We start from the raw sequence: 88,399 nt of genomic DNA, 5'->3' as shown, positions 1-88,399 counted from the left end.
CTCTTTGATGCAACGCTAGTGTAAAAAGTTTGAATATATTGACCGAATTGATTGGAAACGCTTTAATTTAAGCGTTTTCATGTCGATTCGACATCATTTTTCGTCAGAATCGTATAAGAGGTTCGAAAAATTACCATGCTAGTTCAAGGCAAAAACAAGTCCGCTCGACTTTTGCAACATAAGTGTTGATTTATTCGAACTGTTGCGTCATAATGAGCTTGGACAAACTACTTTATTCGGGAGGTTGTTATCGATGGCACATCAACTGCCTGCACTGCCTTACGCCACGAATGCGCTCGAGCCGCATATCGACGCCCAAACGATGGAAATCCATCACGGCCGTCACCACAATACTTACGTTACGAACCTGAATGCGGCGCTGGAATCGGCTCCGGAACTGCAAAATAAATCGGTCGAAGAGCTGATTGCGAACCTCGACGCCGTACCGGAATCGATCCGCACGGCTGTGCGCAACAACGGCGGCGGCCACGCCAACCACAGCCTGTTCTGGGTCACGATCGGACCGAACGGCGGCGGCAAGCCTTCCGGCAAGCTGGCTGAGGCAATCGATCGCGAGCTGGGCGGCTTCGACAAGTTCAAGGAAGAATTCACGAAAGCGGCCACGACCCGCTTCGGCAGCGGCTGGGCATGGCTCGCCGTTTCGAAGGACGGCAAGCTGAAAGTATACAGCCTGCCGAACCAGGATAGCCCGATCATGGAAGGCGACACGCCGATTCTCGGTCTGGACGTATGGGAGCACGCTTATTACTTGAAATATCAGAACAAACGCCCGGATTACATCGCGGCATTCTGGAATGTCGTGAACTGGGAAGAAGTGGGCAAGCGCTACGAAGCAGCCCTCTCATAATCAGGCCGCTTACAAGACTGCCGGTGGCATCAGGCCGCTGGCGGTCTTTTTTTAAAATAAAAGTATTTATTAGTTGTCCTAAAGACAGGGACGACGGAGTCGTTTCTGCTTGCGACACGCCTTGTCGAAGGAGTTGAAGCAGCATGAGCAGCGTAGTGATCATATCCGGAAGCCCGAACCCCGCTTCCAGACTTTCCGGCCTGACGTCATACGTCGCGCGCGCCCTGAAAGAAAAAACCGGCATCGTCGCGACGGACCTTCAGGTGTCCTCCCTGCCGGCGGAAGATCTCGTTCTCGCCCGGTGGGACAGCCCCGCCATCGAAGCGGCCAACCGCCTCGTCGCGGAGGCCGATGCCGTGATTGTGGCAAGTCCCGTTTATAAGGCATCATTCAGCGGCATTCTGAAAACGTATCTGGATCTTCTGCCGCAAAAAGGTTTGGAACGCAAAATCGTCATGCCGCTGTTTATCGGCGGTACGATCGCACATCTGCTCGCCATCGAGTACGGCCTGAAGCCGATTTTGTCGGTGCTCGGCGCCCGCCGTTTCGTCAGCGGCGTCTACGCCGTCGACAGTCAGGTAACCCGCGCCGAGGGCGCGGACGGAGCGGGCGGTTTTGTGCTGGAATCCGATTTGAAGCTTAGGCTCGATGCGGCTGTCGATGAGCTGATCGCGGAATTGCGCGCTAAAACTTCCGCTTGACGCGCTTTCGCTGCGGCACGCCTGTCCGGAAACAGAACGAAAGCATCTTCGAACCCCTGCCGGTGCGGGGCCGAAGATGCTTTTTCACTTACTAGAATTCACTTATGGGGACAGCCCCACTACGCATTCCGCTGCTTCTCGTCTTCGTCACGAATTGACGGCCGGCGGCGTTTCGACGGTCTCGTTCACCGAACGCATCCGATCCCGAATCGCCTTGAGCCGCTTCATGACGTCGTTGCCCCCGCGGCCGAAATAATCGTGCAGCCGGTTATATTCCGCATACAGTTCGTCATAAATCGCCGCATTCGCCGGGTCGGGCTTGAACGTTTCCTCCCGCACCCTGGCCATTTTCGCGGCCGCTTCCACAATGCTGTCATAGCCGCCTTTTCCGGAACCGGCCGCTACCGCGCCGAACATCGCCGCTCCCAGCGCCGGCGTCTGCCTGGAGGCCGCCACTTTAATTTCCCGGTTCGTCACATCGGCATAAATTTGCATCAGCAGACGGTTCTTCCGGGGCAGCCCGCCGCAGGCGTACAGCTCGTCGACGGCTACGCCGCCTTTCTGGAACGCCTCGATAATTTTGCGAGTGCCGAACGCCGTCGCTTCCAGCAGCGCGCGGTACATCTCCTCGGGCTTCGTCGCGAGCGTCAAGCCGACGAACAAACCCGACAAATCAGTGTCGACGAGAATCGAGCGGTTGCCGTTCCACCAATCCAGCGCCAGCACCCCCGATTCGCCAGGTTTTAGCGCCGCCGCCTTACGTTCCAGGTAAGCATGCACATCGACGCCTTCCCGTTCCGCCGCTTCCCGCACATAGGCGGGCACCGCTTCGTCCGCGAACCAGGCGAAAATATCGCCGACCGCCGATTGACCGGCCTCGTAGCCGAACAATCCGGGAATGATGCCGTCCTCGACGACGCCGCACATCCCCTCGATTTCCTTCTCCTCGGTGCCGAGCAGCATATGGCAGATCGAGGTGCCCATCGCCATCACCAGCTTGCCCGGCGTTACGACGCCGGTTCCCGGCACGGCCGCATGCGCGTCGACATTGCCGACCGCCACGGCGGTTCCGGCGCGCAATCCGATCCGTTCCGCCATTGCGGCGGTCAGTTCTCCCGCCCTGGAGCCGAGAGGCAGCACCTCGCCGCGCAGCTTCGTTTCCGTCAGACGCTCAAGCCTCGGATCCAGCGCCTTGAAGAATGAGCGGGACGGGTAGCCTTCCCGCTTGTGCCAGATCGACTTGTATCCGGCCGTGCAGCTGTTGCGGACAATCCGCCCTGTCATCTGGCCCACCACCCAATCCGTCGCCTCTACGAACCGGTCGGCCGCCTCGTATAGGTCGGGCGCTTCATTCAAAACCTGCCATATTTTGGCGATCATCCATTCCGACGATATTTTGCCGCCGTATCGGGCCAGAAATTTCTCGCCCCGGCGGCGGGCAATCTCATTGATCGCATTCGCCTCGTCCTGCGCCGCATGATGCTTCCACAGCTTCACCCAGCTGTGCGGATTGTCCCGATATTCGGGTAGCAGACAGAGCGGCGTATCCTCGGCATCGACAGGCAGCATCGTGCAGGCCGTGAAATCGATGCCGATGCCGACGACATCGGCGGGATCGACTCCCGATTCCCGCATGATCGCCGGAACGGACCGCTCGAGCACTTCCACATAATCGGCCGGATGCTGCAGTGCCCACTCGCGCCCCAGCGGAATGCCGGATTCCGGCAGCCGCTCGTCAATTACAAGATGGCGGTAAGGCGTCACATGCTCGGCGATTTCCGTACCGTCCGCCAAATCGACCAGTACGGCGCGTCCGGATTCGGTTCCGTAATCGATGCCGATGGCGTATTTCGAACTCATGACAGCGTTCCTCCTTTCGAAGCCCGGCTGTTTTGGCCATAGTAAGCGCTGTCTCCATGCTTTCGCAAATAATGTCTGTCAAGCAAATGGCCGTCAATCGATCGGACGGACGGATTCAAAACCAGCGTATGGAGCGCCATTTTGGCCACTTCCTCGAGCACGACCGCGTTATGCACCGCGTTGTCCGGATCGGTCCCCCAACAGAACGGAGCATGACAATGGACAAGCACCGCCGGAACCTGCTCCGGATCGATTCCCCTCGTCCGAAACGTTTCCACAATGACGTTGCCGGTTTCCAGTTCGTACGCCCCATTCAATTCCGCCGCGGTCAACGGTCTCGTGCATGGCACTTCGCCGTAATAATAATCGGCATGCGTCGTGCCCATGACCGGGATGCCCCGGCCGGCCTGCGCCCAGCTCGTCGCCCATGGCGAATGCGTATGAACGATGCCGCCGATCGCGGCAAACGCCTTATACAGCCGCACATGCGTCGGAGTGTCGGAGGACGGCTGTAATGTCCCGTCCACAATCCGTCCGTCCAGATCGACAACGACCATCTGCTCGGGCTGCAGCCGGTCGTACGGAACGCCGCTCGGCTTGATGACCACCAGCCCGTTTTCCCGGTCGATACCGCTTACATTTCCCCATGTAAAGGTAACCAGCCCGTGCCGGGGAAGCGCCATATTGGCTTCCCATACCGCTTGCTTCAACGCTTCCAGCATTGCCTCCGTTCCTCTCCTCTCCTTGCGGGTGCCCTCCGCTGCGATCGGGCGGCTTGCACGCTCCTGCCTCAATCGCGCGCTCCTGGCCTACTTGCGCGCATCTGACCTATATGCGTGCTTCTGCCTTACTTGCGCGCTCCTGCCTTACTTATATGCTCCTGCCCTTATTATAAGTTGTACGTACAAGTATGTCACCAACTTTTTTCGGCGGACATGAGAAAAGCCGGCCTCATTCGGCCGGACGTGTTGATCCGCGCACGACGAGCACCGGCTCGTAAACGATATCCTTTTCGGCCCCGGACCGTCCGTCCGGCGCAAGAAGCCGCATCAGCATCCGGACCGCGTCTTCCCCCATCGCCGTCTTCGGATGAACGAGCGTCGTCAGCTTGACCTCGGTCGCGGTCGCGAGCGCGGAGTCGTCGAAGCCGACGATCGACAGATGCTCCGGTACGGACAACCCGTGACCGCGAATCACATCGAGCAGCAGAACCGCCAGCTCGTCGTTGTAGCACACGATTGCGGTGGGGCGCTCTTCCGGCGAAAGCGCCAGCATGCGCGCCAGCTCCGCAGCCGGCCCCGTCCGCTTGTCCTCTGTCGCATAGCGGACAAGATGGGCCGGCAACACCGGCAGCCCCCGCTCGCGATGCGCCCGCAAGAAGCCCCTCATCCGATGGACGCCCTGAAAGTCGTCGGTCTTGAAAAAGCCGGCGATCCGGCGATGGCCGAGTTCGATCAGATGCTCCGCGGCCCGATATCCGCCAAGCTCGTCATCGACTTTGAGGCATGGCGCGTCCAGATCGCTGTACCGCTCGTTCAGCATGACGTACGGAATGCCTTTCGTCTCCAGCGCCATAAAGTAATGGAAATTCGGATTGCCTTCCGCGCTTTTCGTCGGCTCGATCAGCAGACCGGACAGCGGTTCTTTCAGCATCGCTTCCAGACATTCGCGCTCCTTGTCCTTCTCGTTGTCGGTGCTGGCGAGCAGCAGACTCGCGCCACGTTCGCGCAGCGCGGATTCGACGCCGCGCACGATCGTCGGGAAGATATAGTCCGATATATAAGTCGTAATCATGCCGACCACCGGATGACCGCCTTTACGGCGATCGGCCGCCGGCGAACCCGAAACGAAAGTGCCTTTTCCCTGCTCCCGGTAAAGCGTCCCTTCCTGTTCCATGTCGCCCAGCGCCTGGCGAACCGTCTGCCGGCTGAGGCCGAATCTCCTGGCAAGCTCGTTTTCCGAAGGCAATCTGTCGTGCGGCCTGAACTGTCCGCCGGTTATCCAAGACATGATTTCCTTCTTCAGCATCATATACTTCGGTATGTCCCGGTCCTTCAACGGTGCACCTCGTTCCTTCGTCAATCTTTACCCATCCGCATCGCACGGCACAGCTTGTACGTACATGAACCCGCCGCTATTTGTCCGTATCGATTGCCCGTCCTTTTCCGTCGAGCAGCTTCAACTGATCGTTCTCGTAGCCGACGCGATACGAAACCTGGTATTTCCGGACCCGCGTCGTCCCTTCGGACCGTTCGTCGGCTGTAATGATCGCCGTGACATCGGCCGTCTCGTTGCCGATCACGTCAACGCGCAAGTTGTCCAGCTTCACATTTTTCGTCTGCAAGTAGCCTTCCCGGAAAGCTTCGTAGGACGTCTTCTCCTTCCATTCGCTCCCGAGCAGCGTATAAGCGTAGACATAGTCTCCGCTGTTCAGACTGTCATAGAAATGTCTGACCAGATACTCCGCCATCTGATCAAGCTGGAATTCGGACCCCTCGTCTGTGCCGATATCGGCGGAAATGCCCGGCAGCTCGGTCATCGGATTGGCGGACCACTCCTCGGCCATGGCGATCACGTTGTCAATCGGCATACTGAAGCCGATCGCGTTTTTCTCGACACCCGCGGAGTTGATGCCGATGACGGAGCCGGTCATCCGGTCTACCAGCGGACCGCCGCTGTTGCCAGGAGCAATCGGAGCGGAAATTTGATACATATCCCGGTAGCGGAACGAGCCGATTTCGAAGTGGCGGCCTACTCCGCTTATAATGCCCGTTGTCACCGTGTTTTGCAACCCGAGCGGGCTGCCGACGGCGACCACCTCGTCGCCCACCTCCGCCATGGCGCTTCGCTTCAGCGACAGCGGCTCCGTTCCTTCAAGCGCCTTCACCCGCACCACCGCGATATCGGTATCGGTTCCGATCCCGATTACCTCGCCCCGAAGTTCGCGGGCATCCGCCGTCTTTACCTTGACCGTCCGGCTGCCTGCCACGACATGCGCGTTCGTCAGCACATCCCCCTGCCAATTGTACAGAAAACCCGACCCCTGGGAGCCTGTCGGCGTTTCGATCATGACGACCTGCTTTTGCGTTTCGAATATAATGTCCTTTATCGTTTTCCCCGCTTGCTTCTCGCCTGCCGTTCCGACCGCCGCCAGCAGCGGTCTCCCGTCCAGTCCGGCGGGAACGGCCTCTCCCAGCGTCCAGGCGGCCCATCCTCCTCCTGCCGCGATAAGCAGACTGGCAGCGAGCGCAGCCCACCATTCTCGCTTCACAACGGTCTTCCTCCTAATCCAAATACCATGTGATACGGTCGATCTTGACCGTTACTTCGGCATATACGCCGAACGCTTTGTCTTCGAAGGTCATCGTTTCTCCCGGCTCGATATATTCCGGCGTCGTGCCGACTTTGCCGGAACCGACGATCCGGCCTTCATCGTCGCAAAGCGAATATTCGACGAACACCGAATAGATGGCCCGAGTCGCCGTATTTTTCAATTCCCCGTGGACCTGAACGTCGCCGTACGGATCGAGCTTGGCCTGGAAGCTGACGACTTCGACGGCGGCCGTCTCGTTTTTCAAATCTTCTTCGGCCGCTTTCTGCATCGCTTCCTCGATTCGCTGCCGCTCGGTTTCTTCGTACAGCCTTTTTTCCTCTTCGATACGCTGTTTCAGCTCGGTCAGCTTCGGGCTGTCGGCCACATGGCGCTGCCCTTCTTCGACCGCTTGCGCCGCATCGCGAAACGCCTTTTTATGCAGCAGTTCCTCCGCATTCTTGATCGTGACGGCCACAATTTTGCTTTCAATCTGGTGGCGGAGCTCCTCCGCTTCCTTGCCGTTCAGGTTCAAGGTCAGGTTCAGCTTCTCCGTCAGCTCTTCCATCGTATCCAGTTCGTCCAGCTCCGCCTTCACCTTCATGACCGTCAACATCACCTGCCGGTCCTTCAATTGCTGGCGAATCGGATCGAAAACGGGCTCGGTGCGCAGCTTCAGCCCCTCTTCCACGTTAATAAGGGCCTGTTCCGCCGCGGTCAGCTCCCGCTTCTGCATCCGTGCCGCGACACTGTTGAGCGCCGCTTCCAGCTCCGCCGCTTTTTCCGCAATCTCCAAATCGGTGCGGGCCGCCTCGTAGCCGGGCCGGACCGCAAGCGCATTGCGCAGCAGCGCGATCGCTTGCCCGTAGCGGCCGGCGAGCGCTTCGTCGGCCGCTTCCCGATGCAAGGAGAGCGCCTCCGCATTTACGTTCATTTCATACCGGTAGTAGGAATATAAGCCGGCGCCCACGGCGATCAGCAGCAGCAGCGGGACAAGCATCGCCAGCATGACGGACCGGCGCCCGGACGAACCGGCCCGCTCCCGCTCTCCGATTCGCTCCAGCCCCGCCGCCGTCTCGCGCAACGCGCTGTCCGGCACTCCTATATCCCGGCCGCCCTCGGAACCGTACGCCGGAGTCGGCCGAAGCCGGCTGCCGCATCTGCTGCAATATATGGCATCCTCTGCCGTCTGCTCGCTTCCGCATTGCCGACATTGCAGTACTTTCATATCGGGCTACAACCTCTCCATATCCATTAACTACTCTATCATATCGGAAAATACGCCGAACCTCTACCCGTGAACCCGGTACAACCGGCGTTTTCTTCACGAGAAAAAACCGCCATGACTGCAAATCTTTGGCGGCTTTGGTCGGCGATGATGAGGAATCGTATAAAAAGTTACCAGGGCAACGGCTGCAGCCGTTCCAACAAATAACGCCGGACGTCCTCGCCGAGATCTTCCCGTTCCAGCGCCATATCGATCGTCGCTTGTACGAACCCGAGCTTGTCGCCGACATCGTAACGGCGTCCCGTGAACCGGTAAGCGGAAATCGGCCGTTCCCGGTTCAGCCGCTGCAAGCCGTCGGTCAGCTGAATTTCCCCGCCCTTGCCGGGTTCCGCCTGCTCAAGGATTTGGAAAATGGCAGGGTCCAACACATAGCGTCCGACGACGGCCAGGTTGGACGGCGCCTGGCCGGGAGCCGGCTTCTCCACCAATTCCCGGACAAACGGATGCGTGCCGTTATCGGCCAGATCGACGATGCCGTATTTATGCGTCTGGTCCCACGGCACTTCCATAACGGCGACGGCGGACGACTGGCGTTCCTCGTAAATCTCGATCATCTCCCGCAGACAAGGCGGATCGGACATCAAAATATCGTCGCCGAGCAGCACCGCGAACGGCTCGTCGCCGATAAAGCTGCGGGCGCATAGTACGGCGTGCCCGAGTCCGAGCGGCTCGCGCTGGCGAACATAGCAAATATCCGCCAATTGGGAGATGCCGCGCACCAGCGAGAGCAGTTCTTCATTGCCGCGCGCTTCCAGTTCTCCTTCCAGCTCGACGGACTTGTCGAAATGATCCTCGATCGCCCGTTTGTGGCGGCCGCTGACGATCATAATGCTCTCGATGCCCGAGGCAACCGCTTCTTCGACAATATATTGAATGGCCGGCTTATCAATGAGCGGCAGCATTTCTTTGGGCTGCGCTTTGGTCGCCGGCAAAAAACGCGTGCCGAGTCCCCCTGCCGGAATGATAGCTTTGCGAATACGCGTATGTTTCACTTACGATTCTCTCCTTTCCATGGTAACGACAGACGACGGGCGAAAAACCCAAAAACGGTTCCCGGCATAATTGACGGCGAGCGACGATACGACGGACAACGCTTTGGACCAGCCTATGGAAAAGCCTGCCAATTCATACGCGGCCGAAAGCGCCGCAATCGATACGCCGTACGACATTCCGTTAACGAGCAGGAAGGACAACCACTCGCGCGCATTCCCGCGCTTGCGGCTTTTGAAGGTCCATCGCTTGTTCCATATGTAGCTGTTCAGCATGCCCGCGCCGTAAGCGGCCGTCTGCGCAGCCGCATAAGGCGCCCCGCCCCATGCGTACAGAAGCGCGAACACCACCGCATCGACGGCTGTGTTCAGCACGCCCACTGCGCCAAAGCGGATCATCGTCCCGGCTGTACCGCTTTTCGCCGCACCGGTTTCCGGCGGGTTGGCCGCCGACGGGCCGGCTTTCGTCGGATCGGATGCCGACGGGCCGGCTACCGTCACGGGCGGGTCCGAAACGGCGCCTTTCGCCGCTTGACGATTTTCCGTGTCGGACGACATGACCGATTCTCCTTCACTGCCTAAATTATTCTGACCTGTATATTATAACCCGTATAGGCTCGTTTGCCCAATAAGCGAATAAGCGCCGGGCCGTTTGACAGCGCCGCCGGGATCATGCAAAATTTGGGATAACTCCGGTACGTCCGGCACGATCGCATTTGCGCAGGAAAGGAGCATTCGCTATATGTTGATTACCGAACAACTGCGGACAACGCGGCGCGACGACATGATCGACATTACGCGTACCGTGGCGGCTGCCGTCGCCAAAGCGGGCGTTGAAGAAGGCATCGCCGTCGTCTACTGCCCCCATACAACCGCAGGCATTACGATTCAGGAGAACGCCGATCCCGACGTCAAGCACGACATCCTGATGCGCCTCGACGAAGTATATCCGTGGGAGCATCCGCGATACCGGCACGCCGAAGGCAACACCGCTTCCCATCTGAAAGCATTGACCGCCGGCGCCAGCCAGACGGTCATCATCAGCGGCGGCAGACTGCTGCTCGGCCGATGGCAGGGCCTGTACTTCTGCGAATTCGACGGCCCCCGCAACCGTACCTATTATATCAAGCTTGTCCGGACGTCCTAGAACAGGGATGAACCAGCGACGGCAGCCGCGACGGCCGGCATTCGTTTCCCGTATCGGATACGGAGGCGATGCCGGTTTTTGTTGCGATCGCGGCGCGCGTGAAGCGGTAAATGAATTTGCGTAAAAGGTATTGACAAACTACCTTAATTATAATAATTTTAATTTAGTACTTATTATTGAATCTGAAACAGAGGTGGACTGTCATGCACAAAACGATCATCGTCGGGACCGGTCCGGCCGGTCTCACCGCCGCCATTTATTTGGCCCGCGCCAATCTGGCCCCGCTCGTGCTGGAAGGACCTCAGCCGGGGGGACAGTTGACGACGACGACCGAGGTCGAGAACTTCCCCGGATTTCCCGACGGCATTATGGGGCCGGATTTGATGAACAACATGCGGCGGCAGGCCGAACGGTTCGGCGCCGTGTTCAAGACCGGCTGGGTGAACAGCATCGAACTGGGACAGCGTCCGTTCGTCCTGGATGTGGAGGGAATCGGACGGCTGGAAGCGGAAACCGTCATTCTGTCCACCGGAGCGTCGGCCAAATACCTCGGCATTCCCGGCGAGAAGGAGAATGTCGGACGGGGCGTCAGCACCTGCGCGACTTGCGACGGCTTCTTCTTCCGCGGCAAACGGATCATCGTGATCGGCGGCGGCGATTCGGCGATGGAGGAAGCGGCATTCCTTACCCGCTTCGCATCGGAGGTGCGCGTCGTCCACCGGCGGGAAGAACTGCGGGCATCCAAAATTATGCAGGAGCGCGCGCGTGCGAACGACAAAATCGTCTGGAGCCTGAACCGGACGCCGCTTGAAGTGGTCACAAGCGACCATGGCGTAACGGGATTGAAAGTGCTGAACAACAGCACCGGCGAAGAGGAGCTGCTGGAGGCGGACGGCATTTTTGTCGCGATCGGCCATACGCCGAACACCGGATTTTTGAACGGGCAGATCGATACGGACGAGCAAGGCTACATCCGGGTCGTTCCCGGCACTTCGCAAACGAATGTTCCCGGCGTATTCGCTTGCGGCGACGTGCAGGACCGGCATTACCGCCAGGCGATTACAGCGGCGGGAAGCGGCTGTATGGCGGCACTCGATTGCGAGCGTTACCTGGAGGCGCTCGGGCACGAATCCGTGACGGCGTAAAGGCGCGCCCTGCGCATAGGCCATTGTCATACGTTAATAAAAGGAGGAGAAACCATTATGACAACCATTCATGAAGCGTTGAACCGGCAAATTGCCAACTGGAGCGTATTATACATCAAGCTGCACCATTATCACTGGTATGTGAAAGGCTCGCAGTTTTTCACGCTGCACGCCAAGTTTCAAGAGCTGTATGAGGAGGCCGCTCTTCGCGTCGACGAACTGGCCGAACGGCTGATTGCCATCGGCGGCCGTCCGGTGTCGCGGATGAAACAGTTTCTTGAGACCGCAACCGTGAAGGAAGCGGAAGGAAACGAGACGGCCGAGCAAATGGTCGATGCGCTTATCGCCGACTACTCGCTTATGATCGGCGAGCTGCAGGACGCGACGGCGATCGCCGAGCGCCAGGGCGACGAGCGGACAGCCGACATGCTTGTCGACATCCAGAAAGGGCTGGAAAACCATGTCTGGATGCTGAAGGCGTTCAACGGCCGGTAAAGGCCGATTATATAGATTCAGAAGCGGATCGCTGCGGCGCTTGACGCCGCGCCGGTCCGCTTCTTTGCATTTCAGAAGGTAAAGCCGTTGACGCTTTATCCAGCAGGCATTACACCAGCCTGATCCGGCAGCTGCCGGCCGGCTTGCCTTCCCACAGCGCCTCCAGCGTATCGCCGTCCTGCAAGGCGGCGACGCCTGCCGGCGTTCCGGTAAAGATCAGATCTCCGGGGCCGAGTCCGAAACGTTCGCCGATATGGGCGATAAGCGCCGGAATCGGAAACAGCATATCCCGCGGGTTGCCCCGTTGCGCCTCTTCTCCGTTGCGCAGCAAAACGAACTCGCGTTTCGCAAGCTCGGCCTCTCCGGGATACGGAAGCCAGCCGGTCAACGGCGCCGATCCGCGGAATCCTTTGGCGTCGAGCCAGGGATGGCCCTTCTCCTTGAGCGCGCTCTGCACATCGCGCAGCGTCAGATCGAGTCCGAGCGCCATCGCATCGACGCACCGGTCCGCATCCGCCCCCGGTTCCCAGCGGCTGCCGATCCGCAGCACGATCTCCAGCTCGAAGTGGACGGCGCCGCGGCCGCCGGGCAGCTCCACCGTTCCGCCGTCCATCGGCACGACCGCGTGGGACGGCTTCGTAAACACCATCGGCTCTTCCGGCACCGCATTGCCGAGCTCCAGCGCATGCAGCCGGTAATTGCGTCCGATGCAATAGATGTTGCGAATATTCAAATCCATCGTCATCTGCTCCTTCTGTTAACGGTTTTGCTCCGCTGTTTCCCCGGCGGCGATCCGCTCCGCCAATTCGTTCAAATAAGTCCACCGCTCGATCAGCGCATCGAGCCGGGCCTCCAGCTCGTTCTGCTCCCGGAGCAGCTCCTGCAGCCGGACAGCGTCGCTGCCTGCTTCCTCCATCGCTTCGTTTACGAGCCGCAGCTTCTCCTCGGCTTCTGCGATCCACCCGTCGATCCGTTCAAATTCCTGCTGCTCCTTGTACGACATGCGCAGCCGCCGGGCGCCCGGCGCCGCGCCGGAGGACGATGGCGCCGGCTCGCGCTTGCGGCCGCCGGAAACGTCCGCTTGCCCGCGTTCCGTTTCCTTCTCCTGACGTCCGGACCGCTCCGCATAATCGGAATAATTCCCTTCGTGCCGGGAGATCGAGCCGTCCCCTTCGAATACGAGCAGCCGGTCGACCGTCCGGTCCAAAAAATAGCGGTCGTGCGAAACAATCAGCGCGACGCCGGGGAAATCGTCCAGATAGTCCTCCAGCACCGACAGCATGGCGATGTCCAGATCGTTCGTCGGCTCGTCCAGCAGCAACACGTTCGGAGCGTCCATCAGCACCCGGAGCAATTGCAGACGGCGCTTCTCGCCGCCGGACAATCTGCTGATCGGCGTCCATTGCATGGCGGGCGGAAAAAGGAAGCGTTCCAGCATTTGCGAAGCCGATACGGTCGAACCGTCCGCGATCCGCACTTGCTCGGCGGCTTCGCGGATATATTCGATGACGCGCAGCGATTCGTCCATCTCCTCTCGCTCCTGGGAGAACCAGCCGATGCGCACCGTCGGGCCGATCGTCACTTCCCCTTCATCCGGCTGCAGACGGCCGGCGATCAGCTTGAGCAGCGTCGACTTGCCGCTGCCGTTGGCGCCGATAATGCCGATCCGCTCCTCCGGTACGACAATGCAGCTGAAATCGCGGAACAGCGTCCGCCCGCCATAGCGTTTGCCGACGCGATCCAGCTCGATAACCTTCTTCCCGAGCCGGGCCGAAGCGACGGAAAGGTCCAGCTTGCCCCCGGCCCGTGGCGCCTCCTGCGCCTTCAGCGCCTCGAACCGGGCTATGCGCGCCTTCTGCTTCGTCGTTCGCGCCTTCGCGCCGCGCCGAATCCATGCCAGCTCACTTCGCATAAGCGACTGCCGCTTCGCCTCCGCCGCCTCCTCCCGCTCCTCGCGCGCCAGCTTCTGCTCCAGAAAACCGCTGTATGAGGCCGTATAAAAATAGGAGCGTCCCTTGTCCAGCTCCAGAATCCGGTTCGTCACCCGATCGAGAAAATACCGGTCGTGCGTCACCATCAGCAGCGCCCCTTTGCGCTTGCGGAGCACGCTCTCCAGCCAGGCGACCGACTCATTGTCGATATGGTTCGTCGGCTCGTCGAGAATCAGCACGTCGGACGGCTGCAGCAGCGCCGCCGCCATCGCCGCCCGCCGCCGCTGGCCGCCGGACAACTCCCCCAGCTTTGCACCGTACTGGCGCAGACCGAGCTTCGAGAGCGCTGTTCGAGCCTCATGCTCCAGCTGCCAGGCGTCAAGCGCATCCATCGCTTCCGCGGCCCGCAGCACGCGGCGCTGCAGCTCTTCGTCGGACGGCTGCAGCGCCAGCGCCGCCGTCGCCTCGGCATGCTCGCGCACCGCCCGCAGCTGCGGCGAATCGCCGGCCAGCACATAATCCAGCACCGTCATCCCGTCGTCGAACGACGGATCCTGCGGCAGCATGCGCACCGTGACGCGCCCGGGAATGACGACCTGACCGCCGTCGGCCGGCTCCTCTCCCGCGATAATGCGCAGCAGCGTCGACTTGCCGGTGCCGTTAATGCCGATAATCCCGATGCGGTCGCCTTCCGCGACACCGAACGAGACGTCCCGGAACAGCGTTTTATCCCCGTAGCTCTTCGTGACTTGTTCAACGGACAACAGATGCATAACAGCAGGCACCTTCGCTTTCTGTTTCGTATCGCTATCCGTATCATACCATACGAACGGGCTGCGGGCATGGCCGGCGACTAACGGCGTCAGGGGCTTTTCGTTGCGTTATGGGCGGATCAAGGCTAAACTGATTTTTGCATCATGCAATTATAATTGCGCAATTCTCGGCTTGAAGACATAAGCTTAAGGCAGGTGGAGCTTCCCATGAAACGACAGGCGCCCATTCGCCTGCTGCTGTGCGCTGCGCTGCTGTCGGTCATCGCGGCGCTGTCCGGATGCGCTTCGGGCGAGGCGCATGTAACGGTTAATCTCGACGGGTCGGCCGATTTGAAAGTGAAGACGGAAATCGCCCCCGCCGTTCTCCGGACCGTCGGGCAGGAAGATTTGCCGATGCGGCTGGCGGAGCGGCTGAAGCGCTGGAACATGACGGTCGAGGAGCCGGAAACGGATGGAATGGCAGGGTTTACGGCCAGCCGCCATTTTACGAGGGAAGAATTGAGCGGGAACGGCGAATTTCCGGCCGTTCCCGGCCTTCGTGTCGACCATTCAACCGAAAAGCGGCTGTTTACGGTCAAACACCGGATTCGGATCGAAGCGGATCCGCTGGAATGGGTGCCGGAGACCGCGCGCCGGCAGCTTGAAGAACGGCTCGGCTTGCTGCAATCCGCTGCCCGCACCCTGGCGGAGCGCCAGCTTTCCCTCCGCGTCGCGGTCACGCTGCCGATCCGATGGTCGGATCATAACGCCGATCAGGTTGCCGACGGAGGCCGAACGATCAGCTGGCAGCTATCGCTATTCGAGCCGAATGTGCTGGAGATGGAGGCGGCCGTGCCGCGCGCCGGCGTGATAGCGGCTGCCGGCGGCGGATTGCTGCTCCTTCTCATCGCCGGCATCGTCGTTTTCTTTCGCAGACGGAAGAAGTGCAGCCAGCGGATCGGCTAGACGGCCCTCAGACGCCTTCCACGATGCGCGCGGCGCGGACGGCAGCTTCCGCAAGCAGCTTCTCCTCGTCGATCGTCAGCAGCCGGCGCGACCGCATAAGCGGCACGCCGTCGACGAATACGCTGTCCACGTCGCCGCCCGCCGCGGCGTATGCGATAACCGCTTCCGGATCATGAAGCGGCTGCAGATGAGGCTGCCGCAGGTCGATCAGCAGCAGGTCGGCCTTCTTCCCCGCTTCTAGCGTCCCGACCTCCGAGTCGATGCCGAGCAGCCGGGCGCTGCCCGCCGTCGCCATGCGCAGCGCCCGCCCCGCCGGCAGTGCGGTCGGGTCCTGAGCCGCAAGCTTCTGCAGCCAGGCCGCGGCCCTGATCTCCGCGAACATATCGAGCGTCGTCGCGCTGCCCGCGCCGTCGGTCCCGATGCCGACGGCCACCCCTTGCTCCATCAGGGCGGCGACCGGCGCAATGCCGCATCCGAGCTTCGCATTGCTGACCGGATTATGAGCCGCCCCGCCCCGCATACCGCGCAGCAGACGGATGTCTGATGCCGACAGATGAACCGCATGCGCGAGCAGCACATGCGCTTCGTCGAACAGCCCGAGGTCATGCAAATATTCCGTCGGCGTCTTGCCGTAACGTTCCCGTATGATCGCGGTTTCCTCGACCGTCTCGGCCAGGTGGATATGAATCGGAATCCGCTTGCGGCCGGCTTCACCGATCAGTTCCTTGAGAGGCTCCGGCGGGCAGAGATACGGCGAATGGGGATCGAGCATCGTCGTGATGCGCCCGTTCGCTTGGCCCGACCATCGCTCGATCAAATCCCAGCCCTCCGCGAGCCGCTTGCCGCCGTCATCCTCCGCCAATGCGAGGCCGCGCGCAAGTGAAGCCCGCATGCCCGTCTCCGCAACTGCCGTCGCAATCTGTTCCATATGAATGTACATATCGGCGAACGCGGTCGTTCCCGAGCGGATCATCTCCGCCATCGCCAGTTGCGCGCCCCAGTAGATATCTTCTTCGGTCATCCGGGCTTCTGCCGGAAACATTTTGCGCTCCAGCCAATCCATCAGCTTCAGATCGTCGGAGAAGGCCCGCAGCAGAGTCATCGGACTGTGCTGATGCGCATTGATCAGCCCCGGCATCGCCGCCATCCCTTCACCGGATATGATTTCGTCACCGGGGTGTTGCGAAGTAACACTTGGTCCTACCGAAGCGATACGGCTTCCTTCCAGCACAATGTCCCCGCGAAACGGACGGTCCCCTTCCTTCATCGTCATAATGAGGACATTCCGAATGATCGTTCTCGTTTTGGCGCCATGCATCTTCTCAAGCTCTCCTCTCGTCATCGTTTCGTTCGAGAAGAGCATAAACGTTGCCGCAGCGTGAAGGTCAAGCGGAGGGGCCGATCATTCGCTCCGGCCGCACGATTTCGTCGAACCGTTCCGCGCTCAGCAAGCCGCTCGCCACGGCAGCCTCCTTCAGCGTCAAGCCTTCGGCATGAGCGCGCTTGGCGATCGCCGCCGCGTTCTCGTACCCGATATACGGGTTCAGGGCGGTGACCAGCATCAGCGAACGTTCCAGATTGCGCGCGATCGCCTCCTTGTTCGGCCGGATGCCGACGGCGCAGTTGGCGTTGAACGACCGCATCGCGTCCGCCAGCAGACCGGCCGATTGCAGGAACAGATGCGCGATGACCGGCTTGAACACATTAAGCTGAAAATGCCCTTGGCTGGCCGCGAAGCCGATGGCCGCGTCGTTGCCCATAACCTGGCAGACGACCATCGTCAGCGCCTCGCTCTGCGTCGGATTGACTTTGCCCGGCATGATCGAGCTGCCCGGCTCGTTGGCCGGAATGATGATTTCGCCGATTCCGCTGCGCGGGCCGCTGGCCAGCAGTCGAACGTCATTGGCGATCTTCATCAGATCGGCCGCCAGCGCCTTCATCGCGCCGTGAACGAATACGAGCTGATCGTGGCTGGTCAGCGCATGGAACTTGTCCGGGGCGGTAACGAAAGCTTTGCCCGTAAGCGCGCTTACTTCCGCGGCCGCGACAGCGGCAAAATCGGGATGGGCATTCAACCCGGTGCCGACCGCCGTGCCGCCGAGCGCCAACTCCTTCAAGCCTTCGGCCGCCGAGCGGATCATGTCCCCCGTTTTGCTCAGCATTTCGCGCCAGGCGCCGATTTCCTGGCCGAGCGTCAGCGGCGTCGCGTCCTGCAGATGCGTCCGGCCGATCTTGACGACATCCGCAAATTCGCGGGCTTTCGCATCCAGCGTCGACCGAAGCTCTTCCAGCGCCGGAAGCAGCATGTCTTCCACCGCCAGCGTTGCCGCAATATGCATCGCGGTCGGGAACGTGTCGTTGGAGCTTTGCGACCGGTTGACGTCGTCGTTCGGATGGATGCGCAGCGAAGACCCTTGATCGGCCAGCAGCGCGTTGGCGCGATTGGCTATGACTTCGTTGACGTTCATATTCGTCTGCGTACCGCTGCCGGTCTGCCAGACGACGAGCGGGAAGTGGTCGTCGAGCCGTCCATCCGCGATTTCATCCGCCGCGCGGGCGATCGCTTCGGCTTGTTCGGCCCCCAGCACGCCGAGCTTCAAGTTCGCCTGCGCGGCCGCCTTTTTGACCAGCGCCAGCGCTTTTACAATTTCGATCGGCATACGTTCCGTGCCGATGCGGAAATTTTCGAGGCTGCGCTGCGTTTGCGCGCCCCACCAGCGATCGGCGGGAACCCGCACTTCCCCCATCGTATCCTTCTCGATCCGGTAACCGTTCTGTTCTGCCATCGATAATCTCCTCCTTTTCCTTTTATCCTATTGTTGCCCGAACGGAAGGGGGATTAATTGCGGCAACCGATCATGGCCAAAAACGGGACGTCTCCGAGACGTCCCGCTTCCTCTGAGCCGCTGTCCGGCGGCATGCCGCATCCCCGCCGCCTGCGCTTCTCAGCGCCGGACAGCGTTCCGATACGCTTCCATATAAGCGGCGGCTTGCCGCTCGATCAACGTATAGTCGCCGGTTTTCACCGCTTCCTTCGTCAAATCGCTCCCGATGCCGACCGCCACCGCTCCGGCCTGAATCCACTCTTTCAGGTTCGCAAGCGATACGCCGCCCGTCGGCATAATATTCGCTTGCGGCAGCGGCCCCTTGATCGCCGAAATGATGCCGGGCGAGAACGCGTTGCCTGGAAACAGCTTCACGATATCGACGCCGAGCTCCAGCGCGCTCTGAATTTCCCCGATCGTCATGGCTCCCGGCATGACCGGCACGCAATACCGATTGCACAATTTCACCGTGTCCGGATTGAGCGAAGGCGCTACAACGAATTCGGCACCGGCCATAATGGCCGCCCGCGCGGTCTCCGGATCCAGCACCGTTCCGACGCCGATGATCGCATAGTTCTCGTCATCCGGAGAAGCCGAGCTGGAAAACTCCCCGGCCAGCTGTTCGACCGCCCGCAGCGCGAACGGCACCGTCATCGTAATCTCGATCGCCTTGATCCCGCCTTTGACGGCATGGCGCGCCATCCGCGCGACATCCTCCGGCGAGTCGGCCCGCAGCACCGCCACGACACCCGCATCCGCCACTTTCCGCAATATGTCCGGCTTTTTCATCAATTCGCTTCATCCCTTTGCGCAGTTGTATGATCGTTACTATTGGCGATTATCCGGTGAATTTCCTGCCGAAGAGACAAAAAAATACATGCTGCAAGCTTGTCCGACACAAAATAAGGGCAACCCCTCAGACTGAACGAACAAGCCTGCCGGGGTCACCCGTCTTCAATCACAAGCTGTCGGCTCCGGAATTCATCTTGCCGAGCTCATGCTCCACCAATAGGGTAAGCTCATCCTCGTATCCGCCCGTAATCCGGTACTTGCGGATATAATCGCGAACGAACTTGCGAGGATCCTTGGGCTGAAAAATTCGCGTCAGTTCCTTCAGGCTTTCTTTGACTTCATTCTGGCTATGCTTGGCCATGAAATCTCCTCCCCTATCGTTGGATAGTCGCCCTACAATGGCAGAAGGGCAAGAATATACGCGGCTCAAGACCGCCAATCCCCTTCCGGTCCAGGCAATCCCATGGTGCGCCGAGGTACAAGAATGTTTCAATTTTTCTAACTATTATAACACTTTAAGCTCCACGGGAAAAGAGAACATGAGCGGACGACCGTTCACCGCCGATTTCCGTCCGCTTCGTCGCTCGAATGCGGCTCCGCCCGGACATCCTGTTTTCCAGCCGGGTCCGCAGGTTCTTCCGAATGGGGAAAGGCGGGACCGCCCGTGCCTTTTCGAAACATGCGCAGATAAGCGACCACCCCCAATAACGCCACCGCTATGCCGAAGATCAGCCCGAGCGTCGTCACCCAGCCTTCCACCGCTTCCATAATCCCGCCCCCTTTCCATACAAAAACGGCCCGCCCTCGCCGGGCGAGTCGTTATTTTCCATATATAGGTTATTATATCGAAACAAATGGGGGCAAGCAATGAGATGTCGAGGACTGTCACATTTTATTCTTTTTTCGCCTTTCGCCGAAACGCTCCGGTACCCCAAGCCACCAGTTCCCCATCGTCGCCGATGACTTTTCCTTGCATGGTCAGCGTCCGGGGCGACCGGTGAATTTGCTCCGCTTCGCAAACCAGGATGCCGCCCCGGCTGCTCGTCAAGAAGTGGACGCCCAGCTGCGCGGTTACGATTTGGTCGTCCGGATAAGCCATCATGGCCGCAAGCCCCATCGCATTGTCGAGCAAAGAAGCGATGACGCCGCCATGAACGATGCCGATCAGGTTCAGATGCTGCTCCCGGGTTTCCAGACAGATCGTCGCCTTACCGGCTTTTGCCTGCACGATTTCGCAGCCGAGCAGCCCCCAGAACGTCGATTGGGCGGACGCGGCAAGCCTTGTCAGATGGCCCGCCTGATCGGCCTGCTGCACAAACCAGTTTTCGCCAGCCATATGCGGCACGCTCCTTTACGACTCTTCTTCCTCCAGCAGCTTTCGCCGCAGCACCTTGCCCACCATCGATGTAGGCAGCGAGTCGCGAAATTCGTATAGATGGGGCACCTTGTAAGCCGCCAGCCGCTCCCGGCACCACCGGTCAAGTTGGGGACGCGACACCTGCCAGCCGTCCCGCAGCACGATGAACGCTTTGACCGTTTCGCCGCGGTAGGCGTCCTTCACCCCGACGACCGCCGCCTCGCGGACAGCCGGATGCTCATACAGCACTTCCTCCACTTCGCGCGGATACACGTTAAACCCTCCGGCAATGATGACGTCCTTGATCCGGTCAATAATCGTAAAATAACCGTCCGCATCCATCGTCGCCAAGTCGCCCGTATGAAGCCAGCCGCCCTTCAGCGCCAGTGCCGTTTCCTCCGGCCGCTGCCAGTAGCCTTGCATCACCTGGGGACCCTTGACGACGAGCTCGCCGATCTCGCCGGCCGGCACCGGCTCGCCTGTCGCCGGATCGACGACGGCGGCGTCCGTATCGGGGAACGGCACGCCGATCGTCCCGATTTTGCGCAGCCCCCAGATCGGATTGGCATGGGTGACGGGGGACGCTTCGGTCAGCCCGTATCCTTCGATCAGCCGGCCGCCGGTCAGCTTCTCGAACCGTTCCTGCACGTCGAGCGGCAACGGCGCCGAGCCGCTGATGCATACCTCGATCGACGACAGGTCGGCCGTCCTGGCATCCTGGTGATGATTTAAGGCCACGTACATGGTCGGTGCTCCCGGAAAAATGTTCGGCCGCTTCTGCCTGATCGTCTTGATCACCGCATCCGGTTCAAAGCGCGGCAGCAAAATAAGCAGCCCCGCCCGCAAGACCGAATAGTTCATCAGCACTGTCAGCCCGAAGACATGAAAGAGCGGAAGCGCCGCAAGAAAACGCTCGCTGCCGCCGACCGTCCGGTAGCACCAGGCCGCCGTCTGCACCGTATTGGCAACCAGATTCCGGTGGGTCAGCATAACCCCTTTCGGCCTGCCGGTGGTGCCGCCCGTATATTGCAGCAGCGCCAGATCGGCCGCGGGATCGAGCGGCACTTCAGGCGGCTCGCCCGCAGCGCCGGCCAGCAGCCGGCGGTAAGCATGCACGCCCATTCTGCCGTAAGGAATGTCGGCGCGGAACCCTTCCTTGCGCTGCTTCAGGGGATAAAGCGCGTTTTTCGGAAACGGCAGCGCATCCTTCAGCGACGTGACGATGACATGTTTAAGCTCGGGCAGCGGACCGGACTCGGGGCGTTCCCCCCGCACCCGGGAGAGCCGCGGATACAGCAGATCAAGGGTAACGATCGCCGACGCTCCGCTGTCGGCCAGTTGGTATTCCAGCTCCCGCTCCATATAGAGCGGGTTCGTCTGGACGACGATGGCGCCGATCGACAGCGCTCCGAAGTAAGCCGTGACGGCCTGCGGGCAGTTCGGCAGCATAATGGCGACGCGGTCGCCCTTGGCGATGCCGAGCGACGAGAGGGCCGCCGCCATCCGGTTGACGTCCGCCAGCAGCCGCCGGTAAGCGGTCTTCTTGCCGAGAAAATAAAGCGCCGGCCGATCGGGGTGCTTCGCGGCGGCATCCCGCAGCAGCTGCGGGATGCCGCAATCGGGATAATCGAGCTCCGGCGGCACTTCCGCCGGATAGTGACGGAGCCAGGGGCGGCGCTGCGGCTGTTCGCTTCGTTCCATCGCGTCCCTCCTCCTCTATACCACGTAGCGTTCGGCGGCAATGACGCGGGCGGCGACGGCCCGTTTCAGCGCAATCGTATCGGCGAGCGGGGCGCGCGTCAGCTTTTTGAGCACCGACAGCTGGACTTGCAGCCCGTCGCCCTGCTCGAGCGCAGCGAGCGTCCGTTTGGCGAGCGATTCTATCCGCTCCATCGCTTCCTGGACGAAGATGGCGCTCATCCGTACGGCGTTGCGGGCGCTGTCCGGCACGCTCCGCTCGTCGTGCGCGCCTCCGGCGCGTTGCAGCATTTTTTCCGTACGCAGCAGCGCGCTCTCCATTGCGTAAATCTGAATCATCATATCCGCCAGCGCGCACAGCACCTCCTGCTCCTGCTCGAGCTGCGGACCGTATTTTTGCACCGCCTGGCCGCCAACGGCCAGAAATATCTTTTTCGCCTGATCGAGCCGGTACTTCTCTTTGCCGAGCAAGCCGTCGAATGCCGGCAGCGGCTGCGGCCGCAGCAATTCCTCTTGCAGGGCGCGCGCTTTGCGCAGCAGCGGCAATTCGCCCTTCAGCACCTTCTTCATCAACGCGCCGGGAATAAGCATCCGGTTAATTTCATTCGTCCCTTCGAAAATGCGGTTAATGCGGGAATCGCGGTAGATCCGCTCGACCTTGTACTCGCGGATATAGCCGTAGCCGCCGTGAATTTGCACCCCTTCGTCAGCCACCTGATCGAGCGCTTCGGAGGCGAACACTTTGATGATCGAGCATTCGAGCGCGTATTCCCCGATCGCTCTTGCCGCCTGCATGCCCGCATCCGGCGCGTCGGGATCGGCGCCGGCGAGCGTCTCGTCGATCAGCCCAGCCGTGCGGTACACCATGCTTTCCAGCACATAGGTGGCGGTGTTCATTTCCGCCAGCTTCGCGCCGATCAGCGGAAAGCTCGATATTTTCTGTCCGAACTGCTTGCGCGTATTGGCATAGGCGGAAGCGAGCGCGATCGTCTCCTTGGCGGTGCCGAGACAGCCCGCGCCGAGCTTGAACCGGCCGATGTTCAAAATGTTGAAGGCGATCAGATGGCCTTTTCCGACTTCGCCGAGCACGTTGCCGACCGGCACCCGGACGTCCTCGAAGTAGAGCGGGCAGGTCGACGAGCCCTTGATGCCCATTTTATGCTCCTCAGGTCCGACGCTCAGACCCGGCGACGAGCGCTCGACGATGAACGCAGTAAAATGTTCGCCGTCCACCTTGGCGTACACGATAAACAGATCGGCAAAGCCGGCATTCGTGATGTACAGCTTGGAGCCGTTCAGCACATAATGCGAGCCGTCCGGCGACAGCCGCGCGGTCGTGCGGGCGCCGAGCGCATCCGAGCCCGAGGCCGGTTCGGTCAGACAGTACGCCGCAATTTTCGCCCCTGTCGCCAGCTCGGGAAGATACTTCGCTTTCTGCTCCGGCGTACCGAAGAAGACGATCGGCAGCGTGCCGATACCGACATGCGCGCCGACGGACAGCGCAAACGACGATGCCGGGGAGAGCGTCTCCGCCAGCAGCGTCGTGCTGACCTTGTCAAGGCCGAGTCCGCCATAAGCTTCCGGCACATCCGCCCCGAGCAGGCCGAGCGTTCCCGCTTTGCGCATGAGCTCCACCGTCAGTTCGTAGTCCAGCCCTTCGATGCGGGCATCGACAGGACGGATCTCGCCTTCCAGAAACGCCCGCGCCGCATCCGCCATCAGAAGCTGCTCCTCTGTAAAATCTTCCGGGGTCACAACCGACGCCGGCGAAACATTCTCGATCGTGAACCAGCCGCCCTTTCGCCCACTATCCTTCATACCGTCCGCTCCTTTCCGTATCGCATGGGCTATGCCTCGACCTCGAACACGCCGGCCGCTCCCATCCCGCCGCCGACGCACATCGATACGACTCCGATTCCGCCGCCGCGCCTGTTCAGCTCATGAACGAGCGATACCGCCAGTTTCGTCCCCGTGCAGCCGAGCGGATGGCCGAGCGCGATCGCCCCGCCGTTGACGTTCACCTTGGCGGGATCGAGCGCGAGCTGCTCGATAACCGCCAGACATTGCGCCGCGAACGCTTCGTTCAGTTCGAACAGATCGATCTGTTCGACCGTCAGTCCCGACCGGCGCAGCGTCAGCGGAATCGCCTTCACCGGCCCGATGCCCATAATTTCGGGCGGAACGCCGACGACGCCGAAGGCGCGGAACACGGCGAGCGGTTTCGCGCCGATCGCGTCCGCCCGCTCGCGGCTCATGACCACGACAGCCGCCGCTCCGTCGCTCATCTGCGACGCATTGCCGGCCGTCACCGTGCCTTCCCGGGCGAAGGCCGGCTTGAGCGCCGCAAGCCGCTCGGGCGTCGTGTCCGGCCGCACCCCTTCGTCGGTATCGAACACGAACTCGCGGGACCATGGCCGGCCGCTGTCGTCCACGCCGGAACGGCGTACGGCAAGCGGCACGATCTCGTCCCGGAATCGTCCCGCTTCAATGGCCGCCGCCGCCCGCCGATGGCTCTCCGCCGCGAACGCATCCTGCGCTTCCCGGGTAACGCCGTAGCGGCGGGCCACCTCTTCGGCCGTATGGCCCATTCCCATGTACGCCTCCGGCATCGTGGCGGCAATGTACGGATGCGGAGACAACTTGAAGCCGGTCATCGGCACATGGCTCATGCTCTCCACTCCGCCGGCCACCACCGCGTCCGCATAGCCGAGCCGGATGCGGTCCGCCGCCATGGCGATCGCCTGCAGCCCGGAAGCGCAGAAGCGGTTGACCGTGACGGCCGGCGTCGCGGCGTCCAGCCCGGCATACAGCGCCATGATGCGCGCGAAATTCAGCCCTTGCTCCCCCTCCGGCATGGCGCAGCCGATAATGACGTCTTCGATGTCGCCGGGCCCGAGGCCGGGCACCCGCTCCAAAGCGGCGGCGAGGACGGCGCGGCCGAGATCCTCCGCCCTCGTTTCGGCGAGGCTGCCTTTTTTCGCCCGGCCGACAGCGGTGCGGACAGCCGCCACGATGACGGGATCGCGCGGATGCGCGGGGCCGAACGGCCGCTCGCGGCCGCCCACCCGCGATTGCGGTTGAGACGATGCTTCCATAAGCTGATTCCTCCTTTCACGAACTAGCCGGTGCGCGTGCGACTGGCTGAGGGAGGGGCGCTGCTTACGCACCTGCAGGGCCCTATCCACGCGCGGGCGACCGGCCGGGGCGCTGCTTGCGCACCTGCAGGGCCCTATCCACGCGCGAGCGCGGCCGCGGCCCCGGTCTCGCGCAGACGCCCGCGCAAAACTGCCGGCGCATCTGTCAGTTTCGCAGCGGCTTTCCGGTCGCCAGCATATGGCGCATTCTCTCCTGCGTCAGCGGTTCGCCGCACAGGCTGAGGAACGCTTCGCATTCGAGGTCGAGCAAATACGCCTCGCTCACCTCGGCGCCCGGAGCCACATCGCCGCCCGTCAGCACATGCGCCAGCTTGCCGGCGATCAGCGCATCGTGGCTGCTGATATAGCCGCCGAGCCGCATGGAGTGAACGGCCGTGTCCAGCACCGCCCGCCCGTCGCGGCCGGCCACCCGGATGCGGGCATCCGCGGCGGGCGGCGCATATCCCGCCCGATCCAGCTCCAGCACCGCCCGCTTCGCTTCCGCAATGCGGCCGTCATGGCGGACCGCCACGGCATCCCCCGGCCGCGTCAGACCGAGACGAAACGCCTCGTGTCCGCTCGTCGAGGTGCGGGCCATCGCGATCGTCTCGAACAGCGCAGTCAGATGCGGCTGCAAATCCCCGCCTTCTCCGGCGCGGGCAGCCGCCAGCGCGGCCGCCTCCTTGCACCCGCCGCCTGCCGGAATAAGACCGACGCCCGTCTCCACAAGTCCGAAATACGTTTCCGGCGAGAACACAATCCGGTCGGCGGGCAGGCACACTTCGACCCCGCCGCCGAGCGTCATCCGGTGCGGGGCGGCGACGACCGGACGGTCGAGACGCTTGAGCCGCAGCATGCTGTCCTGGAAGTAGCGGATGATCTCCTCGACTTCATCCCATTCCCCGCTTTGGGCTTCCATCAACAGCAGCATCAGGTTGGCGCCGACGCAGAAGTTGCGTCCCTCGTTCGCCAGCACAAGACCGCGCCAATTGCGCTCGACTTCCGCGACGCTATCCCGGATGGCGGCCAGTATGTCGCTTCCGATCGCATTGTTGCGCGAATGAAATTCGAGGCACACGACTTCGTCCCCGATGTCGATAAGCGAGGCGCCCGCATTGCCAAGCACCGTCTTTCCTGCTGCTTTGAGCCTGTCGAGCCGGATTTCGTCCGGCTGAACCTCTTCTTCCTTGTAGCGTCCATGCGAAAAATGGTACCGTACCGCCCCCTCCTCCCGGTAAAAGCCGGCATGGCCTGCGGCAAGCCACTCGGTTACCCATGCCGGCACCGCGTCGCCCTCGGCCTTCATCCGTTTAACGGCAGCCTCCGCTCCGATGGCGTCCCACAACTCAAAAGGACCGAGCTCCCAATTGAAGCCCCAGCGCATCGCCCGGTCGATATCACCGATATCGTCGGCGATAACTCCGACCAGTCCGGCCGCATACAGCAGCGTCCGCTTCAGCGACGTCCAGGCGAACTTCGCATGCGGATGGCCCGGATCGGCGCTGAGCAAGGCTTTCACTTTGGCCGCCGTACCTTTCGCCGATTTGGCCGCTTCGATCACCGGCGAGGCCGCTTCCCGCTTCGGCCTGTATTCCAGCGTCGTCCAATCGAGCGTCTCGATTTCGCTCGCGCCGTCCGCCCTTTTCCGTTTGCGGTAAAACCCGGCGCCGCTCTTCTCGCCGAGACGGCCCCGGTCGACCAGCCGCTGAAGCAGGGCGGGACGGGTGAAAGCGGCCCGTTCGGCCTCGTCTTCGCTGCGCTCCCTGACGTTGTCGACCACATGCAGAAGCGTATCGAGCCCGACCAGATCGAGCATGCGGAACGTCGCCGTCTTGGGACGCCCCATCGCCGGACCGGTCAGCGCATCGGCTTCCTCCACGGTCAGGCCGAATGCGGTCATCGCTTCCAATGTTGCAAGCATCCCGAACGTACCGATCCGGTTCGCAATGAAATTGGGCGTGTCTCGCGCGATGACCACCCCTTTGCCGAGCCGCCGTTCGCACACGTCGCGCAGCCGCTGGGTGGCGGCAGGGTCGGTGTCCGGACCGGGAACGAGCTCGACCAGCTTCATATAACGCGGCGGATTGAAAAAATGCGAGGCGAGAAAATGGCGGCGGAACGTCTTCGACCTCCCTTCTGCCAGCGCCGTCACCGACAGCCCGGACGTGTTCGTGCTGACGATGGCATCATCCCGCCTCACGCCGTCGATCTGCGCCAACACGGCGCGTTTCGCGTCCAACCGTTCGACGACCGCTTCAACGATCCAATCGGCATCGGCCAATGCCGCCAGATCGTCCGCCAAATTGCCCGTTGCAATCCGATTCGCAAAGGAAGGATCGTACAGCGGCGCCGGACGGGCGGTGGCCAGCCGCTGCACCGCGTCTCTCGCCAGCCGGCTGCGTACGGCGGGATCGGCGAGCGTAAGGCCGCGCCGTTCCTCCTCCGGCGTCAGACGATCCGGCACGATATCGAGCAGCAGGACGGACATGCCGGCATTGGCCAGATGGGCGGCGATGGCCGCGCCCATAACGCCCGATCCGACAACCGCCGCCCGCCGAATCGGACGATGCGTTGACGTCACGAATATTCAACCTCCTTAAACGTTTATTCAGCTAAATTCCGGGTTCGGCATCCGGCACATTGCTACCTGCGCCTTCTTTCGCCTGCTTCCGGCTAGCCGGCCAACGGTTCGCCGAAGACGGCGGCCGCGAGCAGCTCCGCGGCATCTCGTGCCTTGACCGTTTCCTCCGCCTCCAGCAGCTTGATGCCGTCTTCCATCATCGTCAGGCAATACGGGCACGCGGAGCCGATGACGGTAGGTCCGACGGCAAGCGCCTGGGCCGCTCGCGCCTCGTTCACCCGGACGCCTCCCTTCTCCTCCATCCACATCAAGCCTCCGCCTGCTCCGCAGCACATCCCCCGCTCCCGGGAACGCTCCATCTCCTTGAGCGCAATGCCCGGAATGGAGCGGATGATGGCGCGCGGAGGATCATAAATGCCGTTATACCTCCCCAAATAGCAGGAATCGTGATACGCGACCGTCTCCCTGACCGGATGAACGGGCTTCAGCTTTCCTTCCGCCACAAGATTCGCCAGCATTTCGGTATGATGCTCCACCCGCACGCCGGACGGCAGACCGAAATCCGGATATTCGTTCCGGAACGTATTGTACGTATGCGGGCAAGCGGTCACGATGCGGGTGATGCCGTATTTTTTCAAAATGGCGATATTCTCGCGGGCAAGCTCCTGAAACAGCAGTTCGTTGCCGAGCCGCCGCGCCGTATCCCCCGAATTCCGCTCTTCCGACCCGAGCGAAGCGAAGCGGACCCCGGCCGCATCAAGCAGCCGGACAAGATCGAACAGCACGCGGCGGCTCCGGTTGTCGTAAGCGCCCATCGATCCTGCCCACAGCACGATTTCCGGCCGTTCGCCGCGGCGGTGCAGCTCCTGCACGGACGGAACGGCAACGCCGGTTCGCCGTTCGCATTCGGCCATCCAGCCGCTTCGTTCGGCGCGCGGCAGCCCCCACGGATTGCCCTGCCGCTCGATATTTTGCAATGCCCGCTGCCCGTCGGCCGGCAGCGTACCCTGCATCAGCACGAGATGACGCCGCAGGTCGACGATTTTGTCCACATGCTCATTGCCGACAGGACATTGCTCCTCGCAGCTGCGGCAGGTGGTGCAGGCCCAAATTTCGTCCGGCGTCATGACGCCCCCGACCAGTTCCACTTCGTCCGGCTGCCGGTCTGCCTTGGTCCAGCCTTGCAACTGGGCCGCCATCGTCGGCGCGATCGCCGTTCCTCCCCGAGTCCCCAACTCCGCCCAATGCGGTTTGACCGCCGCCATCCGGTGCGCCCCGTCCCCGCTATCGAAGCGCCGTCCGCTCGCAAACAGCCATTCCGGTACCCAAGGGGACTTGCCGGTTACGGCCGCCCCCCGCTCGTTCAAATGGTCGCGCAGCTTGGTGATCAGATGCATCGGCGACAGCAGCTTGCCGGTGGACGATGCCGGGCATACATTGGTGCAGCGCCCGCACTCCACGCAGGCGTACAAATCGAGCAGCTGCTTGCGGGTAAAATCGCCGATCTCCCCCGCTCCGAACGACTCGGCCGATTCATCCTCCAAATCGAGCGGAGCGAGTCTTCCCGGCGGAGTCCGGCGTTTCAGCCAAAGATTGACCGGAGCGGTAATCAGATGAAAATGTTTCGATTGCGGGATGTAGACCAAAAACGAGTACAGCACGAGCAGATGCAGCCACCAGAACAGCTCATGCAGCGCGGCGGCGGCAGGCGGTCCCAGACCGATCGTCGCGAACAGGTCGGCAAGGGCGGACGATACGGGCGCATAGCCGGCGGGCGGCAGACCGGTTCCGGCTTCGGCAATCCGTTCGAATGCCGGCGCGAGCAGCACCGTCGCCATGAGCGAGCCGATGAACCAGATGACATACGATGGCTTCCATCCCCGCTTCAGCCGCGGCAGTCGTTCGACGTACCGCCGATATGCGGCGTACAGGACGGCCGCCAGCACGGCCGTCGCCGTCACTTCCTGGACCAGGGTAAATGCGTCGTAGGCGGGATAAGGGAGCGGGCGGCCCGCCAGCCCTTTCCAGATCAGATCAAGCGCGCCGAATTGCAGCACAATGAAACCGTAAAACATGACCGCATGCATCAGGCCGCTGCGAACATCCTTGAGCAGCTTGCGATGGCCGAACGTCTGCATGAGCCAGTCACCGGCCGCCCGCAGACCGGCATGGCCGCCGCTTAGGGCTCCGGGCCGGACCGCGCCGCGCCCGCCCGCCCGGTCCCGGAAGCCGCCTCCGCCGGGAGTGCCGCTATCGTTGCCGCCGGCGTCTTCCGCAAAGTCGCCGCTGCGGACTTCGGGGCTGCCGGCTCGCCCGCCGGGGTTTGCCGCCGGGGTCAACCGTTCGGCGCTGCTCTTGCTCCGGCCCTCTCCCGCAAAAGGCGGCCTGCCGAGGCGCATATACCCGATCCGCCGGGCGACGGCGGCCCCGAACAGATAGCAGGCGCACACGGTCGCGGCCGCGAACAGCGTCCACCTTAACGCCGCGATCCAAAACGCGGCATCCATCAATGACATCCCTCCTCTCTCGTAAAGCCGCCCGGGTCCGATATTGGATAGGGCCGTTTCGGCCTTGCTGGCCCCGAGGTGACCTCCGGGACGACTTTCCTCGCTAGCCCCGAGGCGATCTCGAGGCGGCTTTCCTCTGCCCCCGAGGCGAACTCCGAGGAGAACTCCGAGACAGCTTTACTCGCTGGCCCCGAGGCGCCCCCCGGACGGCCGGTTCCTGCGCGGACAAGTTGTTAGCGCTTACAAAAAGAGTCGTCGCTTCAGTGTATGAGCAAGAACTTCCGAACATGCCCGATAGGGCCGATAACTATGCCCGGATACTAAAGCAACGTGTGAAGTATCACCGGAACACGCTGCCACTGGCATTGAAAAGGGGCATGAATTTCAATGACGTCTAGCCGTCGGGGTGCTAACGATGCGGCATTTGTCATATTTTTGATAAGTAGCATCGAAAGCGCGGCCGGCCCCGAAACGGGCCGGGTCGACTGCGAAAGCGCGTGTGAAGGAGCTGGACGACATGAATATCGTGGTGTTGATCAAGCAGACGTTCGATACGGAAGAAAAAATAAAACTTCAGGATAACCGGATCAGCGAGGACGGCGTCAAATTCGTCATCAATCCGTATGACGAATATGCGCTGGAAGAAGCGCTACGGCTGCGCGAGGCCGAGGGCGGCCTGGTGACCGCGGTGACCTGCGGTCCGCCGCGCAGCGAGGAAGCGCTGCGCACGGCGCTGGCGATGGGAGCGGACGAAGCGGTAAGACTCGACGACGCCGGGCTGTCCGAAGGAGCGGCCGTGGCGCAAGCGCTTGCCGAGCTGATTCGGCCGATGGCGCCCGATGTGCTGCTTGCCGGTCTGTTCGCGATTGACAGCGGCGCCGGTGCCGTCGCCCTGCAAGTCGCCGAGCGGCTCGGCTTGCCGCACGTGTCGGCGGCTGTCGGCTTGAAGCTGGAAGCGGACGGCGGCGGTGGACGGCTGGCGGTCGTGGAGCGTGACGCGGAAGGCGACACCGACACGGTTGCGGTGCCGCTGCCTGCGCTTATAACCGCGCAGCAAGGGCTGAACGAGCCGCGCTACCCGTCCCTGCCGGGCATTATGAAGGCGAAGCGCAAACCGTTGCGCCGCGTGGACATTGCCGAGCTCGGCCTGCCCGCAGAACGGCTGACGCCGCTGACCGAGCGGACGGACATCTCGCTCCCTCCGCCGCGTGCCGCCGGCCGCCGCCTGGCCGGCAGCCCCGCCGAGCAGGCGGCCGAGCTCGTCCGGCTGCTGCGGACGGAAGCGAAGCTGTTTCCTTGACGGAGAAGCTTGACTAAGAAGCCGTACTTTGACGGAAAGGAAGAAGAAAGGAGCTGATCTGAGGATGAGTCGAACGTGCCTCGTCTTTGCGGAGAGCAAGGGCGGCGAGCTGCGCCGCGTAGCGCTCGAAGCGCTGCATGCGGCGAAGCTGATCGCGGGCGGCGGGTCCGTGCACGTCCTGTTGGCCGGACCCGGGGAACCCGCGGCGGGCGCTGCCGCCGAATTGGCTTCGCGGGGCGCGGATGCCGTCTGCGTCGCCGATCATCCGGCGCTGCGCGATTACGCGCCCGAACTGTACCTCGCCGCCATCCGGGCGGCGGCGGAGACCGTCCGGCCGGACGCCGTGCTGCTCGGCCATACCGCCATCGGGCGCGATCTCGCGCCCCGGCTGGCCGCCGCTCTCGGCGCCGGCTACATCGCCGACGCCACGGCCGTCCACGCGGACGGCGGCGGCTTCGCCTTTACGCGCCCGCTCTACGCCGGCAAGGCGTTCGAGCGGCGGCGCTTCCTGCCGGGCGTCACGCAGGTTCTGACCGTGCGCCCGAACAATCTGCCGCCGGCCGAGCCGGACGGCCAGCAGGGCACGGTGGCGGCGCTCGCATTCGAACCGCCGCCGCTTGTGACCGCCGTCCGCGCGGCCGTGCGCCGCGCCGCCGGCGAAATCGATCTCGCCGAGGCCGACGTCGTCGTCTCCGGCGGACGCGGGGTGCGCAGCGCGGAAGGCTTCGCCCCGCTGCGTGAGCTCGCCGCCGTGCTCGGCGGCGCGGTCGGGGCGTCGCGCGGAGCTTGCGACGCCGGTTACTGCGGTTATGGCCTGCAGATCGGCCAGACCGGCAAAGTCGTTACGCCGCAGCTCTATATCGCCTGCGGCATCAGCGGCGCCATCCAGCATCTGGCCGGCATGAGCCAGTCGCGCGTTATCGTCGCCATCAACAAAGATCCCGACGCCCCCATTTTCAGCGTTGCCGATTACGGGATCGTCGGGGATCTGTTCGAGGTCATTCCGCTGCTGACCGAGGAATTCCGCCGCTCGAAGTGATAGCCTGCATGGACGGGGAGCTTCTTCGGCATCTCCTCGCGAGCAAAGTTGCAAAAGTGCAATATTTTCGGCCGCAAAATAACCAAAACGCAATAATTCCTGCGATTATGCAGTATTTTTGAGCTGTTGAAGCCGGATAAGATCAAATTTCCAAAAATTCCTGTATTTATGCAGAATTCTGCGCCATAGTCATCTATTCGGGCCAAAATTCCTGTACTTTTGCAACTTTTCGCCAAAGCAATCGGTCGAGAGACGGGGGGGCTGAAGGCGAGGCGCTCCGACGGACCGGGACGATGAGACGGAAGACGAGGCGCTCCGACGAACCGGAGACGGTTAGACGGAAGACGAGGTACACCGACAGACCGGAGACGATTTGACGGAAGACGAGGCGCTCCGACTGGCGCGGACGGCCGGACAGGCAGAAAAGCCGGTTGCCGCCCTCATGCACCGCGAGCCTGCATGTATGGGCGGCGAACCGGCTTTCAGGCAAAATCGGCCCGGATTTCCCTGACGCAGTCCGGCGACTCGTAGTTTTCGTCGGCGACCGCTTCCGAGACGGGATACGCCCGCAGTTGCGAAGCCTCCACCGGCTCCAAAAACTTGCGCAGCAAGGTGAAGTCGGTCAGCGACGGGTCGAGCCAGCGGTCGGCGGCTTCTTCGTCCAGTATGACAGGGAAACGGTCATGCCAGACCGAGATGGCGCCGGCCGCCGGAACCGTTACGATCGTAAAGGCGCGCACTTCCTCTCCGTCCGCGTTGCGCCATTGATCGTAAAACCCAGCCATTCCGAACAGCGGGCGTCCCGGCATGACGATATGCATCGGCCGCGGCGATTTCACCTTTTCGCCCGGCTTCCAGCCGTAGAACCCGCTGCACGGGATGACGCAGCGCTGCCTTTTCAGCATCCGCTCAAAAAACGGCTTGCGGGCCAGAGACCCCCCGTCGGCATTGACCGAATCCTTGGCCCAGTACGGAAACAGCCCCCAACGCGACTGCTGCAGCACCCGCTCGCCGTGACGGTTGTTCATGACGATCGTCACGTTCTGCAGCGGTGCGATGTTGAAGCGGTTCGTACTGCAATGATGGACTTTCTCGATCCGGAACATGCCGACCAGATCCGCCTTGTCGGCCTGGAGCGAATAACGCTCGCACATAGGGCACCGCCTCCTGGTTGTATGTCATCAACACAACCAGTATTTGCACAGACGTGAAAAATATGCGCATGCTCACGCCGACAGGCCCGCAAGCTTTGGCGGGAGCGATGAAGAAAAAGAAGAGCTAGGTCAGAAGCCCCCGGTAAATCGCATCCAGCAGCCGGTGCGTGGCGTCGCAGCCGTATTCCCAGAACATGACGCCGGCCAAGCCGCGCGATTTTACATATTCGCATTTGTGGCGAATCGATTCTTCGTCATCATAGGAGATGAAGGTGTCGCCGTTAAACAAATACGGGGCTTTGGCTTCCTCGTCCCAGTAACGGGTATATCCGTTCTTGTCGATATAATCGGCGGCCAGAGCCGAAAAGTCCGGCCCGTATCCTCCCGCGCTTCCCGCCATCTGATGAAGACCGCGATTGCGGTTCGGAACCTGCTTCCACATGCGGGAGTAGAACGCGGCGCCGATTACGATTTTCTCCTTCGGAACGCCCGCCTTCATAAACAGGTTGACCGAAGCGTCCACGCTAATGCGGAACAAGTCTCCGGACGGCGTATACAGATTCGTATGATGCCCGGTCAAAACCTGAAATCCGCCGCGCATATCGTAAGTCATCAGCTGTACGAAATCGAGATAGCGCTGCGCCTGATCCATTTCCGTCCCGTCGACGTAATACTGGTCGGCCCCGGCGGCAATGGTCAGCAAATAGCGCCGCCCGTCCCGTTCGCCTTGCCGATCGAGCGCCTCGCGGATCGTTTTCAGGAGCAGCGTAAAATTCGTCTTGTCGTCCGGACTGGCGTGGATGCCGGCTTCGCCGTAGCAAGGATACTCCCAGTCCAGATCGATGCCGTCAAAAGGATAGTCCGTCAGCGCGCGAACGGCCGATTGCGCCATCCGGTTTCTCCCCTCTTCGGAAGAAGCCGCCTCGGAGAATCCCCCGGCGCCCCATCCGCCGACAGAAAGCAAAATGGCAAGATCCGGGTACTTGCGCTTGATTTCCGGCAGCAGATGCAGATGTTTCAAATGATCCGTACGGATTTCATCGTCCCGGACATGTCCGAACGCGACGTTCAAATGGGTCAATTTCGCCAGGTCCTCCTCGGTCAGCTCCGGAAGTCTGGCATCGACGGCATAGCCCGCCGCAATATATTTTCTTCCGTTCATCCCATCTCGCTCCTCTCTTGTTATGGCCGCAGGCCGGTCACAATTCGCAATGCTTCCTTGCCCGTACCGAGCTTGTAGCCCGACTGCGCGTAACGAATCCGGCCCTGGCTGTCCAGTACAAAAACATGCGGGAAGCCTGCTTCATGGGCCCGGAACCGCGGCAGCACGCTCTCCAGCACGGCGAAGTCCGGGTCGCAGGCGATAACGGCGCATGTCGGAAGCTTATGGCTGCCTTCACGGAAAGCGGCAGCCCATCGGCAGTCGTGACCGATCAGCACGACCGGGACCGACTGCTCCGCAAACGGCTCGGCCAGCTCGCCCAGTTCCCGCAGCAAATGTTTGGACGGTTCCCGCTCCGGTTCGATCCAGGCGATGAAGATGGCGCCGTCTCCCGCAGCCTCTTCAATCGACTGCTGCGTTCCGTCCGGCAAAGTCCATTTGCGGCTCCGATCCACGGCGCCGAGTACCGGAATATCCAATGAAGCATGGCGAAACGTCAACGCGACCTCCGTAAGCTCATTGGCGCGTACCGTGAAATAGTTAAAACGCACCCGCACCGTTCCATCCTTCAGACGGTTCCCTGTCGTCAACCGGTACGTGCCCGGCTCCACCTCGAACGTCTCGTCATACACATCGGATTTGCCGTACGGATAGAGCAATGTTTTGAAGACGCCGTTCTCCAGACGGGCAAACGAGAAATTCCCGAAATAGGAAGCGGCCGGGGCATCCGGTGCCGCTTCGGCATCCCGGAGCAACCGCAGTCTGCCCCATTCCTTGCGCTCCGCCTTCTTCACGACCGATTCGGCGGAGCGTACGTCTGTCCAGCCCCCGTTCATCCTATACTGGGGCTTCTGTTCGCTCGGATGGAGCCGTGCCGGGATGCCCAGGCTGCGGCAAACGGCGACAAACAAAATATCGAGCGAGGTCCGGTCTCCCGCCTTCAGCCGGAAGGTGCCTACCGGGTTCCCCTTGCCCTTCAAATTCGGGAGATCTTCCCAGACTTCCCAGCCTTCATCGATTGTGGCGGCCAATGCGGAAGGGTCCGACTTGAATGCGCGAATTTCCGCTTCCGTGAAGGCTTCCTGGAACAAGCGTCTGTACGGAACGATCATTTCGTATTGGACGCGGGGACAAAGCACATACCGGACGAAATCATCTTCCGGAAGCTCGCCCCGTACAGCCAGGGAGCCGATCAAATGATCGTTCAGAGCGGGCCGGAAGGTGTCGACGAGATCTTTCTCGTTCAAGCTTTCCAATAGCCGCAGCGGCCACTCCCCATATTCGGGCGTCCGTTCCTTCAGGAAAGCGGCAATTTCGCGGCCGTTGCCGCGCGCCTTGCCCAGCACATCCGATACCCGCTCTTGCGGCAGGCCCAATTCGCGGGCAATCCCGGCCGCTTCTTCTTCCTGAATGAACGTCTCCTCGTATCGTCTCCGAATGGCCGCGCCTTCCTCTACCCGCTTCCGATGCCGCTCCATCTCTTCCTCCGGGACCGCATCGGCGCCGTCGCCGTCCCGCTCCGGCGGAGGGACCATATCGAAATCGAGCGTTCCCTCGGCATATCCGGTCTGATCCAGTATCAGTTCGATGCGCCCCTCCTGCGCGGCGAGCTTCGCTTCTCCGAAGCGCCCTTCCTTGACGGCCCGGATGAGCAAATCCCCGAAGCCCGTCTTAAACGTTGCCTCCCCTTGCCCGTTCGTCTTCAGCGACGCAATCGGATAAAATTCCGCCATATTATACAGCTGGAAATGCACATCCGCTCCGCCGGCCGGACGGCCCTGCTCATCCTTGACCGCAACGGTAACGGTGCGCGTAGGCGCATAGCCATCCAATAAATTGATTTCCGTAAACCATTTGTCAGCGAGCGTAATGTCCTCCGGCCCCGGATAATTGGCGAATATTCTCGTATTGACCAACATCGCCCGCCGGGCGGGCGGACTGAACCAGCCCTGATTCAGACGAGGTTCGGGCTCGCATGCGCCGAAATAATACCACTCTCCGTCCGCCCACGCTTCCACCCATGCGTGATTGTCGTCGCAATGCGCCCAGCGCGGCGTATAGACCTGACGGGCCGGTATGCCGATGCTGCGCAGCGCGGCGACGGCAAGCGTCGCTTCCTCGCCGCAGCGACCCCGCGCGCTCCGGATTGTCGCAAGCGGTGAAGCGGTGCGCAAATCGCTGCCTGTATAGGTCGCCTTCTCATGGCACCAGTAGTTGGTCTCCAGAATGGCGTCCGCCATCGACAAGTTCTTCGTCCGCTCCGCCAGTTCGCGATAGAGGATTCCGCGCGAATCCTCGATATTTTCCGTATTCACCCGGTATGGCAGCACGTAATACAGAAACAGATGATCGGGCACCTTGTCCCCCCACGGCACTTCCTTCCGGATTTCAAGCGTCTTGCGGACATGGCTCAGGAATAACGAGCCTTCGTAGTCTGCAAGGTCGTTCACCGGCATGTAGGCGTACAAATATTTGAGCGCCCAGGTTTCTTCTTCCGTCAGCTCTTCCTCGTGGAATATACCGAACAGCTCGCGTTCCTTCGCACGGGCAAGCCGTCTTTTCTCCCTGAATCGTTGCTCGACCCGTTCCATCGTTTCTTGATCGAGCGAAAATACGGAGGTATCGGCGATCATCGGCAGCTCACTCCTTCCACAGTTTCCCGTCTTCCCGGATATACAGCCTTCCGTTTCCGTCCGTCGCCGGCGCCGAAATGAGGAACGTCTTCCCGGTCGTCTCGATCCTCGGAACGATGCTCCACGAATCGCCGCCCATCAGTTGCTTTTCATCCTTGGCAAATGTTCCGTTCGCTTCGAAATAATTGCGCTGGCGGTAATAAAGCTTGCGCAGCTCCCATTTGACGCGTTCGTCCGGCGGCAGCTCGAACGATTCGGGACCGTTCTCGTCCGCGAACACCACATATCCCCACAGTTCCGGATAGTGCATATTGATAATGCCCATCGGGGACCATACCCAGTTATCTTCCGGATAGGGCTTGCCCGTATCCGGGTTCACGACTTTGCGGTATGTTCCTTCCTGAACCTCCACCTGCCACTCGACGCGGGAGAAATTGACGCGCCAGAATTCGCCGGCCGCCGGCGGACGGCCGTAAGGCGCGCATTCGCGCAAGCTGGTCCAAGGCATGGCCACCTCCACGCTCCACTTCCGGTTCGCCGCTCCGGGGCGGTTCAGCTCGCCGTCGATATGCACCGCCGTCTTGAGCCCGCGAATGTCCCAGCCATTGACCGGAGGGCCGCCGTCGCGGTAAGGCTTGATCAGCAGCAAATCCCATACCGTATTCAGCGCATTGATCTCGAATTCGTAATAAAGATGCGTATCACCGTCCGGATCGATAAAAATTTCAAAATCGTTATCGTGGAAGATGACGGAATCCCGTTCCGTCAGCGTCGCCCAGATCTGATCCTCCATCAGTTCCGCCGCAAAGTAAAAACAGTCGTCGTCCCACAGCATTTTGACCCGGGTCCGCTTGGCCGGCTTCGGACGCGAATCCCCTTCGATATCGACAAAATCGTCGGTCCATTCCGCCCCCGCCCAGAACGGCTTGTCGACACGGCCGTCCATCTCCAGCGGTCCGGACGCGCGTCTGCAAATGTAATGTTTCGGAGCGAACTCGATTTTCGGCTCCGGCACTCCGCTTCGATTCACTTCTCGTTCCCCTCCAGTACAATAACGTCGGCTCGCCTATTGCAGGCGAAATACATGCGCGATCGGCGTTTGACCCTGGCGCTGCTCTTCCGGCATCCGGACTGCGATTCCGTTATCGGTTCGGCGATGCTCCAGTCCGTCCCGTCCGTCTACGAGACCGACCTTGCCGAAGTCTCCCCGGATCGGAATGTGCAGCTCCTCCGGCACGATCTCGTCTCCTTCCTTGTACAAGTAGAACGCATACGTAACATCGCCTTTTTTGGTAAAATGGCAGTTGCCCGCGGAATACGGCGCGCAAGCCCGCGTCCCATAGATCGCTTCGCCATATGCTTTCAGCCACTCGCCCATCCCCTTCATGCGGGATATGGCGGTTTCCGGAAGTCTTCCGTCCGGCTGCGGCCCGATATTCAGAGCCAGATTGCCGCCTTTGGCCACAATTTCGATCAGCAGATGAATGAGCTGCCGCACGGATTTATATTGATCCTCATAGCGGAAAGAGAACGATGTTCCCATCGTGATGCAGCTCTCCCAAGGAACGTTCAACGGACGCTCAGGCAGCGTCTGCTCCGGCGTAATAATGTTTTCGTACGGTCCGCCGACGGTGCGGTCGGCCGTGAGCAGCCAGGGCTGAATGCTGCGCGCTTTCTCCACCACTTCGCCCAGGCGGATGTCCTGGCCGTTTTGCGCGCAGACCCATCCCGCGTCGAGCCATAATATATCGATCCGTCCATAACGGGTCATCAGCTCCATAATCTGCTCATGCGTGAATCGGACGAACTTTTCCCACAACCAGGGACAGTCCTGCGGATCGTAGGAAGGTCCCCGCGCCGTGAACGTTCCCCGCTCCATTCCCGGCGCCCAATAGTAGGGCGTATGCCAGTCGGCTTTCGAGAAGTAAGCGGAAATGCCGAGACCTCTGGCGCGAAACGCGTCAAACAGCCGCTTGCAAATATCGGCATGCTTGTGGGTGTGGAACGGACAGTCCGGACCTGTAATGCGGTAATCCGTTGTGCGGGTATCCCACATGCAGAAGCCGTCATGGTGCTTGGTCGTGAAATTCAAATATTTGAATCCGTTTTCAGCAGCGAGATCCGCCCACAGCTCGGGCTGAAAGCGGACCGGATTGAACGTCCTGTTCAAGCCGAAATATTGCCGTTTCAATTCCTCGGCGTCGACATCCCAGTCGATGCCGTCGCGGGACCATTCCGCATCCTTGTCGCTCAAAGCCCACGATTCCACAATGCCAAGCTGGGAATACGGCCCCCAGTGCATCATCAGGCCCAGCTTCTGATCCTTGAACCACTCAAGACGCTCAAGCAGAAGCGGATTTTCAGGCTTCACCCACTCCTCTTCGGCACTGTAGTTATGTACGCCATGTTCGACCACCTGATCCTGTTTCCCGGCCATATCGTTTTTACTCATCGTCTACCTCCGAAGAGCCGTTTATTGTATGATTACAATATCATTAAAATCATGAAACGAATCCGTCATCGTCAGCACATCAGGGGGAAATCAATTGAAACCGAATTATTTTAAGTCCAGGCTGTTCATGAAATATATCTGGTCCTACCTGCTCATTTTGTTGATCCCGCTCGTTCTGGTGACCGTGTTTATTTATGAAAACGCCGTCACAAACCTCCGTGCCGAAATCGAGCGGTCCCGTCTCGATCAGTTGACGCAAACGAAAGTGATGATTGACGGGCGGATGAAGGAACTGAGCGAGATCGCTTCCCGCATCTCTTATGACAAGCGGCTGACGCCATACCGGGTCCACGATCCTTACTATAGCGGAGAAGCGATTCAGGCGCTGGACCAATACAAGGCGACAAGCTCCATCATTGACGAAATGTTCCTGTATTTTCATCAGGACGAAAACATCTATTCCTCTGCAGGTCTTTATCGTTTCGACGTATTCGCAAGCCATTTCAGCTTCCAGAACTGGAATAAGGAAGCCGTGTTCCGGGACCTGAACAGCGTCAAAATCCCGACGATGCGCCCGGCCGATCTCGTCAACCGCAATACGCATCTGCAGCAGACGATGCTGGCATACCTTGTACCGATTACGCCGAACAGTCCCAATCCTCACGGAACGGTCATGTACCTGATTCGGGAGTCCGCGCTGACGAGTCTGATCGATTCGATTCTGGGCGATTACCAGGGCCAGACGTTGATTCTCGACCAAAACGGCCAGATTCTCGCGGACAATCGCCAAGGCGAATCGTTGGACGGGAGCGAAGCAAGTTCCCTGTTCGAGCTTTCTCCCGGCATTCACGACAAAATGGTGGACGGCAAGCCGCACTCGATCGTATCCGTCAAATCGGAAAACAACGGCTGGACCTATGTGACGCTCATGCCGAGCGCCCAATTTTTCAGCAGCGTGCTCCATGTCCGCAGCTTCATCATCATGCTGTTCGTCATCGTGGTGGCGGTCGGCGCGGCGGTCGCGCTCCTGCTCGCCAGAATGCAGTACCAGCCGATATCGACGCTGGTCGAGTTCGCCGCTTCCAAGTCCAAAGACGGAGACATCCGTTCGGCGGCCGGATCGTCCGTTTCCGGCAACGAGCTTGACCGCATCCGAACGGCGCTGCAGGAGTACAGTTCGCGAGTGGATCTTCAGGAGCCTTACGCCCGCAATCATTTTCTGTCCCTGCTGCTGAAATACGGAAATGTCCGGAATCTGACCCCGGAGCTGCAGGATGCTTTCGATGTTCGCTTTGACCGTTCCCGCCTCTTCGTGATGGTGATCGGACGGAGCGAGACCGGGGAGCGGCAGGAGGACAAGCCGGAACGGCAGGATCTGACCGAGCTGTTGTCCCGTATCGAATTCCCGGAATTGTCGGCCCACGCCTACGGCGTCGAGCTCCCTCAGCTGGACCGGTTCGCGCTTATCGTCTGCTTCGATCCGGACGGTTCGATCGGGGAATTCTCCCATGTCCGCGACATTGTCGATGCGGTTCGCAGCAATCTGCTGGAAACGATCGATGTCATGCCCATGATCGGCGTCGGAACGTGTTACTCAAGCCCGAACCAGCTGAACCAGTCCTTTATCGAAGCGTGCTCCGCATTCGAACTGGGGGTATCCGGCGCGAGCGGCACGATCACCTATTTCGAGCAGCTTTCCTATACGCCGGAGCATACGTTCTGGATTCCGAACAACATTCTCATGAAGCTGTCTCAAAGCTTGAAGCAGGGCAGCTACGATGTCGCGACGCAGATGATCCGGTCGTCCATCGAGAGTCTGCAATCGTCAGGCCACTCCGCGCTGCTGAAGCGCTGCATCAGCTTCGACATTCTGAACACGATGCTGAAAACCGCTGCGGAGCTCGGCATTCATCATACGATGCACGACATTGCTCCGAATATGATCTACACCCAATCGTTTGAGGAACTGGAACGCAGTCTGCTCAATCTGGCTTCCCGGATCTGCAATCAGGTCGAGCTCGACAAGCAAAAAGAAGAGCAGTCTCTTACCGATCAGATTGCGGCCTACATTGACGACCATTACACCGACCATGCGCTCAGCCTGGAGACGGTCGCCCTTGAATTTGCTGTTTCGCCTTCGCATGTCAGCCGTTCGTTCAAGGAAAAGATGGGACTTAATTTCTCCCAGTATGTCTGGCAGAAAAGGGTGGAGGAGGTCAAACGACAACTCACCTCAACGAGCGACTCGCTGAAAGACATCATCACCCGGGTCGGTTATCTGGATACGCCCAACTTTATCCGCAAATTCAAAAAAGAAACCGGATACACGCCCGGCCAGTACCGCAAGATGCACTCCGCATACGGCGGCCACGACTTGACCGCCGAGGGCGAATAAGCGCGATAAGCCGACACCCGGTCTGCAAAGACCGGGCTTTTGTCGTCTTCTTCTGTTCGGCAGTTTGACGGGCTTATTTCTCCGCGTTCCAACGATCGTATGCGGCCTGGTACAGCTCGGCGATCCGGTCGCCGCCCATCTTTTTGATCTGCTCGACGTACTTGTCCCAGTTGGACAGCGATTCTTGACCGGTTACGAATTTCGCTTCCATTTGCTGAACATAGGTGTCCAGATCGGACAATAATGCGGATGCTTCGGTCTGCTCCTCATTCGTCAGATAGACGTTGGGGAAAGGCACCTTCGCGATCGGCACCAGCTTTTCCTGATTTTCCTTGTCGATCCAGTCGTCGAATTCCGTTCTCAGACCTTTCGTCACTTCCGGATCATTGATGCCGGGAGTCAAAATACCGTAGTTCGGCGTGATCGTTCCGCGGTACTCTTCGCGATCGCCGCCGCCGGGCACCGGCAGCCATTCTTTCACGCGATTTTCCTTGTCCTTATACTTCCACAGCAGGTTTTCAGGTCCTTGATTGAACAGTGTCGAGCCTTCGTAGCTGTAGAGATAGTCGACCCACCGCATGGTCGCTTCCGGAGCCGGGTTGCTGCTCGTAATGGCGAACGTGCCGTTCGCGGACATCCCCGGATGTTTGCCGTACACCGGCGTGCCGGGAATTTCGCTGCTTACCGGCGTCATCATCGGATGCTCGCTGCTCGGTTCGCCGCCCAGCGTGAAGTACGGGAAATAATCGTTGAACAATGCCACTTGATTGTTCTGGCCTTTTGCCTTCTTCTGTTCGGGCGTTTGCGAGAACGTTTCGTGGTCGAGCAGACCGTCTTTCCACAACCGGTTCAGGAAGGTCAAGTAGCCTTTATACCCTTCTTCCTGAGGCGTGTAGTGAACCTTGCCGTCCTTGTCCGCATAAATTTTTTCGTCATAAATGCCCCAGAAACCGAGGAAATACATGCGCAGATCGTCCAGCTTGACCGACGTGAGCGGAATTTCGTCCGCCTTCCCGTTGCCGTTCGGGTCCTCCTCCTTGACGCGCTTCAGGTAGTTATACAGTTCTTCGGTCGTCTTCGGCAATTCCGTTACCCCGAGCGCTTTCAGAAATTTGCCGTTATACCACATCGGGCTGCGGTACCAGACGGCAGCGGTGTCGATGAACGGCAAGGCGTAAATATGGCCGTCCGGCGTCGTAATGTTTTTGCGGATTTCCGGATGCTCGTCCAGTATCTTTTTCAGGTTCGGCGCATAGCCTTCATCAATATATTTCTCCAAAGGAATCAGAACACCTTGCGAACCGTACGTAACTTGTTCGGCCGGTTTCAAATCCGCCGCATACAGCATATCCGGCAAATCGCCGCTGGCAAACACAAGGTTTTTCTTCGTGGAGAAACTGTCCAGCGGAGCAAGCTCGTATTCCAATTTGATCCCGGTCAGCTTCTCCATTTCCTGAAGCACGGGCATGTTGTTCCAGTCGGCTACGCCAACGTCTTGCGACATCATTTTGAGCGTGATCGGCTCGTCTACGATCGGAAAGCCTTCCTTTTTGACATTGGACGCCTCTTGAGACGCACCGGACGAGGACGATCCGTCTTCTCCCTTCGATGGCCCGCATGCCGCCAGCATGGAAGCCGCCAGCGTCAGACAGAGCAGCATCGACGATGCCTTGCGAAGCTTTTTCATTCTGCAACTCCCCTTTTGATGATCATTTATGAGCAAGATCAGCCCTTAACGGAACCGATCATAACCCCTTGCACAAAATAGCGCTGAAGGAAAGGATATACGACGATGACCGGCAAAGTCGCCACGATGATGACGGCGTATTTGACCAATGCGGCGATTTCCGCCTTGTTGTTCAAGGCCGACGCTGTCGACGCGTCCATCATGCCGCTGCCCTGCGCCGACATCTCCTGCAGCACGAGAATTTGGCGAAGCACGAGCTGCAACGGATATTGAGCCGAATCATTTAAATAAATAAGCGCCGAAAAGTAGCTGTTCCAGTGGCCGACTCCGTAAAACAACGACATCACCGCGATAATCGGCATCGACAGCGGAACAATAATTTTAATAAACAACCGCATATTCGTGCAGCCGTCCATTTGCGCGGCCTCCTGCAGCTCCTTCGGAATCGAGGTCTGGAAGAAGGTTCGGGATACGACAATGTTCCAGATCGAGGCGGCCGAAGGAATGACGAGCGCCCACATGGTGTTGATCATGCCCAGTTCTTTGACAAGCAAGTACGTAGGCACAAGACCGCCGCCGAAAAACATCGTAACCATAAACATGCCCATAAAGAAATTCCGTCCGACAAAATCTTTGCGGCTCAAGGCATAGGCGGCCGGCAGCGTCACAATCAGATTGATGAGCGTGCCCACGACCGTATAAAGAATCGTGTTTCGGTATCCTCTCCAGATCGCCGAGTTCTCGAACACCCGTTGGTAGCCTTCGAACGTAATGCCTTTCGGCCATAGCCACATTTCACCTGATCCAACAAACTTCGGATCGCTGACGGAAGCGCTGACAATGTAGATCAGCGGGTAGAGCACTATGACGAAAGCGAGAAATACGAAAATATAATTGCAGATGAGGAATAATTTGTCCCGTTTCGTTTCCTTCACGGCGGAAATCATCGGTCTCCCTCCTTTCTACCACAAGCTGTGCTCGTTCGTACGGCGTACAATCTGGTTGACGACCACGAGCAAAATCGCATTCACCACGGAATTGAACAGACCGATCGCCGTCGAGAAGCTGTACTGGGCATTGACAAGCCCCGAGCGGTACACGAATGTCGATATGACATCCGACGATTCCATATTGAGCGGGTTTTGCAACAGCAATATTTTTTCGAATCCTACCCCGAGCAGGCTGCCCATATTCAGGATGAGCAGTATGGTCATCGTCGGGACAAGCGTCGGAATATTGATGTGGCGCACCCGCTGGAATCTTGACGCGCCGTCGATAATGGCCGCTTCGTGCAGTTGAGGATCGACGCCCGACAGCGCCGCCAAATAGATGATCGTTCCCCAGCCTGCGCTCTGCCACACCCCCGAGAACACGTACATCGTTTTGAACCATCTGGGATCGGTCAGAAATTGAGGCGCTTCCAAACCGAGCCATTCCAACATGTGGATGATAATCCCCGTCGATGGCGACAAAAAGGTAATGATCATCCCGGCCATGACGACAACGGAAATAAAATGGGGCGCATACGTGACGGTCTGGGCCAATCGTTTGAAAAATCCGTTCTTCAGCTCGTTGAACGCCAGCGCCAGAATGATCGGAATCGGAAAGCCGACAGCCAATTCATACAAGCTGATGCTGAGCGTGTTCCACAGCAAATCCCAAAAGTAGTAGGAGTTGAAGAAACGGACAAAATGATCGAAGCCGACCCAGGGGCTGCCCAGAAACCCTTTTGTGGGAATGTAATTTTTAAAAGCGATCTGAATCCCGTACATCGGACCGTAACAAAAAATAAGGAAGTAGAAAAAGGCGGGTGCGATAAACAGATAAAGCTCCCAGTTTCGGACAATCCGCTTCCACCATTTCCCGTTCGCCTGCTTCCCCTGCTCAGGTTTCCGGACGGTGCCGCCCGTTAATAATGTTTTCATTGTTTTCGTATCCTGCATCGCCATCACCCCTCCCTTCCGAATACCGTTATGTTTATGTTGCAGACGCCGGCTCGCGGAATATGTTTTGCGAGCGCTTGCATACTGAAACGATAGCCAATCCGGGGGACGCTCGTAAATATGTCATTTTCGGCATCGCATGAAAGCGCTGTTACAGCAAGGCGAAAAGGGGCGGCGACAATTTCGGCTGACAAGCGGACAATATGTTGTTTTTGACCCGAATTGGCGGTTTTGCGGACTCCGGAGCAAATTTGGCCAATGCTTTGTTGCGCGGCTTGAGCTTGCCCCTCCCCGCCATTCCGTCTCCCCCGTCTCTTTAGTTCGAAGAACCGGCTGCGAGGACAAAGTTGCGAAAATGCAATATTTTCGGGCGTAAAGTAACGAAAAGGCCAAAATTGCTGCGATTATACAATTTTTTGACCCGTTCAAGCCCAGCCAAGCGATAATTTCCAAAAAAATACTGTATTTTTGCAGAATTTTGCGCTATAGTTATCTGTTTGGGCCAGAATTCCTGCACTTTTGCAACTTTCGCCTAAGCAATCTGCCCGGAGACGGGGCGCGTAAACGGCGGGAGACGGGGCGTTGGACAATTTGACGGATGGCGGGGCACACCGGTAAACCGGTGACGGTTTGACAGAAGGTGCTGAGAGTTAGGAAAGGAAAAGCACTTGAAGGGCGGCCGCATATTGCCATCGAAGGCCGTTACAGCAATAAACAGACGCGGTGTAGCCCGCCCCTTCCAGGTCAGTAAGCAGTGCTCAACGCCTCGCGGCGTCACAGCAATAAACAGGCCATCATGGGGATAGTCGCAGCACTGGCGGCTATGCGTGCTCAACGCCTTGCGGCGTCACAGCATTAAACAGCCATGATCTTTTCGTCCTGCACAGCTTTGAGTGTCGGGTGCTCAACGCCTTGCAGCGTCACAGCATTAAACAGTTCGTTTGCCGCTCATGGTTGACGCGGTTTTTTTGTGCTCAACGCCTTGCGGCGTCACAGCATTAAACAGTTGCGACATCGTGTCCTCGTCTATTCAAATATTTTTGCAAGTGCTCAACGCCTTGTGGCGTCACAGCATTAAACAGGCCACCGCCGGATGGAATGATAACCTATGTTGGCAAGGTGCTCAACGCCTTGCGGCGTCACAGCAATAAACAGTTAATACAACAATAACATCAGCAGCTGCGAGCGTCGGTGCTCAACGCCTTGCGGCGTCACAGCAATAAACAGTCTGCGATTCGTACAATTTCCGGTTTGCTTCGTAGTGCTCAACGCCTTGCGGCGTCACAGCAATAAACAGAATATCCGTAAAGACGCGCTCGACGATGCGTTTATTCTGTGCTCAACGCCTTGCGGCGTCACAGCAATAAACAGTCTCGGACAACCTGGAGTATCCGGATGGGAGCGTCAGGTGTGCTCAACGCCTTGCGGCGTCACAGCAATAAACAGCGTTGCATTCCCCGCCCCAGTGTTAAAGTTGACTTTGTAGTGCTCAACGCCTTGCGGCGTCACAGCAATAAACAGAGAGTGGCGATCCCGTTCGCCTCGCGAAATTTCTTGGCGCTGTGCTCAACGCCTTGCGGCGTCACAGCAATAAACAGCATCAGTTGCCCAATAAACTTCCAACACGTGTTCCAGGTGCTCAACGCCTTGCGGCGTCACAGCAATAAACAGGATTCGGATTTTCGATCGGGGTCGCCTTGCGAGATGTGCTCAACGCCTTGCGGCGTCACAGCAATAAACAGCGAAGAAATGTTCGAAGAAACTTGGCGTCTTGCAGAGTGCTCAACGCCTTGCGGCGTCACAGCAATAAACAGTCACGGGAATCGTTACGATTCATGGGAACATAAAGATGTGCTCAACGCCTTGCGGCGTCACAGCAATAAACAGGAGACAGGATGCGGAGCAAGTACGGCGCAAAGCGATGGTGCTCAACGCCTTGCGGCGTCACAGCAATAAACAGCAGCCGTTTATTCTGCGTAAATGCCGCGCCGCCGGTCGGGTGTGCTCAACGCCTTGCGGCGTCACAGCAATAAACAGTGTGCAGTATCTTCCCTTTGAACTCAAGCCCTGGACCGTGCTCAACGCCTTGCGGCGTCACAGCAATAAACAGCCGGCCGCTGAGGCTATGGGGAATGTAATATTGATCGCGTGCTCAACGCCTTGCGGCGTCACAGCAATAAACAGTCTGCAGGTCCAGTTTAAGCGGGTACTTTTTTTCGATGTGCTCAACGCCTTGCGGCGTCACAGCAATAAACAGGTCAAACTGCGCATCTCTTGTAAGCGGCTTGCCGTCATGTGCTCAACGCCTTGCGGCGTCACAGCAATAAACAGCAAGGAGCTTATGGGCGATCCAAACCGTTATTCGGTCACGTGCTCAACGCCTTGCGGCGTCACAGCAATAAACAGCGACATGCCATTGCCACGCCAGTTCGTCCGTCTCTAGTGCTCAACGCCTTGCGGCGTCACAGCAATAAACAGCACCAAACGACTGATGGTTGAAAATCTGCGGTTTATTGTGCTCAACGCCTTGCGGCGTCACAGCAATAAACAGTTCTATCGTGGATGGAGAACATGAGGCGATCATTGAGTGCTCAACGCCTTGCGGCGTCACAGCAATAAACAGCGCCGAATGTATCCTCAATCGTCAACTGATCTTCGTCGAGTGCTCAACGCCTTGCGGCGTCACAGCAATAAACAGGCCTGTTGCTTAATCAGTCCGTAAGCTGCCTGTGACAGTGCTCAACGCCTTGCGGCGTCACAGCAATAAACAGGGTAATTGCCGATATGATTGAGGCAGCCAAAGAGTAGTGCTCAACGCCTTGCGGCGTCACAGCAATAAACAGGGCATCTCCTATAATCTTACTCCCACAAGGGGCCACAGACAACTTTTTCAAGCAGGATTGAGAATTTTGATTTAGCCGTGTCATTACATAGCTATTCCCCCCATAATTTCGCGACATTCCCTATAACATAAGGCTTTGTAGCCATTCAAGCACCTCCGTTCATCTGCAGACGGGTCGAGAGCTTGCCACTGTTGGGCTAACGCTCCCCGGATCCCAAAGCGGCATTCTAACGAGGATGATACTTGAATAAACGCCTATACCAAAACAAAGGAGTCCTGGGAATCTTCCGTTATGTCCGGCATGTTCAGAAGAAAAATACGCGACAAATCATCGGGGTGAATAGGCGTAATGAGCAGCCGGTCCTCATCCCTGTTAAGTACTTTAACGAGCTTCCATCGCAATTCTGCCAACTGTTTCTCGGTTAATCTGCATTTGAATATCGAATATTGGATTCTCTCGCCATAACCATGCAATAGCTTATAGCATTGACGCCATCTGCGCGGCTCCATGATGTCATAACAGACGAGATAATATCGCCTCCCCGGCATACGTGCCACCTCATCGAATTTTGTTTAACGCGAACAGCCCCGGTTTACCCGACCATTCTTTCTCAAGCAGTCTAACCTCTAGTTCCATCAATCTGGCGTAAGATAGAGAATACCCGATGACCGGGTGCTTCCACACATCCTGTTTGCGCGATTCGTAGAGCTTGATCGCCTTCTTCTTGCCGGATGGATTCAACCAAAAGCGCGGACCTGCCTGTTCAAAATCTTTCTCGACCGACCATTGCATACGGTTGACAGAGCCAACCGCCACCATATCGGCTAACGGCACTCGAAACAGTTCCATCAAATCAAGCGCAAGCGGGTAAGCACCCGATCGGGGTTGATGATAAAATCCGATTGTCGGATCAAGACCTACGGTCACAATGGCTTGGACGCAATCCCGATACAGCAGACTGTATAGAAAAGACAGCAACGCATTAAATGGGTCCTTCGGCGGTCTCCGGCTGCGATGAGTAAACGCCAAGCCCTCCGACATTCGATGTTCCGTACATATCGCGATACAGGCAAAATAAGCGCGCGCCGCGTTCCCTTCTAACCCCAGCATTTCCTGACGCGTTCGCGACTTGCCAACATATTTCAACATGTTTCTCATCATTTGCAAATGGGAAGACATGGCGTTACGCCGTTCATTACCACGTGATAACCGCAGCATATAACGCAATTGCATCTCAATTTTCGCAGCCACAAGTCGGGCGGATAACAATAGTGCCAGCTCTTCGTTCACGAGTCCGCCGTATTGCCGCATTCTCCTTTGCACTCCTCCGGCAGCTCGCATCAAACTGCCAATATATTTCCCGCCGCCAGTTATCCAGTGAATGGAAATACCCTGCTCAGAACAAAGATGCAGCGTCTGGGTGGACATCTGTACCGGACCGTGCAAGGTGACAGAATGGATTTGCCGAATAGGATAACTCTGCTTATTCCCCTCCTGATTTTCGACTACTAGGGAGTCGCCACTTCTTCTTATCGTCGAGCCTGCCTCGACAACATGCATGTCCCACGTTTCATGCTTTTCAGGAAAAAGCCGGATTGGGGGCCGTTCAGGTTGATCGGCAAACCGTTCTTCCTCAGGCAAGCATACCGGCGCCAGCGAGCAGCGGGCGCATAACCGCTCATTCTCGGCAATAGGGGGGCGCCGTGTCGAACGGCGCAGCTCCCTTGCCCGCTCCAACGCACGCTTCAACGTACGGCGCATGGCCGTATCGACCTTGATGGTGACCGTCTTGCGGTCTGCCCCGTAATGAATCCTGGCTTCATTCACTGTGCTTCCCAGGTGCTCTTCCAGGAGCACGGCATAAGCGATGGCCTGCAGGGTATCGGACGGCCATGCTTCAGAAGTCCCGTCAGGCATAACTCGAGATCTGCCGCGCTTGTATTCGAACGGAATTTTTCTACCTTTTTCCGTGCGAATACAATCAATCCGACCATAAAGGCCCAATTTCTCGCTTTCCAACAGCAGCCTTTCAATTGACGAATACTCGGGAAGCAGCTCGTGTTGCCGCCGGCCGTCAAAGACGGCCGAATCGGCTAATCGGATCCCCTCCACTTCCTCCAAATAAAACAATCGTTCGCAATAGCCAAGCGCATGAAGCGCCATAACGCGAATGAGCGGTTCATGTTCTTCATCGTGTTCAAATCCGTGCATGTTGTCCCTCCGGATCGATGACAAATGACCGTTCGTCCAATAAGGATGAGACTCGTTCCCATGTATCCGGCATAAACTGCGCCCCGGCCCAGACAGAACCGTCGGAACCGACGTGGTCAACCCACAAAGATACCGTCCATTCTCCTTCGTCAGCGGACATCAGCCACCAAATGTCATCGTAATCCGCTAACCGGTCCTCATCCATAAGGTCTATGCTGTTGATCAGATTGTGGCTTTCTCCGCACGAGAGCCCGCCGAAACGGACGGTTTGTCGAGGGTTTCGAAGCGTGCCTAACACCTGCCCGTTGAGCGAAGGAATGCCTGGACGTTTCGAATCGCGGACACCAGCCACAAATTGCAAAGAAGTGAGCAAACTCACCTGATCCGGCTTGCTGTTCTCTTTATCGGAAATATTCGTCGTTTTGTACCGTCTCGTTTTCCTTAGCACCCAGGACACTTCCGGTAATGACGTCACGCCAACAATTATGCGAGTACCCCGGTAACGTAGCCGATTTGTCTCACCAATAAAGGACAGCAGCATGCCGTACACGGTAGCAGGAGGAGGGAACGGATAGCTTTCCGGCAGTTCCCTGGAGAAAGGAACGGCAAAGGACGCAATCGGCACCTCGACCTTATACCAGTTCCAATTCATGACAGCAATCGTCCTTGCGCTTGTTGAAACGCTTCTTTAACTCCCGGAAAAACGGCCACTCCGTACTTTCTAAGCGCTTGCGCCTGTTCCCAGCCCGCTGCTTCGCCGCCCAGAATGAGTTCTTTGCCATCCAGATCGCCCGCTTCAACGGTATGCAGCAACTTGGCCAGCTTGTCCGGCGAATCGGAAGCCCCTTCAAAGATGAACAGGATGCGCGGAGCCGGATCATCGGTCAACCTAAGCAAAACGGAAGAAGGCGAGAAGTCAAACAAGTATCGGCTCTGATTGCCGCCGACGGCGTTCAGTGATGCTATGGCGTTCAAAACTAATTTGGACCGTTCTGGTACGGCAAGATAAGACGGAGTCAGAGAAAAGCTGAATTGGTAGGACGTGGCGTGAATCTCCGTCGCATACAGCGATGTGTTATTCTTTTGCCCTCCTCTGGCATTGAAGGTCGTTTCACCGATAAAGGGGTCAAGCGAGATTGCCCTGCTGATTTCCATTGCTCCCCGACGGGCTCTGGCCTTGCCTTTCGGTTTGGTTTTTTTGGCAGATTGTCCGTCTGTCGTCTCCTCATCCGAATGAAGTTCGGACGCCGGCGCCTTGGCATCCATGTAACCGAACAGATCGTCATCTAAATAGTCCGCTTCCGAAAACGATTGATTTCGCCAAGCGTGGTCCCCCCCTTCGGGTGTCGCAACCCAATAACGGTTGGTCAAAAAACGTTCATCGCCGGTTAGTTCGTACTGTTCCTGAAAATAGGCGCGGATGGCAAAACGAATCGCCTCTGCAGACACAGACGAATGCGTTTCCCCTTTCCACAAAAGCTTTTGCAAAGTTGTCAGATTGCCTTCCGTTTCTCCCCGATTGTTAGCCGCTACGCCGTAATGCGTGACGACCGTTCCGTGAATATGCAGCGTCATGCTACGCCCCTCCCTAAAATCATTCATTTTTGTTTATCGGATTAGTTTCCTTTTCTTCTTCCGGACGGCTGTAGGTAGCGAGAGCCAACAGACAAAGATCGCGTATTTCCCGCCAATCAACCTTGTTCCGCAGTTTCAGCAAAATTTTCAGCGGTTGTTGACTCAGACCGTCAGGCTTCGGCCTGGTCTCCGCCAAAAAATCCATCAGGCCGAATAAAAATTCCTGCCTGGTCCGTGCTTTGCTCCATGCAATCCGCATTCGCTCGTACTCCCTGCTTAGCATCGAAGCGATATCGCCGCTTCGTGCAACTGCATCAGATTTGACTTTGCCGAACCGGTTGCGTATTGCGTTCTGCACTAGCAGCACGAACTGCCGTTGTTCCTCTTCATCCCACATCTCCTGGTTTCTTGTCATAGCCTTCAAGCCTTCCTTCCATCGTGTAATGCGGTACCATCCCTTCGTTCCCCCATACTCCGCAAATCCGACATACCATGGTCGTCCGTAAATCAAATTTGTGGCAAATTTATCCCGAAACGGAAAGACACCTTCCGTTCCGTCAATTTCCAAACATTCGTCCAGCAATTTATAACGCTTCACGGCAGATCGTTCGACCTTGCTAGTATGGTAGACGCCCGTGCGCGTTTTTTGTTGGCTCCAGACCACTTTGCCGAACCGTATGACGGTCAGATCGGCCTCCAGACGTTTATAAAGCCGGTGTTGATCCACATTCAAAATGACCGCCGCAGAAAGCGCCGCGTCACTCGTACCCGTCGCTCTCCATGTTTTGGAAATTCCGGACTGGGCATAATACCGGTAGTAGGAACGAAGCTTGTCCACATATGCGGACAACCCGGCAGGTCTCGGAATAACGACAAACGATTCCGTTTTTCCATCGAATTCTCCTGTTCGCGCCAGCGCGGTGCCGTCGAAGTGCAGACACCCCAACATTGCAAACAACAACAACGGATAACGGCTGGTGGAATCGGTCAATGCCGTCTCTTTTAGCGCATTATGCCGCACCATTGCACCTGGCAGGATTGTCGACGCAATTTCCACTGGCTGCCCGCGTTTCCGTGCCTTATCCCAATTCTCAGCGGAAGACTCAATCGCTTTCAGGCTTTTCAGAGGCAGATAGCTCCATTCGACTGTCCGGTCATCGTATGTTTCCGTCCTGGTCTCCTGCGATTTGGCTGCTGTCCTCGATTTCGGGTGCTGCAGCCATGTTTTTAGCAACAGCGACTGAAGCCTCGCTTTGGCGACATTGCTCCAGCCTCGTACCGTCGGGAACGCAATCAAGCCTTCCGGACTAATCGGGTACGTCAGGCCAATCAGCCGTAACAGTCCGTATTTGTCGTAAGACAATCCGCGGATCGTCAAATCTTGCTCCCCGATATCCACCTCTACCTCCGGCGGCAGTTCGCCCTGTGTTTGCAACATGTCCAGCGAGAGCGCCAATCCAGCCATTCCCGCTCGATGATATAAGGTCATGCCCGGTTCTCGGAAGGAAAAATGCCATTGTTCGTCTGTCACGCCCATTCCCCTCCCTTCATTGCTTCATAATTCACCCTTTGGTCGTCAACGATTCGAACATGACGCCATTTTTTCACCGTTTCATTCAATCTGGAAAGCCCGCTTCGTGAAAGTGGAAGCACCTTTTTCATCCATTCGAGACGATTGCTTGTGCCATATTCCTTCATGATTTGAGCCGCATCGGATGCCAGGATGACTTCAACCGTCGTTTGCTGCGCTTCGCGAGCCGAACTTTCCGCTTTGAATCGTTCGATTCGAAGCCAGTCCGGTTCTTCCCGGCGCCTTGTTCCATCTGTGCGCATCAAGCAGAGTCGTTCGTTCAGCGCAAGTTGTGAGCACGGGCGAGGCAAACCGCGAAGCAGTTGTTCCGATTCAAGCAGTTCGTCCCAATTTCGGTACGGACCGTACGTTACCGGCATCCAAAAGTAAGCGTTTCCATCCATTTTTGATTCCAGTTGATCAGTATCCCGCAAGTAGCGCAGCAGTCTTCCCAGACGCTGAATGAGCGATGGGAAAGGGGCGATCTCACTGAACAGGCGCGTTACGGAGATGTCAAAGCTCATTTCGCAGATTGGCGTACACACGATGCAGACGCCCCCTCCTTTGCGTGTACGCTCTACAACGTTCTCCTGGCGACGGACACGATCTTCATATTTAAAGTGAGAGTGGTATAGCAGCAGATCCGCCCCGTCCGGCATCAATACTGCCAACTTGTCATAAGTCTCCCGCGCCCGCTCTACGGTGTTCAACACCACCAGTACGGAATGGCCGCCGACTAGTTCCTTCACAATTTTTTCAAGCGGAGGTTGGCCCTTCTCAATCAAGTGCACGTTATATTTAGGCAAAGACTGTATGGTCGGTGGACCCTGTTCAACAGTCAGGCTGCGAACGCCTGAGCATACGTCGATCAACTCTTTTTTGCGATGGGGTTGCAACGAAGCTGTCATAATCAATACCGGCATCGGAAACAATTTCAGCCAATCGAGTACACCTTGCCACAGCTTCTCGTCATAGGCATGCGCTTCGTCGAACACGATGCAGCCATTTAAGAAAATCGGAAATAGCAGATAAGAGCTTCGGTAGTTATGTAGTAGTCCGATAATCGTATCCACCGTACAGAAGGTCATCGGGTGAACCAGCCGTTGCAAAGATTCCTCACGAAGTTCTTCTATCGAGTGATCCCTATCTTCCGGTATGTTGTCGGTCCAGCCGCCTTTCAGAAGAAGATCCAGATCGACATCACTTCGTGAATGCAGCAATTGCGCGTTATTACCAAACAACTCCATATGATCCGCATAACCTTGGGTAACGGTAGCTGTTGTCGGGTAGCCGATCAACATATACCGCGCTCCTGTCATGCTCCCCCAGCCAAATGAAGCTTGCGTTTTTCCGGTGCCGCAGCCGCTTTCGATCAGTACGATATCGTGATTGAGCGCCGCTTGCCTGACATGTTCCTGAAATGAGGTGATTTCCGGATGATGATGCGGGTTCCGCTTCTTCGCGGCTTCAAGCACCTGGTCCAGGACAGGAGAAACGTCCGCTTGAACGACGGCCTCTTTCAGAACCCGCAATTTGCTTCGCCACTCCTCGGGTGTATCGGCTCGAATCGATCCGATCATATCCGCTGCGATCAAGACGGAACGAACGCTGGCCATCCACCTCTTCTCGTCAAGGCTCATCTCCCGGTCGGCCCGATCCAGCCATTCCTTCAAAGGTTCGCGGATGTTCTCTTCCACATCGTCTTCGTCCAGTGAAAGCCGGATAGAGGCCAGCTGCGGCAGACGAATGCCAAGACGGCGTTCAAATAAATCGAGAACGGCAAGCATATCCGGATGTTCAAATGACAGATCAAGGAAGGGGATCCGTTCAGACGACTCAATCGTACCCAAATCGAATTTGAAGTGATGCCCCAAAACGGCCAGCCGTATCGATCGAAGCGAAAGCAGCCGCTCCTTCTCACTATAGCCGGCCAGTAAGTCATCCATCATTTTGTGCAATTGCGGGTGGTTCTGCAGCAGCCAGTCCGAAATAATTTCATGCCGGATGCATTGACGCCATGCTTTCGTCCCGTGAACCAAAGGCTGGAAAAGTTCTTTGGATATTTTTCCTAGATCGTGGGTTAAAGCGGCCAGCCGGACAGAAAGGCGAAACAGCGGTTCCGGCCAGGGGAAATGGCTTGTCATCACCGGTGAGGTTAGATCCAGCAGCACCTCAGCCACATCCGCCACTTGTTCCAAATGACCCGGTAGCAGACAGGAGTAAGGAGGATTTTCCTCCGAATATCCTTGAGGTACAGTCTTCGCGAGCAGACGCGTCATGCTCCTTCTTCACTTCCTCCAGCACTGGTAAAAAATCCGCAACCGAACCTTCTGCGCCCGGAGACCGAATGGCATTGCACGAGGAGCGACATTCGATCACTAAGCTGGCGTAATCTGACACCGAAACCGACAATCCGCTTGTCCTTGATCCGGAAAACCCGTCGTCTTAGAATCTCAATCCGAATCGCTTCCACCGCTTGCTGCGATTCTTTCCCGGTGACCGATTCGTTTAACGCATATAGTCGAGATCGAATATGGGCCGCAAGTTCATCCGGCTCAGTTTTGTTCTTGACTGTGACCAGTCTGCTGACAAGTTCGCTAGCGGGGCGAATCACTTCTGGCCTGGGAATGCCAAAGCGGATACGGTAATCGCCTAACACTGCTTGCTTGCCGGCCAGTCGGTACACCATACCAAGGTCGGACAATGGGCATTGCAGCCAGAAGTAAGATTGCGGGGTCAATGCTAGTCCGTCCGATCCCGCCAATCCTCTTTCGATCGGACTAATCGCATACTGGTCCGCTTCGTGAAAACCCGGTTCGATTCGACTGATAGCTGCATATAGCCAGTATCCGGTATCGAAGGGAATCGTTCGGGAGCCTAGTATCGGCACCTTGCATCTTACGATTTCCAGATCGAGCATTTTTCCACCCCCTTCCATATTAGTAAATCTATCATGTAGATTCGATATAGTCAACAATGTAATATACGAAGTTAAAATTTTATATACTGTCTACTATCAAATTGTTCAACTTGTTCAACTTATTTGGTATACTTTGATCGATCCCCAAGCGTTGAGCACTAATATACGAAGTTGGCAAGTTTTAATAAATAGCCGTGATGTCTTGGGGATCTACTATTTTGCGTAAAGTTCCGTCCATCGTTTCAACTTTTCCTTCATCGCCTCGCGCGCCGATCGCGGACTTAACACTTCCGCATCCGGTCCGTATTGCAGCAGCCAGCGAATGAATTCGTCTTCGTTATTGACTGTCACGCGAAACATCAGCCCCCCGTCGGCAGTATCTGTCATCGCCGGTTGAACAAACAGCTCTTCCTCCTTCACATATCTCGCGACGGCGGCACTGAATTTGACCTTGAATGTCGTTTTCCGATCTTCACGGTGAATCGACCATGTATCCTTTAGAAAACGATGGATGTCAAAATCGCCCTTGTCGAATGTCTGTTCCGTCATTTTCGCATCGAGAAAACGGCTCACGCGAAATATCCGGACTCTTTCTTCCTTCCGGCAATATCCGATTAAGTAGAAACGCTGCTCACGCGGTACCAGAAAATATGGATCGATCTGTCTAACGGTAGTTGAATTGCGATACTGGGTATGGTAAGTCGTATGTAATGTTCTGCATTCCAGCATAGCTTAAATAATTACCGGCAGAAAATTCGGGCTCTGCGGTCTGTAAGCAGGTTTTCCCATCTGAATCCGCTCCGTGATCCTATCGATCAGATTTATTGACTTATTTTTTTCTCCTTTATGAGCAGCCATAATTTTATCGAAAGCGGAGTGAAATGCTCTTGGGAGTTTGTCCGTATCGACCACAAAAGGGATCATGGATAGTGCAACAGATTCCTCATCGTTCAAATCCGGAGGGTACATCATAAACTTGCCTATAAAGCGGAACCCCTTACCATGCCCTTCGGATGTTATCGGTGTGACGGCTGACAGGCCGTCAATGTCCCGGTAGATCGTTCTCTTACTCACTTCAAACTTCTCTGCAAGTTCTACGGCCTTAATACCAGGCTTCGCCTGTACAGCCATAATAATCGCGATCCATCTCGCAAATAGCTTGGACACGTTGTCACTCCCTGTATTTTCTTTCTTATTTTCATTATATCAACAAAATTTGACATCTAGATGTCACAAACAACTGTTCGAAATGGGTGGAACTGGACAGTCCCGCCGGATCTCCGAAACAGCCAAGAAAAATGTTTTTTTCGTTCCATGATTGAACCGAATCGCCGTAATTTGCGACTATATTCATGAAGGAGGAGGGGATATGAATTTCGACCGCATCTATGCGGAGTATGCGGATGTCGTTTACTCATACTTGAAATTCAAACTAAAAAAGCGGCCCGAATCGATTCCATGAAAGCCGCAAATGATTGCGGAACTGGTGAAAACGCTGTGACCAAAGAGACCGGCGGCCAGATGGGAAGAGCGGTAGGCAAGTTTTACAAGGAGCTCGTCGATTCCGGTTTTCCCGAAGCGGAAGCGTTGAAAATGTCCAAAGATTATTTGAGAACCATTATTTCGGTGGCGTCAAACTTCAAAGATAACTGATCGCAAAAAGAGAAAGGACGACGGGCAAGTTAATGCCCGGCGTCCTTTTCTTCTTCCTTGATCATGGCATTTTACGGCCGCAGCGCGAGACTCCCCCGCTCATCCTGTGAACCGTTTGCGGAAGCGGAGCGGCGACAAGCCGGTATGCTCGGCGAACAGCCGCGAGAAGTGCGGCGTTTGGCGAAAGCCCGTTTCCTCCGCGATTCTGGCGATCGGCCAGTCGGTCTTCAGCAGCAGCAGCTTCGCCTGATCGAGCCGGTAATACAGCAGAAATTGCTGCGGCGTACAGCCGAACACCTCGTTCATGCAGCGGGCGATATAATTGGCGTGCAAGTTCAGCGCCTCGCTCAGCATACGGTTCGAGACGGGCTGCTTGAAGTTGAGCTTCAGGTACGCCGCTGCTCTTTCGGCTACGGCTACCGCCGCTTTCGCTTCATCCGAACGCCAGCCTTCGTCCAGCATTTGCAGCAAATGCAAAAACCGGTGCTGCCGCTCCCAGAACGAAGCATGCGTAGAGTTCCGGGCGGCCTCGTGCAAACTTGTAAAAATGTCCTGCACCTGCTCCGGATAAGACAGCTTCGCATGCTTCGGCACGCGAATGACGTGCGTGTAGTGGTCGCCGCGCAGGCTGCCGGAGCCGCCCTCGGTTTCCTCCCAGGGCGCCGTCGTCTGGAAATGCAGCCAGTCCATCACCATTTCTTCCTCGCACGGACGGACCGCATAATGCCACCGGTCAGGACGAAGAATCAGCACCTCTCCCGGTCCGAGCGACCATTGCCGGTCTTCCTCCCCGATATGTAGCGTGCCGCGGTGGATAAAGAGCAGATCGAATACGCCCAGATTCGTCCGGTTCGGATGCGCTTCGCCCGGTTGGTACGTGACCCGGTTCGATTCGATGAAAAAAGGCAGCGGCGGCGATCGGAACGTCAGCAGCAACGGGATGTCAGACATGTTCTTCTCTCCATATTTCGTGTGATATTATGCAAAATACAGGTTCAAGAGACCGCTATATTTCTACCATTTTATCAAATAAAATGAAGAAGAAACAGGTACGTTTTTTGCAAAAATACCTGAAATTGCAAGGAGGAGAGCCCATTGAGCCAACCGCTTCGCCCGCAATCCGCCCCTGAAGCCGTCAATCGGCCGCTTGACGCGGCCAGTGTGGAGATCCGCGACGATTTCTGGTCCGTTTACACCGATTTGGTGCGGGATGTCGTCATCCCGTACCAATGGGAAGCGCTGAACGACCGGGTCGAAGGAGCCGTCCCGAGCCGCGCCATCCGTAATTTTCGCATCGCGGCCGGACTGGAGGAAGGAGCATTCGAAGGCTTCGTCTTTCAGGATTCCGATCTGTACAAATGGCTGGAAGCCCTCGCCTACCGGCTCGCCACGCATCCCGATCCGGATTGGGAGCGCATCGCCGACGGCATGTTCGATCTGATCGGGGCGGCCCAGGAAGAGGACGGCTATCTGCAGACCTACTTTCAAATCAAGGCGCCTGACGAGAAATGGACCAATCTCGGCGAGGCGCACGAGCTTTACTGCGCCGGACATTACATCGAGGCGGCGGTCGCTTATTGGCAGGCGACCGGCAAGCGCAAGGCGCTGGATATCGCGGTCAGGCTGGCGGACTGCATCGGCCGGACGTTCGGACCGGGAGAGGGACAGTTGAACGGCTACGACGGCCATCAGGAGATCGAGCTAGCGCTCGTCAAGCTGTACCGGGCAACCGGAGAGGAACGGTTTCTGCGGCTCAGCTCATTCTTCATCGATGCGCGGGGACAATCGCCGTCGTTTTTGATCGAAGAATGGGAGAAGCGGGGGCATGCCTCCATCTGGCACGCCGGCAAGTCGCAGCGGCCCAATCTGGACTATTTTCAAGCCCATCTGCCGGTGCGGGAGCAGAAAGAGGCGGTCGGCCATGCGGTGCGCGCCGTCTATATGTATGCTGCGATGGCGGATCTGGCGGCGCTGACAGGTGACGCATCGCTGCTGGACGCCTGCCGGACGCTGTGGAAGAGCATCGTGGCCAAGCGGATGTATGTGACCGGCGGCATCGGCTCGACCCGCCACGGGGAAGCGTTCACCACCGATTACGACCTGCCGAACGATTCCGCCTATGCCGAAACATGCGCCTCGGTCGGCCTCGTATTTTTCGCGGCCCGCATGCTGGCCATTGAAGCCCGGGCGGAATATACCGACGTGCTGGAACGTGCGCTCTACAATAACGTCATCGCCGGCATCGCGCTGGACGGCAAGCACTATTTTTACGTCAATCCGCTTGAAGTACGGCCTGCGGCCTGCGAGCGCAATCCCGGCTTGCACCATGTCAAGCCGACGCGCCAACCCTGGTTCGGCTGCTCGTGCTGTCCGCCGAACGTAGCCCGGCTGCTGGCGTCGCTCGGACAATATATCTATATGGTCGACGACGCTTCGCGAACCGTATACGCCCATCTGTATATAGGCAGCGACTCGGAAATCTCGGTCGACGGCATCACGTTCAAGCTGATCCAGAAGACAGGCATGCCATGGAGCGGCGACGTCACCTTCGCGATCGGATCGCTCAGTGCGCCGGCTGCCTTCACGCTTGCGCTGCGGGTGCCGTCGTGGTGCGACGGCAAGCTGCCGGCGCTGCAGGTGAACGGAGAGCCCGTATCGGCGGATGTTACGCCAGAGGGATATTTGACAATCAACCGCACCTGGATCGATGGCGATACGGTGCGGCTGAAACTGCCCATGCCGGCGCTTCGCCTTGCGGCTCACCCCGAGGTAAGGGCCAACGCCGGCAAGATCGCGCTGCAGCGGGGACCGTTCGTCTACTGTCTGGAGGAAGCCGATAATGAGGGGCCGCTGCAGTCCATTTCCTTGCCGCTCGCAGGACGAGCGGAGACCGAGCCGGCCGGCGAGCTCTTCCCGGGAGCCGTCGCGCTCAGAATCGACGGCTATCGCGATCCGCAGCTGGTGCCGGACGGCGCCTTATACGAAAGCATAACTGCTCTTCGCCCGGAGCCGTCATCCGTCAGGGCCGTTCCTTACGCTCTGTGGGGCAATCGCGGCATGGGGGAAATGACGGTCTGGGTGCGCTACCGGTAATCAGGGAGCGGGCATCGACTGCACGCCTTGAAAGAGCGTCGCCATCAGCAGCTCGCCGTCCTTCTTCTCGATGTCGGTCACCGGGAAGCCGAGCCTGACCGAGAACAGGGAAATCTGGCGCTGCAGCCAACCGAGCCGGTACAGTCCCCGATCGGTGCAGGCGTACACGTCCCCGCCCTTATCGGTGACGGAAAAGACGAACCGTCCCGGAATGCGGATCAGCTCGAAGCCTCCCCGCTTGTTGCCGACGACCAATTCTCCCGTCTCGCAAGAGCCGACGATATGGCCGCGGTAGACCGACAAGCTCGTCACGGCAACCGGCAGCGGGAACTCCGCCCACTCGCCGGCAAAGCGGTCATAAACGGAAATGCCATTGTCGTGCGCGATTACGAGATAATGCGGCAGATGGATGAAATCGTAAACTTTCCGTTCCTGGCAGGCAATCGGATGCCAGTTGCCATCCCCGCTGTACCATAGCCCGTATTCGGTCGCGGCATATGCGCCGCTTTTGAAGAGGCGGTAACGATAGCAAGGAATGGCCAGAGGGGAAGCGGCCCACAAATTTTGCCGGTAATAAAACAGCCCGCGGTCCGTGCAGGCGGCAAGCGTATTGCCGGATATCGCCAACCGGTTCACCGCAGCCTTGTCGAGCCCGGCCGCGGGCAGCTTTTCCCATCCTCCCCCGTCCGCCAACCGGTAAATCCCGTAGCCGGCCGACGCCGCGTATACGGCGTCCTGGCCGGCTACGACCGCTGAGAACGGCAGCAGCAGCCAATTCCAAGGATGGGCCGAGCCGGCTTGTTTCGCTTCGTTCAACCTCGAACACTCCTCTCCCTGACATCACAGCGGATGTCTCCACGCATATTGTCTATGATAACCATTCTCAATAACCATGTATATTTTGAATGATAACCGTTCTCAATTGCAATGTCAACCATTCCACTTTACTGGAAAATGTATGAATTTCGGCCTATACCGCAGCCTGGTGATAAATGCATTTATTTCCCATCCGGTTTTGTAGTATGGTATTAGTAGCATTAGCATTAGGCCGAACGTACCGTTGCACAATTCGGACGGCAGATTGGCGGCTCAGGTTACACGGAAAGGAGATATCGATTCTATTGACACAACATGGAGAACATAACGGACGGATCGGCATTGAAGAAATCGTCCAGGCCCAGATGCATTTGAAAGAAGTCATTGCCCGCACGCCGCTGCAGCATAACCGCGTCCTGTCCGAGCGTTACGGCTGCACGGTGCTGCTCAAGCGCGAAGATCTGCAGGTCGTCCGGTCGTTCAAATTGCGCGGAGCCTATCATTCGATCCGCTCGCTCCCGGCGGACAAGCTTGCCAAAGGCGTCGTCTGCGCAAGCGCCGGCAACCACGCCCAAGGCGTCGCCTATTCCTGCCAGGCCCTCGGCATACCGGGCAAAATCTATATGCCCAGTACGACGCCCCGGCAGAAGGTATCGCAAGTCGCTTTCTTCGGCGGAGCCCAGGTCGAAATCGTGCTGACGGGAGATACGTTCGACGATGCGTACGCGGAAGCGGTCCGGGAATGTGAGCGCAGCGGAGCGGCCTTCATCCATCCGTTCGACGATCCGAAAATCATTGCCGGCAACGGCACGGTCGGCAAAGAAATTATGGAGGCGGCCGAATCCGTGCCCGACTATATATTCGTTACGGTAGGCGGCGGCGGACTGGCGGCGGGGGTCGCGTCGTACGTCAAGGCGGTCTCGCCCGGCACCGTCATTGTCGGCATCGAACCGGAAGGCGCGCCGGCGATGCGGAGCGCTCTCGACAGCGGAGAAGTCGTGACGCTCGAGACGATCGACAAATTCGTCGACGGCGCCGCCGTCAAGAGGGTCGGCGACCTGACGTACGAAATATGCAAGCGGCTGCTGGACGACGTCGTGCTCGTCCCCGAAGGCAAAGTATGCACGACGCTGCTCGATCTGTACAACGAGAACGCCATTGTCGCCGAACCGGCCGGCGCGCTGCCGATCGCCGCGCTTGACGCGTACCGCGAGGCGATCGCCGGCAAGACGGTCGTGTGCATCGTCAGCGGCGGCAACAACGATGTCGACCGGATGCAGGAAATTAAAGAACGATCGCTCATCTATGAAGGATTGAAGCATTACTTCATGGTCAATTTCCCGCAACGGGCAGGCGCTCTTCGGGAATTTCTCGACGACGTGCTCGGTCCGGAAGACGACATTACGCGGTTCGAATATACGAAGAAGCACAACAAAGACAACGGGCCGGCTCTTGTCGGCATCGAGCTCAAGCATCGCAACGACTACGCTCCGCTCATCGAAAGGATGAAAGCGAAAGGATTTCAATTCATGGAATTGAACAAAGATCCGCTGCTGTTCAACCTGCTGATTTAGCGCAGTCGCGGCGCATAATTTTGCCTTTGACGCATATTTTCGCCTCTGACGCATAATTTCACCTCTGATAAGAACAATGTTGCAAAAGTGCAGTTTTTTCGTGGGTAAAAGAACCAAAACGCGAAAATTCCTGCGATTATACAGTTTTTTTGATCCTTTCAAGCCAGACAAGCGAGAATTTCCAAAAATTTCTGTATTTTTGCAGGATTTCGCGCCATAGCCATCTATTCGGAACCAAATTCCTGTACTTTTGCAGCTTTTCGCCAAAGCATCTGCCGGGAGACGGAAACGCTGAAGGCGGGACGCACCGACCGACCGGAGACGGAAACGCTAAAGGCGGGACGCACCGACGGACCGTAGACGAGTAGACAGAAGGCTTACCGACGACCGTAGACGAGTAGACAGAAGGCTGGGCATGCCGACGGACCGGAGAGACGATTTGACGGATGGCGCAGACGGATAGACAGGCAAAAAAAAGAGCGGCAGGTTATGGCATGAATAACCTGCCGCTCTTTTTTGTAAACAGCTGGCCGCCTGCAATTCTCATCCGTCGATACGCGCCGCTGTCCGCCGGGAACGGTGCCGGTGCCTACGGCGTCAGAAACAATGTCGCATTCAAATATTGCTTCGCCGTGGCGTGCAGATAGCATGTCAGAACCGAAATGGCCGCCACGAGCAAGCTGTTGCGGACGACTTCCCGCTCGGTTCCGGACAGCCGGTTCATCCGATCGATCAGACGATCGGCCAGACGGACCATGTCGGCGGCAGGCTTCGTCCGGGCGCTTTCCCTGCCTGCCGACAGCGTAATAAATCCGCTCGTCTTCGCCTTGATCGCGATCCATTCTTCGAACAGCGATGAATACGCCTCGTACAGCTCCAGCGGGCCGAGCAGATCGTCCTGCTCATCTTCGGGCTTGCGGAACAGGGCGGCGAACAGCTTGCGGATCGAGTCGAAATCGAGATTCGATTTCAAATCGTCAATGATGAACAATAGCGCCGCCTGATTCAGGGAATATTTTTTGCCGGCTTTCGGCGAACCGAAGTATTCCTTGAAATCCCGCTTGACCCAATTTTGCATCGAGCTCGGAGACAGATGGGCGTATTCGATTTGCCCGCCGAGCGCCGCTATTTCCTGCAACGAGAAACCGCGTACGCGGCCTCCTTTGATCAGTTTTTCAAATATCGGCGGCAGTGCCGTCGACAGAAAAGCCGGAAGCGGATTGCCGTTTCGCAGATCGCGCCGGTGCTTCTTGTTCCATGCTTCCTGCAGCACTTGCAAAGGCGTCTGGCCGCTGTAGCCGTCGAGAGCAAGAAGCAGACATGCCATTTCGTGACGGGTTAGCGTAAAGGATTCCACAGATCGCCCTCCTTTTTATTTCAAGTTCATACGAACCTATCATACGCCCGTCAAAGCAGCTTTGTAAAGGCCAGCAAATCAATGAGAACGGCGTGTTGAATCCGATTTTCCGATCAAATTCCGCCGTAATCTCCCGCCATGGGCACGCACAGCATTTGTAAATCTTTTCTCGGGTTCGTACAATTAGTTCATATGAACTTAATAAAATTCATGGAAAAGGATAGTGAACCGGGAATATGGGTATAGGATTCAATCTGTTCTTGTTTGCCGTACTGATCGTCTTGACCGCCTTTTTCGTCGCGACGGAGTTCGCGATCGTGAAAGTGCGGCCGAGCCGCGTCGATCAGCTCGTTCTGGAAGGAAGGAAGGGCGCGCTGGCGGTTCGGCAAGTCACCGGCAACCTGGACGGATATTTATCCGCATGTCAGCTCGGCATCAGCATTACCGCACTTGGTATCGGCTGGCTTGGCGAGCCTACCGTAGGGGCGCTGCTTCTTCCCGTATTCGATCAATTCGGCCTGAATCCCGATCTCAGCCACATTGTCTCGATGATCATCGCCTTTATCCTGGTTACATTCATTCACGTCGTTGTCGGCGAACTGGCTCCGAAAACATGGGCCATTCAGAAAGCCGAATTTCTTGCCCTGATGACGGCGAAGCCGATCATGATCTTCTATAATGTGCTGTACCCGTTCATCTGGCTGCTGAACGGCTCCGCCAACGCCATTACCCGGCTGTTCGGGCTGCATCCGGTGAAGGAGCACGAAGACGCCCCGTCGGAGGAAGAAATTCAGATCATATTGTCGGAAAGCTTGCAGAGCGGCAAAATCAACACGACCGAATACGGTTATGTGAGCCGGATCTTCGCTTTCGACGAGATGCTCGCCAAAGAAATTATGGTTCCGAGAACCGACATGGTCTGTTTATATACCAACAATACGTTGGAAGAAAATATGGCCATCATCCGCAGGGAACAATACACCCGTTTCCCGGTCGCGATGAACAGCAAGGACAATATTGTCGGTACGATCAATACGAAGCAGCTGTTTTTGGAGTATGACGGCGACCCGCAGTTCGATTTTAAAAAGCTGATCCATCCGGCGCTGACCGTGTCCGAGTTTACACCGGTCAAGTCGCTGCTGAAACGGATGCAGCAAGAGCGCGTACACATGGCCGTTCTGGTGGATGAATACGGCGGTACGTCGGGCATTATAACGATCGAGGACATTCTCGAAGAAATTGTCGGCGAAATCCGCGACGAATTCGATGCGGACGAGCGCCGGGAAATCGAGAAGCTGGACGAAAACTGCTATTTGCTGGACGGCAAAGTATTGCTGACAGAGCTTAGCGATCTGACCGGTCTGAAACTGGACGACGAGGAAGTGGATACGGTCGGCGGCTGGTTGTACAGCAAAATGCCCGAGCCGAAAAAAGGCAAGGAATATGTTGAAGGCCATGTGACGTTCATTATTCGGGAGACGTCGAAAAACCGCATTCGCAAAGTCGAAATGATTATCGGCGAAGGCGAGGCCGTACAGGAAATTCCCGCGGGTTAACGATATAAGAAGGGGCTGTCCCAAAAGGTCTTGAATGACCAGGGATCGTCCCTTCTTTATTTATATCTTTGTTAAATGGAAGAGGAGCGGTTTCTCTGTACGTTCGATCTACCATGTTGATTGCAATGAGCTTGGAGGCTGACACTCCTCCGGGCTATCTTGTTCGTATCGTCAACGAGGCGGTTAACTTTCCGGACGACAAGATTTTATCGGCATGCCAGCGGCGCCTCGATGCGGGCAGTAGTTGTCCGGCGGCCGGACAAGCCAGGCAATCCCCCAAAATGCCTCACCAGCGTCATCGTCTACGCCTACGCCGCTCCTTTTTACGGGTATAAGACGGTCCGAGTTTATCCAGTGAACAGATGTCAACGGTGAAAGCCAAGCGGTTATACCAGCGAACCTGGGGCCGCCGGTAACAGCTGTAGATTGAGGATACTGCAAAAGTGCAGAATTTTTGCCCCTGACGGATGCTTTTGACTCAAATTGCTGCGATAGTACAGGATTTTTTGACCGTTTTCGTATTGCAAGCCGATTTGGAGGTTGAAAAACTGCATTATCGCAGTAATTTGAGCGTTCGGGCTATCAGCAGCGAGGAAAAGCTGCACTTTTGCAGGATTGGTTGATTTAAAATGACTGAAAACGAATGAAAACGACAGCGAACAGGCGCCGGGGCTGTGATCCGGTTGCAATCGGGCGGCTCCATATCCCCTCGCATATTCCATGCTGACAAGATGAGCCATGAACCTTTGATGTTTCCGCATCATACATAAGCCGTATTTCCACATCATAAGCCGAATCGAATAGAATAAGCCTTCCATGCACATGATGAAAAAACATCGCAGCGTTCATACCGGCTTGACAATTGTTCGCTATACTGGCGGCAGGAGGTGCCTATTCATGATCTATGCCGGATCCGTCCACCGTCCCAGACTCCTGATTCTGTACGCTGCCTACGGCGACGGCCACCTGCAGGCGGCCAGGGCGATTCTCGATGCGCTGGAAGGCTGCGGCGGCGAAGGGGTGCTCGTCGATTTGCTGGAGGAGTCCCATCCGATTCTGTATCAAATGACCAAGCGTTTCTATATGCACAGCTACAAATATATGCCCCATGTTTACGGATGGGTGTACAATCGCACAAGGCCGATGAAGCACAATTCGCTGTTTGGCGGCTGGCTTCACTCATTCGGCCGGGATACGATACGCCGCATCGTCGCGCTCGAGCGTCCGGATGCCGTCATTCATACCTTTCCCACTTTCGCGCTGCCATCGCTGCAGCATACCGGACGTCCGGTCCTGACCGGAGCTGTCGTGACGGATTTCGATCTGCACTGCCGCTGGGTTCATCCCCGAATCGACCGTTATTATGTGGCGACCCCGGATATGCGCAAGGAATTGATATCGCTCGGCATTTCCGAATCCCGGGTCGTCGTCAGCGGCATTCCGCTCAAACGCGGTTTCCGCAACGTTGTCCCCGATCCGCGAATCAGGGCCCGTCACGGCCTCGATCCGGTACGGCCGCTCGTCCTCATTATGGCGGGCGCATACGGCATGCTGGAGGGCGTGCCGCAAATACTGGAAGGCCTGCTGGCGCATCCGGATACGGCGGTGGCGCTCGTCAGCGGCCGCAACGAGGCGCTTGCGGATTCCGTTCGAATGCGTTTTGCCGGAGCATGCGCGGAAGGAAGGCTGCGCGTGTTCGGCTATGTGGACCATGTTCACGAGCTGATGTCCGTCTCCTCCTGCGTCGTGACGAAGCCCGGCGGCATTACGCTGGCCGAAGCGCTCGCAGCCGGCATACCGATCTGCACCTTACGCCCCGTCCCCGGACAGGAACGCAATAACGCCTTGTATCTGGAGAGCAAAGGCGCCGCGTTCGTCGCCAGGAACAAAGATCAGTTGATTGCCGAAATATTGAAACTCGTTCACGATCCCGTTCGTTTAAAGAATAGGAAAAAAGCTGTTGCGGAGCTGCAGACCAAAAATGCGGCGGAAACGATCGTGTTGGATATTTTGTCGCGCTTGCCTATAATAAAAGGAGCGCGCTTCGGCCTAGCGTCTGTCGACGCTTCGCGCCGGCATGACGCACTCGATCTTCGGGAAGGAGGCCGTCGACGCATGTTGCCCAGCCGGAAAGCCCGGTTGTTCGACTCGGAGATGTATCTCATCTTCGTCATTTTGTTCCTCGTTGAGTTTATCCGGGGCGCCGCGCTGATCAGTTTTTTGCCTATTTACGGCGAGAAGATGCTGGGCCTGCCGCTCGGCATTATCGGGATCGGGATAACCGCCCATTATCTGACCGATACGCTGCTGAAAATCGCAATCGGCTACCTGCTTGACAAGTTCTCCATCCGCTTCATCGTTCACGCCAGCTTGCTTCTGTCCGTTGCGGGCGTTATCCTTTTTCCGTTCGCGGCGCAGCCATGGCTGTTTATTACCGCTTCGGCGCTCTTCGGAATCGGCATCTCGCCGATCTGGATCGTCTGTCTGACGAAAGTAGACGAAAGCAGGAGAGCGACCCAGATGGGCTTCTTGTATACGATCTGGTTCGTCGGCCTCGGGGCAGGTCCGATCGTTTGCAATTTCGCCATTCATCGCGGCATGGAGCATGCGTACGAACTGTTATTTGTCTGCACCGCGCTGGCCTGGTTTCTCTCGCTCTTTACAAGCAATCGCCGCATGGCCGACATCGTCACCCTGCCGCTTAGCGAACAGATGCGCGTGCTGAAGGACAAGCTGTCCCGGATGAAGCTGCTGCTGCCCGGCATGGTGCTGCAGACGACCGGCGCTGCGATGCTCGTGCCGATATTGCCGAGGTTTGCCGAGATTCGTCTCGGACTGACGCCGCCGCAATATTCGCTGCTCTTGACGGCCGGAGGGCTATGCACGGTTGCGGCACTGGTGCCTATGGGCAGATTGTCCGACAAGGTCGGCAACAAGAAATGGTTTCTCGTCGGCGGCTTCAGCTTTTTTGCCGTGGCGCTGTACGGACTTGCCTGGGGACCGAATCTGTGGCAGGCGCTGCTTGTCGCCGCCCTGCTCGGCGTTTCGTACGCCGCTGTGCTGCCCGCTTGGAACGCGCTGCTCGCTTCCTATGTTCCGCCGCAGCAGCGAGGACTCGGCTGGGGCATTTTTTCCACCGTGGAAGGGATCGGCGTCATGATCGGTCCCGTAGCGGGAGGCTATTTGGCGTCCTGGCAAGGCGAAGCGTTCGTCGTCTGGATCAGCGCCGTATTGTTCGCCCTGATCGGGCTGTTCTATTTATGGTTTCCGTTCCGCGTTTTCGCCGAGAATGGCGCCTTTAAAGACAGGTGAATGAAAATCAATGAGCAAGCTCAAGCAATGGATTGACCAAGCGAAAGAATTGAGCATCGAAGATTTGCAGCGAACGCTGGAAAGCTACTCCGATTTCGGTCCGCTTCCCGGCTTGCTGCTCACGTATATAGAATCGTTTTTCCCGTTCCTTCCGCTCCTTCTGATCGTCGCTGCCAATGCCAACATTTACGGGCTGTGGCTCGGCTTTTTGCTGTCGTGGATCGGGGTGTCGGCAGGGGCGGCGAGCGTTTTTTGGGTTGCACGGTTATTGGGAGGAAAGATCGGTACGAGATTGCAGCGCCGCTATCCGAAGATGAAAGGATTTTTCAACTGGATCGAGACGAAAGGCTTTACGCCGCTGTTCCTCTTGTCCTGTTTTCCTTTCTCGCCCTCATCGCTGATTAATATAGTGTCCGGTCTCAGTACGATACCGTTTCCGACGTTCCTGATCGCGGTTGCACTCGGCAAAGCCGTCATGATTTTCAGCGTCTCGCTGCTCAGCTTCGATATCGGCAACCTGCTGCAGGAACCGTGGCGAATCGCCTTGACGGCCGCTGTCATTGTGGCGATGTGGTACGGCGGCAAAAGGCTGGAAGCCCGCTATCATCACTGATGGCCGCTGGAGGAGGATAGATGATGCCGCTTGCGCTATCGTTCGACGTGGCCGCCACGGCAGTCGTGCTGCTGCTCGCAGCAGGGCTGTTCGGCGGCATGTTCCTGTTTGTCCGGGCCGTATCGGACGATTCGGATAAACATCAGGATCTGAAAGAGTTGGTCGAAACGCTGTTCGGAACTCCCGCCCATCTGCGGCCGGACAAAGACACGCAGGCCACAGCGGGCGAACCGGCTGCTGCGCGGAAACCGCCGGCGCCGTTCGAGGACGAATGTCCCGCATGCGGCGAACGTGTCACACATGAACATCCGGAATGCCCGGGATGCGGGCTGCGCCTGCTGTAACAATGGAAGGCCGCCCGTCCTCCTCCCACCTCGCAATTTTATGCAGATCATCCTTCTATCTTCCAGCCATAACCAGATCTTTTTCCCCGTCCGTTCTTTCCCGATTCATATCCCCGTCCCGCACTTGCCGCATTCTTCTTCCCACACTCCTGACAGCCCGTCTTGTCCCTTCCGCTCACCCCGGACAAATTACCCGCTTCAGTCACGACCGAATCTGCGACTATTTCCTTATACTCCTTGTTACAACTGAATCGTTAGCCCTTATAGTCTGTTTTTTTATTTTAGATATTTTATTTCAAAATTTATTTTTATATTGAAATATTATTTCTGAGGCGCTATAATAGCTCCGTGGTAAAAACTTTCAATTTTAGACCTCGATGGATAACCTGCCAAAATCAAATTCCATAAGGGGGGATCCAAACCGTTGTTTCAGAAAAATCAGGGACAGCGCTGTCAGGGCGTCATGACATCCGCCGCGGACAACACCTCATTTGACGCCGCCGAATCGGATCTATTCGGAGAGGAGGGGGGACGATGAGCCGCGCCGAGCTGCTGGATGCCGAGGCTGCGGAGACGATGGGATTCGCCCCGGAACGTCTTCGCTTCGCATGGGAAGCGGTGCGCGAGGCCGTGGAAGCCGGAGAAACGCCCGGCGCGGTCGCGATCGTCTCCCGCCGCGGCATGCGGCTTCGATACGCGTACGGCTGCTCTGTCGACGACGGCAGCCAGCAGGCCCCTATCTCCTTCGATACGATCTACGACTGCGCATCGCTAACCAAGATCGCCGTCACATTGCCGCTCCTTCTGCTGCTGATCGACCGGGGACGGCTGCTTCTTTCCGATCCGCTCTTTCGCTACATTCCCGGTTTCGACGATCCTGTCAAGCGTCAGATTAACGTCCTTCAACTGCTCACCCACACCTCCGGCCTTGCACCCTTTTTCGATATGTCCGGTCTGGATCGCAACGGCATCATCGATTTCATCAGCCAATCGGAACTGCGCTCCGCGCCCGGCACCAAAATCGAATACAGCGATTGCGGATTTATTCTGCTCGGAGCTCTGATCGAGAAGCTGATGGACATGACGCTAGACGAAGCGGCCGAACGCGAGCTGTTCCGCCCGCTCGGGATGGCGGACGCCGGTTTTCTTCCGCATCCCGGCAAATATGCGCGCATCGCCCCGACGGAATACGACGCGGATATAGGTGCTTGTCTGCGCGGCATCGTACACGACCCGAATGCCCGGGCGATGGGCGGAATCAGCGGACATGCCGGCCTGTTCGCCGCCGCGGACGATCTGATCCGGTATGCCGAGCTATGGCTTCGGGATGCGCCCGGCGGGCAGCGCCTGCTGTCGCAAGCGGCGATGCGTGCGGCCATTTCATGCCGGACGGCATCCGTACCGGGCGGCAGGCGGGGGCTCGGCTGGGCGCTCAAGGGAGATCCGCTCGATCCTTCAGGCGACTGGCTCTCCGCCGACACGTTCGGCCATACCGGATTTACCGGCACAAGCCTCGTTATCGACCCGATTTCCGGGCTTGCGGCGGTTCTGCTGACCAATCGCGTTCATTACGGACGGGACGTCTCCGTTGTGCGGCTGCGGGCGCGGTTCCACAATGCGCTTGCCGCCGCGCTGGCGTAAGGCGGCTCAGGCTGATTCGGAAGATCAATTCCCGATTTCGATGCGCCGGCCTGCCCTTCCGATGGCAGGTCTGGCAGCTTAGGACAAGCTGGAGGTGCAGTACGGATGAAATCCGTATCGTTCAGAACGTATCGCCCCGGCGATGAAGCATTGATCGTCGAGTTGTGGAACCAATGCGCCGTCTGCGATCCCGTTACACCGCTCCGATTTCGCAACCTGGTACTGCTGGACGCCAACTTCGACCCCGCAGGCGTCCGTCTCGCGTTCGACGGCGAGCGGCTTGTCGGCTGCGTCTATGCCGTCAGACGCCTGCTGCCCATGACAGGGAACGATCTCGAGCCGGATAACGGCTGGATTCCGTTCTTCTTCGTCGATTCTGCCTATGAACGGCAAGGAATCGGCAGCGCGCTGCTCAGGGAAGCGGAAGCTTTCCTGCGGGAAGCCGGCCGCAAACAGCTGTTTTTCTCCGCTTACGCTCCCAATTATATCGTTCCCGGCATCGACGCCGCCGCCTACCCGAAAGGCGACGCCTTCCTGAGGCGCAACGGCTTTTCCACGCGTTATACCGCGGTCGCGATGGACCGTTCGCTTGTCGGCTATGTCATGCCGGAAGAAGTTCGCGAGCTCAAGCGGCAGCGCATCGCCGAAGGATACCGTTTCCGGACGGCATCGGATGCGAACCTGGCCGATTTGCTCCGCTTCGCCGGCGAACGGTTCAATCCCGACTGGGCGAGGGCGATCCGTGCCGCGAGGCGATTTGCGGCGGCGTGTGCAATTTCTGTAGCCGCTTGGCGGACGGGCCGCTTCCTCTCATAGAAAACGTGAAGTTGTGGCAAACTGAAACGGTACGGCACAGCCGAAAGGAGGCGAACTTCTTGTCCGGCAAATCCCCTTCCGACCGGCAAAAAGCGGCCAGCAAAGCGCAATCGAGCGCCGACCGCACCGGTCGCGGCAAAGATGCGGCAAGCGAGCAGCAATCGGCAGCCGACCGCGCTGCCGTGCCGAAGCATGGCCTGTAAAGCGAAATGGCAGCAATCAAAGTCCGGGCATCCAGCCGAAAGATGTCGACAAGGAGACCACAAATGAGCGAAAAGAAGCGCCATTACGAGATGGAGCCGATATCCGGCGAGCCCGTCGAAGTCGACGGCGTATACAAAAACGAATGGGGCGGCGAAGAGAAGCTCCAGCGCGGTCAGGTGTTCCCCGCCGATCCGATGCTGGGAACGACCGAATGGGAGCTTGTGGAGCTTGAATTCGATAACCATCACGAGGGGCAAACCGATCCGCGGCTCGTACCGAAAAGCGACGACGCCGAATCGGCAGCCGGCCTTCAGCATCCCCGCGGCCATATCGACCGGGGCGATAAATGAAACGGGAGGCCGCGCCCTCCGAAAAACCCCGACGGTTTTCGGAGGGCTGCCTCCCGATTTTCCCAAAAGCGGACGCGCTTCCGGCTATTCGCTTACGCGAGTTCGGAACGATTCCCGCGGCTGCCTTCGCGCTGCTTAATATGGTCGATGATCCGGTCCAGGCGGCGAAGATGCCAGGCATATTCGAACAACGCGGCAGCGACAAAGACAAGACGCCGTCCTTCGTCCCGTTCCTGCTTGAAGTAATCCGTCAGTTGCTCCGCCAATCGCGATTCCCGTTCTTCCTCCGGCTCGATATGAGCGCCGGATTTCATTTTCCCTTCCGCGTTCAACAAAATATATTCGTGGTATTTGGACAGCTCTTCAATTTGGCGGTCGAATGGAGCGGCCCATTTGTCCGCGCCGGGCGACGAAAAATAGTGCTCTTCCACAGCCTCGAGCAATTCGGCCCCTTTTCGCAGCGCCTTGATCATCTGCTTCGAAAGAATGAGCTGCCGCGCCAGCTCCTGCTTGCGCCCCGGCAGCAGCGCCCGCTCTTCCTCGAACACGGCGTACCGCTCATCCAGCTTGCGCAGCATCTCTTCGAGCTTCTCCTTCTCGTCCCGATATACCTGCTCTTTCATCTCGTTCGAAATAGCCGTTCGCAGCAGCAAGGAAAGCTTGTCGTAAGCCTGATGCACCTGCTGCATAAACTGTTTGCGCGGACGCGGAGGAAAAATCAGAATATTGACGGCGAACGCCGCGCCCATGCCGGTCAACACCATCAAAAAACGCTCCACCGCAAACGACCAGCTTTGGCTGTTCGCTTCCATGACCGCGACGACGGTCACGAGCGTCAATCCGATGACGCTCTCCATCTTGAATCGGATGCTCAATATAATGACGACAATACATACCAGTCCTACGGCGATCGGCGTATGGCCGAACATCAAGCCCGCTGCAAGCGCGATGCCCGCTCCCACGATATTGGCCTGAAACTGCTCGGCAATTTGCTGCCAGGACCGGTACACCGACGGCTGAATCGTAAAAATCGCCGCAACCGCCGCAATAATGGGAGAAGGAAAGCCGATTAGCCCGCTCAAATAAATGGCCAGGGCTACGGCCATGCCGGTCTTGAGTACACGAGCTCCTATCGTCACGGCCGATCTCCTTTCTTCTCCGGACTTCCGGTGCCGATGTCCGCGCGCCATTTTGCCGGCAGATACCGGTCGCCAAGGGTCATTTCTCTACGGTGATACATGCGCTGTTTCCCTCCTTCCGCTATTATAGCGGAAGAAAGAGCGAAAACGAAAATCGGCCGGATGTCCGGCATACGAGAGGCTCTAGCTTTGTCCGATCGACCTGCGGACTTTCTTGTTCGCCGCCATACTCGCCCCCTCCGTGACACCGGATCCGGCGTAAGGCAGACGAATCTCAAATGCCGTTCCTTTCCCGAGCTCGCTGCGCGTTTTCACGCTCCCCTTATGATTTTGGACGATCTTGAACGCGACCATAAGCCCGAGGCCCGTTCCTTTATCCTTTGTCGTATAGAACGGCTGGCCGATTTTCGAAAGCTGCTCCTCCCCAAGCCCCGGACCGTCGTCCGCAATCCGGACGATAACCTCATCCGCCTCGAGCGTGCAGGCAACCCGCAAGGAACCGCCCTCAGGCATCGCTTCGATCCCGTTTTTCATAATATTGGTGAAAACTTGCCTGATCTGGACTTCAACGCAGTTAATCCAGAGCGGACGGTCCTCGAACGAGGTTACAACGGAAATGCCGCTCATAACCGCTTTCGATTTCAATAGCGTCAACGAATCGGCAACCATTGCCCGCACGTCCTGCCGGGTCAATTCGTAAATTTGCGGCTTGGACAGCATAAGCAGCTCGCTGATCACCGACTCGATTCGGCCCAGATCGGCCTTCATAATGTCATAATAGTTTTTGCCCGCACTGCGTCCGGTTGAAATCAATTGCAAAAATCCTTTCAACGACGTAAGCGGGTTGCGGATTTCGTGCGCAATGCCGGCCGCCAGTTGTCCTGCAATATACAGCTTCTCGGAATTGATCACTTTCTTTTCGTTTTTTTTTTGCGCTCGGTGATATCCCGGACGATGACCTGAAGCGCCGGTTTGCCGTTATACGTCGTATTCGTTCCCACGACTTCGGTATGCAGCGGCCGTTTTTTGACCGAATACCACTCCAGCTCAATCGGAATGCCGTTCGTCTCGGACTGCTCCCCCTTCAGCAGTCTGGAAAACTCGCCGTGATGCCGGGGATGAAGATAATCGAATACCGGACGGCCGATCAGGCCGTTCCCCGGTTCCGCTTCGAACAGCTTTAGTCCTGCCCGGTTCACATATTCCCATTGACGTTCGCTGATAATAGCGATCATATCCATTGAGTTTTCCACGAGCAGCCGATAGCGCTCTTCGGACTGCAGAAACTTCCGGTCCGACATCCACGCCGACAGGCTGAATACGAATATCACCAGCGTCGCGATGCCGAACATCGTCCCCTGCACCGCAAAATATTCGTTCAGCTGATCCGGCGTCAATGTTTCAACGCGGACGAACGCCATCGCTTTCAGCACGAAAAGTTGGGTCGTCATATTGGTAACGCCCAGCACCAGCCCGCCGATCCAACGCGCCGTCTCCGGTCTGCGGTCGAAACATCGGATCGCGTATAACGTGCCCGCAAAGTTAACAATGGCAGACAGGGCGACCAGCGGTGCATCGAGCTTATATTCCGCAACGTTTCCGGAATGCAAGCTGAAAAAATGGACAGGAAAACTGGCAGCGCTCAATAGAAGGCTGCTCACGATCATTCCGCCAGAACTCCCCTTGCGCTTCCCCATGACCAGAAACGACAAATATGTCATCGCGACCCCCGCCAACAATACCGGAATTACGGCCCAGCCGACGACCAGCGTATAGTTCGAGGACAAATGGGCGACGAAAGTGATGGCCCACAGGCCAAGACCGAATACACCCGCCCCCGCCAACAGCCAATAGTGTCCCGCAATGCGGCCTCGCTTCTTGAAAGATTCGATCATGCTGAACATCGTGCAGGAGGAGAAGACAATAATTAGGAGGGATAGAAGAAAATAGATGGCTTGATTCAGGCTGAATGGCTGGTTCATAAAACTCCTCGAATATCCAATAATTCACTCCAGTTTTAAATTTCGACAAATTTCCATAAAATCCTTTCACATCTTTGACGGTTAGCCAAATTTCGACGCCATTGACGCTTAGGAGCTATAGACTGTCCGTTCCATATGCAGTTATAATATCGTTGGTAATTATAACCTGAAAAGGAAGGGGGGATTTTATGAAAACATGGGTAAAGGAATTCAGGGAATTTGCGGTCCGGGGCAACGTTCTCGATCTGGCGGTCGGCGTCATCATCGGCGCGGCTTTCGGCAAAATCGTCACCTCGGCGGTAAACGACCTGATTATGCCGCCGATCGGCAAGCTGCTCGGAGGGGTCAATTTTTCGGATCTCTTCATTAACCTCGATCCGGATATGAAGACGGCAACCGGCGAGAAGATTGTTTCGCTTGCGCAAGCGCAGCAAGCCGGCGCCGCCGTTATCGCCTACGGCAATTTCATTAACGCCGTCATCGATTTTCTCATTGTCGCATTTTGCGTCTTTCTTGTCGTCAAAGGCGCGAACGCGCTGCGGCGCCAGAAGGAAGAGCCGGCTCCGGCGGAAGAACCGAAGGAGAAGGAATGCCCGTATTGCCTGTCCGTCATTCCGATCAAAGCGACCCGCTGCGGACATTGCACTTCCGTACTTGGCGATCCGGCCGGCGAAGGCCACGGCGCAAGCCGCGCGTAAGCTCGCGCGCAACCGAATAACCGGCTATATGAAGGGGCTGTCCCAAAAGGTCTTGAATGATCGAGGGACCGCCCCTTCTTTTTTGTCTTATGCAGTCTCGTCCGCCACCGGACATTGAGGCGGAAGAGCGGCCGCCGCGATTATGTGACTGTCGGACCGTTCCAGCGAACCGATGTCACTGGTGGCAGCCGAAGATGGCTATGCCAGCGGGCCGCGATGTCGCCGGCGTTGGCCGATGATGGCTATGCCAGCGGGCCGCGATGTCGCCGGCGTTAGCCGAAGATGGCTATGCCAGCGGGCCGCGATGTCGCCGGCGTTAGCCAATCGACCCTTTCCCGCTGGGCAGCGGCCGCCGGTAACAGCTGATGAGCGGTGAATACTGCAAAAGTGCAGGATTTTTGCCCCAGACAGATGTCTTTGGCGCAAATTACTGCAAAAGTGCAGGATTTTTTGATCATTTCCGCCTTACACGCCGCTTGGAGGTCAAAAATACTGTATTATCGCAGAAATTTGAGCGTTCGGCCTGTTAATAGCGGGAAAAAACTGCACTTTTGCAGTATTGATTTTGAGCCGGGAAAACGTATCGAATATCCCCTCGAACAAAATAAAAAGCGGCCACCCGATATCCGGACAACCGCTTGGTCATAACGAAGTTATGGTGCTGATGAGAGGACTCGAACCTCCGACCTACGCATTACGAGTGCGTTGCTCTACCAGCTGAGCTACATCAGCAAACACAGCGAACACTTTTATAGAATACGATTTTTCATTCTGGATGTCAATAGGTTTTTAAAAAAAATTTTTTCTTGTCCGATTCCGGGCGATCCGTGAACCGACAATTGAATATTTTGTGACAAACCATTCGGCCGTTTTACAATAATACCGGGAAAAGGGAACTATTTTAAGCAGGAAATCGTCCAATAGATGTCGAAAGAAAGCGGAATGTCGGCAGAAAACCTATTTGCCGTTTAAGGTGAAATGATGTTTCGCGGAAATCCAAAGTGCAGAGTGCCGCTTTCCATGCGCTCAGGTTGGACTATTACCCCGGGGAGTGTTTGAAGCTAAATGCTGTTTAATTCGTTTGACTTTATCTTTTTGTTTTTACCAATCACCGTAATCGTGTACTTCGTGCTGAACCGGTTCCGCTTCGTCTTTGCGGCCCAGCTGTGGCTTGCTCTGGCGTCCGTATTTTTCTACGGATACTGGAATCCGAAATACGTTCCGCTTATTATGGCCTCTATCGCCTTCAACTACACGATGGGGCGTCTTCTGATGCGCAATGCGCCGGACCCGGCCGCCGAAGGCGAAAAGCCGCAATTAACCCCGGCGCAGATCAAAAAGCGCAAAGCGCTGCTGACGTTTGCCATCATCGGCAATCTGCTGCTGCTCGGCTATTATAAATACGCGGACTTTTTCCTGTCGAATCTGTCCGCCCTGACCGGCTGGCAGCTCCCGCTGCTCAAGCTGGTGCTTCCGCTCGGGATCAGCTTCTTTACCTTTACGCAGATCGCCTTTCTCGTCGACGCGTATAAAGGCAAAGCCCGGGAATACAACATCGTCAACTATGTGCTGTTCGTTACGTTCTTCCCGCATCTGATCGCCGGTCCGATTCTTCACCACAGCGAGATGATGCCGCAATTCGAGCGCAAGCGCAACAAAATATGGAACTGGCGCAACGCTTCGCTCGGCATTTACGTATTCTGCATCGGTCTGGTCAAAAAAGTCGTGATCGCCGACACATTCGCCGAATTCGCCAACGACGGGTTCGCGCAGGCGACCCATTTTGTCGAATCGTGGGTTGCTTCGCTGTCGTATACGTTCCAGCTGTACTTCGATTTCAGCGGGTATACCGACATGGCGATCGGCGCGGCGCTGCTGTTCAACATCAGGCTGCCGCAAAACTTCAACTCGCCTTACAAGGCGCTCAGCATCCAGGATTTCTGGCGGCGCTGGCATATGACGCTCAGCCGCTTTCTTCGCGATTATATCTACATTCCGCTCGGCGGCAACCGCAAAGGCGAAGCCCGCATGCTGTTCAACAATGCGATGGTTTTCCTGATCGGCGGCATATGGCACGGCGCCGGATGGATGTTCATTATTTGGGGCTTGATGCACGGCATCGGCATCGTCATCAACCGGCTGTGGCAAAAATACGGCTTCAAGCTTCCGAAATGGCTGGCCTGGTTTATTACTTTCCAGTTCGTCAATCTGGCATGGGTGTTTTTCCGGGCGGAAGATTGGGAACAGGCGTCCCGCATTTTGAAAGGAATGTTCGGCATGGGGCCGGACGGTCTGGCGCTGACATCGGCCAGGGAGCTGCTGCCGGCCATCGTGCTGATTATGATTTTCCTGCCGTTCGTCCTGTTTGTGAAAAACTCTTCCGAGCGGGCGGAATCGTTCCGGCCGACCTGGCAAAAAGCTGTCGCGGCGGCGTTCTTCTTCATTCTTTCGCTTATGTTTCTCAACCGCATCAGCGAATTTCTGTACTTTAACTTCTAGGACAGGAGGCGAAACGCTTTGCAATCTTATTCCGCATCCCAATCGATACCGGCACGCAAGCGGCAATCGGCCGGCGTACGGCTGACAGCCAAAGCCGGAAGGCGCATGGCGCTTCTGTTTCTCGCCTTCTCGCTCATATTCGCAGGTGCGGCCGTGCTGATCTCCTTTATCGTCGATCCGCTTCAGCACTACCATAAATCATGGTTTCCGCCGGTATACAGCTCGCAGCAGCGGTATCAAAACCCGGGGCTGGCGAAACACTACGATTACGACATGATTATTATCGGTACATCGATGACCGAGAATTTCGTCCCGAGCATCGTCGGCGAAGCGTTCGGCAGCAAAGTGCTCAAGCTTTCCATGAGCGGTTCTACCGCCGGGGAGCATTATCAGATCGCCAAGGTGGCGCTCGAGACGGGCAAGGTCAAAAAAGTGCTGTGGGGCCTCGATTATATGTCGCTCAAGGAAGGCGTGCGCGACGATCAAGGGGAGTTCCCGTTCTATCTGTACGACGATAATTTCTGGAACGACTACAAGTACTGGTTCAACTACAGCGTATACGAGCAGCTGGCCAAAGGGCTCTGGAAACGGGCGCAGGGACGCGCTCCGCAAGAGCTGGAATATTTGTATAACTGGAACTGGTTTTCGAATTTCAGCAAGGAAGCGGTTTTCAAGCATTACGAGCGGGCGAGCCAGGAGGAAGCCTTCTTCACCTTGAACGAAGAGCCTCTCGACGTCGTGCAAAACAGCTTCAAAACCAACATCCTGTCGCTTGTCCAGCAATATCCGGACGTCGAGTTCTACTTCTACTATCCGCCGTATACGATATTGCGGCAAGTCGTATGGCGGGACACCAACGAAGTCCGGTACGCCAACCAGCTGGAGATGAAGCGCTGGATGTTCGACCAGTTCAAGCCATACCCGAACGCCAAAGTTTACGAGTACCAGACCTTCAAAGATTGGACGTACAATCTCGATCTGTTCAAGGACATGTCCCACCACAATCAGGACGTGAATACCTGGATCGCCGAGACGGTTGCCCAGGACGACCCGCGCTTCCGGGTGACCGAGGACAATGTCGACACGTTCATTCAGGATCTGGAGCGGCAAGTGAAAACGGTGACGGTTACGCCGGAGGGAGAGCTGCGCAATATCGAAATCGCGTTCGGCAGCACGCCCGACGAGCTCCTCTGGTTTTCGCGCAAAGCGATCCGCGGCGACGAGCTGCTCGTGCCGTCGAAGGAGCTGGCCGAGGCGCTGCAGCTGCAGCTCCAGTGGGATCAAGCCACCAAAACGTTGACGTTGGCGAAGGACGGCCGTACGGCGGTCATGGTCGTCGACAGCCAGGAAGCGACCGTTAATAACGAGCCGAAGACGCTGCCGGAGAAGGTCATCCTGGTGGACGGCAAGACGCTTGTGCCGCTGCGCTTCCTGGCCGAAACGTTCGGATGGACGGTCGAGCTGAGCTATCCGGACGATCTGACGTCGCGATATATTCTGAACGAATAACTTATCAACGGATTCGGCGTTAAGGCGCCGGCCGCCCTTCTTGCTCCCGCCGCGGCGCTATGCCGGCAGCCGGAGGAAGATGGCGCTCCCGGCGCCTTTTTTGCTTTCGGGCTGCGCCAGACTGTCCGGATTCCGCTTCCCTTCCCGCGTTATGATATACTGAAACGCAAATGGAAACAGGCTTCGCCATCAATGGCCAAGCCTGCCGAACCTATTGTGAGATTGAACCGGGAGGGCGATCCATGCAGTTCCTCGCCATGCTGACCATGCTCGTCGACCATGTCGGACTGATCTTTTACCCCGATCAGCCCCTCTTCCGCATCATCGGCCGACTGGCGCTGCCGTTCTACGCCTACGCGATCGTTCTTGGCTACAGCCGTACGCGAAACGCCGGACGTTATGCCCTTCGCCTGGCGGTCATCGCCGCCCTGTCCCAATTTCCCTATATGTTGGCGCTTAACGACGGAGGCATCAATACGGTCGGGACGCTGCTCGTTTGTTTGGGTGTACTCATCGCGTTCGACCGCTTCGGACTTCCCTCGGCGTCCGCCATCGCGGCCGTCTCGGCCGCGCTTCTGGAGCTGTTGCCGTTCAGCTACGGCTTCTACGCGCTCGGTCTCGTGCTGCTGTACCGGTACGTCCTTCATTACGCCATCGGGTGGCACTTCGCCCTGAATATCGTCTACGCCTTCTACAAGCTGTGGCTGCTCCAGATGTTCAGCCTGCTCGCTACGTTTCTGATCGTCTACGCGCCGGATTGGCTGAAGCGGCTCGACAGGCTGGCCGTGCCGCGCCTGGTCTGGCGCAGCTTCTACCCCGCCCATCTGCTCGTGCTGGGGGCGGTCCGGCTTATTTTACATTGAATCGCCGGCGACATACCGATAGGGCAGCGTAAGCTGCCTGGGAGCTTGCCCCGTTTCGATCTGTTCAACGAGCAGCTCGACGGCCGAGCGGCCGATTTCTTCCATATCGTAATGAACCGTCGTCAGCCGCGGGGAAACATATTTCAGCATGTCGATATTGTCGAATCCCGTAATGCCGGCATCCTCCGGAACACGAACGCCTCTTGCGCGAAAATGATTGAGCGCTTCCAGCGCATATGCGTCGCACGAGCAAAAAACGGCGGTCCGCGCAGCGCCGCAGAATTCCAGCTTCGCCAGCTCGGAAACGAAATCTTGCGAGGTCACTACGATCGGCTCCTCCGCTCCCCGTCGCGCCAGCGCCTCGCGGAAACCGTCGAACCGTTCCGCCTGCGTATGGATGTTATGGCTCTCGCGGTATGTCAGCGGCGGACAAATATAGACGAACCGCCGATAACCGGCCGTCCATGCGCGGTCGGCGGCTTCGGCCATTGCGGACCGGTCGTCGATGCCGACATAGGAGCGCCGTTCGGACAGACGGTTGCACACCGCTACGAGCGGAAGTCCGAGCCGATCGAGGAACGCTTCGAATCTTTCGCCTTTATTGACCGGGAAGAGTACGATGCCGTCCGCCTTGCGGCTTTTCAAATGAGCGAGACATTGCTTCTCCGGCTCGCTCTCCTTTCCGGTCAGCATCAGCTGCACCAAGTAGCCCTTCTCCCGTGCAGTACGTTCCGCGGCGTTAACCAGCTGGGCGAAGGACCGATTGTTCAGATCGCCGATTACGATCCCGATCGTGCGGGACCGTCCGCTCGCCAAGCTGCGGGCCACCGTATCCGGCTCGTAATTCGCCTGCCTCGCCACCTCGAGGATGCGCCGTTTCGTCTCTTCCTTGATGCCGGGACGGCCGTTGAGCGCCCGGTCGACCGTGCCGATCGAGACGCCGCACCGTCTGGCGATTTCTTTGATGGTAATGCCCATTGCGCTGTTGCTCCTTTGTTATAGCCATCGTGCGCCTCCGGGATGAGGGCATGTCTTGCCGGGCAGCAGGATGCGGATCGCCACATAGCAGCCGCAGTGGCGGCAAGTGCCGTCAGGCAGCCTGTCGCCGCAAGCGAGGCAGGCCGCCATCCGCCGTCCGGCGGCCTCTTCTCCGACCCAGTCCATGCCGGCTTTGATCCTCTCGGCCATGCGCAAAATCCGCTCGCCATCCGCCGCATCCGCCGGCGGACAGCGCTTGCATGGCCGGTCGCCGCTCGCTCCGAAGGCGCCCGCCTTTTCTTCTATCATGCCCGTCAACGTTCAGCTCGTCAAGACGAGCGAGGCCACCGACATCGGCGGCAGCTCGACGCGCAGGACGCCGTTCCGCACCGTACCGATGCCGTCAAACGGTTTCGGCGCGACCGCGTCGGGCCGTTCGAACGTATTGTGCGCCTGCATCGCATCGGCCGTCAGCAGCCGGCCGACCGCTTCGGTCCTAGCGCCTTCGGGGAGACCGCGCAGCGCCAGCTCCACTTCGGCCGCAGAGTCCGGACGGGTATTGCACAGGCTGATATCGATCGTGCCGTCCGTCCGTTTCGACGCGGAGGCGCTGATCTGCGGGATAGCGGCATCGCCGTACCGGTATTCCTCGCTGTCCAGGCGCAGCGGCAGAAGTTCGGCATCCTGGTGGTGCTTGAACATCTCGAACACATGGTACGTCGGCGTTTTCACCAATTGCGCGCCTTCGGTCAGCAGCATCGCCTGCAGCACGTTGACCGTCTGGGCAATATTGGCCATGCGCACCCTTCCGCAATGACGGTGGAAAATATGGAAATTCAATCCGGCCACCAACGCATCCCGCATCGTATTCTGCTGATAGAGGAAGCCCGGATTGGTTCCCGGCTCGACGTCGTACCACGTTCCCCATTCATCGACAATGAGACCGACGCGGCGGGACGGATCGTACTGGTCCATAATCGCCGAATGACGGGTCAACAGTTCGTCCATGAACAGCGTTTTGCGCATGACCTCGAACCAGCCGTCCTCTTCGAACACCGTCGCCGACCCTTTGGCGCTCCATGTCCCCGGCACGGTATAATAATGCAGACTCAATCCGTCCATCAGCCCGCCCGCTTCGCGCATGAGCACCTCGGTCCAGCGGTAATCGGCGGAATTCGGCCCGCAAGCGATCCGGTATATCCGGTTGCCGTCGTAATTGCGGACATAGGTCTGATAACGCCGGTACAGATCGGCATAATATTCCGGGCGCATATGGCCGCCGCAGCCCCAATTCTCGTTGCCGACGCCGAAATATTTGAGCTTCCACGGCTCCTCCCGGCCGTTCCGCCGCCGCCAGTCGGCCATCGGCGATTGGCCGCCGAACGTCATATATTCGATCCACTCGGACATCTCCTGCACGGTGCCGCTGCCGACGTTGCCGCATATGTATGGCTCGCAATCCAGCAGCTCGCACAGCAGCATGAACTCATGCGTGCCGAAATGATTGTTTTCGACGACGCCGCCCCAATGCGTATTGACCATCCGCTTGCGCGACTCCTTCGGCCCGATGCCGTCCTTCCAATGATATTCGTCCGCAAAGCAGCCGCCCGGCCAGCGCAGCACCGGTATCCGCAAAGCCCGCAGCGCCTCCACCGCATCGTTGCGGATACCTTTCGTATTCGGAATCGGCGACTCCTCTCCCACCCACAGCCCTTCGTAGATGCAGCGTCCCAGATGCTCGGCGAAATGCCCGTAAATATGACGGCTAATAATTCCTTCCCGCTGATCCGCCTGAATAACGATTCGATTAGCCATTTCCCGATCTCCTCCCATGCCCGTTATCGGAATCCGTGTACGTACACGTTTTTTCGTGTACGTACACGAAAGCGCTATCTCAACAGTATCATGCCCGCCTTTATTTGGCAAGAAAAAAAAACGGCGCTTATCTTGCCAGCAGCCGTTTCAATTCTTTCTCGCAATCGGTTGCGGTCATATCCTCTTCATCCTGAAGCAGCCGGCGCACAAATTCCCGGACGGGGGGCGACAGCTTTAGCTCCCGCTCCCAGCCCGCATCTTCCGGCCTTTCCGGTTCATACCCGGTATACAGCAGAAACAGCATCAGATGTCCGGCACCATAAAGATCGCCGGAAGGGTACGGCTTGCGCAGCCGATGTTCGACGGCATCCCAACCCGCCGGCGACGCTTCTTGCTCTCCTTCTTCCATAGCGGCCTCGTCCCGCCAGTCGAAATGAAGCTGCTCGCCGATCCGGCAGGCCAGACCGAAGTCGACCAAGTAACAATGTCCGTCGCGCTGGATGACATTCGTCAGACGCACGTCCCGGTGCACATAGCCGATACCGTGCAAATACCGCAGCGGCCGCATGAGCGAAAGCAGCACCTGCAGCGCCTCCCGTTCCGTGAACGTGCGTCCCTTGTCCACTTGCTGCGCCAGGCTGTCGCCCTCGATCCACTCCGTCACGAGCGCTTCCCGGCCGCCGCGCTGGATATAGTCCTGCCAGCCGGGAATTTGGGGATGCCGAAGCTCCTTCAGTATGACGCTTTCCCGGCGCAGCAGCAGACGTCCCTTCTCCCCCGCGCTCGGCCGGTTGAACTTCAGCAGCACGCGCTTGCCGCGCTGAATATCGCAAGCGGCATAAGTCTGGCCGAAGCCCCCCGTTCCGAGCAATTTGCCGATGCGGTACCGTTTATTCCACAGCATGCCTTCCCGCAGCGGATAGTCGAGCCAATCCGTCCTTGCGCCTTTCCACCAATTTCGAAGCTTACGCACGGTAATCCCTCCACGGTTAGCGGTTCTTATGATGATTGCAGCGGCTCCGGGGGCAGAGGGCAAAAGCATCCGGGCGATGAACCAAAACGTATAGCTCATTTAAACGTATAATTCCTTAGGAGAAGCAGGAGCAACGGACATCAAACAGACACAACCATTCAAGCTGAGCATGCGCCTTTTTCACGGCGGCCGCCCGTGACGGATGCCCGCGATTCCCGCGAATACAGTTAAACAATCGTTAATAAACCAAACATCATACTGACCGTACGTTTATCGTTTGCTAAACTTCACCTTTTATAATGGTTTTATAGATTTGGAGGTGTCAAAACGTTTTATGATGAATGTCGTCTCTTTCAAAAACCGGTCCGTTCCGGTCTATTATTCGTCCGATCAGGCTGCCATGTTCGAATTGCTGCCGCACAAGCTGAAAGAACTGGAACTGAATTTCGATTTCCGGAAAAAGTGGAAACGAATCGCATCGGTCGAACTGGTGCGCGACGTTGCCGTGTTCCGATACAACGACGGCACGAAGCTGTATCTTGAAGTCGGATAATGTCCGGTCTGTCACGAGTCGGCCGCCGGCCCGTCCTCCGTATATTTGTATCCGACCCCTCTGACGGTGCGAATCCGGCGGGGCTCTTTCGGATTCGGTTCGATTTTGCGCCTCAGATTGACGATATGTACATCGACGGCCCGTTCCGTCACGAACGAATCGAAGCCGCGAACGGCGTTGATCAGCTCTTCCCGGCTGAACGCTTTGCCCGGATGGGTGATAAACTGCTTCATGATTTCAAACTCGGAGAACGTCGTCTCCACCGGCCGGCCGTCCACGAACAGGAGCCGCCGCTCCTCATCGAGCAGCACTTGCCCGCCTTCGGTGGACGCGGCCGTCTCCGCGCGAACGGCAGGACAGCGGGATCGGCGAATAATCGCCTCGATCCTGGCTGTCAGCTCATGCATGCTGAACGGCTTGCACATGAAATCGTCCGCCCCCGCCTTCAGCGCTTGCACCCGCTCGAACACATCCGTTTTCATCGACACGACCATTATCGGAACCGGCGAACGGCTGCGCAGCTCCCGGCACACCTCGATGCCGTTGCCGTCCGGCAGCACCAGATCGAGCAGCACGATATCGGGCTCGAACGACTCCGCCAGCTTGAGCCCTTCCCGAGCGGCGGCTGCCCGCTTCACCTCGTACCCCTCCTCCGACAAATACATCAACAGCATATCCCCGATCATGACGTCGTCTTCGATAACCAGTACTTTATCCATGCAACGGACACCTCGCCAGGAAAATCAGAATGGCAGGAGAATTCGGAATGAATCGGATGATGCTCTGTCGAAAATGGCCCGTATTTGGTTTTAACCTAAATTTCGAAAGCCC

At 57.7% G+C, this 88,399-nt stretch carries 74 protein-coding genes, 1 tRNA gene and 1 CRISPR repeat array; of the genes, 25 read left to right on the top strand and 50 right to left on the bottom strand.

Translation table 11 applies throughout. The features are described from left to right. Positions 1 to 253 precede the first annotated feature (253 nt). Together ABEV74_RS01300 and ssuE are read left to right on the top strand one after the other, a co-directional pair. Complete coding sequence (locus tag ABEV74_RS01300) at positions 254 to 868, top strand: superoxide dismutase (protein WP_062496072.1); 615 nt, start codon at positions 254 to 256, stop codon at positions 866 to 868. A 143-nt stretch (positions 869 to 1,011) separates the two neighbouring features. Further along, positions 1,012 to 1,569, top strand: a complete 558-nt coding sequence (gene ssuE / locus ABEV74_RS01295; RefSeq protein WP_062496074.1) for an NADPH-dependent FMN reductase — start codon at positions 1,012 to 1,014, stop codon at positions 1,567 to 1,569. A 147-nt stretch (positions 1,570 to 1,716) separates the two neighbouring features. Here ssuE and ABEV74_RS01290 read toward each other — a convergent pair whose 3' ends face one another. From ABEV74_RS01290 to ABEV74_RS01260, 7 genes are all read right to left on the bottom strand, one after another. Beyond that, positions 1,717 to 3,429 carry a ribulokinase gene (locus ABEV74_RS01290; protein WP_430142907.1) on the bottom strand — a complete coding sequence of 571 codons (1,713 nt, stop codon included), beginning with the start codon at positions 3,427 to 3,429 and terminating at the stop codon, positions 1,717 to 1,719. Next, positions 3,426 to 4,151, bottom strand: a complete 726-nt coding sequence (gene araD / locus ABEV74_RS01285) for an L-ribulose-5-phosphate 4-epimerase (RefSeq protein ID WP_062496077.1) — start codon at positions 4,149 to 4,151, stop codon at positions 3,426 to 3,428. The genes ABEV74_RS01290 and araD overlap by 4 nt, the downstream gene beginning before the upstream one ends. Positions 4,152 to 4,380: 229 nt before the next feature. Further along, complete coding sequence (locus ABEV74_RS01280) at positions 4,381 to 5,487, bottom strand: GntR family transcriptional regulator (protein WP_062496079.1); 1,107 nt, start codon at positions 5,485 to 5,487, stop codon at positions 4,381 to 4,383. A 76-nt stretch (positions 5,488 to 5,563) separates the two neighbouring features. Beyond that, positions 5,564 to 6,700, bottom strand: a complete 1,137-nt coding sequence (locus tag ABEV74_RS01275; RefSeq protein WP_430142905.1) for a S1C family serine protease — start codon at positions 6,698 to 6,700, stop codon at positions 5,564 to 5,566. Between the two features lie 13 nt (positions 6,701 to 6,713). After that, on the bottom strand, positions 6,714 to 7,967 hold the full coding sequence (locus ABEV74_RS01270; protein WP_430142903.1) for an FxLYD domain-containing protein: 1,254 nt from the start codon (positions 7,965 to 7,967) through the stop codon (positions 6,714 to 6,716). Positions 7,968 to 8,137: 170 nt separating this feature from the next. Continuing rightward, positions 8,138 to 9,019 carry a UTP--glucose-1-phosphate uridylyltransferase GalU gene (gene galU, locus ABEV74_RS01265; RefSeq protein ID WP_430142902.1) on the bottom strand — a complete coding sequence of 294 codons (882 nt, stop codon included), beginning with the start codon at positions 9,017 to 9,019 and terminating at the stop codon, positions 8,138 to 8,140. Beyond that, complete coding sequence (locus ABEV74_RS01260) at positions 9,020 to 9,574, bottom strand: GtrA family protein (protein WP_235593264.1); 555 nt, start codon at positions 9,572 to 9,574, stop codon at positions 9,020 to 9,022. 184 nt (positions 9,575 to 9,758) lie between these two features. On the opposite strand from ABEV74_RS01260, the gene ABEV74_RS01255 reads away from it, so the two are divergent. The 3 genes from ABEV74_RS01255 (at position 9,759) to ABEV74_RS01245 (ending at position 11,803) form a co-directional block, all read left to right on the top strand. Beyond that, positions 9,759 to 10,163 carry a secondary thiamine-phosphate synthase enzyme YjbQ gene (locus ABEV74_RS01255; RefSeq protein ID WP_062496086.1) on the top strand — a complete coding sequence of 135 codons (405 nt, stop codon included), beginning with the start codon at positions 9,759 to 9,761 and terminating at the stop codon, positions 10,161 to 10,163. Positions 10,164 to 10,366: 203 nt separating this feature from the next. Then, entirely contained in the window at positions 10,367 to 11,308 is a 942-nt protein-coding gene (trxB, locus tag ABEV74_RS01250) for a thioredoxin-disulfide reductase (RefSeq protein WP_430142900.1), read from the top strand. A 57-nt stretch (positions 11,309 to 11,365) separates the two neighbouring features. Further along, a complete protein-coding gene (locus ABEV74_RS01245) occupies positions 11,366 to 11,803 on the top strand; it encodes a Dps family protein (protein WP_430142899.1) in 438 nt (145 codons plus the stop codon). A 109-nt stretch (positions 11,804 to 11,912) separates the two neighbouring features. Here ABEV74_RS01245 and ABEV74_RS01240 read toward each other — a convergent pair whose 3' ends face one another. Next, positions 11,913 to 12,542 carry a fumarylacetoacetate hydrolase family protein gene (locus ABEV74_RS01240; protein WP_430142897.1) on the bottom strand — a complete coding sequence of 210 codons (630 nt, stop codon included), beginning with the start codon at positions 12,540 to 12,542 and terminating at the stop codon, positions 11,913 to 11,915. A gap of 18 nt (positions 12,543 to 12,560) precedes the next feature. After that, positions 12,561 to 14,507, bottom strand: a complete 1,947-nt coding sequence (locus ABEV74_RS01235; protein ID WP_430142896.1) for an ABC-F family ATP-binding cassette domain-containing protein — start codon at positions 14,505 to 14,507, stop codon at positions 12,561 to 12,563. Positions 14,508 to 14,714: 207 nt separating this feature from the next. On the opposite strand from ABEV74_RS01235, the gene ABEV74_RS01230 reads away from it, so the two are divergent. After that, positions 14,715 to 15,452, top strand: a complete 738-nt coding sequence (locus ABEV74_RS01230; protein ID WP_430142894.1) for a hypothetical protein — start codon at positions 14,715 to 14,717, stop codon at positions 15,450 to 15,452. 7 nt (positions 15,453 to 15,459) lie between these two features. Here the strand turns inward: ABEV74_RS01230 and ABEV74_RS01225 are convergent, their stop codons facing one another. From ABEV74_RS01225 to ABEV74_RS01175, 11 genes are all read right to left on the bottom strand, one after another. Then, positions 15,460 to 16,770, bottom strand: a complete 1,311-nt coding sequence (locus ABEV74_RS01225) for an amidohydrolase (RefSeq protein WP_430142893.1) — start codon at positions 16,768 to 16,770, stop codon at positions 15,460 to 15,462. 67 nt (positions 16,771 to 16,837) lie between these two features. Continuing rightward, on the bottom strand, positions 16,838 to 18,238 hold the full coding sequence (gene fumC / locus ABEV74_RS01220; RefSeq protein WP_430142891.1) for a class II fumarate hydratase: 1,401 nt from the start codon (positions 18,236 to 18,238) through the stop codon (positions 16,838 to 16,840). Positions 18,239 to 18,397: 159 nt separating this feature from the next. After that, positions 18,398 to 19,066 (bottom strand): bifunctional 2-keto-4-hydroxyglutarate aldolase/2-keto-3-deoxy-6-phosphogluconate aldolase, encoded by a 669-nt coding sequence (locus tag ABEV74_RS01215; protein ID WP_062496102.1) that lies wholly within the window; start codon positions 19,064 to 19,066, stop codon positions 18,398 to 18,400. A 169-nt stretch (positions 19,067 to 19,235) separates the two neighbouring features. After that, a complete protein-coding gene (locus ABEV74_RS01210; RefSeq protein WP_430142889.1) occupies positions 19,236 to 19,430 on the bottom strand; it encodes a hypothetical protein in 195 nt (64 codons plus the stop codon). Between the two features lie 194 nt (positions 19,431 to 19,624). Then, a complete protein-coding gene (locus tag ABEV74_RS01205) occupies positions 19,625 to 19,837 on the bottom strand; it encodes a hypothetical protein (protein WP_430142887.1) in 213 nt (70 codons plus the stop codon). Positions 19,838 to 19,961: 124 nt separating this feature from the next. Beyond that, positions 19,962 to 20,405: a PaaI family thioesterase gene (locus ABEV74_RS01200; protein ID WP_430142886.1), complete on the bottom strand. Its 444-nt coding sequence runs from the start codon at positions 20,403 to 20,405 to the stop codon at positions 19,962 to 19,964. Between the two features lie 15 nt (positions 20,406 to 20,420). Next, positions 20,421 to 22,127, bottom strand: a complete 1,707-nt coding sequence (locus ABEV74_RS01195) for a long-chain-fatty-acid--CoA ligase (RefSeq protein ID WP_430142884.1) — start codon at positions 22,125 to 22,127, stop codon at positions 20,421 to 20,423. Between the two features lie 15 nt (positions 22,128 to 22,142). Next, on the bottom strand, positions 22,143 to 23,942 hold the full coding sequence (locus ABEV74_RS01190) for an acyl-CoA dehydrogenase family protein (protein ID WP_430142882.1): 1,800 nt from the start codon (positions 23,940 to 23,942) through the stop codon (positions 22,143 to 22,145). A 29-nt stretch (positions 23,943 to 23,971) separates the two neighbouring features. Further along, positions 23,972 to 25,219 (bottom strand): thiolase family protein, encoded by a 1,248-nt coding sequence (locus ABEV74_RS01185; RefSeq protein WP_430142880.1) that lies wholly within the window; start codon positions 25,217 to 25,219, stop codon positions 23,972 to 23,974. 205 nt (positions 25,220 to 25,424) lie between these two features. Next, positions 25,425 to 27,785 (bottom strand): 3-hydroxyacyl-CoA dehydrogenase/enoyl-CoA hydratase family protein, encoded by a 2,361-nt coding sequence (locus ABEV74_RS01180; RefSeq protein ID WP_430142910.1) that lies wholly within the window; start codon positions 27,783 to 27,785, stop codon positions 25,425 to 25,427. A 146-nt stretch (positions 27,786 to 27,931) separates the two neighbouring features. Continuing rightward, positions 27,932 to 30,346, bottom strand: coding sequence for a (Fe-S)-binding protein (locus ABEV74_RS01175; protein ID WP_430142878.1), 2,415 nt, complete (start codon positions 30,344 to 30,346; stop codon positions 27,932 to 27,934). Between the two features lie 517 nt (positions 30,347 to 30,863). Here ABEV74_RS01175 and ABEV74_RS01170 point away from each other — a divergent pair. Then, positions 30,864 to 31,646 (top strand): electron transfer flavoprotein subunit beta/FixA family protein, encoded by a 783-nt coding sequence (locus ABEV74_RS01170; protein ID WP_430142877.1) that lies wholly within the window; start codon positions 30,864 to 30,866, stop codon positions 31,644 to 31,646. Between the two features lie 64 nt (positions 31,647 to 31,710). After that, positions 31,711 to 32,685 carry an electron transfer flavoprotein subunit alpha/FixB family protein gene (locus tag ABEV74_RS01165; RefSeq protein ID WP_430142875.1) on the top strand — a complete coding sequence of 325 codons (975 nt, stop codon included), beginning with the start codon at positions 31,711 to 31,713 and terminating at the stop codon, positions 32,683 to 32,685. A gap of 482 nt (positions 32,686 to 33,167) precedes the next feature. On the opposite strand, the gene ABEV74_RS01160 is transcribed toward ABEV74_RS01165, so the two are convergent. The 5 genes from ABEV74_RS01160 to ABEV74_RS01140 all read right to left on the bottom strand — a co-directional run bounded on the left by ABEV74_RS01160 (position 33,168) and on the right by ABEV74_RS01140 (position 40,086). Next, the gene (locus ABEV74_RS01160) at positions 33,168 to 33,839 is read right to left on the bottom strand and encodes an SOS response-associated peptidase (RefSeq protein WP_062496116.1); all 672 of its coding nucleotides are present in this window, start codon (positions 33,837 to 33,839) and stop codon (positions 33,168 to 33,170) included. A 124-nt stretch (positions 33,840 to 33,963) separates the two neighbouring features. After that, the gene (locus ABEV74_RS01155) at positions 33,964 to 35,001 is read right to left on the bottom strand and encodes a glycoside hydrolase family 18 protein (RefSeq protein WP_430142873.1); all 1,038 of its coding nucleotides are present in this window, start codon (positions 34,999 to 35,001) and stop codon (positions 33,964 to 33,966) included. Positions 35,002 to 35,021: 20 nt separating this feature from the next. Then, positions 35,022 to 37,634, bottom strand: coding sequence for a transglutaminase domain-containing protein (locus ABEV74_RS01150; RefSeq protein ID WP_430142871.1), 2,613 nt, complete (start codon positions 37,632 to 37,634; stop codon positions 35,022 to 35,024). A 7-nt stretch (positions 37,635 to 37,641) separates the two neighbouring features. After that, positions 37,642 to 38,664, bottom strand: coding sequence for a carbohydrate-binding family 9-like protein (locus ABEV74_RS01145; RefSeq protein ID WP_430142870.1), 1,023 nt, complete (start codon positions 38,662 to 38,664; stop codon positions 37,642 to 37,644). A 36-nt stretch (positions 38,665 to 38,700) separates the two neighbouring features. Beyond that, positions 38,701 to 40,086 (bottom strand): alpha-L-fucosidase, encoded by a 1,386-nt coding sequence (locus ABEV74_RS01140; protein ID WP_430142868.1) that lies wholly within the window; start codon positions 40,084 to 40,086, stop codon positions 38,701 to 38,703. A gap of 94 nt (positions 40,087 to 40,180) precedes the next feature. Here ABEV74_RS01140 and ABEV74_RS01135 point away from each other — a divergent pair, with 94 nt between their 5' ends. Continuing rightward, positions 40,181 to 42,481 (top strand): helix-turn-helix domain-containing protein, encoded by a 2,301-nt coding sequence (locus ABEV74_RS01135; RefSeq protein WP_430142866.1) that lies wholly within the window; start codon positions 40,181 to 40,183, stop codon positions 42,479 to 42,481. Between the two features lie 73 nt (positions 42,482 to 42,554). Here ABEV74_RS01135 and ABEV74_RS01130 read toward each other — a convergent pair whose 3' ends face one another. The 12 genes from ABEV74_RS01130 to ABEV74_RS01075 all read right to left on the bottom strand — a co-directional run bounded on the left by ABEV74_RS01130 (position 42,555) and on the right by ABEV74_RS01075 (position 58,397). Then, entirely contained in the window at positions 42,555 to 44,168 is a 1,614-nt protein-coding gene (locus ABEV74_RS01130; protein ID WP_062496129.1) for an extracellular solute-binding protein, read from the bottom strand. Between the two features lie 38 nt (positions 44,169 to 44,206). Then, positions 44,207 to 45,115, bottom strand: coding sequence for a carbohydrate ABC transporter permease (locus ABEV74_RS01125; RefSeq protein WP_062496131.1), 909 nt, complete (start codon positions 45,113 to 45,115; stop codon positions 44,207 to 44,209). Positions 45,116 to 45,130: 15 nt separating this feature from the next. After that, positions 45,131 to 46,093 carry an ABC transporter permease gene (locus tag ABEV74_RS01120; protein WP_082655689.1) on the bottom strand — a complete coding sequence of 321 codons (963 nt, stop codon included), beginning with the start codon at positions 46,091 to 46,093 and terminating at the stop codon, positions 45,131 to 45,133. Positions 46,094 to 46,865: 772 nt separating this feature from the next. Further along, positions 46,866 to 48,954: direct repeats of the CRISPR family, unit length 36 nt; unit sequence GTGCTCAACGCCTTGCGGCGTCACAGCAATAAACAG. A 254-nt stretch (positions 48,955 to 49,208) separates the two neighbouring features. Further along, on the bottom strand, positions 49,209 to 49,502 hold the full coding sequence (cas2, locus tag ABEV74_RS01115) for a CRISPR-associated endonuclease Cas2 (RefSeq protein WP_062496133.1): 294 nt from the start codon (positions 49,500 to 49,502) through the stop codon (positions 49,209 to 49,211). Positions 49,503 to 49,512: 10 nt separating this feature from the next. Further along, a complete protein-coding gene (cas1, locus tag ABEV74_RS01110; protein WP_430142864.1) occupies positions 49,513 to 51,165 on the bottom strand; it encodes a type I-MYXAN CRISPR-associated endonuclease Cas1 in 1,653 nt (550 codons plus the stop codon). After that, on the bottom strand, positions 51,152 to 51,817 hold the full coding sequence (gene cas5 / locus ABEV74_RS01105; protein ID WP_430142862.1) for a CRISPR-associated protein Cas5: 666 nt from the start codon (positions 51,815 to 51,817) through the stop codon (positions 51,152 to 51,154). Before cas5 ends, cas1 begins: the two co-directional genes overlap by 14 nt. Further along, positions 51,814 to 52,740: a DevR family CRISPR-associated autoregulator gene (locus ABEV74_RS01100; RefSeq protein WP_430142860.1), complete on the bottom strand. Its 927-nt coding sequence runs from the start codon at positions 52,738 to 52,740 to the stop codon at positions 51,814 to 51,816. Before ABEV74_RS01100 ends, cas5 begins: the two co-directional genes overlap by 4 nt. A 19-nt stretch (positions 52,741 to 52,759) precedes the next feature. Next, positions 52,760 to 54,271, bottom strand: a complete 1,512-nt coding sequence (gene cas8a1 / locus ABEV74_RS01095) for a type I-MYXAN CRISPR-associated Cas8a1/Cmx1 (protein ID WP_430142858.1) — start codon at positions 54,269 to 54,271, stop codon at positions 52,760 to 52,762. Next, positions 54,268 to 56,589: a CRISPR-associated helicase Cas3' gene (cas3, locus tag ABEV74_RS01090; RefSeq protein ID WP_430142856.1), complete on the bottom strand. Its 2,322-nt coding sequence runs from the start codon at positions 56,587 to 56,589 to the stop codon at positions 54,268 to 54,270. The genes cas8a1 and cas3 overlap by 4 nt, the downstream gene beginning before the upstream one ends. Beyond that, a complete protein-coding gene (gene cas6 / locus ABEV74_RS01085; RefSeq protein WP_430142854.1) occupies positions 56,586 to 57,230 on the bottom strand; it encodes a type I-MYXAN CRISPR-associated protein Cas6/Cmx6 in 645 nt (214 codons plus the stop codon). The genes cas3 and cas6 overlap by 4 nt, the downstream gene beginning before the upstream one ends. A 213-nt stretch (positions 57,231 to 57,443) precedes the next feature. Further along, positions 57,444 to 57,959, bottom strand: a complete 516-nt coding sequence (locus ABEV74_RS01080) for a WYL domain-containing protein (protein WP_430142852.1) — start codon at positions 57,957 to 57,959, stop codon at positions 57,444 to 57,446. A gap of 3 nt (positions 57,960 to 57,962) precedes the next feature. Next, on the bottom strand, positions 57,963 to 58,397 hold the full coding sequence (locus ABEV74_RS01075) for a helix-turn-helix transcriptional regulator (RefSeq protein WP_430142850.1): 435 nt from the start codon (positions 58,395 to 58,397) through the stop codon (positions 57,963 to 57,965). Positions 58,398 to 58,727: 330 nt separating this feature from the next. Between ABEV74_RS01075 and ABEV74_RS01070 the strand changes: the two genes are divergently transcribed. Then, complete coding sequence (locus ABEV74_RS01070) at positions 58,728 to 58,883, top strand: hypothetical protein (protein WP_430142848.1); 156 nt, start codon at positions 58,728 to 58,730, stop codon at positions 58,881 to 58,883. A 99-nt stretch (positions 58,884 to 58,982) separates the two neighbouring features. Here ABEV74_RS01070 and ABEV74_RS01065 read toward each other — a convergent pair whose 3' ends face one another. Further along, entirely contained in the window at positions 58,983 to 59,834 is an 852-nt protein-coding gene (locus ABEV74_RS01065) for an AraC family transcriptional regulator (protein WP_213530970.1), read from the bottom strand. 144 nt (positions 59,835 to 59,978) lie between these two features. On the opposite strand from ABEV74_RS01065, the gene ABEV74_RS01060 reads away from it, so the two are divergent. Next, positions 59,979 to 61,976 (top strand): glycoside hydrolase family 127 protein, encoded by a 1,998-nt coding sequence (locus ABEV74_RS01060; RefSeq protein WP_430142845.1) that lies wholly within the window; start codon positions 59,979 to 59,981, stop codon positions 61,974 to 61,976. On the opposite strand, the gene ABEV74_RS01055 is transcribed toward ABEV74_RS01060, so the two are convergent. Then, positions 61,977 to 62,792, bottom strand: a complete 816-nt coding sequence (locus ABEV74_RS01055; RefSeq protein WP_062496160.1) for a ligand-binding sensor domain-containing protein — start codon at positions 62,790 to 62,792, stop codon at positions 61,977 to 61,979. Between the two features lie 305 nt (positions 62,793 to 63,097). Here ABEV74_RS01055 and ilvA point away from each other — a divergent pair, with 305 nt between their 5' ends. After that, positions 63,098 to 64,366 carry a threonine ammonia-lyase IlvA gene (gene ilvA / locus ABEV74_RS01050; RefSeq protein ID WP_430142842.1) on the top strand — a complete coding sequence of 423 codons (1,269 nt, stop codon included), beginning with the start codon at positions 63,098 to 63,100 and terminating at the stop codon, positions 64,364 to 64,366. 589 nt (positions 64,367 to 64,955) lie between these two features. On the opposite strand, the gene ABEV74_RS01045 is transcribed toward ilvA, so the two are convergent. Further along, positions 64,956 to 65,723, bottom strand: a complete 768-nt coding sequence (locus tag ABEV74_RS01045; protein ID WP_430142840.1) for a DUF1836 domain-containing protein — start codon at positions 65,721 to 65,723, stop codon at positions 64,956 to 64,958. Positions 65,724 to 65,959: 236 nt separating this feature from the next. On the opposite strand from ABEV74_RS01045, the gene ABEV74_RS01040 reads away from it, so the two are divergent. After that, positions 65,960 to 67,279 carry a hemolysin family protein gene (locus tag ABEV74_RS01040; protein WP_062496164.1) on the top strand — a complete coding sequence of 440 codons (1,320 nt, stop codon included), beginning with the start codon at positions 65,960 to 65,962 and terminating at the stop codon, positions 67,277 to 67,279. A gap of 386 nt (positions 67,280 to 67,665) precedes the next feature. Here the strand turns inward: ABEV74_RS01040 and ABEV74_RS01035 are convergent, their stop codons facing one another. Then, the gene (locus ABEV74_RS01035) at positions 67,666 to 68,019 is read right to left on the bottom strand and encodes a hypothetical protein (RefSeq protein WP_430142837.1); all 354 of its coding nucleotides are present in this window, start codon (positions 68,017 to 68,019) and stop codon (positions 67,666 to 67,668) included. A 157-nt stretch (positions 68,020 to 68,176) separates the two neighbouring features. Between ABEV74_RS01035 and ABEV74_RS01030 the strand changes: the two genes are divergently transcribed. From ABEV74_RS01030 to ABEV74_RS01000, 7 genes are all read left to right on the top strand, one after another. Continuing rightward, complete coding sequence (locus ABEV74_RS01030; protein ID WP_430142835.1) at positions 68,177 to 70,591, top strand: MFS transporter; 2,415 nt, start codon at positions 68,177 to 68,179, stop codon at positions 70,589 to 70,591. A gap of 10 nt (positions 70,592 to 70,601) precedes the next feature. Then, positions 70,602 to 71,204: a TVP38/TMEM64 family protein gene (locus tag ABEV74_RS01025; RefSeq protein WP_430142833.1), complete on the top strand. Its 603-nt coding sequence runs from the start codon at positions 70,602 to 70,604 to the stop codon at positions 71,202 to 71,204. A gap of 20 nt (positions 71,205 to 71,224) precedes the next feature. Beyond that, positions 71,225 to 71,548, top strand: a complete 324-nt coding sequence (locus tag ABEV74_RS01020) for a hypothetical protein (protein ID WP_430142831.1) — start codon at positions 71,225 to 71,227, stop codon at positions 71,546 to 71,548. A gap of 534 nt (positions 71,549 to 72,082) precedes the next feature. Continuing rightward, positions 72,083 to 73,189: a serine hydrolase domain-containing protein gene (locus ABEV74_RS01015; RefSeq protein WP_430142829.1), complete on the top strand. Its 1,107-nt coding sequence runs from the start codon at positions 72,083 to 72,085 to the stop codon at positions 73,187 to 73,189. A gap of 105 nt (positions 73,190 to 73,294) precedes the next feature. Then, positions 73,295 to 74,005 carry a GNAT family N-acetyltransferase gene (locus tag ABEV74_RS01010; RefSeq protein WP_430142827.1) on the top strand — a complete coding sequence of 237 codons (711 nt, stop codon included), beginning with the start codon at positions 73,295 to 73,297 and terminating at the stop codon, positions 74,003 to 74,005. A gap of 59 nt (positions 74,006 to 74,064) precedes the next feature. Beyond that, complete coding sequence (locus tag ABEV74_RS01005) at positions 74,065 to 74,208, top strand: hypothetical protein (protein WP_213526796.1); 144 nt, start codon at positions 74,065 to 74,067, stop codon at positions 74,206 to 74,208. A 63-nt stretch (positions 74,209 to 74,271) separates the two neighbouring features. Next, complete coding sequence (locus ABEV74_RS01000) at positions 74,272 to 74,559, top strand: hypothetical protein (RefSeq protein ID WP_062496193.1); 288 nt, start codon at positions 74,272 to 74,274, stop codon at positions 74,557 to 74,559. Between the two features lie 92 nt (positions 74,560 to 74,651). Here the strand turns inward: ABEV74_RS01000 and ABEV74_RS00995 are convergent, their stop codons facing one another. The 3 genes from ABEV74_RS00995 to ABEV74_RS00985 all read right to left on the bottom strand — a co-directional run bounded on the left by ABEV74_RS00995 (position 74,652) and on the right by ABEV74_RS00985 (position 77,593). Further along, positions 74,652 to 75,698: an FUSC family protein gene (locus ABEV74_RS00995; protein WP_430142825.1), complete on the bottom strand. Its 1,047-nt coding sequence runs from the start codon at positions 75,696 to 75,698 to the stop codon at positions 74,652 to 74,654. A gap of 183 nt (positions 75,699 to 75,881) precedes the next feature. Next, positions 75,882 to 76,610 (bottom strand): ATP-binding protein, encoded by a 729-nt coding sequence (locus ABEV74_RS00990; RefSeq protein ID WP_430142823.1) that lies wholly within the window; start codon positions 76,608 to 76,610, stop codon positions 75,882 to 75,884. After that, the gene (locus ABEV74_RS00985; protein WP_430142821.1) at positions 76,607 to 77,593 is read right to left on the bottom strand and encodes a PAS domain S-box protein; all 987 of its coding nucleotides are present in this window, start codon (positions 77,591 to 77,593) and stop codon (positions 76,607 to 76,609) included. Before ABEV74_RS00985 ends, ABEV74_RS00990 begins: the two co-directional genes overlap by 4 nt. Positions 77,594 to 77,868: 275 nt before the next feature. Here ABEV74_RS00985 and mscL point away from each other — a divergent pair, with 275 nt between their 5' ends. Beyond that, positions 77,869 to 78,378, top strand: a complete 510-nt coding sequence (gene mscL / locus ABEV74_RS00980) for a large conductance mechanosensitive channel protein MscL (RefSeq protein WP_430142819.1) — start codon at positions 77,869 to 77,871, stop codon at positions 78,376 to 78,378. A 656-nt stretch (positions 78,379 to 79,034) separates the two neighbouring features. On the opposite strand, the gene ABEV74_RS00975 is transcribed toward mscL, so the two are convergent. After that, positions 79,035 to 79,110: transfer RNA gene (locus ABEV74_RS00975), tRNA-Thr, on the bottom strand. 333 nt (positions 79,111 to 79,443) lie between these two features. Here ABEV74_RS00975 and ABEV74_RS00970 point away from each other — a divergent pair. From ABEV74_RS00970 to ABEV74_RS00960, 3 genes are all read left to right on the top strand, one after another. Then, complete coding sequence (locus tag ABEV74_RS00970; RefSeq protein ID WP_062496200.1) at positions 79,444 to 80,877, top strand: MBOAT family O-acyltransferase; 1,434 nt, start codon at positions 79,444 to 79,446, stop codon at positions 80,875 to 80,877. A gap of 18 nt (positions 80,878 to 80,895) precedes the next feature. Then, complete coding sequence (locus tag ABEV74_RS00965) at positions 80,896 to 82,386, top strand: copper amine oxidase N-terminal domain-containing protein (RefSeq protein ID WP_062496202.1); 1,491 nt, start codon at positions 80,896 to 80,898, stop codon at positions 82,384 to 82,386. 242 nt (positions 82,387 to 82,628) lie between these two features. Then, positions 82,629 to 83,249 (top strand): TraX family protein, encoded by a 621-nt coding sequence (locus tag ABEV74_RS00960; RefSeq protein ID WP_430142816.1) that lies wholly within the window; start codon positions 82,629 to 82,631, stop codon positions 83,247 to 83,249. Here ABEV74_RS00960 and ABEV74_RS00955 read toward each other — a convergent pair. The 4 genes from ABEV74_RS00955 to ABEV74_RS00940 form a co-directional block, all read right to left on the bottom strand. Beyond that, positions 83,241 to 84,227, bottom strand: a complete 987-nt coding sequence (locus ABEV74_RS00955; protein WP_430142814.1) for a LacI family DNA-binding transcriptional regulator — start codon at positions 84,225 to 84,227, stop codon at positions 83,241 to 83,243. The two genes, ABEV74_RS00960 and ABEV74_RS00955, sit on opposite strands and share 9 nt — an antisense overlap. An 18-nt stretch (positions 84,228 to 84,245) precedes the next feature. Further along, positions 84,246 to 84,536: a DUF6171 family protein gene (locus ABEV74_RS00950; protein ID WP_062496208.1), complete on the bottom strand. Its 291-nt coding sequence runs from the start codon at positions 84,534 to 84,536 to the stop codon at positions 84,246 to 84,248. Between the two features lie 12 nt (positions 84,537 to 84,548). Then, on the bottom strand, positions 84,549 to 86,042 hold the full coding sequence (locus tag ABEV74_RS00945) for an alpha-N-arabinofuranosidase (protein ID WP_430142812.1): 1,494 nt from the start codon (positions 86,040 to 86,042) through the stop codon (positions 84,549 to 84,551). 127 nt (positions 86,043 to 86,169) lie between these two features. Then, on the bottom strand, positions 86,170 to 87,015 hold the full coding sequence (locus tag ABEV74_RS00940; protein ID WP_430142810.1) for a serine/threonine protein kinase: 846 nt from the start codon (positions 87,013 to 87,015) through the stop codon (positions 86,170 to 86,172). A 334-nt stretch (positions 87,016 to 87,349) separates the two neighbouring features. Here ABEV74_RS00940 and ABEV74_RS00935 point away from each other — a divergent pair, with 334 nt between their 5' ends. Then, the gene (locus ABEV74_RS00935; RefSeq protein WP_062496214.1) at positions 87,350 to 87,568 is read left to right on the top strand and encodes a hypothetical protein; all 219 of its coding nucleotides are present in this window, start codon (positions 87,350 to 87,352) and stop codon (positions 87,566 to 87,568) included. Positions 87,569 to 87,579: 11 nt separating this feature from the next. Here ABEV74_RS00935 and ABEV74_RS00930 read toward each other — a convergent pair whose 3' ends face one another. Then, entirely contained in the window at positions 87,580 to 88,287 is a 708-nt protein-coding gene (locus ABEV74_RS00930) for a response regulator transcription factor (RefSeq protein WP_430142808.1), read from the bottom strand. Positions 88,288 to 88,399: the final 112 nt, after the last annotated feature.

This window comes from Paenibacillus cisolokensis (assembly GCF_050481165.1).
Classification (GTDB): Bacteria; Bacillota; Bacilli; order Paenibacillales; family Paenibacillaceae; genus Paenibacillus_AH; species Paenibacillus_AH cisolokensis.
This window is presented reverse-complemented; position numbering and strand designations above follow the sequence as displayed.

What these genes read in the sequence shown, in the direction of transcription:
- ABEV74_RS01015 (WP_430142829.1), top strand. Translation starts at nt 72,083, where the DNA reads ATGAGCCGCGCCGAGCTGCTGGATGCCGAGGCTGCGGAGACGATGGGA.
- ABEV74_RS01290 (WP_430142907.1), bottom strand. Translation starts at nt 3,429, where the DNA reads ATGAGTTCGAAATACGCCATCGGCATCGATTACGGAACCGAATCCGGA.
- ABEV74_RS01035 (WP_430142837.1), bottom strand. Translation starts at nt 68,019, where the DNA reads ATGGCTCATCTTGTCAGCATGGAATATGCGAGGGGATATGGAGCCGCC.
- ABEV74_RS01140 (WP_430142868.1), bottom strand. Translation starts at nt 40,086, where the DNA reads ATGAGTAAAAACGATATGGCCGGGAAACAGGATCAGGTGGTCGAACAT.
- ABEV74_RS01030 (WP_430142835.1), top strand. Translation starts at nt 68,177, where the DNA reads ATGATCTATGCCGGATCCGTCCACCGTCCCAGACTCCTGATTCTGTAC.
- ABEV74_RS00930 (WP_430142808.1), bottom strand. Translation starts at nt 88,287, where the DNA reads ATGGATAAAGTACTGGTTATCGAAGACGACGTCATGATCGGGGATATG.
- ABEV74_RS01205 (WP_430142887.1), bottom strand. Translation starts at nt 19,837, where the DNA reads ATGGAAGCGGTGGAAGGCTGGGTGACGACGCTCGGGCTGATCTTCGGC.
- cas3 (WP_430142856.1), bottom strand. Translation starts at nt 56,589, where the DNA reads ATGACGCGTCTGCTCGCGAAGACTGTACCTCAAGGATATTCGGAGGAA.
- ssuE (WP_062496074.1), top strand. Translation starts at nt 1,012, where the DNA reads ATGAGCAGCGTAGTGATCATATCCGGAAGCCCGAACCCCGCTTCCAGA.
- ABEV74_RS01225 (WP_430142893.1), bottom strand. Translation starts at nt 16,770, where the DNA reads ATGCATGGCGCCAAAACGAGAACGATCATTCGGAATGTCCTCATTATG.
- ABEV74_RS00985 (WP_430142821.1), bottom strand. Translation starts at nt 77,593, where the DNA reads ATGATCGAATCTTTCAAGAAGCGAGGCCGCATTGCGGGACACTATTGG.
- ABEV74_RS01125 (WP_062496131.1), bottom strand. Translation starts at nt 45,115, where the DNA reads ATGATTTCCGCCGTGAAGGAAACGAAACGGGACAAATTATTCCTCATC.
- ABEV74_RS01180 (WP_430142910.1), bottom strand. Translation starts at nt 27,785, where the DNA reads ATGGGCGCGGCCATCGCCGCCCATCTGGCCAATGCCGGCATGTCCGTC.
- ABEV74_RS00960 (WP_430142816.1), top strand. Translation starts at nt 82,629, where the DNA reads ATGCAGTTCCTCGCCATGCTGACCATGCTCGTCGACCATGTCGGACTG.
- ABEV74_RS00955 (WP_430142814.1), bottom strand. Translation starts at nt 84,227, where the DNA reads ATGGGCATTACCATCAAAGAAATCGCCAGACGGTGCGGCGTCTCGATC.
- mscL (WP_430142819.1), top strand. Translation starts at nt 77,869, where the DNA reads ATGAAAACATGGGTAAAGGAATTCAGGGAATTTGCGGTCCGGGGCAAC.
- cas6 (WP_430142854.1), bottom strand. Translation starts at nt 57,230, where the DNA reads ATGCTCGATCTGGAAATCGTAAGATGCAAGGTGCCGATACTAGGCTCC.
- ABEV74_RS01160 (WP_062496116.1), bottom strand. Translation starts at nt 33,839, where the DNA reads ATGTGCGAGCGTTATTCGCTCCAGGCCGACAAGGCGGATCTGGTCGGC.
- ABEV74_RS00970 (WP_062496200.1), top strand. Translation starts at nt 79,444, where the DNA reads ATGCTGTTTAATTCGTTTGACTTTATCTTTTTGTTTTTACCAATCACC.
- cas5 (WP_430142862.1), bottom strand. Translation starts at nt 51,817, where the DNA reads ATGAATTGGAACTGGTATAAGGTCGAGGTGCCGATTGCGTCCTTTGCC.
- ABEV74_RS01040 (WP_062496164.1), top strand. Translation starts at nt 65,960, where the DNA reads ATGGGTATAGGATTCAATCTGTTCTTGTTTGCCGTACTGATCGTCTTG.
- cas1 (WP_430142864.1), bottom strand. Translation starts at nt 51,165, where the DNA reads ATGCACGGATTTGAACACGATGAAGAACATGAACCGCTCATTCGCGTT.
- ABEV74_RS00935 (WP_062496214.1), top strand. Translation starts at nt 87,350, where the DNA reads ATGATGAATGTCGTCTCTTTCAAAAACCGGTCCGTTCCGGTCTATTAT.
- ABEV74_RS01190 (WP_430142882.1), bottom strand. Translation starts at nt 23,942, where the DNA reads ATGAAGGATAGTGGGCGAAAGGGCGGCTGGTTCACGATCGAGAATGTT.
- ABEV74_RS01300 (WP_062496072.1), top strand. Translation starts at nt 254, where the DNA reads ATGGCACATCAACTGCCTGCACTGCCTTACGCCACGAATGCGCTCGAG.
- ABEV74_RS01260 (WP_235593264.1), bottom strand. Translation starts at nt 9,574, where the DNA reads ATGTCGTCCGACACGGAAAATCGTCAAGCGGCGAAAGGCGCCGTTTCG.
- ABEV74_RS01020 (WP_430142831.1), top strand. Translation starts at nt 71,225, where the DNA reads ATGATGCCGCTTGCGCTATCGTTCGACGTGGCCGCCACGGCAGTCGTG.
- ABEV74_RS01235 (WP_430142896.1), bottom strand. Translation starts at nt 14,507, where the DNA reads ATGCATCTGTTGTCCGTTGAACAAGTCACGAAGAGCTACGGGGATAAA.
- ABEV74_RS00945 (WP_430142812.1), bottom strand. Translation starts at nt 86,042, where the DNA reads ATGGCTAATCGAATCGTTATTCAGGCGGATCAGCGGGAAGGAATTATT.
- ABEV74_RS01200 (WP_430142886.1), bottom strand. Translation starts at nt 20,405, where the DNA reads ATGGCTGGCGAAAACTGGTTTGTGCAGCAGGCCGATCAGGCGGGCCAT.
- ABEV74_RS01120 (WP_082655689.1), bottom strand. Translation starts at nt 46,093, where the DNA reads ATGAAAACATTATTAACGGGCGGCACCGTCCGGAAACCTGAGCAGGGG.
- ABEV74_RS01215 (WP_062496102.1), bottom strand. Translation starts at nt 19,066, where the DNA reads ATGAAAAAGCCGGACATATTGCGGAAAGTGGCGGATGCGGGTGTCGTG.
- ABEV74_RS00950 (WP_062496208.1), bottom strand. Translation starts at nt 84,536, where the DNA reads ATGATAGAAGAAAAGGCGGGCGCCTTCGGAGCGAGCGGCGACCGGCCA.
- fumC (WP_430142891.1), bottom strand. Translation starts at nt 18,238, where the DNA reads ATGGCAGAACAGAACGGTTACCGGATCGAGAAGGATACGATGGGGGAA.
- ABEV74_RS01000 (WP_062496193.1), top strand. Translation starts at nt 74,272, where the DNA reads ATGAGCGAAAAGAAGCGCCATTACGAGATGGAGCCGATATCCGGCGAG.
- ABEV74_RS01065 (WP_213530970.1), bottom strand. Translation starts at nt 59,834, where the DNA reads ATGTCTGACATCCCGTTGCTGCTGACGTTCCGATCGCCGCCGCTGCCT.
- ABEV74_RS01165 (WP_430142875.1), top strand. Translation starts at nt 31,711, where the DNA reads ATGAGTCGAACGTGCCTCGTCTTTGCGGAGAGCAAGGGCGGCGAGCTG.
- ABEV74_RS01230 (WP_430142894.1), top strand. Translation starts at nt 14,715, where the DNA reads ATGAAACGACAGGCGCCCATTCGCCTGCTGCTGTGCGCTGCGCTGCTG.
- ABEV74_RS01170 (WP_430142877.1), top strand. Translation starts at nt 30,864, where the DNA reads ATGAATATCGTGGTGTTGATCAAGCAGACGTTCGATACGGAAGAAAAA.
- ABEV74_RS01210 (WP_430142889.1), bottom strand. Translation starts at nt 19,430, where the DNA reads ATGGCCAAGCATAGCCAGAATGAAGTCAAAGAAAGCCTGAAGGAACTG.
- ABEV74_RS01155 (WP_430142873.1), bottom strand. Translation starts at nt 35,001, where the DNA reads ATGAACGGAAGAAAATATATTGCGGCGGGCTATGCCGTCGATGCCAGA.
- cas2 (WP_062496133.1), bottom strand. Translation starts at nt 49,502, where the DNA reads ATGCCGGGGAGGCGATATTATCTCGTCTGTTATGACATCATGGAGCCG.
- ABEV74_RS01245 (WP_430142899.1), top strand. Translation starts at nt 11,366, where the DNA reads ATGACAACCATTCATGAAGCGTTGAACCGGCAAATTGCCAACTGGAGC.
- trxB (WP_430142900.1), top strand. Translation starts at nt 10,367, where the DNA reads ATGCACAAAACGATCATCGTCGGGACCGGTCCGGCCGGTCTCACCGCC.
- ABEV74_RS01130 (WP_062496129.1), bottom strand. Translation starts at nt 44,168, where the DNA reads ATGAAAAAGCTTCGCAAGGCATCGTCGATGCTGCTCTGTCTGACGCTG.
- ABEV74_RS01025 (WP_430142833.1), top strand. Translation starts at nt 70,602, where the DNA reads ATGAGCAAGCTCAAGCAATGGATTGACCAAGCGAAAGAATTGAGCATC.
- ABEV74_RS01175 (WP_430142878.1), bottom strand. Translation starts at nt 30,346, where the DNA reads ATGGATGCCGCGTTTTGGATCGCGGCGTTAAGGTGGACGCTGTTCGCG.
- ABEV74_RS01010 (WP_430142827.1), top strand. Translation starts at nt 73,295, where the DNA reads ATGAAATCCGTATCGTTCAGAACGTATCGCCCCGGCGATGAAGCATTG.
- araD (WP_062496077.1), bottom strand. Translation starts at nt 4,151, where the DNA reads ATGCTGGAAGCGTTGAAGCAAGCGGTATGGGAAGCCAATATGGCGCTT.
- ABEV74_RS01185 (WP_430142880.1), bottom strand. Translation starts at nt 25,219, where the DNA reads ATGGAAGCATCGTCTCAACCGCAATCGCGGGTGGGCGGCCGCGAGCGG.
- ABEV74_RS01270 (WP_430142903.1), bottom strand. Translation starts at nt 7,967, where the DNA reads ATGAAAGTACTGCAATGTCGGCAATGCGGAAGCGAGCAGACGGCAGAG.
- ABEV74_RS01255 (WP_062496086.1), top strand. Translation starts at nt 9,759, where the DNA reads ATGTTGATTACCGAACAACTGCGGACAACGCGGCGCGACGACATGATC.
- ABEV74_RS01195 (WP_430142884.1), bottom strand. Translation starts at nt 22,127, where the DNA reads ATGGAACGAAGCGAACAGCCGCAGCGCCGCCCCTGGCTCCGTCACTAT.
- ABEV74_RS01150 (WP_430142871.1), bottom strand. Translation starts at nt 37,634, where the DNA reads ATGATCGCCGATACCTCCGTATTTTCGCTCGATCAAGAAACGATGGAA.
- ABEV74_RS01240 (WP_430142897.1), bottom strand. Translation starts at nt 12,542, where the DNA reads ATGGATTTGAATATTCGCAACATCTATTGCATCGGACGCAATTACCGG.
- ABEV74_RS01080 (WP_430142852.1), bottom strand. Translation starts at nt 57,959, where the DNA reads ATGCTGGAATGCAGAACATTACATACGACTTACCATACCCAGTATCGC.
- ABEV74_RS01100 (WP_430142860.1), bottom strand. Translation starts at nt 52,740, where the DNA reads ATGACGCTGCATATTCACGGAACGGTCGTCACGCATTACGGCGTAGCG.